Source organism: Burkholderia sp. BCC1977 (genome assembly GCF_905339595.1).
In the GTDB taxonomy this organism is placed as follows: domain Bacteria; phylum Pseudomonadota; class Gammaproteobacteria; order Burkholderiales; family Burkholderiaceae; genus Burkholderia.
Window position 1 is genome coordinate 114939 of the sequence record NZ_CAJPGQ010000007.1, and the last position, 97092, is coordinate 212030.

At 67.8% G+C, this 97092-nt stretch carries 87 protein-coding genes, 3 tRNA genes and 1 pseudogene (1 of these 91 cut by a window edge); 52 read left to right on the plus strand and 39 right to left on the minus strand.

Translation table 11 applies throughout. The annotated features are described in order from the left end of the window. The 9 genes from ldcA to U5771_RS08710 form a co-directional block, all read left to right on the plus strand. Nucleotides 1-140: the 3' portion of a muramoyltetrapeptide carboxypeptidase gene (gene ldcA / locus U5771_RS08665; protein ID WP_322023579.1), read on the plus strand. 799 nt of this gene lie to the left of the window's left edge; the window shows 140 of its 939 coding nt (coding positions 800-939); the start codon falls outside the window, past its left edge; the stop codon is at nt 138-140. Between the two features lie 308 nt (nt 141-448). Continuing rightward, nucleotides 449-1153 carry a GntR family transcriptional regulator gene (locus U5771_RS08670; RefSeq protein WP_322023580.1) on the plus strand — a complete coding sequence of 235 codons (705 nt, stop codon included), beginning with the start codon at nt 449-451 and terminating at the stop codon, nt 1151-1153. Between the two features lie 149 nt (nt 1154-1302). Then, the gene (locus U5771_RS08675; protein WP_322023581.1) at nt 1303-2787 is read left to right on the plus strand and encodes an NCS1 family nucleobase:cation symporter-1; all 1485 of its coding nucleotides are present in this window, start codon (nt 1303-1305) and stop codon (nt 2785-2787) included. 10 nt (nt 2788-2797) lie between these two features. Then, nucleotides 2798-3634 carry an aspartate/glutamate racemase family protein gene (locus tag U5771_RS08680; RefSeq protein ID WP_322023582.1) on the plus strand — a complete coding sequence of 279 codons (837 nt, stop codon included), beginning with the start codon at nt 2798-2800 and terminating at the stop codon, nt 3632-3634. Nucleotides 3635-3784: 150 nt separating this feature from the next. Continuing rightward, the gene (puuE, locus tag U5771_RS08685) at nt 3785-4738 is read left to right on the plus strand and encodes an allantoinase PuuE (protein WP_322023583.1); all 954 of its coding nucleotides are present in this window, start codon (nt 3785-3787) and stop codon (nt 4736-4738) included. Then, complete coding sequence (uraD, locus tag U5771_RS08690) at nt 4735-5256, plus strand: 2-oxo-4-hydroxy-4-carboxy-5-ureidoimidazoline decarboxylase (protein ID WP_322023584.1); 522 nt, start codon at nt 4735-4737, stop codon at nt 5254-5256. Before puuE ends, uraD begins: the two co-directional genes overlap by 4 nt. Before the next feature lie 62 nt (nt 5257-5318). Next, nucleotides 5319-6332: an allantoicase gene (gene alc / locus U5771_RS08695; RefSeq protein WP_322023585.1), complete on the plus strand. Its 1014-nt coding sequence runs from the start codon at nt 5319-5321 to the stop codon at nt 6330-6332. Further along, on the plus strand, nt 6329-6844 hold the full coding sequence (locus U5771_RS08700) for an ureidoglycolate lyase (RefSeq protein WP_322023586.1): 516 nt from the start codon (nt 6329-6331) through the stop codon (nt 6842-6844). Before alc ends, U5771_RS08700 begins: the two co-directional genes overlap by 4 nt. Nucleotides 6845-7144: 300 nt before the next feature. Beyond that, on the plus strand, nt 7145-7555 hold the full coding sequence (locus tag U5771_RS08710; protein ID WP_322023587.1) for an ACT domain-containing protein: 411 nt from the start codon (nt 7145-7147) through the stop codon (nt 7553-7555). A gap of 99 nt (nt 7556-7654) precedes the next feature. Here the strand turns inward: U5771_RS08710 and U5771_RS08715 are convergent, their stop codons facing one another. Continuing rightward, nucleotides 7655-7969 carry a muconolactone Delta-isomerase family protein gene (locus tag U5771_RS08715; protein WP_322023588.1) on the minus strand — a complete coding sequence of 105 codons (315 nt, stop codon included), beginning with the start codon at nt 7967-7969 and terminating at the stop codon, nt 7655-7657. Nucleotides 7970-8040: 71 nt separating this feature from the next. Here U5771_RS08715 and U5771_RS08720 point away from each other — a divergent pair, with 71 nt between their 5' ends. Beyond that, nucleotides 8041-8961, plus strand: coding sequence for a LysR family transcriptional regulator (locus tag U5771_RS08720; RefSeq protein WP_322023589.1), 921 nt, complete (start codon nt 8041-8043; stop codon nt 8959-8961). 287 nt (nt 8962-9248) lie between these two features. Here U5771_RS08720 and U5771_RS08725 read toward each other — a convergent pair whose 3' ends face one another. Together U5771_RS08725 and uraH are read right to left on the minus strand one after the other, a co-directional pair. Next, on the minus strand, nt 9249-10442 hold the full coding sequence (locus U5771_RS08725; protein WP_322023590.1) for a urate hydroxylase PuuD: 1194 nt from the start codon (nt 10440-10442) through the stop codon (nt 9249-9251). A gap of 53 nt (nt 10443-10495) precedes the next feature. Beyond that, a complete protein-coding gene (uraH, locus tag U5771_RS08730; protein ID WP_192387568.1) occupies nt 10496-10849 on the minus strand; it encodes a hydroxyisourate hydrolase in 354 nt (117 codons plus the stop codon). A gap of 512 nt (nt 10850-11361) precedes the next feature. Here uraH and U5771_RS08735 point away from each other — a divergent pair. Beyond that, nucleotides 11362-12774, plus strand: a complete 1413-nt coding sequence (locus U5771_RS08735) for an 8-oxoguanine deaminase (RefSeq protein WP_322023591.1) — start codon at nt 11362-11364, stop codon at nt 12772-12774. A gap of 115 nt (nt 12775-12889) precedes the next feature. Here U5771_RS08735 and U5771_RS08740 read toward each other — a convergent pair whose 3' ends face one another. Together U5771_RS08740 and U5771_RS08745 are read right to left on the minus strand one after the other, a co-directional pair. Continuing rightward, nucleotides 12890-13819, minus strand: a complete 930-nt coding sequence (locus tag U5771_RS08740; protein WP_034188792.1) for a LysR substrate-binding domain-containing protein — start codon at nt 13817-13819, stop codon at nt 12890-12892. A 224-nt stretch (nt 13820-14043) separates the two neighbouring features. Continuing rightward, the gene (locus tag U5771_RS08745; protein WP_006755984.1) at nt 14044-14253 is read right to left on the minus strand and encodes a dodecin; all 210 of its coding nucleotides are present in this window, start codon (nt 14251-14253) and stop codon (nt 14044-14046) included. A gap of 135 nt (nt 14254-14388) precedes the next feature. Here U5771_RS08745 and U5771_RS08750 point away from each other — a divergent pair, with 135 nt between their 5' ends. Beyond that, on the plus strand, nt 14389-15282 hold the full coding sequence (locus U5771_RS08750; RefSeq protein ID WP_322023592.1) for an NAD(P)-dependent oxidoreductase: 894 nt from the start codon (nt 14389-14391) through the stop codon (nt 15280-15282). A 77-nt stretch (nt 15283-15359) separates the two neighbouring features. On the opposite strand, the gene U5771_RS08755 is transcribed toward U5771_RS08750, so the two are convergent. The 4 genes from U5771_RS08755 to U5771_RS08770 all read right to left on the minus strand — a co-directional run bounded on the left by U5771_RS08755 (nt 15360) and on the right by U5771_RS08770 (nt 18786). Continuing rightward, nucleotides 15360-15806 carry a hypothetical protein gene (locus U5771_RS08755; RefSeq protein WP_027784713.1) on the minus strand — a complete coding sequence of 149 codons (447 nt, stop codon included), beginning with the start codon at nt 15804-15806 and terminating at the stop codon, nt 15360-15362. A 355-nt stretch (nt 15807-16161) separates the two neighbouring features. Further along, complete coding sequence (gene mscL, locus U5771_RS08760) at nt 16162-16593, minus strand: large conductance mechanosensitive channel protein MscL (RefSeq protein ID WP_034207569.1); 432 nt, start codon at nt 16591-16593, stop codon at nt 16162-16164. Between the two features lie 243 nt (nt 16594-16836). Further along, entirely contained in the window at nt 16837-18027 is a 1191-nt protein-coding gene (locus U5771_RS08765) for a tetratricopeptide repeat protein (RefSeq protein ID WP_322023593.1), read from the minus strand. Between the two features lie 78 nt (nt 18028-18105). Next, entirely contained in the window at nt 18106-18786 is a 681-nt protein-coding gene (locus tag U5771_RS08770; RefSeq protein ID WP_322023594.1) for a PspA/IM30 family protein, read from the minus strand. 439 nt (nt 18787-19225) lie between these two features. On the opposite strand from U5771_RS08770, the gene U5771_RS08775 reads away from it, so the two are divergent. Further along, a complete protein-coding gene (locus tag U5771_RS08775) occupies nt 19226-21739 on the plus strand; it encodes a penicillin-binding protein 1A (RefSeq protein ID WP_322023595.1) in 2514 nt (837 codons plus the stop codon). 88 nt (nt 21740-21827) lie between these two features. Here the strand turns inward: U5771_RS08775 and U5771_RS08780 are convergent, their stop codons facing one another. The 4 genes from U5771_RS08780 to mfd form a co-directional block, all read right to left on the minus strand. Next, on the minus strand, nt 21828-22298 hold the full coding sequence (locus tag U5771_RS08780) for a DUF3574 domain-containing protein (RefSeq protein WP_322023649.1): 471 nt from the start codon (nt 22296-22298) through the stop codon (nt 21828-21830). A 133-nt stretch (nt 22299-22431) separates the two neighbouring features. Beyond that, nucleotides 22432-23451: a threonine/serine dehydratase gene (locus U5771_RS08785; RefSeq protein ID WP_322023596.1), complete on the minus strand. Its 1020-nt coding sequence runs from the start codon at nt 23449-23451 to the stop codon at nt 22432-22434. 60 nt (nt 23452-23511) lie between these two features. Continuing rightward, nucleotides 23512-24732, minus strand: a complete 1221-nt coding sequence (gene argE / locus U5771_RS08790; protein WP_322023597.1) for an acetylornithine deacetylase — start codon at nt 24730-24732, stop codon at nt 23512-23514. Between the two features lie 96 nt (nt 24733-24828). Continuing rightward, nucleotides 24829-28299, minus strand: a complete 3471-nt coding sequence (mfd, locus tag U5771_RS08795) for a transcription-repair coupling factor (protein ID WP_322023598.1) — start codon at nt 28297-28299, stop codon at nt 24829-24831. Nucleotides 28300-28407: 108 nt separating this feature from the next. Here mfd and ispD point away from each other — a divergent pair, with 108 nt between their 5' ends. Continuing rightward, entirely contained in the window at nt 28408-29118 is a 711-nt protein-coding gene (gene ispD / locus U5771_RS08800) for a 2-C-methyl-D-erythritol 4-phosphate cytidylyltransferase (protein WP_069241492.1), read from the plus strand. Between the two features lie 29 nt (nt 29119-29147). Then, complete coding sequence (gene ispF / locus U5771_RS08805) at nt 29148-29633, plus strand: 2-C-methyl-D-erythritol 2,4-cyclodiphosphate synthase (RefSeq protein ID WP_057925367.1); 486 nt, start codon at nt 29148-29150, stop codon at nt 29631-29633. A 138-nt stretch (nt 29634-29771) separates the two neighbouring features. Here ispF and U5771_RS08810 read toward each other — a convergent pair whose 3' ends face one another. From U5771_RS08810 to ompR, 4 genes are all read right to left on the minus strand, one after another. Next, nucleotides 29772-30299, minus strand: a complete 528-nt coding sequence (locus U5771_RS08810; protein WP_044843722.1) for a carboxymuconolactone decarboxylase family protein — start codon at nt 30297-30299, stop codon at nt 29772-29774. A 76-nt stretch (nt 30300-30375) separates the two neighbouring features. Beyond that, nucleotides 30376-30924, minus strand: coding sequence for a peroxiredoxin (locus U5771_RS08815; RefSeq protein ID WP_043188036.1), 549 nt, complete (start codon nt 30922-30924; stop codon nt 30376-30378). Between the two features lie 189 nt (nt 30925-31113). Further along, a complete protein-coding gene (locus U5771_RS08820) occupies nt 31114-32475 on the minus strand; it encodes an ATP-binding protein (RefSeq protein WP_322023599.1) in 1362 nt (453 codons plus the stop codon). A gap of 40 nt (nt 32476-32515) precedes the next feature. After that, nucleotides 32516-33250, minus strand: a complete 735-nt coding sequence (gene ompR, locus U5771_RS08825) for a two-component system response regulator OmpR (protein ID WP_004192636.1) — start codon at nt 33248-33250, stop codon at nt 32516-32518. Nucleotides 33251-33508: 258 nt separating this feature from the next. Between ompR and U5771_RS08830 the strand changes: the two genes are divergently transcribed. From U5771_RS08830 to U5771_RS08840, 3 genes are all read left to right on the plus strand, one after another. Next, nucleotides 33509-33787: a hypothetical protein gene (locus tag U5771_RS08830; protein ID WP_322023600.1), complete on the plus strand. Its 279-nt coding sequence runs from the start codon at nt 33509-33511 to the stop codon at nt 33785-33787. 120 nt (nt 33788-33907) lie between these two features. Then, entirely contained in the window at nt 33908-35404 is a 1497-nt protein-coding gene (locus U5771_RS08835; protein ID WP_322023601.1) for a DUF1800 domain-containing protein, read from the plus strand. Nucleotides 35405-35480: 76 nt separating this feature from the next. Beyond that, the gene (locus tag U5771_RS08840; RefSeq protein ID WP_322023602.1) at nt 35481-36701 is read left to right on the plus strand and encodes a DUF1501 domain-containing protein; all 1221 of its coding nucleotides are present in this window, start codon (nt 35481-35483) and stop codon (nt 36699-36701) included. A gap of 24 nt (nt 36702-36725) precedes the next feature. Here U5771_RS08840 and hpnD read toward each other — a convergent pair whose 3' ends face one another. Beyond that, nucleotides 36726-37559, minus strand: coding sequence for a presqualene diphosphate synthase HpnD (gene hpnD / locus U5771_RS08845; protein ID WP_322023603.1), 834 nt, complete (start codon nt 37557-37559; stop codon nt 36726-36728). Between the two features lie 236 nt (nt 37560-37795). Between hpnD and U5771_RS08850 the strand changes: the two genes are divergently transcribed. Together U5771_RS08850 and U5771_RS08855 are read left to right on the plus strand one after the other, a co-directional pair. After that, a tRNA-Leu gene (locus U5771_RS08850) sits at nt 37796-37882 on the plus strand. A 195-nt stretch (nt 37883-38077) separates the two neighbouring features. After that, complete coding sequence (locus U5771_RS08855) at nt 38078-38371, plus strand: hypothetical protein (RefSeq protein ID WP_322023604.1); 294 nt, start codon at nt 38078-38080, stop codon at nt 38369-38371. A 99-nt stretch (nt 38372-38470) separates the two neighbouring features. Here U5771_RS08855 and U5771_RS08860 read toward each other — a convergent pair whose 3' ends face one another. The 4 genes from U5771_RS08860 to U5771_RS08875 all read right to left on the minus strand — a co-directional run bounded on the left by U5771_RS08860 (nt 38471) and on the right by U5771_RS08875 (nt 42214). Beyond that, nucleotides 38471-38701, minus strand: a complete 231-nt coding sequence (locus U5771_RS08860) for a hypothetical protein (RefSeq protein WP_322023605.1) — start codon at nt 38699-38701, stop codon at nt 38471-38473. Between the two features lie 97 nt (nt 38702-38798). Next, nucleotides 38799-39908 carry a class II histone deacetylase gene (locus U5771_RS08865; protein ID WP_322023606.1) on the minus strand — a complete coding sequence of 370 codons (1110 nt, stop codon included), beginning with the start codon at nt 39906-39908 and terminating at the stop codon, nt 38799-38801. 16 nt (nt 39909-39924) lie between these two features. Next, nucleotides 39925-41145, minus strand: a complete 1221-nt coding sequence (locus tag U5771_RS08870; protein WP_322023607.1) for an MFS transporter — start codon at nt 41143-41145, stop codon at nt 39925-39927. Nucleotides 41146-41167: 22 nt separating this feature from the next. After that, nucleotides 41168-42214: a porin gene (locus U5771_RS08875; RefSeq protein WP_322023608.1), complete on the minus strand. Its 1047-nt coding sequence runs from the start codon at nt 42212-42214 to the stop codon at nt 41168-41170. 301 nt (nt 42215-42515) lie between these two features. Here U5771_RS08875 and U5771_RS08880 point away from each other — a divergent pair, with 301 nt between their 5' ends. Then, nucleotides 42516-43661 (plus strand): helix-turn-helix transcriptional regulator, encoded by a 1146-nt coding sequence (locus tag U5771_RS08880; protein WP_322023609.1) that lies wholly within the window; start codon nt 42516-42518, stop codon nt 43659-43661. A gap of 107 nt (nt 43662-43768) precedes the next feature. After that, nucleotides 43769-44767, plus strand: coding sequence for a 2-dehydropantoate 2-reductase (locus tag U5771_RS08885; protein ID WP_322023610.1), 999 nt, complete (start codon nt 43769-43771; stop codon nt 44765-44767). A 270-nt stretch (nt 44768-45037) separates the two neighbouring features. On the opposite strand, the gene U5771_RS08890 is transcribed toward U5771_RS08885, so the two are convergent. Together U5771_RS08890 and U5771_RS08895 are read right to left on the minus strand one after the other, a co-directional pair. Next, complete coding sequence (locus U5771_RS08890; protein WP_322023611.1) at nt 45038-45487, minus strand: MarR family winged helix-turn-helix transcriptional regulator; 450 nt, start codon at nt 45485-45487, stop codon at nt 45038-45040. 62 nt (nt 45488-45549) lie between these two features. Further along, nucleotides 45550-46695: a glycerate kinase gene (locus U5771_RS08895; protein WP_322023612.1), complete on the minus strand. Its 1146-nt coding sequence runs from the start codon at nt 46693-46695 to the stop codon at nt 45550-45552. A 390-nt stretch (nt 46696-47085) separates the two neighbouring features. Between U5771_RS08895 and tig the strand changes: the two genes are divergently transcribed. The 7 genes from tig (at nt 47086) to U5771_RS08930 (ending at nt 55921) form a co-directional block, all read left to right on the plus strand. Next, the gene (tig, locus tag U5771_RS08900; RefSeq protein ID WP_322023613.1) at nt 47086-48432 is read left to right on the plus strand and encodes a trigger factor; all 1347 of its coding nucleotides are present in this window, start codon (nt 47086-47088) and stop codon (nt 48430-48432) included. 140 nt (nt 48433-48572) lie between these two features. Continuing rightward, a complete protein-coding gene (clpP, locus tag U5771_RS08905; protein WP_006496351.1) occupies nt 48573-49226 on the plus strand; it encodes an ATP-dependent Clp endopeptidase proteolytic subunit ClpP in 654 nt (217 codons plus the stop codon). A gap of 164 nt (nt 49227-49390) precedes the next feature. Then, nucleotides 49391-50662: an ATP-dependent Clp protease ATP-binding subunit ClpX gene (gene clpX, locus U5771_RS08910; protein ID WP_006754177.1), complete on the plus strand. Its 1272-nt coding sequence runs from the start codon at nt 49391-49393 to the stop codon at nt 50660-50662. A gap of 197 nt (nt 50663-50859) precedes the next feature. Continuing rightward, nucleotides 50860-53283: an endopeptidase La gene (gene lon, locus U5771_RS08915; protein ID WP_060348425.1), complete on the plus strand. Its 2424-nt coding sequence runs from the start codon at nt 50860-50862 to the stop codon at nt 53281-53283. A 207-nt stretch (nt 53284-53490) separates the two neighbouring features. Beyond that, nucleotides 53491-53566, plus strand: a tRNA-Val gene (locus U5771_RS08920). 23 nt (nt 53567-53589) lie between these two features. Further along, nucleotides 53590-53666: transfer RNA gene (locus tag U5771_RS08925), tRNA-Asp, on the plus strand. Nucleotides 53667-53986: 320 nt separating this feature from the next. After that, nucleotides 53987-55921, plus strand: a complete 1935-nt coding sequence (locus tag U5771_RS08930) for a SurA N-terminal domain-containing protein (RefSeq protein ID WP_322023614.1) — start codon at nt 53987-53989, stop codon at nt 55919-55921. 123 nt (nt 55922-56044) lie between these two features. Here the strand turns inward: U5771_RS08930 and U5771_RS08935 are convergent, their stop codons facing one another. After that, nucleotides 56045-56716, minus strand: coding sequence for an arylesterase (locus tag U5771_RS08935; protein WP_322023615.1), 672 nt, complete (start codon nt 56714-56716; stop codon nt 56045-56047). Between U5771_RS08935 and U5771_RS08940 the strand changes: the two genes are divergently transcribed. Then, on the plus strand, nt 56715-57416 hold the full coding sequence (locus U5771_RS08940; RefSeq protein ID WP_322023616.1) for an ABC transporter ATP-binding protein: 702 nt from the start codon (nt 56715-56717) through the stop codon (nt 57414-57416). The genes U5771_RS08935 and U5771_RS08940 overlap by 2 nt on opposite strands. Before the next feature lie 75 nt (nt 57417-57491). Here the strand turns inward: U5771_RS08940 and pgi are convergent, their stop codons facing one another. From pgi to U5771_RS08955, 3 genes are all read right to left on the minus strand, one after another. Further along, nucleotides 57492-59114, minus strand: coding sequence for a glucose-6-phosphate isomerase (pgi, locus tag U5771_RS08945; RefSeq protein WP_322023617.1), 1623 nt, complete (start codon nt 59112-59114; stop codon nt 57492-57494). Nucleotides 59115-59225: 111 nt separating this feature from the next. Beyond that, nucleotides 59226-60770, minus strand: a complete 1545-nt coding sequence (locus U5771_RS08950; RefSeq protein ID WP_322023618.1) for an NAD(P)H-hydrate dehydratase — start codon at nt 60768-60770, stop codon at nt 59226-59228. Nucleotides 60771-60821: 51 nt separating this feature from the next. Next, entirely contained in the window at nt 60822-62123 is a 1302-nt protein-coding gene (locus U5771_RS08955; RefSeq protein WP_322023619.1) for an FAD-dependent oxidoreductase, read from the minus strand. 330 nt (nt 62124-62453) lie between these two features. On the opposite strand from U5771_RS08955, the gene purL reads away from it, so the two are divergent. Both purL and U5771_RS08965 read left to right on the plus strand, forming a co-directional pair. Further along, nucleotides 62454-66527 (plus strand): phosphoribosylformylglycinamidine synthase, encoded by a 4074-nt coding sequence (purL, locus tag U5771_RS08960; protein ID WP_322023620.1) that lies wholly within the window; start codon nt 62454-62456, stop codon nt 66525-66527. Beyond that, entirely contained in the window at nt 66527-67069 is a 543-nt protein-coding gene (locus U5771_RS08965) for an N-acetyltransferase (RefSeq protein ID WP_322023621.1), read from the plus strand. Before purL ends, U5771_RS08965 begins: the two co-directional genes overlap by 1 nt. 250 nt (nt 67070-67319) lie before the next feature. Here the strand turns inward: U5771_RS08965 and U5771_RS08970 are convergent, their stop codons facing one another. From U5771_RS08970 to U5771_RS08990, 5 genes are all read right to left on the minus strand, one after another. Continuing rightward, nucleotides 67320-68102, minus strand: a complete 783-nt coding sequence (locus tag U5771_RS08970; protein WP_322023622.1) for a peptidylprolyl isomerase — start codon at nt 68100-68102, stop codon at nt 67320-67322. 18 nt (nt 68103-68120) lie between these two features. After that, nucleotides 68121-68429, minus strand: coding sequence for a BolA family protein (locus U5771_RS08975; protein WP_012364068.1), 309 nt, complete (start codon nt 68427-68429; stop codon nt 68121-68123). 1 nt (nt 68430) lies between these two features. Next, complete coding sequence (locus tag U5771_RS08980; protein WP_006753406.1) at nt 68431-68961, minus strand: septation protein A; 531 nt, start codon at nt 68959-68961, stop codon at nt 68431-68433. A gap of 124 nt (nt 68962-69085) precedes the next feature. Next, a complete protein-coding gene (msrB, locus tag U5771_RS08985) occupies nt 69086-69517 on the minus strand; it encodes a peptide-methionine (R)-S-oxide reductase MsrB (RefSeq protein ID WP_096503123.1) in 432 nt (143 codons plus the stop codon). A gap of 38 nt (nt 69518-69555) precedes the next feature. Continuing rightward, on the minus strand, nt 69556-71124 hold the full coding sequence (locus U5771_RS08990) for a protein adenylyltransferase SelO (protein WP_322023623.1): 1569 nt from the start codon (nt 71122-71124) through the stop codon (nt 69556-69558). 164 nt (nt 71125-71288) lie between these two features. On the opposite strand from U5771_RS08990, the gene U5771_RS08995 reads away from it, so the two are divergent. The 5 genes from U5771_RS08995 (at nt 71289) to U5771_RS09015 (ending at nt 78818) form a co-directional block, all read left to right on the plus strand. After that, nucleotides 71289-72932 carry a 3-(methylthio)propionyl-CoA ligase gene (locus U5771_RS08995; protein ID WP_322023624.1) on the plus strand — a complete coding sequence of 548 codons (1644 nt, stop codon included), beginning with the start codon at nt 71289-71291 and terminating at the stop codon, nt 72930-72932. 182 nt (nt 72933-73114) lie between these two features. After that, nucleotides 73115-75199 (plus strand): 3-hydroxyacyl-CoA dehydrogenase NAD-binding domain-containing protein, encoded by a 2085-nt coding sequence (locus U5771_RS09000; protein WP_322023625.1) that lies wholly within the window; start codon nt 73115-73117, stop codon nt 75197-75199. 43 nt (nt 75200-75242) lie between these two features. Beyond that, nucleotides 75243-75875, plus strand: coding sequence for a bifunctional nicotinamidase/pyrazinamidase (pncA, locus tag U5771_RS09005; protein WP_322023626.1), 633 nt, complete (start codon nt 75243-75245; stop codon nt 75873-75875). 44 nt (nt 75876-75919) lie between these two features. Further along, nucleotides 75920-77098, plus strand: coding sequence for an acetyl-CoA C-acyltransferase (locus U5771_RS09010; protein ID WP_322023627.1), 1179 nt, complete (start codon nt 75920-75922; stop codon nt 77096-77098). 319 nt (nt 77099-77417) lie between these two features. Further along, the gene (locus tag U5771_RS09015) at nt 77418-78818 is read left to right on the plus strand and encodes a sensor domain-containing diguanylate cyclase (protein ID WP_322023628.1); all 1401 of its coding nucleotides are present in this window, start codon (nt 77418-77420) and stop codon (nt 78816-78818) included. A 122-nt stretch (nt 78819-78940) separates the two neighbouring features. Here the strand turns inward: U5771_RS09015 and U5771_RS09020 are convergent. Beyond that, nucleotides 78941-79302, minus strand: a pseudogene (locus U5771_RS09020) (hypothetical protein); the annotation flags it as partial. A 328-nt stretch (nt 79303-79630) separates the two neighbouring features. Between U5771_RS09020 and U5771_RS09025 the strand changes: the two are divergent. From U5771_RS09025 to U5771_RS09045, 5 genes are all read left to right on the plus strand, one after another. Beyond that, nucleotides 79631-79945: a Dabb family protein gene (locus U5771_RS09025; RefSeq protein WP_059529737.1), complete on the plus strand. Its 315-nt coding sequence runs from the start codon at nt 79631-79633 to the stop codon at nt 79943-79945. Then, nucleotides 79942-80421: a PaaI family thioesterase gene (locus U5771_RS09030; RefSeq protein WP_322023629.1), complete on the plus strand. Its 480-nt coding sequence runs from the start codon at nt 79942-79944 to the stop codon at nt 80419-80421. Before U5771_RS09025 ends, U5771_RS09030 begins: the two co-directional genes overlap by 4 nt. Before the next feature lie 120 nt (nt 80422-80541). Next, on the plus strand, nt 80542-81540 hold the full coding sequence (locus tag U5771_RS09035; protein WP_322023630.1) for an NADP-dependent oxidoreductase: 999 nt from the start codon (nt 80542-80544) through the stop codon (nt 81538-81540). Nucleotides 81541-81601: 61 nt separating this feature from the next. After that, nucleotides 81602-82561 carry an alpha/beta hydrolase gene (locus U5771_RS09040; RefSeq protein ID WP_322023631.1) on the plus strand — a complete coding sequence of 320 codons (960 nt, stop codon included), beginning with the start codon at nt 81602-81604 and terminating at the stop codon, nt 82559-82561. Between the two features lie 44 nt (nt 82562-82605). Then, nucleotides 82606-83046 carry a GNAT family N-acetyltransferase gene (locus tag U5771_RS09045; RefSeq protein WP_322023632.1) on the plus strand — a complete coding sequence of 147 codons (441 nt, stop codon included), beginning with the start codon at nt 82606-82608 and terminating at the stop codon, nt 83044-83046. Between the two features lie 27 nt (nt 83047-83073). Here the strand turns inward: U5771_RS09045 and U5771_RS09050 are convergent, their stop codons facing one another. Continuing rightward, a complete protein-coding gene (locus U5771_RS09050; RefSeq protein ID WP_322023633.1) occupies nt 83074-83919 on the minus strand; it encodes an NRDE family protein in 846 nt (281 codons plus the stop codon). 76 nt (nt 83920-83995) lie between these two features. Next, nucleotides 83996-85030, minus strand: a complete 1035-nt coding sequence (locus tag U5771_RS09055) for a folate-binding protein (protein ID WP_322023634.1) — start codon at nt 85028-85030, stop codon at nt 83996-83998. 77 nt (nt 85031-85107) lie between these two features. On the opposite strand from U5771_RS09055, the gene mltG reads away from it, so the two are divergent. From mltG to U5771_RS09100, 9 genes are all read left to right on the plus strand, one after another. After that, nucleotides 85108-86127, plus strand: a complete 1020-nt coding sequence (gene mltG, locus U5771_RS09060) for an endolytic transglycosylase MltG (protein WP_322023635.1) — start codon at nt 85108-85110, stop codon at nt 86125-86127. Beyond that, nucleotides 86127-86747 carry a dTMP kinase gene (gene tmk / locus U5771_RS09065; protein WP_124498646.1) on the plus strand — a complete coding sequence of 207 codons (621 nt, stop codon included), beginning with the start codon at nt 86127-86129 and terminating at the stop codon, nt 86745-86747. The genes mltG and tmk overlap by 1 nt, the downstream gene beginning before the upstream one ends. Before the next feature lie 18 nt (nt 86748-86765). Then, nucleotides 86766-87794 (plus strand): DNA polymerase III subunit delta', encoded by a 1029-nt coding sequence (locus U5771_RS09070; protein WP_322023636.1) that lies wholly within the window; start codon nt 86766-86768, stop codon nt 87792-87794. 79 nt (nt 87795-87873) lie between these two features. Continuing rightward, the gene (locus U5771_RS09075; RefSeq protein WP_322023637.1) at nt 87874-88653 is read left to right on the plus strand and encodes a TatD family hydrolase; all 780 of its coding nucleotides are present in this window, start codon (nt 87874-87876) and stop codon (nt 88651-88653) included. Between the two features lie 43 nt (nt 88654-88696). Beyond that, nucleotides 88697-89407: an ankyrin repeat domain-containing protein gene (locus tag U5771_RS09080; protein ID WP_322023638.1), complete on the plus strand. Its 711-nt coding sequence runs from the start codon at nt 88697-88699 to the stop codon at nt 89405-89407. 119 nt (nt 89408-89526) lie between these two features. Then, nucleotides 89527-89883: a Rap1a/Tai family immunity protein gene (locus tag U5771_RS09085; protein WP_006485939.1), complete on the plus strand. Its 357-nt coding sequence runs from the start codon at nt 89527-89529 to the stop codon at nt 89881-89883. A gap of 96 nt (nt 89884-89979) precedes the next feature. Further along, nucleotides 89980-91152, plus strand: coding sequence for a mechanosensitive ion channel family protein (locus U5771_RS09090; protein ID WP_322023639.1), 1173 nt, complete (start codon nt 89980-89982; stop codon nt 91150-91152). A 72-nt stretch (nt 91153-91224) separates the two neighbouring features. Then, nucleotides 91225-92403 carry an AAA family ATPase gene (locus U5771_RS09095; protein ID WP_322023640.1) on the plus strand — a complete coding sequence of 393 codons (1179 nt, stop codon included), beginning with the start codon at nt 91225-91227 and terminating at the stop codon, nt 92401-92403. A gap of 275 nt (nt 92404-92678) precedes the next feature. Next, on the plus strand, nt 92679-93743 hold the full coding sequence (locus U5771_RS09100; protein ID WP_322023641.1) for a glycosyltransferase family 4 protein: 1065 nt from the start codon (nt 92679-92681) through the stop codon (nt 93741-93743). A gap of 96 nt (nt 93744-93839) precedes the next feature. Here the strand turns inward: U5771_RS09100 and U5771_RS09105 are convergent, their stop codons facing one another. The 3 genes from U5771_RS09105 to U5771_RS09115 all read right to left on the minus strand — a co-directional run bounded on the left by U5771_RS09105 (nt 93840) and on the right by U5771_RS09115 (nt 95739). Continuing rightward, nucleotides 93840-94427 (minus strand): YSC84-related protein, encoded by a 588-nt coding sequence (locus U5771_RS09105; RefSeq protein ID WP_322023642.1) that lies wholly within the window; start codon nt 94425-94427, stop codon nt 93840-93842. Between the two features lie 220 nt (nt 94428-94647). Continuing rightward, entirely contained in the window at nt 94648-95124 is a 477-nt protein-coding gene (locus tag U5771_RS09110; protein ID WP_322023643.1) for a hypothetical protein, read from the minus strand. A 324-nt stretch (nt 95125-95448) separates the two neighbouring features. Further along, nucleotides 95449-95739, minus strand: coding sequence for a PsiF family protein (locus U5771_RS09115; RefSeq protein ID WP_322023644.1), 291 nt, complete (start codon nt 95737-95739; stop codon nt 95449-95451). 272 nt (nt 95740-96011) lie between these two features. On the opposite strand from U5771_RS09115, the gene U5771_RS09120 reads away from it, so the two are divergent. Next, nucleotides 96012-97034, plus strand: a complete 1023-nt coding sequence (locus tag U5771_RS09120; RefSeq protein WP_322023645.1) for an asparaginase — start codon at nt 96012-96014, stop codon at nt 97032-97034. The last annotated feature ends 58 nt before the right edge of the window (nt 97035-97092 follow it).

Sequence of the window (97092 nt, forward strand, 5' to 3'; positions counted from 1 at the left end):
TCGGCATCCCGGTCGTCACGGGGCTGCAGTTCGGTCACGTGCCCGACCTGCTGACGCTGCCGTTCGGCGCGCAGGCGCAACTCGTCGCGAATGCGCACGGGTTCCGGCTCACGCTGTCGGACTATCCGCATCTCGGCTGAGCCGGGCGGGCATCCTGTAAAGGCGGGGTTTCCCGCCTTTTTCTTTAGGTAAATGCGCAACTAACGGTCAGAAATTTTCATCACCATCGATCGGGTTGGCGTCATGGTATGCACCATTTTTGTCAACAAAATGGCCGGAAGGGTATACACCATGAGCCGCCATGGACAAGCGCAAGAGGCTTGCCATGTATGGATTTAGCGCGCCGTGCACCGGTTTGCTACAGGGATGTGCACGCCGATTGTGCGCACTTCAGGAAAAGAATTGTTGACAATCTTTATGTCCGTCCTAGGATGAGGACCATCACGCGATGCAGAACATGAACGACTCCGATACCCATCCGTCCGGCGTTGCCGGCCCCGAAGCGATCGCCGAGCGGATCCGCACCGCGATCCTCGAGCATCGGCTCGCGCCCGGCGCGAAGCTGACGGAGGCGCAGCTCTGCGACGTGTTCGGCGTGAAGCGCGGGACGATCCGCCAGGCGCTCTCGCAGCTCGCGGCCGACAAGCTGGTCGAGCTCGAGCCGAACCGCGGTGCGTTCGTCGCGAGTCCGACGCTGCAGGATGTGCACGAGGTGTTCGAGATGCGCCGGATCATCGAGCTGGCCGTCGTCGAGCGGCTCGCGACCGGGCCGGGCGCGAAGCGGCTGAAGGGCGTCGCCGCGCTGATCGACAAGGAACGCAAGGCGTTCGAGCGGCACGACTTCGCGGCGTGGATCCGCCTGTCGGGCGAATTTCATACGGCGCTCGCGGCGCTGACGGGCAATGCGACGCTCTGCGAGTGCCTCGACGGGCTCGTCGCACGCTCGACGCTGATGTCGGCACTGTACGAATCGCACGGACGCAGCCCGTGCTCGTGCGACGACCACGACGAGATACTGACCGCGCTGGAAGCGGGCGATTCGAAGCGGGCGGTGACGCTGATGGCGCACCACCTGCAGCATGTCGAACTGAAGATGCTGGACCGGCCCGCGCAAGGGCAGGTCGATTTGCGCGAAGTGTTCGGCGGCGCCTGAGCGGCGACGCGAACCCGGCCGCGCGCCACACGACGAGAGCAATGCAGGCCGGCGGTTTGCGCCGCCGGCCGCCAGTCCGACTCCGGCCGACGATCCGGAGCGATATCGATGACGGTGGAGCGGCTGTCCGGCCGCGTCAAGGAGAAGTCATGGCTCAGTTCAGTGTGGCGCACGACAGCGCGTATCCGGCGGAAGAAGGCGGCGAGGGCAGTGGCCCGGCGTTGCCGGACGGTTACAGTCAACGTTTGTATAACGAAGATTTGGCACCCCTAAAGAACCAGACGTGGGGTTCGTACAATATCTTCGCGTTCTGGATGTCGGACGTGCACAGCGTCGGCGGCTACGTGTTCGCGGGCAGCCTGTTCGCGCTCGGGCTGACGAGCTGGCAGGTGCTGATCGCGCTGATCGTCGGCATCACGATCGTGAACCGGCTGTGCAACCTGATCGCGCGGCCGAGCCAGCAGATCGGCGTGCCGTATCCGGTCGCGTGCCGCGCGACCTTCGGCGTGCTCGGCGCGAACGTGCCGGCCGTGATCCGCGGGCTGATCGCGATCGCATGGTACGGCATCCAGACCTATCTCGCGTCCAGCGCGCTCGTGATCGTCGTGCTGAAGTTCTTTCCGCAATGGCTGCCGTACGCGGACGTCCATCGCTACGGCTTCCTCGGGCTGTCGGCGGTCGGCTGGGCCGGCTTCATGCTGCTGTGGGTGCTGCAGGCGCTCGTGTTCTGGAACGGGATGGAGACGATCAAGAAGTTCATCGACTTCGCGGGTCCGGCCGTCTACGTCGTGATGTTCATCCTGGCCGGCTACATGGTGTGGCGCGAGGGCTGGCGCAACATCGGCCTCAACCTCGGCGGCGTCAAGTATCACGGTGCGGAAGTGATTCCGGTGATGATCACGGCCGTGTCGCTCGTCGTGTCGTACTTCTCCGGGCCGATGCTCAATTTCGGCGACTTCTCGCGCTACTGCCGCTCATTCGGCGACGTGAAGCGCGGCAACTTCTGGGGGCTGCCGGTCAACTTCCTCGCGTTCTCGCTCGTCACGGTGATCACCACCGCCGCGACGTTGCCGGTGTTCGGTGAACTGATCACCGATCCGGTCGAGACGGTCGGCCGCATCGATCATCCGACCGCGGTGATCCTCGGCGCGCTGACCTTCACGATCGCGACGATCGGCATCAACATCGTCGCGAACTTCGTGTCGCCCGCATTCGACTTCTCGAACGTCGCGCCGCGGCTGATCAGCTGGCGCGCGGGCGGGATGCTCGCGGCCGTCGCATCGATCTTCATCACGCCGTGGAACCTGTTCAACAACCCGGCGGTGATTCACTACACGCTCGACGTGCTCGGTGCGTTCATCGGCCCGCTGTACGGCGTGCTGATTGCCGACTTCTACCTCGTCAAGCGCGGCCGGCTCGTGCGCGACGACCTGTACACGATGTCGGAGCGCGGCACCTACTGGTACACGGGCGGCGTGAACCGCCGCGCGCTTGCCGCGCTGCTGCCGGCCGCGGTGATCGCCGTCGTCTGCGTGATGGTGCCGGGCTGGCAGGCCGCCGCGAATTTCTCATGGTTCATCGGCGCGGGGCTCGCCTTCGTGTTCTACCGGCTGCTGGTGAGCACGAAGGCCTGAGGAGCGTGCGATGAAGATCAAGCTGATCAACCCGAACACGACACAGCGGATGACCGACGCGATGGGCCGCTGCGCGCGTGAAGTCGCGGCGGCAGGCACGGAGATCGTCGCGGTGAGCCCGCCGATGGGGCCGCCGTCGATCGAAGGCTATTACGACGAAGCGCTCGCGACGCCAGGGCTGCTCGCCGAGATCGCGCAGGGCGAGCGCGACGGCTGCGACGCATACGTGATCGCGTGTTTCGGCGACCCCGGCCTCCATGCGGCGCGCGAGGTCGCGCGCGGGCCGGTGCTCGGGATCGCCGAGGCGGCGATGCATGCGGCGAGCGTGCTCGCGCCGGGCTTCTCGGTCGTCACGACGCTCGCGCGCACCTGCGGGATGGCGTGGCATCTCGCCGAGCGCTACGGGATGAAGCGGTTCTGCCGCAACGTGCGGGCGACCGATGTCGCCGTGCTCGAGCTCGACCGGCCCGGTTCGGCCGCGCGGCGGATCATCGTCGACGAATGCCGGCGCGCGCTCGACGAGGACGGCGCCGACGCGATCGTGCTCGGCTGCGCCGGGATGGCCGAATTCGCGCACGAGATCGAGCAGCAGATCGGTGCGCCGGTGGTGGAAGGCGTCACGGCGGCCGTCAAGTGGGCCGAGGCGCTCGTCGCGCTGCGCCTCGCGACCGCGAAGCGCGGCGACTATGCGCGGCCGCTGCCGAAGCGCTACGACGGCGAATTCGAGCGTTTCAGCCCGCCGGGCGACGCGCCGGCGGCCGTGCCGGCTGCCGCGACGGCGCGCAGCGGGATCGGCGCCCAGGAACCGGTCCCGAATTTGCCGCAACCGCACATACACGCCGTGTGACATGCACTATCTGCGCCGCTGTATGGGCGCGTATGAACGTTTTCGCTACACTGGGCCGTCATCGCATCGGCCTGCGCGGCCGGCTTCCGGCACCCGCGCGGGTCGATGCGAACCCATTATTTCAGCCAGCTTTCGCCGCACTTCGAACCCATGTCACTCGATCCCAACTATCCTCGCGACCTGATCGGCTACGGCCGCCATCCCGTGCAGGCGAACTGGCCCGGGCGCGCCCGCGTCGCCGTGCAATTCGTCCTGAACTACGAGGAGGGCGGCGAGAACTGCGTGCTGCACGGCGATCCGGGCTCCGAGCAGTTCCTGTCCGAAATCGTCGGCGCGGCCGCGTATCCGGACCGCCACATGAGCATGGAGTCGATCTACGAATACGGTTCCCGTGCCGGCGTGTGGCGCATCCTGCGCGAATTCGAAAAGCGTGGGCTGCCGCTGACGGTGTTCGGCGTCGGCATGGCGATCGAGCGTCATCCGGAACTCGCGCGCGCCTTCGTCGAGCTCGGCCATGAAATCGCGTGCCACGGCTGGCGCTGGATCCATTACCAGAGCATGACGCCCGAGCTCGAGGCCGAGCACATGCGCCTCGGGATGGAAGCGATCGAGCGCGTGACGGGCGAGCGTCCGCTCGGCTGGTACACCGGCCGCGACAGCCCGAACACGCATCGTCTCGTCGCGGAATACGGCGGCTTCCTGTACGACTCCGACAACTATGGAGACGACCTGCCGTTCTGGATGGACGTCGAAGTGTCGGGCGGCAGCACGTCGCCGCAGCTGATCGTCCCGTACACGCTCGATACGAACGACATGCGCTTCGCGACGCCGCAGGGCTTCAATACCGGCGACCACTTCTTCGACTACCTGCGCGACGCGTTCGACGTGCTGTACGCGGAGGGCGACGAGGCGCCGAAGATGCTGTCGATCGGCATGCACTGCCGACTGCTGGGCCGTCCGGGACGTTTCCGCGGGCTGCAGCGTTTCCTCGATCACATCGAGCAGCACGATCGCGTATGGGTGACGCGCCGTGTCGATATCGCGCGTCATTGGCGTGAACATCATCCGTATCAGCCCAATCATCGAAACGAAGGGAAAGCATGAAGGCGATGCGTTACACGTTGGAGCAACTGAACACGATGGCGCCGGGCGCATTCGTCGCGGCGCTGTCGGGGATCTTCGAACATTCGCCGTGGGTGGCCGAGGTCGCCGCGGGCGAGCGGCCGTTCGCGAGCATCGACGCGTTGCACGAGACGATGTCGGGTGCGGTGGAGACGGGCGGCGAAGTGCGCCAGCTCGCACTGATCAACGCTCACCCGGAACTGGCCGGCAAGGCCGCCGTGCGCGGCGAGCTGACGGCCGAGTCGACGCGCGAGCAAAGCGGCGCGGGTCTCGACCAGTGCACGCAGGAAGAGTTCGACAAGCTGCTGACGCTGAACCGCACGTATCGCGAGAAGTTCGGTTTCCCGTTCATCCTCGCGGTGCGCGGCTATGACCGGCACGGCATCATCGCGAACTTCGAGTCGCGCGTGAATCATTCGCGCACCGAGGAACTGCGCGCGAGCCTCGACCAGATCTACCGGATCGCACGCTTCCGCCTCGACGACCTGATCGACGCCTGACACCGCACGACGGCCTGCTGCGTCGCAGCGGCCTGATCGCATTACTGAAACAAGGAAACATCATGGCTGTTCCGCTTCTCGATCCCGACGCACCCGACTTCACGCGGCGCTACGTGAACCTCGCCGACCCGCGTCTCGGTGCGCAGGCGCTCGAGGCCAGCGACGACTTCTTCGCGCCCAAGGACCGGATGCTGAACCCCGAGCCGGCGGTATTCATCCCCGGCAAGTACGACGACCACGGCAAATGGATGGACGGCTGGGAGACGCGCCGCAAGCGCACGACGGGCTACGACTGGTGCATCGTCAAGCTCGCGCGGCCGGGCGTGATCAAGGGCTTCGACATCGACACGAGCCACTTCACCGGCAACTTCCCGCCGGCCGCGTCGATCGAGGCCGCGTACGTGGCCGACGGCGCGCCGACGCATGCGACCGAATGGGTCGAGATCGTGCCGTCGACGACGCTGCAGGGCAACAGCCATCACTACGTCGCGGCGAGCGACGCCCGTGCGTTCACGCACCTGCGCGTGAACATCTATCCGGACGGCGGCATCGCGCGCCTGCGCGTGTACGGCCAGCCGCAGCTCGACTGGGCCGGCGCGAGTGCGACCGAGCAGTTCGACCTCGCCGCGATGGAAAACGGCGGCTACGTGGTGGCCGCGAACAACCAGCACTTCGGCGTCGCGTCGAACCTGCTGCTGCCGGGCCGCGGCGTGAACATGGGCGACGGCTGGGAAACCCGCCGCCGCCGCGAACCGGGCAACGACTGGGCGATCATCGCGCTCGCGCAGCCGGGCGTGATCCGCAAGATCGAAGTCGATACCGCGTTCTTCAAGGGCAACTACCCGGACCGCTGCTCGATCCAGGCCGCGTACGTGTCGGGCGGCACCGACAGCTCGCTGATCACGCAGTCGATGTTCTGGCCGGTGCTGCTCGGCGAACAGAAGCTGCAGATGGACAAGCAGCACTATTTCGAACAGGACATCGCATCGCTGGGCCCGGTGACCCACGTGCGCCTGAACATCATTCCGGACGGCGGCGTATCGCGCCTGCGCCTGTGGGGGACGCTCGACAAATGAAGACGCTTGCAATCGAACCGCTGACCAGGGAAGCGTTCGCGCCGTTCGGCGACGTGATCGAAACGGAAGGCGCGAAGCAGATTCCGATCAACCTCGGCACGACGATCCGCTTTCACGATCTCGCCAAGGTCGACGTGACGGACGAAGACGGCCGCACGCTCGTCAACCTGTTCCGCGGCCAGCCGCGCACGCTGCCGTTCGAGGTGAAGATGCTCGAGCGCCATCCGCTCGGCAGCCAGGCGTTCGTGCCGCTGAACGACCAGCCGTATCTCGTCGTCGTCGCACCGGCCGGCGATCTCGATCCGGCGAAGATCCGCGCGTTCGTGACGAGCGGGTGGCAGGGCGTCAACTATGCGAAGGGCGTGTGGCATCACCCGCTGATCGCGCTGGGTGGCGTGAGCGACTTCATCGTCGTCGATCGCGGCGGCGACGGCCTGAACCTGAACGAGCAGGACCTGCAGGAATCGCTGTGGCTCACCGAGGACGCGCTGGACGCGCTGACGGCGGCCTGAGCGGTACTTCGGCAGCTCTGTTCCATTGAAGAAACCCGCGCGACGTGCGCGGGTTTTTTTATGCTCGCCGCGCGCGCATCGCGGCGCGACCGCGCGGCGCGGGAAGTGCGTCTTCACGACTTCACCGACGTGCTGGATGTCGGACAGCACGCGCTCGTGCTCGAACAGCGCGAGATCGAGCGGACCGGCAGGCCCCGCCGACGGCGCGGCCGTGCGGACCAGCGCGTCGAGGACACCGCACGCGTGCTATCGTGCCCGCATCGCCACCGCACGGCGCCCGGTTCCGGGCCCGCACCCACGATGAGCCAACCAGAAACCGACCTCGCGACCCTGTTGAGCACGATGCAGCCGGAACTGCATCGCGGCACGTTCGCATTCGTCGCACTGCCGGCCGATGCGGACATATCGTTATCCGAAACGATCGCGACGTTCAGCGAGGCGGAAGGGATGACGGTCGTGGTCGACGAGGCGACGGCCGCGCGGCGCGGCTGGCCCGTGCTGTTCCGCGCCGCGTGGATCACGCTGACCGTGCATTCGGATCTCGCGGCGGTCGGCCTGACGGCCGCGTTCGCGCGGGCATTGGGCGCGGCCGGCATCAGCTGCAACGTGATGGCCGCCGCGTATCACGATCACATCTTCGTGCCGTTCGACGACGGCTCGCGCGCGCTCGATGCGCTCGTCGCGCTGCAGCGCGATGCGCTGCGCGGCTAGCGCGCGGCGCATTCGGAACAGGCGAAAGAGGTGCTTCGTGGATTCCCGAGGATGTCGCTAACCATCGTCGGTTTGTTCACGCAGGCTTCGGCCAGCCCGCTAGAAACGCGGCCCGAATCCCCGATACGGAGATAACGGCACGATGTTGGTGATCTCAAGCATGCCGGCTGCAACGAGCGGGAGCGATTCCAGTCCTTCTCGTACCTTTACTTCGTCCTCGGCCTCAATAAGCAGGCAAGCGCCAGGCATATCGCCGCGTTGCCAGATTTGACGGATGAACCCCTCGGAATACAGCGTTCTGGCGCGCTGCGCCTCGGCCTCGAGCCGGGATTGAAATGCCAGGTCGGAAAACTGCTCCGTTCTGCGGCGCGATAGTGTCAGGAATTGCATGGCGTTCCCCAGGTAGAGATTCACGCCAGTTTCCTACCGGATATCATCGCGGCATAGGACTGATCCGGTCATGGATCGGACCGAAAAGGGTCGACATGCTAAATCTCCGACAGCTCAATTGCTTTGTTGCCGTAGCCGAATGCGAAAACCTTGCGGAGGCAGCACTGCGTCTCAACATCTCGGCTTCGCCGCTGAGTCGTCATATCCTTGCCCTCGAGGAACGCCTCGGACTGCAGCTCTTCGAGCGGTCCCGTCAGCGCTTGTTCTTGACCGAAGCGGGAAAAGCCTTCCTTGACGAAGCGCGTGCGCTGTTGGCTCATGCGGCACGCGCGGAGAACAGGGCGAGGGCCTTGGGGCGCGGGGAAATCGGGAAAGTCACGGTCGGCTATGTCGAGGCCGCGGTGCACGCCGGCGTACTTGCGGCAGCCATACGCGGGCTCAGAAGGCATTTTCCGAGTATGGAAGTACAGCTTCAATCGCTGCGTTCGGCACAGCAGTTGAGCGCGTTGCGCGACCGCGAGATCGATTTCGGCTTGTTGCATACCCCACCGGATAGCGTGGACAGGCTGGTTTGCGAACCGGTCTGCGAGGACGCTTTGCTGCTGGCGGTCCCGGCATCGGATGCGCTTGCAGCGGCAGACAGCGTGTCGCCGGTACAGCTTGACGGTCGAATTTGGATCACACGGCGTCGCAGTCTCAATCCGCCGGCGCACGAACGATTCCTCGCGGCTTGTCGCGCTGCGGGATTTTCCCCCGACAATCGATTTGAAGCGGACGACGTTCTGACTTTGCTTGACATCGTCGGAGCGGGCCTCGCCGTCGGCTTCGTGCAGGCGAGTGTGCGCCACATCGTTGGGCCTGACGTGGTCTTGAAGCCAATTCCGTGGTTCCCCCAGCGTGTACCGGTCTATCTTGCCCATCGGCATGGCGACAGCCGTCCCGCTATCGAAGTGTTGCGTAAAACGGTTCTCGATACGGCCGGGCCGACCTTGCGACAACGTCAACACATCGTTTGATATTGCGAAAAGAGTGTGAGTCCTGCGACCGCTTGCGGAATGGAGCCGATGTCCGAGCAGACGATCGACGGTACGCGCAAGCGACACGTGATGGCGGAACACCGGCAGTCTGTCGAGCACTCGCCGGAAATTCGCAATGAACCAAAAAAACGGGCCCGTTTCCGGGCCCGCGAACGGAGAGGATTGCGCCGGCAACCGGCAACCGGCAACCGGCAACCGGCAACCGGCAACCGGCAACCGGCAACCGGCAACCGGCAACCGGCAACCGGCAACCGGCGCATGGCGGCTTACTTGGCCGCGCCGCCCTCGAACCAGGCGGCGAGCTTCACGCGCTCGTCGTCGGTCATGTGCGTGACGTTGCCGATCGGCATCGCCTTCAGGCGCACGGCCTGTTCGTAGATACGCTGCGCGTTCTTCGACACTTCGTCCGGCGTGTCGAACATCACGCCGGCGGGCGCGCTGCCCATCAGCGTCGGCTTCGCCGAGTGACACTCGACGCAGCGCTGCTGCAGGATCGGCATGATGTCGTTGATCACGATCTTCGGTGCGTTCGCCGCCTGCGCTTCCGGTGCGACCGGCTTGGGCATCGTCCACACCAGCGCGCCCGACAGCAGCGCGACGCCGCCGATCGGCAGGTACCAGAGCTGCTTGCCGCGGTGACGCATCACGAAGAACTGACGGATCAGCGCGCCGGCCAGCATGATCAGCACGAGCACGACCCAGTTGAACTTGTTCGTGTACGTCATCGCATAGTGGTTCGACAGCATCGCGAACACGACCGGCAGCGTGAAGTACGTGTTGTGCACCGAGCGCTGCTTGCCGCGCTTGCCGTAGATGGGGTTCGGCTCTTCGCCCTTGAGCATCTTGTCGACCATCTTGCGCTGGCCGGGAATGATCACGAAGAACACGTTCGCCGACATGATCGTCGCGAGCATCGCGCCGACGATCAGGTAGGCCGCGCGGCCGGAGAAGATGTGGCACGCGAGGTACGCGGCGACGACGACGTAGAGCCCGACGCAGATGCCCAGCACGCGATCGTTGGTGCCGAGGAGGCGGCACAGCGAGTCGTAGACGATCCAGCCGGCAGCGAGGAAACCGAGCGCGGACGCGACGGCGACCACCGGGCCCATGTCGAGCACGCTCTTGTCGATCAGGTACGTGTTCGGCGCGAGCAGGTACAGCACGAAGAACAGCGAGAAGCCCGACAGCCAGGTCGTGTACGACGGCCATTTCGACCAGTGCAGGTCATCCGGCATTTCCGGCGGAGCGACCGTGTACTTCTGCATGTTGTAGAAACCGCCGCCGTGGACGTGCCACAGTTCGCCGAACACGCCGCGCTTGCGCTGGTTCGCGTCGGTAGGCGGTTTCAGGCTGTTGTCGAGCGCGACGAAATAGAAGGACTCGCCGATCCACGCAATGGCGACGATGACGTGCAGCCATCGCAGCGCGAGGTTCAGCCAGTCGGTGATGAAGCCTTCCATGAAACTCCTCCAGACTCAGATCGTTGTCTTTGATGCGGGCGCCGATACGTGTGTCAGCTGCCGCGATAGGTGCTGTACGACCACGGCGACACGAGCAGCGGCACGTGGTAGTGCGATGCGGTGTCGGCGATGCCGAAGCGCAGCACGACGCGATCGACGAAGCGGGGTTCGGGCACCTTCACGCCGAGCGACGCGAAGTAGTCGCCGGCATGGAACACGAGTTCGTATTCGCCGGCGGCGAGCGCGGCGCCTTCGAGCAGGGGTTCGTCGCAGCGGCCGTCGCTATTGGTCAGCACGGTCTTGATCGCGCGGCGCGATTCGCCGTCCAGCGTGTAGAGGTCCACCTTGATGGCCGCGCCGGGACGACCGTGTGCCGTATCGAGTACGTGGGTAGTGAGCTTTCCCATTCGCAATTGTCCTTGTGTGAATGCGAGGTTCGGCGGCGACTCGATCCATTGACCGTGCGGCGGATCGAGGCTCCACGTCACGTGGCTACATACCCGTCGGCGAGATTGAAGCGAGCGCCGTGCAGGCATTGTAAAAAGGTTCCCCGCGCGAATACGGGCGCGATAGCAAAGATAATGCGCCGCGCATGAACCGCTGTCGACGGTCCGCCGGAAGCGGTCCGCGACCCGGGATTCCGGCGCCCGGCGGGCCCGCGCGCGACGTACCATATCGAAACCGTGAAGCACGGTATTCCGGATCGCGCATTGTGCGCGGCGCGCGCTTGGGCGATGCTCCCGCCGTGCGCGTCGGGCTTCGAGCCCGCGCGTACCCCGAAGACGGCATTCACGCCGGGTAACCGGGCCAGCGCGTTCGAACGGACGCAGGCACCGGGGCGTGCCGCGAATCAGCGTTCGAACGGCTTTGTGACGGTCTCCGGGAGCGGCTCCCGGGGGCAGAACGACGTGGAGAACGCATGAACCTCGAGCAGCACGCCGGCGCACGCGCGCCGCAGCCATCCTCATCCCGCCCGAAAACCCTGCTGGTCAAGCACGCCGACGTGCTCGTGACCATGGACGACACGCGCCGCGAACTGCGCGACGCAGGGCTCTATATCGAAGACAACCGGATCGTCGCGGTCGGCCCGAGCGCCGAGCTGCCCGATACCGCGGACGAAGTGCTCGACCTGCGCGGCCACCTCGTGATCCCGGGGCTCGTGAACACGCACCACCACATGTACCAGAGCCTCACGCGCGCGGTGCCGGCCGCGCAGAACGCCGAGCTGTTCGGCTGGCTCACGAACCTGTATCGAATCTGGGCGCACCTGACGCCCGAGATGATCGAGGTGTCGACGCTGACCGCGATGGCCGAGCTGCTGCAGTCGGGCTGCACGACGTCGAGCGACCATCTGTACATCTATCCGAACGGCAGCCGGCTCGACGACAGCATCGGCGCCGCGCAGCGGATCGGCATGCGCTTTCACGCGAGCCGCGGCGCGATGAGCGTCGGCCAGCGCGATGGCGGGCTGCCGCCCGATTCGGTCGTCGAGCGCGAGCCCGACATCCTGCGGGACGCACAGCGCCTGATCGAGACCTATCACGATGAAGGCCGTTACGCGATGCTGCGGGTGGTCGTCGCGCCGTGCTCGCCGTTCTCGGTGAGCCGCGGCCTGATGCGCGACGCGGCCGTGCTGGCGCGCGACTACGGCGTGTCGCTCCACACGCACCTCGCGGAGAACGTCAACGACATCGCGTACAGCCGCGAGAAGTTCGGGATGACGCCCGCCGAATACGCGGAAGATCTCGGCTGGGTCGGCCACGACGTATGGCATGCGCACTGCGTGCAGCTCGACGATGCCGGCATCGGCCTGTTCGCGCGCACCGGCACCGGCGTCGCGCACTGTCCGTGTTCGAACATGCGGCTCGCGTCGGGCATCGCGCCGGTGAAGAAGATGCGTCTCGCGGGCGTGCCGGTCGGGCTCGGCGTCGACGGTTCCGCGTCGAACGACGGCGCGCAGATGGTGGCGGAAGTGCGGCAGGCGCTGTTGCTGCAGCGGGTCGGCTTCGGGCCCGATGCGATGACCGCGCGCGAGGCGCTCGAGATCGCGACGCTGGGCGGCGCGAAGGTGCTGAACCGCGACGACATCGGCGCGCTGAAGCCCGGCATGGCCGCGGACTTCGCCGCGTTCGACCTGCGCCAGCCGCTGTTCGCGGGTGCGCTGCACGATCCGGTCGCGGCGCTCGTGTTCTGCGCGCCGTCGCAGACGGCGTACACGGTGGTGAACGGGAAGGTGGTGGTGCGGGAAGGGCGGCTCGCGACGCTCGACCTGCCGCCGGTCATCGAGCGCCACAACGCGCTGGCGCGGGCACTCGTGGAGGCGTCGCGCTGACGCGTCGGTGTGAGGGGCGCGCCGCGGATCGGGCGCGCGGTGGCGGCCGTGGCCGCGCCACGCCTCACACCGGGCCACACCGCAACGGTATGGCCGGCGTGCGCGTCCTGCGCGATTACGGTTCGATCAGCGTGCGGGTCGCTTCGGCGACGAGGCCGCGCAGCCAGCGCACTTCGTCGGAGTAGTGGCAGCGTTCGTGCCACAGCTGGTAGTACTGCATCGGCGGGAAGTCGAGCGGCGCCGGCACGACCGACAGCGGCAGGAACTTCGCGTAGTGATCGGCGAACAGGCGCGTCGTCGTGAAGATCAGGTCGGACTTCACCAGCACGTACGGTGCGAGGTTGAAGTACGGCAGCGTGACGACCACGTGACGCTTGAGCCGCTCGCGCGCGAGATGCACGTCGATGGCGCCGCGCTGGCCGACCGAGTACGGCGTCGGCGCGAGATGCGGCGCGTTCAGGTACTGGTCGAGCGTGAGCCCGCCGCGCTTCGCGAACGGGTGCGTGTTGCTCATCAGGCAGACGATTTCGTCGACGAACAGGTTCGACAGGTGCAGTTGCTCGGGCGGCTCGGGCCAGTTGCCGACGACGATGTCGAGCTTGCCGTCTTCCAGCGCGAGCTCGTAGTCGAATGCGGGCCCGAGCGAGTGGAACTCGAGCGTCGCGTTCGGCGCCGCCAGGCGGAAGCGTTCGACGACGGTCGGCACGAACAGCACGTTCAGGTAGTCGGGGCAGCCGATCCGGTAGCAGCGGATCGACGTGGCCGGGTCGAAATTGTGCTGCTGGAACTTGATGCGCTCGATTTCACGCAGTGCGTTTTGCACCGGCTCGAGCAGGCGCAGCCCGTATTCGGTCGGGACCATGCCGGACTTGCCGCGCACGAGCAGCGGATCGCCCGTGATGTCGCGCAGGCGCCGCAGCGCGGCGCTGATCGCCGGTTGCGACTGGTTCAGTTTGACGGCCGCGCGCGTGACGCTGCGCTCCATCAACAAGGTGTGCAAGACGCGCAAGAGGTACGTGTCGATCGCCTCGCGTTGCTGACTCATGATATCTCCGGTTTATATGTCTGGGCTGATCGAGTGGGCGGGGGGATATATGGTTTTTAATATGAACCAAAGCCAGCGTCAAGAGATGGATACCCGCAGACGCCCGCCGGCCGGGCCTCGACAAGGGGTCCGGACGGGGTGGAAGGCAGGCGTGCGCGGCGCCGCGCGGATGCGCATTGCACGCATCCGGCGATCAGGGCGCCGCGTGTGACGCGCGCGGCGCGTCAGTCGTCGATGCGCATGCCGACTTTCAGCGTGACCTGCCAGTGGATCACCTGATCGCCCTCGATGTGGCCGCGCGTTTCGGTCACCTGGAACCAGTGCAGGTTGTGCAGCGTCTTGCCGGCTTTCGAGATTGCGTTGCGGATGGCGTCGTCGCACGATTGCCGCGACGAACCGGTCAGTTCGATCAGCTTGTAGACGTGGTCGCTCATGATGCGCTCCCTGGGATGTCGGTGTGTGCGGCCGGCGCAAGCGGCGGGCCCGAAGCGGCGCCGCGCGTGTCCGGCTTCTTGAGTGATAGGTATGATGGGCGGCAAGTGCAACCCCAATTGGAGACGAGGAAGATCGTGGAAGTCGGATTTTGCGGACCGGGATTGATGGGCGCGCCGATGATTCGGCATTTGCTGGCGGCGGGCCATCGGGTCAGCGTATGGAACCGCACGCGCGCCAAGGCCGAGGCGCTTGAACCGGACGGTGCGCAGGTGGTCGACACGCCGCGTGAACTGGCCGAGCGCGTCGACACGGTGTTCGTGTGCGTGCTCGACGGCCGTGCGGTCGGCGACGTCGCGTTCGGCGAGCACGGGCTCTTTGCCGGCGATGCGAACGCACGCCGCCTGAAGCGCATCGTCGATCATTCGAGCATTCCGCCTGCCGCGACGCGCGACTACGCGGCGCGCGCGGCCGCGCTCGGCGTCGCCTGGATCGATGCGCCGGTGTCGGGCGGCGTGCCCGGCGCGCAGGCCGGCACGCTCGCGGTGATGGCGGGCGGCGGCGCGGCCGACCTCGATACGGTGCGACCGCTGATCGATACCTACGCGTCGCGCATCACGCACATGGGCGACGCAGGCGCGGGCCAGACCGCGAAGCTGTGCAACCAGGCGATCGTCACCGCGACGGTGACCGCGATCGCGGAAGCCGTCGGCCTGGCGCAGGCGAGCGGCATCGACGCCGCGCGTCTGGCCGACGCGCTGGCCGGCGGGTGGGCCGATTCGGTGCTGCTGCAGACCTTCGTGCCGCGCATGACGTCAGGCGGTCACGCGCCGATCGGCGCGCTCGCCACGTTCCAGAAGGACGTCGATGCGATCGCCGACGCCGCGCGCGACACGGGCGCGGTGATGCCCGTAGCGGCCACGGTGCAGCAGGTGCTGCGGCTGGGCGCCGCGCAGGGGCTCGCCGGTGCCGATTTCGCCGCGTTCATCGACATCGTCCGGCCCGGCAACGGGCGCGGGACGGCGCAGTGATCGCGCAGCGACGGTGAAGCGGGAAGCCTGAATGGCCGATGGGCCGCCCGGAGGCGGCCCATCGTGTCGGTGTCGGTTCAGCCGAGGGAGCGCGGTGTCGTGTCGCCGGCGTTCTGGCGTCCGAGCCCGCCGCGCAGGCTCGCCTTCGTGCCTGCACCAAATTCGGGCAGGATGCGCGCACGGGCGCGGCTCGCGAACACGAGGAAGCCGAAGCCGTTCGCCTCGTACCAGTACCCGCCGTTCTCCAGACCGTCGAGCGGCTGCTCGAGTGCGTTGGCGATCGATTCGATGCAGCGCTTGCGCAGTTCGGCGATGGCCGGATAGGGCGGCTGGGCGCCGCGCACGCTGCACAGGAGCACGTCGAGGCCGGGCAGCACATGCGCATAGAGGACGGGTTCGTCCTGCGCACGGGCGCGGGCAATCTTGGTGTCGAGCTGGGCAAACGGTTTCGAGTGGCGCAATACCGCGAGGAAGGACTCCTGGCCGTCCTGTTGCGCACGTCGACGTTTTTTCGGGAAGGACATAAACACTCGCCTCAAAAACAATTGCAAGAAATGCGGCACTTTCATGCGACCCACTCCCGGCTATGTACGCCGCATGTCGATCCTTTATAGCACACGAAAATGTTGCACTCGTGCCGGTGCGACGATCAATGTCTCCCGTCGACCCGCATGCCACGATGATCGACACAGCCAGCGTCTTGGCGCCCGTACTGTCGTTTAGTCTCCATCATAGACCTGCTTTTCCCGCGCGTGCATTCGCGCGTCACAAAAAAGTGAGATAAGCCGCGCGCGGCGGTGCGCGTCGCGTGCCCATGAAAAAGGCCCGCACTTGGCGGGCCCGGCTGATGCTGCTTGACGTGGTGCTCAGCGGCGGTGCTCAGCGTTGCTTGAGCGAATCGCGAATCTCGCGCAGCAGCACGGTGTCTTCCGGCGTCGCGGCCGGCGCGGCTTCTTCCGGCTTGCGCAGCTTGTTGATGAATTTCACCATCAGGAAGATGATGAACGCGAGGATCACGAAGTTGATCGCCACGGTGATGAACGAGCCGTAGCCGAATGCGGCGACGCCCGCGGCCTGCAGGTCCTTGAACGAATCGGGATTACCCTTGAACGACGGGGGGATGGTGCCGAGCAGAACGAACTTGTTCGAGAAATCCAGACCGCCCGTCAGCACGCCGATGACCGGCATGATGAGGTCTTTCACGACCGAGTCGACGATCTTCGAGAATGCGCCGCCGATGATCACGCCGACGGCGAGATCCATCACGTTGCCTTTGACGGCGAACTCCTTGAATTCCTTGATTATGCTCATGAGCGGCTTTCTCCTGGTTGGGCGAGGGGAGGCGTGCCGCGACGCGCAGGGCTGCGAAGCGTCTGTTGGGACGGATGAGATCGGAGGCACGCCGATGGCCGCATGATAGCGAACGTGCCCCATTGCCGGTAGCCCATCTTGAAATGATTAACAAATCACGGGGCCGGTGCGAGCGGGAATGAAAGGAAGCGCGGTGTCGGGGGCGGGCGCGGCGCGATGCGTCGACGCCCGCGTGTGCCATGCTCAGGTGTTGTCGTCGGTCCAGCCGTCGTCGTTGCTGCCGAGATCGACGCCGCCGCCGCCATTGCCGTCGCTCCAGTTCGAATTGTCGCCGCGGCCCAGGTCGAAGCCCGGATCGTTGTGCTCCTGGCGTCGCCGCTGGTCGTCGACGATCACGTCGCGTTCGACCACGCGTTCGCGGCCGCCGGACATCGCTTCGCCGAGCAGCACGCCGGTCAGCAGCCCGCCCATTCCGCTGCCGAAACCACCGCCTTGCTGGACCACGACGGGCGGCTGCTGTTGCGGATACGGTTGCTGCGGGTACGGCTGTTGCGGGTACGGTTGCTGCTGATACGGCTGGCCTTGCACGCCGGTCACGCGATCGGCTTCCTGCGCATACACGGAGCCGCTGCCGTTCGCCGGCGCCGCGGGTTGCGCGCTCGGATCGGGGCGGCCTTCGACACGCGCCTTCACGCTCGCATGCCGCTGTTCGAGTTCGTCGATGCGATACGGCGGCACCGGGTTCTTGCCGTTCGACAGCGATTCGACGAGCGTGCGTGCATCGGTCTCGATGCCTTCGAGTTCGCCGGTGAGCGCGGCGGCGCCCGGCGCCGTCGACAGCTTCGCGTCGAGTTTCAGCGGACGGATGTCGTTCAGCACGTCGGTCGCGCGTTTCAACTGCGTGCGGCGTTCGTCGTCGGCGCGGCTGTCGTCGGCCGAGCGTGCGCGCCCCAAGGTCCAGCGCAGCACGAGCGCGATGATCGCGACGATCAGCCCGAGGCCGATCCACATGCCGGTCGATGGACCGTGTTTCGCAACCGGCGCCGCCGGGGCGAGCGACGACTGCAGCGAACCGGCCTGCGTGGCCGACGGTGCATTGCCGCTCACGCGCGCGGCGTCGGCGCGAATGCGCGATTCGGTCTGCGCGAAATGCGACGCGTCGGTAAAGCGCAGTTGCGGATCGAGCGACTTCGCCTGCTGCAGTTGCGCGAGCGCGTCGGACGCGCGGCCTTCGCGGTCCAGCACCTGTGCGTACAGGTAGCGTGCATGCGCGTTGTTCGGATGGGCGTCGATGACTTGCGACAGCTGCGTGTCGGCGCGCTGCCAGTCACGTTGTGCGATCGATTGCTCGACTTGCTGCAGCGACGGGACCGCAAATGCGGCGGACGACAGCAGCATCAGCGAGAGGCCGAGTGCGGCGAGAGATTTCTTCATGGTCGAACCGGGCGCGGGCGCCCGTCTCCTGACGATCGGTGCGCGCCGCGGGCCCGGCGGGCCGCGGCGCGGTTGCCGTTACTGCGCGGGCGTGTCGAGCTGCTTCTTCAGCGCGGCGAGGCGGTCCTCGACCGACGGGCCCTTGTTCAGCGCGGCGAGCTTGTCCTCGAGCGCCTTGCCGCTCGACGTGTCGGCCGAATTCAGGCGGGCGTCCGAGCGCGCGTTCTGCAGCGCGACCTTGTCCTCGAGCTTCTGGAAGTCTTCGGACAGGTTCTTGCCGCCGATGCCGCCCAGCGCGCTCGCCGCGACGTCCTTCGCCTGCGCGATTTCCTGCTTCGCCTGCAGGATGTTCGAGCGTGCGTTCAGGTCGTTGCGGCGCTGACGCATGTCGGCGATCTGCCCCTTCAGCTTGTCGACCGACGGCTCGAGCGTCGTCAGCTCGGCCGCGAGCGCATCGCGCTCGGCTTCCGCGTTCGACTGCGCGGCGAGCGCCTCGCGTGCGAGCGCTTCGTCGCCGGCCTGCAGCGCGCGCTTCGCGCCGTCCTCGTACTTCTTCACCTTGTCGTCGGCCGCATCGCGCTTGCTGCGCTGGGTCGCGACTTGTGCCTCGATCTCGATCAGCGAATTCTCGGCACGGCCGATGCTGTCGTCGAGCTCCCGCACGATCTGCCGTGCGTCGCGCGACGGATCCTGTACCGAGTCGGCCGCATCGTTCAGCAGGCCTTTGATCGTGCGCGAAACAGAGTCGAAAAGCGACATGAAATCCTCCGTGGTTGAAAGGTGCCGCGTGAGCGCGGCAGTGCCCGTCGCGAATCGGATCCGACCCGCGCGAGCCGGCGGATATTACACCGCCGGCCCCTTAAATACGGCTTAAGCGCCGGAGTTCAAGCGGCGCACGCGTGCGGCGTTCAAACCTTTCGTGGTTGAAAGAAACGCCGCGGCACGCGCGGGGCTGCGTGTCCATCATAGGCGGAGCATGCCGCCAATACGTTCCGCAATTCACGGCCGTGCGGGAATTTTTACAAAAAATCGCGAAGTCAATCGGTCGATTTCATTAAAATGCGCTGTCACGTCGCGGGAACGGATCGCCGCGCGGCGGGGTCTGTCGACGTGACAGTTGCCACGATGCACCCACTCTGATTCATCCGCTTGCATTTCCGCATGCGTCCGAGGGCGCCACGCCGCCCGCCATTCCGACATGCCAATTATCAAACGACCGTCTTCTCCTTCCGACCGGAACGAACCTCACTACACGTTGCGCCGTTCGCCGTCGGGGGCCTATTACCCCGATGACGACGACCGCGGCGACGACCGTCGCGCGCAGCGCAGTGCAGGCGGCGGTCGCCGCTCGTTCGGCTCGCGCGTCGCGCTGTGGTTCGTCGGCCTGTTCGCGACGCTCGCGATCGTCGGTGCGCTGATCGTCGGCTACGCACTCGTCGTGATGGCACCGCAACTGCCGTCGCTCGATGCGCTGACCAACTACCAGCCGAAGGTGCCGCTGCGCGTGTTCACCGCCGATCACGTGCTGATCGGCGAGTTCGGCGAGGAGCGCCGCAGCCTCGTGCGCTTCCAGGAGATTCCCGACGTGATGAAGAAGGCGGTGCTCGCGATCGAGGACTACCGCTTCTACGAACACGGCGGCGTCGACTTCCTCGGCATCCTGCGCGCGGGCGTGGCCGACCTGATGCACGGTGGCGCGCGCCAGGGCGCGAGCACGATCACGATGCAGGTCGCGCGCAACTTCTTCCTGTCGAGCGAAAAGACCTACACGCGCAAGATCTACGAGATGCTGCTCGCGTACAAGATCGAGAAGGCGCTGACGAAGGACCAGATCCTCGAGCTGTACATGAACCAGATCTACCTGGGCCAGCGCTCGTACGGTTTCGCGGCCGCCGCGCGCGTGTATTTCGGCAAGGACCTGAAGGACATCACGCTCGCGGAAGCGGCGATGCTCGCGGGGCTGCCGAAGGCGCCGTCCGCGTACAACCCGGTCGTCAATCCGAAGCGCGCGAAGGTACGTCAGGAGTACATCCTGAAGCGCATGCTCGAGATCGGCTACATCACGCAGCCGCAGTACGACCTGGCGGTGAAGGAAGAGATCCGCGTGCGCACGCCGGGCAACCAGTACGCGGTGCACGGTGAATACGTCGCCGAGATGGTGCGGCAGATGATGTACCAGCAGTACAAGGACGAAACCTATACGCGCGGGCTGACCGTCACGACGACGATCAACTCGGCCGACCAGGAAGCCGCGTACCAGGCCGTGCGCCGCGGCATTCTCGATTACGAGCGCCGCCACGGCTATCGCGGGCCGGAAGGCGCGATCAACCTGCCGGCGGCCGGCGACGATCGCGACGAGGCGATCGACGACGCGCTCGCCGATCACCCGGACAACGGCGACCTGCAGTCGGCGGTGGTGCTGGCGGCGTCGCCGAATGCGGTCGAGGTGCAGTTCGTCGGCGGTGCGACGACGACGATCGGCCCGGCCGGGCTGCGCTTCGTGTCGGCCGCGCTGAGCCCGCGCGCGAATGCGACGCTGCGCATCAAGCCGGGCTCGATCGTGCGTGTGCTGAAGGACGGCAAGACGGGCTGGCAGGTCGTGCAGCTGCCGCAGGTCGAAGGTGCGCTCGTCGCGATCGCGCCGCAGGACGGTGCGATCCGCTCGCTCGTCGGCGGCTTCGACTTCAACAAGAGCAAGTTCAACCACGTGACGCAGGCGTGGCGCCAGCCGGGCTCGTCGTTCAAGCCGTTCATCTATTCGGCGTCGCTCGACAAGGGGCTCGGGCCGGCGACGATCATCAACGATGCGCCGTTGTACTTCCCGCCAAGCGTGCCGGGCGGCACCGCGTGGGAGCCGAAGGACGACGACCAGCCTGACGGCCCGATGTCGATGCGTACCGGCCTGCAGCGTTCGAAGAACCTCGTGTCGATCCGGATCCTCGCGTCGATCGGCACGCAATACGCGCAGCAGTACGTGACGCAGCGCTTCGGCTTCGATCCGGCGAAGACGCCGCCGTACCTGCCGATGGCGCTCGGCGCCGGCCTCGTGACGCCGCTGCAGCTCGCGACCGGCTATGCGGTGTTCGCGAACGGCGGCTACAAGGTCGATCCGTACCTGATCGCCGAAGTCGACGACGCGCGCGGCCAGCCGCTGCAGAAGTCGCAGCCGGTGGTCGCCGGCGGCACCGCGCCGCGCACGATCGAAGGCCGCAATGCCTACGTGATGAACAGCCTGCTGCACACGGTCGCGACGGCCGGCACGGGCGCGGGCACCAACGCGCTCGGCCGCGGCGACCTGCAGGGCAAGACGGGTACGACGAACGATGCGAAGGACGGCTGGTTCGCCGGCTACCAGCAGTCGCTCGTCGCGGTCGCGTGGATGGGCTTCGACCAGCCGAAGAGCCTCGGCAGCCGCGAATTCGGCGCGCAGCTCGCGCTGCCGATCTGGGTGAACTACATGCGTACCGCGCTGAACGGCGTGCCCGAGCAGCAGATGCCGATGCCGGACGGCCTGACCTCGACGGACGGCGAGCTGTACTACGCCGATCGCACGCCGGGCAACGGCTTCGTCGCGAGCGTGGACATCAACCCGGCCGCGAACGCGATCAGCGCGAACGACGCGCTCGGCTCGGCGGGCTCGGAAGGGCTCGCTCCACCGCCCGTCACGCAGCAGGAGAAGCAGCGGATCATGGACATGTTCGAGAACAAGTAAGCGGTACGCGGATGTGTCGCATGCGACGGGCGCCTTCGGGCGCCCGTTTTTTTGCGTGTCGTCCGTGCGTCGGCCGGGGGCGGACGAATCAGAACGACGCGCAGGCCGGCACGAGCGTGATGCCGACCGCCTCCTGCCGGAAGCGCTCGCGGTACGACTGCCGGATCGCGGCGAGTCGTGCGCGGGTGTCGGCGGTATCGTCGGCGACGATACGGACCACGAAACTCGCTTCGCGGACGATCCGGCCGGTGGCGCGGTCGCGCCATTGGCCGTGGGTGTCCCAGATCGTGAAGCCGTCCGGAAAGCGCGGCGTGACGACGTCGGCGAGGAAGGCCGCGCGCTCCGCATCGGTGACGGGGGCGCGTCCTGCGATATCGCGCCCGAACAGCAGGTCGGCCTGCAGCATCCGGTGCGCGTCCGGCTGCAGGCAGGCAACGGTAGCGTCGACGCCGGGCGAGGGCGGTGCCGCGCAACCGGCGAGCAGCGCGATGGCCGCAGCGCCGGCCACGTGCCGCGTGCGCCGCCGCCACGTCGCGGGACGCGCGTTCGGCGGCGGCATCTGCCTATTTCGCGTCCGGCACGCTTCGCGTGCGTAAAACGCTGCGCGCTCAACCACTTGCGTGCTTGTCCGGCGGGTTATCAACAGGGCTGTCAACATAAACTGGGGATAACCCTGAGTACCGTGCGCGGGTTCAGTGCTGTCGTTTCGCGTGCGCGAGATGCATGCCGAGCGTCGCGGGGTCGGTGTTCGTACCCGACAGCAGCACGCCGACCCGCTTGCCCTGCAGCGTTTCGCGCAGCGGGCCGAGCAGCGCCGCGAGCGGCGCCGCGCACGCCGGTTCGACCGACAGCTTCAGGTGCGAGAACAGGAACAGCATCGCCGCGCGCAGCGCGTCGTCGGACACCGTGACGATGCGGTCGATGTGGCGGCGGCACAGCTGGTAGCTGTATTCCTCGGTGTGCGGCGCCATCAGCGAGTCGGCGATGGTCTGCATCGCGCTCATCTTGATCGTGTGATTCGCCGCGAAGCTGCGGCTCATCGCATCGGCGCCCTCCGGTTCGACGCCGTACACGTGCACGCGCGGATTCGCGAGCCGCAGCGCGGTCGCCATGCCGGCCGCGAGCCCGCCGCCGCCGATCGGCACGATCACCGCGTCGAGATCGGGTGTCTGCGTCGCCCATTCGTAGCCGAGCGTCGCGGTGCCGAGAATCGTGTGATAGCCGTTGAACGGATGGATGAAGAAGCGGCCTTCCTCGGCCTCGATCCGCCGCACGAGGTCGAACGCCTGCGACGCGCTGCCGGCGAGCACCACTTCCGCGCGGTACTGCTTGCACTGCGCGATGCGCGTCGGGCTCGCGGTATGGAACATCACGACCTTCGCGCTGCTGCCGAGCCGCATCGCCGCGTACGCGACGGCCGCCGCATGATTGCCGGCCGACACACACGTGACGCCGGCGTTCTTGCGCGCTTCGTCGAGGGCCAGCAGGTGTGTGAACGCACCGCGCGCCTTGAAGCTGCCGCTCGCCTGCAGCAGCTCGAACTTGAAGTTGACGTGCGTGCCCTCGAGGGACGGCAGGTCGGCGCGCTCGAACACGGGCGTGCGCGCGACCCACGGCGACAACGCGAAATGCTGCGCGGCGATTTCGTCGAGCGTCGGAATCGGCTCGCCGTCGATCGTCGTATGGGCCGTGCGCTGTTGTTCAGTCGACATGACGTGGCAGGTGGCGGGGGTGGGCCGGCCCGCACACGCAGGCCGGCGTGGCGGGGGCAGTCAGTGTGCGTCGACCGACATGCTGCGGATGAACTTGCGCAGGAACTGCTCGCAGGCGGCGAGCTGCGCAAGCTCGACATACTCGTTCGGCTTGTGTGCCTGCTCGATGTTGCCGGGCCCGCAGACGATGCTCGGGATGCCCGCGCGTTCGAACAGGCCGGCTTCGGTGCCGTATGCGACCTTGCGCTTGTCCTGGTCGGCCGTCAGCGCGCGCACGAGCTGCGTGATCGCGGCCTGTTCGGTCGCGTCGAGCCCGGGCGCCGCGGCGATCTTCGAGAACTCGATTGCCGCGTTCGGATGCTCGCGACGCATCTGCGGCAGCAGCGTTTCCTGCGCATACGCTTCGATGCGCGTGAAGATCTGCTCGGGATCGAGCGTCGGCAGGTTGCGGAATTCGAAGTCGAACCGGCATTCGGCCGGCACGGTGTTGATCGCGTTGCCGCCCTGGATCGTGCTCGTCTGCGCGGTCGTGAACGGTACGTCGTACAACTCGTCGAACGGCCCTTCGGCACGGAAGCGGTCGGCGATGTCGCGGATGTGGCAGATGAGGCGCGCCGCGTATTCGATCGCGTTCAGGCCCTTCGGCGTCAGCGACGAGTGCGCCGCGTGGCCGCGCACGCAGCAGCGGTATGCGTTGATGCCCTTGTGCGCGATGATCGGCCGCATGCTGGTCGGCTCGCCGACGATGCAGCCGGACGGCTTCACGCCGCGCTTGACGAGATCCGCGATCAAGAGCGGTGCGCCCGCGCAGCCGATTTCCTCGTCGTAGGACAGCGCGAAATGAATCGGCTTCGCGAGCTTCGTCGCCTGCATCTCGGGCAACAGCGCGAGCGCCGTGCCGATGAAACCCTTCATGTCGCACGTGCCGCGGCCGTACAGGCGGCCGTCGCGCAGCTCGGGCGCGAACGGGTTGCTGTCCCATTGCTGGCCGTCGACGGGCACGACGTCGGTGTGCCCCGACAGCACGATGCCGCCGTCGGTCGAGCCGTCGTGCGCGGGCACGGTCGCGAACAGGTTGGCCCAGCCTTCGCGCGGATCGTGCGTGAGCGTCGACGCGATGCCCTTCGCGGCCAGCGCGTCGCGCACCGTTTCGATCAGGCCGAGGTTCGGCACGCGGCTCGTCGTGTCCATCGACACCAGTTGCTTGATCCAGGGCAGGCTGACGAGCGAAGCGTCGCCTTGGTCAGCGGCGGACGGCGCCGGCGCGTCGAGAGTGGACATGGCAAAACTCCGTCTGAGGAATGGGAAAATCATACTCAAAAACGCGCCGGCCCGCCTGCGCCGGCCGCGATGCGGTGCAGCATCGCGGCCGCGCCGTCAGCGTGCCGCGCTCGCTGCGTCGGCGCGCGGTGCGAGCGCGCGAAGCGTTTCCTTGATCGTCGACACGCGGATCGCGAGATCGGGCGAGCGCGTCTCGATGCGCAGCTTGTCCTGGCCCGCGAGCTTGATGTGCCGGTGCTTCTGCACCATCTCGATGATCCGCATCGGATCGATCGGCGGATTCGGCTCGAACTGCAGCCCGATCGCGGCCTCGCTCGCGTCGATCTTGACGATGCCGAGCGGCTTCGCGGCCAGCCGCAGCCGGTGCGTCTCGACGAGCGCGTGCGCCTGCGGCGGCAGCTTGCCGAAGCGGTCGATCAGCTCTTCCTGGATGCCGTCGATCGCGTCGCCGTGCTCGCAGTTCGCGAGCCGCTTGTACAGCGACAGCCGCTCCTGCACGTCCGCGCAGTAGTCGGCCGGCAGGATCGCGGGCGCATGCAGGTTGATTTCCGTCGTCGCGGCGAGCGGGGCGGTGAGGTCGGGCTCCTTGCCGTTCTTCAACGCCTTCACCGCGTCGTTCAGCATGTCGGTGTACAGCTGGAAGCCGATCTCGTGGATCTCGCCCGACTGCTTGTCGCCGAGCACCTCGCCGGTGCCGCGGATCTCGAGGTCGTGCATCGCGAGATAGAAGCCCGAACCGAGTTCCTCCATCTGCTGGATCGCCTCGAGCCGGCGCTGCGCCTGCTTGGTCAGCGACTGCGGGTCATGGACCAGCAGGTACGCATACGCCTGGTGGTGCGAACGGCCGACGCGGCCGCGCAGCTGGTGCAGCTGCGCGAGGCCGAACTTGTCGGAGCGATGCATGATGATCGTGTTCGCGCTCGGCACGTCGATGCCGGTCTCGATGATGGTCGTGCACAGCAGCACGTTCGCGCGCTGCGCGACGAAATCGCGCATCACGCGTTCGAGTTCGCGTTCGTGCATCTGGCCGTGCGCGATCGCGATGCGCGCCTCGGGCACGAGCTCCTCGAGCATCGTCCTGCGGTTCTCGATCGTCTCGACCTCGTTGTGCAGGAAATACACCTGGCCGCCGCGCTTCAGCTCGCGCAGCATCGCTTCGCGAATCACGCTTTCCTCCTCGCGGCGCACGAAGGTCTTGATCGCGAGGCGCTTCTGCGGCGCGGTCGCGATCACCGAGAAGTCGCGCAAGCCTTCGAGCGCCATCCCGAGTGTCCGCGGGATCGGCGTCGCGGTCAGTGTCAGCACGTCGACTTCCGCGCGCAGCGCCTTCAGGGCTTCCTTCTGGCGCACGCCGAAACGGTGTTCCTCGTCGATGATCACGAGGCCGAGGCGCTTGAACTGCACGTCCGACGACAGCAGCTTGTGCGTGCCGATCACGATGTCGACGCTGCCTTCGTTGATCTGCGCGATCGCCGCGTTCACTTCCTTCGCGGTCTTGAAGCGTGACAGCTCGACGATGCGCACCGGCCAGTCCGCGAAACGGTCGGCGAAGGTCTGCGTGTGCTGCTCGGCGAGCAGCGTGGTCGGCGACAGCAGCGCGACCTGCTTGCCGCCCATCACCGCGATGAACGCCGCGCGCAGCGCGACTTCGGTCTTGCCGAAGCCGACGTCGCCGCACACGAGGCGGTCCATCGGCTTGCCGCTCGTCATGTCGCCGATCACGGCCGCGATCGCCGCGGCCTGGTCGGGTGTTTCCTCGAAGCCGAAGCTTTCCGCGAACTTCACGTAGTCGCGCGGCTCGAGCGCGAACGCATGGCCTTCGCGGGCCGCGCGGCGCGCGTACAGGTTCAGCAGCTCGGCGGCCGTGTCGCGGATCTGCTGCGCGGCCTTGCGCTTCGCGCGCTCCCACTGGCCCGAGCCGAGTGCGTGCAGCGGCGCGCTGTCGGGATCGGCGCCGCTGTAGCGCGAGATCACGTGCAATTGCGCGACCGGCACGTAGAGCTTGCTGTCGCCCGCGTATTCGAGATGCAGGAACTCGGTCTCGCCTTCGCCGAGATCCATCGACACGAGGCCCATGTAGCGGCCGATGCCGTGCTGCGCATGCACGACCGGATCGCCGACCTTCAGCTCCGACAGGTCGCGCACCATCGCGTCGACGTTGCTCGCCTGTTCCTGGCGGCGGCGCCCCGCGCGGCGGCCGAGCGCCCCGTACAGCTCGGTTTCGGTGACGATCGCGTAGCCTTCGCCCGGCACCGCGAAGCCGCTCGCGAGCGGCGCGACGCCGAGCGCGAAGGGCGCGTCGCTTTCGAGCCAGCCCGCGAAGTGGTCGTTCGACGTGGGGCGCAGGTGATGTTCGGCGAGCAGTTGCAGGATCGTTTCGCGGCGGCCGGCCGATTCGACCGTCAGCAGCACGCGCTTGCCCGACGACTGGACGAACGTGCGCAGCGCGGCGAGCGGATCGTCCGCATGACGGTCGACGGTGAGCTCGGGCAGGCCCGTCGCCCAGCCGCCGGCCGGCTGCGCGGGCAGCACGACGCGCGCGAACGGCTTCGCGAACGCGAAGAAGTCCTCGTCGGACAGGAACAGGCGCTGCGGCTCGAGGATCGGCCGCTCGCGATCGTGCGCGAGGAACGCGTGGCGTTGCTTCGTATCGGCCGTGAAGCGGCGGATCGACGCTTCGAGATCGCCGGTGAACACGAGGTGCGAATCCTGCGGCAGGTAGTGGAACAGCGTGGCCGTCTCGTCGAAGAACAGCGGCAGGTAATACTCGATGCCGGCCGACGGCACGCCGTTGCCGATGTCCTTGTAGATCGGCGCGCGGCTCGGGTCGCCTTCGAAGGTCTCGCGCCAGCGGCTGCGGAACGCCGTGCGCGCCGCTTCGTCGAACGGAAACTCGCGGCCGGGCAGCAGGCGCACGTCGCGCACCGGGTAGAGGCTGCGCTGCGTATCGGGATCGAACGCGCGGATCGAGTCGACCTGGTCGTCGAACAGGTCGATCCGGTAGGGCAGCGGCGAGCCCATCGGGTACAGGTCGATCAGCGAGCCGCGCACGCAGTATTCGCCGGGCCGCACGACCTGGCTCACGTGCTCGTAGCCGGCCAGCGTGAGCTGCGCCTTCAGCTTCGCCTCGTCGAGCCGCTCGCCCTGCGCGAACGCGAAGGTGTACGCGGCCATGAACGACGCGGGCGGCATCCGGTACAGCGCGGTGGTCGCGGGCACCAGCAGGATGTCGCAGCGGCCCTCGCCGAGGTCGTGCAGCGTCGCCAGGCGCTCGGAGACGAGATCCTGGTGCGGCGAGAACGTGTCGTACGGCAGCGTCTCCCAGTCCGGCAGCAGGCGCACGCGCGCATCGGGCGAGAAGTAGCGGAGTTCCTGCGACAGCCGCTGCGCGTCGACCGCGTTCGCGCAGATCACCGCAAGGAGCGGGACCGCGTCGCGGTTGTCGGCGAGATAGCGGGCGATGGCGAGTGCGTCGGCGGAGCCGTGCGCGCCGTCGAAGGCGAACCGCTGGCCCGGTTTGACACGGGCGACGGGCGAGGCGAACGGGGTGGAAGCGTTGTCTGGCATAGGGACGGCAGGGGTGGCGGGCACGGGCGCGGCGCGGCGCGCCGGTCGAGACGAAAGACCTATTATAAAATCCGCTTCTCGATTTCATCTTTCCGGCGTTTCTTCTTCGTGACTCCCCGACTTTTCGCCCTGATTCCTTGCGCCGGCACGGGCAGCCGTTCCGGTTCGGCCGTGCCGAAGCAATATCGCACGCTGGCCGGCCGCGCGCTCCTGCATTACACGCTCGCCGCGTTCGACGCGTGCAGCGAATTCGCGCAGACGCTCGTCGTCCTCGCGCCCGACGACACGCACTTCGACGCGCGCCGCTTCGCGGGCCTGCGCTTCGCGGTGCGCCGCTGCGGTGGCGGCTCGCGGCAGGCGTCGGTGCTGAACGGGCTGCTCGAGCTGGCCGAATTCGGCGCGACCGACCAGGACTGGGTGCTCGTGCACGACGCCGCGCGCCCCGGCATCACGCCGGAGCTGATCCGCACGCTGGTCGCGACGCTGAAGGACGATCCGGTCGGCGGCATCGTCGCGCTGCCGGTGGCCGATACGCTCAAGCGCGTGCCGGCCGGCGGCGACGCAATCGCTCGCACCGAGTCGCGCGACGCGCTGTGGCAGGCGCAGACGCCGCAGATGTTCCGCATCGGCATGCTGCGCGACGCGATCCTGCGCGCGCAGCGCGAAGGGCACGACCTGACCGACGAGGCCAGCGCGATCGAATGGGCCGGCCATACGCCGCGCGTCGTGCAGGGCAGCCTGCGCAACTTCAAGGTCACGTACCCGGAAGATTTCGCGCTCGCGGAAGCGATCCTCGCGCGCCCCGCGAACGCTTCCTGACTTTCACCTCATCTCAAACCGGATTACGCATGGATTTCAGAATCGGACAAGGCTACGACGTGCACCAGCTCGTCCCGGGGCGCCCCCTCATCATCGGCGGCGTGACGATTCCGTACGAGCGCGGCCTGCTCGGCCACTCGGACGCGGACGTGCTGCTGCACGCGATCACCGACGCGCTGTTCGGCGCGGCGGCGCTCGGCGACATCGGCCGCCATTTCTCCGACACCGACGCGGCGTTCAAGGGCGCGGACAGCCGTGTGCTGCTGCGCGAGTGCGTCGCCCGCGTGAAGGCGGCCGGCTTCACGATCCAGAACGTCGACAGCACGGTGATCGCGCAGGCGCCGAAGCTCGCACCGCACATCGACGGGATGCGCGCGAACATCGCGGCCGATCTCGGGCTGCCGCTCGAGCGCGTGAACGTGAAGGCGAAGACCAACGAGAAGCTTGGCTACCTCGGCCGCGGCGAGGGCATCGAGGCGCAGGCCGCCGCGCTGCTGGTGAAGCAGGGCGCGTGAGCGCCCGATGCCGGCCCGAAGCGGCGCGCCGGTTGCGCCGCCGGAATGAAAAATGCCACGCGTTTGCGTGGCATTTTCGTTTTGCGGTCCGGTGCGGCGCGGATGGCCGCCGCACCGTGCTGCCGCTTGCGCGAGCGCTTATTCGCCTTCGGCGGCGATCACTTGCGCGGCGGCGTTGATCACCGACGCGATGCGGCCGACGTCGCGCAGCTGCGTCGTCGTCATCCCTTGCTCGTTCTTCAGCAGCGCGTAGTGCGACTTCACGCAGAAGTGGCACTTGCCGACGATCGACGCGGCGAGCGCGTACATCTCGAACCGGCGCTTGTCGACGCCGCCGTGCGACGCATACGCGCCCATCCGCAGCTCGGCGCGCTGCGTCTTCAGGTCGGCGTCGTCGGCCATCTCGACATACGGATACCAGGTGTTGTTCATCCCCATCAGCGCGGCCGCCGTCAGCACGGCGTTCGTCTCTTCGGGCGACAGCACGCCGGCTTCGCGGATCGTCTTCACGAGCACGGTGCTCTTCGCCGCGACCGCCGCCGCCAGCGCGACGCCGACTGCATCGGTGCCTTCGAGCGACGAGCGCGAGATCGTGCCGTCGAGGTTCAGGCGAATGTCCTTCGCGTAGTCGGGGATACGCGCCTTAATCGAGTCGATGAATTCCATTGATATCTCCTATGGGTTGGCCGTTAAAAAAGCCCGCAGGCAGGACGTGCGCCGCGGGCTTCGTGCATCGATGCGCTTACAGCGTTGCGCCGCCGACTGCACGGTTGCACGGGCACAGTTCGTCCGTTTGCAGGCCGTCCAGAATGCGCAGGACTTCTTCCGGGCTGCGGCCGACGTTCAGGTTGTTCACCGAAACGTGCTGGATCGTGTTGTCCGGATCGACGATGAACGTCGCGCGCAGGGCCACGCCGGCTTCCTTGTCGCGCACGCCGAGCTGGTCGATCAGCTCGCCCTTGACGTCGCCGAACGAGTAGTGGTTCAGCTTGTTCAGGTCCTTGTGCTCACGGCGCCATGCGAGCTTCACGAATTCGTTGTCCGAGCTGCCGCCGAGCAGGATGGCGTCGCGCTCTTCGAACTGCTTCGTCAGCTTCGCGAACTCGACGATTTCCGTCGGGCACACGAACGTGAAATCCTTCGGATAGAAGTAGATGATCTTCCACTTGCCCGGGAACGACGCTTCGGTGACGGTCTCGAATGCCGACTGGCCGTTTTCCTCGTGATTGTTGAAGCCCGGCTTCGCGGCTACGACGGTGAATGCTTCGAGTTTATCGCCCACGGTTTTCATGCGGATACTCCTGTATGAGTTGGGAAGAAGACTGAGTCAAGCTACCTCGGTGCTGCAACGTTGATGTGACAGCATGGGCAAGACTATAACACTATTAACAAAACGCTTCAATAGATTTTGACTAACGATTCCCATAGTTTTTTTCAACCGCGCCGATAGTGTGCCGCGCGGGAGGCGTGCGCGAACGCGTCACGCCGTCGCACGCGCCTTGCCGGCGCCGGGGAATTCGAGGGTGACTTCGAGGCCCGCTTCGGGGCTGCGGTTGCGCAGGCGCAGTGCGCCGCGATAGCGGCCGACGAGGCGCAGCACGATCGCCATGCCGAGCCCCGTGCCGTCCGCCTTGGTGCGCGCCGTGTCGACGCGGTAGAACGGCCGCATCACGAGCGGCAGCTGGTCCTCGGGGATGCCGGGGCCCTCGTCGCTCACCGACAGCTCGACGCGCGCGTGCGTCACGCGCGTCTCGAGCGTGATGCGCGACACGCCGTCGTCGCGGCTCTGGCCGTATTTGCGCGCGTTCTCGACGAGGTTGCCGATCACGCGGCGCATGTCGGTCTCGTCGGCTTCGATCACGGCGGTCGGCGCGAGCCGCGTGCGGATTTCGACACCGTCCTCGCCCGACACGCGTGCGGCGACTTCCTGCGCGATCGACGACAGGTCGACCGGCTCCGGCTTGCGCTGGGTCGGACGCGCGTAGTCGATGAAGGCCGCGATGATGCGATCCATCTGCTCGATGTCGTCGACCATCGCGTCCTTGGTCGCCTGGTCGGACGGGCTCATCTCGGTCTCGAGCCGCAGCCGCGCGAGCGGCGTGCGCAGGTCGTGCGAGATGCCCGCGAGCATCAGCGCGCGATCGGCCTCGAGCTGCTCGAGGTCGCGCACCATCTGGTTGAAGCTGCGGTTGGTGTCGGCCGCGACGCCCATCCCGCGCTCGGGCAGCAGTTCGGGCGTCTGGCCCGAGCCGATCTGCCGCGCGGCGAGCGCCAGCCGCGAGAACGGCCGGTTCACGAGGCTCGTGATGAACGCGGAGCCGAACAGCGACAGCGCGAGCGCGAACAGGCCCCAGCCGGCCCACTGCAGGCCTGTGACGCTGTCGAGCTGGTCGCGGTCGAGCGCGACCCAGTAATCGTCGTCGTCGATCTTGAAACTGATCCACACGCCCGGGATGTCGTTGACCGACTGCGCGATCACGGTATCGTCGCCGAGACGGCTGCGGATGTCGTGTTCGATCAGGCGGTTCAGCGATTCGTCGGGCTGCAGCTTGAACTTGTCGGTTTTTTCGCGCGGGTACACGCGCACGCCCTCGTTGCTCTCGAGATCCTGCAGCAGCGCGCGCCGCAAATCGGGATCGGAATAGAGCAGGGCGGTGCGCGTGAGCTTCACGATCGCGACGAGCTGGAGCGCGACGCGCTGCGCGCGCGGCTCGCGCTCGATCACGCGAAAGCTCTGGAACCACGCGGCGAGACTGACCGAGATCAGCAGCGCGATCAGCAGGAAGGTGCGCCAGAACAGCCCGCCGAACGCGAGCTGCAGGAGGCGCCGGTCGATGCGCATGGGACGGGCCGTGGACGGGCGAAACCGGAAAGGAAAAAGATCAGGCGGCGCCGTCCGGAATGAACACGTAGCCGAGGCCCCACACGGTCTGGATGAAGCGCGGGCTGCCCGGATCCGGTTCGATCAGCTTGCGCAGGCGCGAGATCTGCACGTCGAGGCTGCGGTCGAACACTTCGTATTCACGGCCGCGCGCGAGCTCCATCAGCTTTTCGCGCGACAGCGGCTGGCGCGGATGGCGTGCGAACACCTTCAGCACCGAGAATTCGCCGGTCGTCAGCGGAATTTCCTGGCCGGACTTCGTCAGCGTGCGCGTCGCGAGGTTCAGCGAGAACTCGCCGAACTCGAACACCTCGGTGGTTTCCGACGGCGCGCCCGGCAGCTCGGCCGGCGCCTGGCGGCGCAGCACCGCGTGAATGCGCGCGACGAGTTCGCGCGGGTTGAACGGCTTCGGCAGGTAGTCGTCGGCGCCCATCTCGAGGCCGACGATGCGGTCGACGTCCTCGCCCTTCGCGGTGAGCATGATGATCGGCGTGCGGTCGTTGCTGCCGCGCAGGCGGCGGCAGATCGACAGGCCGTCTTCGCCCGGCAGCATCAGGTCGAGCACGAGCAGGTCGAAGCGTTCGCGCACCCAGAGCTTGTTCATCGCGGTCGCGTTCTCCGCGACGTATACGTTGAAACCCTGCTCGCCGAGATAGCGGCGCAGCAGATCGCGCAGGCGCGGGTCGTCGTCGACGACGAGAATCTTGGAGGGGTTTTTCGTTTCCATGAGCGGCATCTTATCGCGAATGGGAAATCACGCACGGCCGCGTAATTTCGCACGTTACAGTCCGTTACAAAATTTACCCGTAGTGTCGCGCGGAGTAAAGGCAGGCTATAGAGATTCCTTTACTCGAAGCCGAAATTCGGTAGATACTCCCCTGCACTCCATCTTTCATCTTTGTACACCCGAATTCCGCAGGGTTTTTCAAGTACCAGAGGTAACCGGTTGCCGCGTGACGAAGGGAACAAATCGACCAAAGAAGCGAGGACGGTCATGCGATCTGCCCGGATTGCACTGATGCTGACGATCGCACTTGCCGGTCCATATGCGTCGAACTTCGCGTATGCGCAGCGCCCCGAGCAGGGCGCCCCGTCGCGCAAGCTGCAGCGCGGCAAAGCGCCGCAGTCCGACCGCGCCGCCGACATGGCGGTCCGTTCCGCCGTGCCTCCCGATCTCGATCAGCACCGTCGCGACGGGCACATGACGCCCGAGGAGCGCCACCTGCTGCGCCAGCACATCGAGGACGCCGTCCGCGAGCTGTACAAGCGCTGACACGCACGCGCCTTCGCATGGCGCGGAAAGATTCCGTAGCAATTTTTCGGTCAACTTTCGGCGGCGTGCTGCCGTTGAACCGGCATCCGCACCGCTGGTGCGTTCCGGGAGCCCACGACGATGAAAGCGACCGCTGCCGCCCCGGCATCGCCCGCCATGCAGGCGCCGCTCGACGCCGACGATGCGCTGTTCTTCCTGAGCCGTACCGGCTTTTCTCCCGCACCGGCCGAGGTCGCCCGCATCGTCGGGATGACGCGGGCACAAGTCGTGGCCGACACGCTCGGCAACGTGCGTCGCGACCCCGTGACGACCTGGCCCGACTGGCTCGCCGAGATGCCGCCGACCCGCGCGCAGCGACAGGCGCTGACGCCCGACATGCGGCGCGACGAGCAGCGCGAACGCAATCGCCGCTACGATGCGTTGCGCGCGGCGTGGGTCAACGAGATGGTCGCGACGCCGTCGCCGCTCACCGAGCGCATGACGCTGTTCTGGCACGGGCATTTCACGTCGGGGCAGGACAAGGTCCCGTATCCGCAGACGATGGCCGCGCAGAATGCGCTGTTTCGCCGCGAGGCGCTCGGCAATTTCGGCACGCTGCTGCATGCGGTCGCGAAGGATCCGGCGATGCTCCAGTATCTCGACGGCGCGAGCAACCGCAAGGGCCGTCCGAACGAGAATTTCGCGCGCGAGGTGATGGAGCTGTTCACGCTTGGCGAAGGGCATTACACGCAGCGCGACGTGACCGAGGCCGCGCGCGCGATGACCGGCTGGAGCGTCGATCCCGATACGCTGCGCTTCGTGGTGCGGCCCGAATGGCACGACGCGGGCGACAAGACGATCCTCGGCGAGACCGGCGCGTTCGACGGCGACGGGTTTCTCGACATCCTGTTGAAGCGGCCCGACACCGCCCGCTTCGTCGCGGGCAAGCTGTGGCGCGAGTTCGTGTCCGATACACCTGACGCCGGCGCGCTCGATGGCGTGGCCGAACGGTTTCGCGCGAGCGGCTACGACCTGCGCGCGGCGCTCGCCGCGCTCTGGTCGACCGACGCATTCTGGGATCCGCGCAATCGCGGCGTGCTCGTGAAGTCGCCGGCCGAGTTCGTCGTCGGGTCGGTGCGGCTGTTCGACGTCGCGTACGGCGATCCGCAGATGCTCGCGAACACCGTGCGCACGCTCGGGCAGAACCTGTTCTATCCGCCGAACGTGAAGGGCTGGCCGGGCGGCGCGATGTGGATCAACAGCACCACGCTGCTTGCGCGCAAGCAGTTCGTCGAGCAGTTGTTCCGCGCGACCGAGACGGCCGGCATGCGGGCGCCCGCGCATGCGATGGCGGCGCCGTCGCCGAATGCGCGCGCGATGCCGGTTGCCGACGCCGCGTCGATGGCCGGCATGCGCGGCGCGCCGGTGAAGCCCGCGCGCGGCGGCCTGCGATTCGATCTCGAACGCTGGCTCGCGCAGTATCGTGCGCGGCCGCAGGCGATCGCCGGATTGTCGACCGAGCTTCAGCTGCAGCACGCGGTGCTACCGGTGTCGCCGGTCGCGGCGATCGATACGGACTCGACCGGCAGTGCGTATCTCGAGGCGCTGCTGATGGATCCGGCCTATCAACTGAAATGACTGAAACGACTGAATCGACGACGAACAGGCGCGCTGCCGCGGTGGCCATGCCGCGCGGCGAACCGAAGGATGCACGATGAACCGACGTGATTTTCTGACGCTGACGGGCGCCGCGGCCGCCGCGGGCGTGTCGTTGTGGCAGCCGCCCGCGCAGGCTGCATCGATAGCCGCGGCGGGGCGGCGGCCGGTGGCCGGCTATGCGAACGTGCTGATCCTCGTCGAGCTGAAGGGCGGCAACGACGGCCTCAACACGGTGGTGCCGTATGCGGATCCGCTCTACTACCAGTTCCGCCGCAGCATCGGCATCAAGCGCGACCAGGTACTCCAGCTCGATGCGCAGACGGGGCTGCACCCGTCGCTCGCGCCGTTGATGCCGCTGTGGCGCGATGGACAGGTCGCGATCGTGCAAGGTGTCGGTTATCCGCAGCCGAACCTGTCGCATTTCCGCTCGATCGAGATCTGGGATACCGCGTCGCGCTCGGACCAGTACCTGCACGAAGGCTGGCTCACGCGCACGTTCGCGCAGGCGCCGGTGCCGCCGGGCTTCGCGGCGGACGGCGTCGTGCTCGGCAGCGCGGAGATGGGACCGCTCGCGAACGGTGCGCGTGCGATCGCGCTCGTCAATCCCGCGCAGTTCATCCGCGCGGCGCGGTTGGCCGAACCGTCGTCGCTGCGCGAACGGAACCCGGCGCTCGCGCACATCATCGACGTCGAGAACGACATCGTGAAGGCGGCCGACCGGCTGCGCCCGCGCGGCGGGATGCGCGAGTTCAGGACGGCGTTTCCGGCCGGTACGTTCGGTACGTCGGTGAAGACCGCGATGCAGGTGCTCGCGGCATGCGAGGCGTCGGGGCCTGGCGCGCAGGACGGCATCGCGGTGCTGCGGCTCACGCTCAACGGTTTCGATACGCACCAGAACCAGCCGGGGCAGCAGGCGGCGCTGCTCAAGCAGTTCGCGGAAGGGATGAGTGCGATGCGCGGTGCGCTGATCGAACTCGGGCGCTGGAACCAGGCGCTCGTGATGACGTATGCGGAATTCGGGCGGCGCGTGCGCGAGAACCAGAGCAACGGCACCGATCACGGTACCGCCGCGCCGCATTTCGTGATGGGCGGCCGCGTGGCCGGCGGGTTGTATGGTGCGGCGCCCGCGCTCGGGCACCTCGACGGCAACGGCAACCTGCCGGTCGCGGTCGATTTCCGGCAGCTGTATGCGACCGTGCTCGGGCCGTGGTGGGGGCTCGATGCGACGCATGTGCTGCAGCAGCGCTTCGACACGCTGCCGCTGCTGAAGGTGTGAGGTGGTCGTGCGCGAGGGCGCTGATCAGCGGCGGCGCGCGGCGCGCCACGCGATCCACAGCTTGCGGATCGGCGTCAGCGCGATGCGCTGGTGCAGCACCTGGTAGCCGTCGCGTTCGATTTCGTCGAGCAGCGCGCCGGCCAGTGCGATCTGCGCACGCAGCGTGCGCTGCGCGCGGCGTTCGGCTGCGGGGATCGCGGCTTCGGCGGCGGCGAGCGCTTCGCGCGCGCGGGCCGTCTGAAACTGCAGCAGCTCGGTGAAGGCCGGGCTGTAGCGGCGGTTCAGCAGGTCGGCCGCGGTCACGTTGTAGCGTTGCAGTTCGTCGATCGGCAGATAGATGCGGCCATGGCGCGCATCGTTGCCGAGTTCCTGCACGAATTGCGCGAGCATCAGCGCGCGGCCGGCATCCGCGGCCCACGGTTGCGGGTCGGCCGGATTCGCGGCGCTTGCGCGCGCGACCAGCGACGTGAAGGTGCTGCCGACCTGCGCGATGTAGCGCTGCAGGTTCGCGAAATCCAGGTAACGTGCCTGTTCGAGATCCATCCCGTAACCGTTGACGAGTGTGCGCAGCGCGTCGGTTTCGGCCGCGATCGCCGGGTGGTGCTGCGCGAGCGCCTTCGTGACCGGGTGCGACGGTTCGCCGGCGGCGAGCGCCGCGAGTTCCTTGTGCCACCACGCGAGCTTCGTGTGTCCGACGGTCGGATCGCTGGTTTCCTTGACGGTTTCCTCGAGTTCGCGGCGCAGCGCGAACAGGGCCGTCAGGCGCGGTTCGGCGGCGAGCGGCGCCTGGCGCAGCGCGTAGTAGACGCTGGAGCCCGCGGGGGCGGCCTTTTGCTGACAGTAGTCGTCGAAGTTCACGGGTGGGATCGTGGCGGAGGCGGGTTCGGGGACGCGCGCCGGCGCATGGCCGGCACGTCGAGCGCGGCATTCTAGCATCGCTGTCCGACGGGTGCCGGCGGGACGAGACAATGCTGCGCAGATCGGGTAGAATCTCGCGCTCGCCTGATCGGGCGTGCCGGTTTTCGGGCCGGCATGACGTCCCGGGCGCGTGGAGAACGCATCTTGCGTGCCGCGCGGTCAGGCGACAGGAATACGCGTGAGTGGCGAAATTGGTAGACGCACCAGGTTTAGGTCCTGACGCCCGCAAGGGTGTGCCGGTTCGAGTCCGGCCTCACGCACCACGAAGTCGAACGTGCCTCCCAAGGGCCGTTCCCGAAAAAGCGCTGCCGGTCGGCTGACCGGCAGCGCTTTTTCGTTGATGACGGTTTTTCGCCGATACGCGGCGGCCGTCGAGCATGCGGAAATTCGGATCGCGTATGGCGTGTAATATCTTCATTACAATTCCTGTCCGCAGCGCGTCTTGCCGAGGACCGTCCATGACGAAGAACATCGCACGCACATCGATTGCCGTACTCACGCTCGCGCTGGCCGTTCCGGCATCTGCCACGACGGCCGCCGACAACGTCACGTGGAGCGCCAGGCCCGTACAGACCGGCGCAGCCTCCCCGGAGTGCTCGGCCTATTCGGGCCGACTGATCTCGAGCGGGGTGTCGTTGTCGGGCGAAACCGTCCTGAAATCGGTCGGCACGGCGCTGCTCGGCTCCGCGCTCGGTTTCGCCAGCGGGTATCAGGGTGCCGCCCCCAACCCGTGCAGGCATGTCGGCCTGTAAGCGGCCGGGAGCGAGCCGCACCTCTCGCTACCGCACTGGATGATGGATAAAAAGCGCCGCGTGTCCACCGACCGCGGCGCTTTGTCTTTTCGGGCGCACCTAGTCCCAGAAGCTCCGCACCGCGACCGCCACGATCACCGGCACCGAAAACACCAGCGGAATCGCGAAATACTGCGCTTCGCGATCGACGATCCAGCTATAGATCAACCACGCCACGCCGATCGCGAACGTGACGAGGCCGATCAGCACCGCCGCGATATTCAGTACGAGCTTCGAAGGCTGGCGGCGCGCTTTGTCGTTGGTGTCGGGATCGCGCGGAGACGATTTCATCTGAAGAGGGGCCCGGGCCTGGCAGGTGTAAAAGCACAGGAAACCCCATCCGCACCGATCGCGCAAGGGCCGGCCCCATATCGCTGGTGAGCGCGCGTTACAACCCGAACGACACGGCCAGTTCGTCGATCAGCTCGCGCTGGAACGCGACGAACCGTTCGCCCGGCTGCTGCGCGATCGCGAGGTCGAGCATCGGATCGGCGACCTCGGTGCGGATGCCGGCCAGCTCCTCGACGATCGCGAGTCCGCAGAACGGCACGTACGCCTCCGAATAGCCGCCCTCGTGCACGATCACGAGCCGTCCGCCGCAGTGGTGCCGTGCCGCCTCCTTCACCGCGCGCGTCATGAACCGGTAACTGTCGGTATGCAGCTGCATGCGCGCGAGCGGATCGACCGCGCTCGCATCGAGGCCGCTCGCGACGATGATCAGCTCCGGCCGGAACCGTTCCAGCGCCGGCAGCACGATCCGCTCGAATGCGTAGCGATACGCGTCGTCGCCGCTGCCCGCGAGCAACGGCACGTTCAGGTTTGCACCCACGCCCGCGCCGTCGCCGCGCTCGTCGCCGCCGCTGTAGCCGGGCGGAAAGCAGCGGTCCTGATGCAGCGAGATCGTCAGCGTGTCCGGATCGTCGTAGTAGATCGACTGCGTGCCGTTGCCGTGATGTACGTCCCAGTCGATCACCGCGACGCGCTCGATGCCATGCTTCGCGCGCGCGGCCTCGATCGCGATCGGGATGTTGGCGAGCAGGCAGAAGCCCATCGGGCGATCGCGCAGGCAGTGGTGACCGGGCGGTCGCGACAGCGAGAACGCGTTGGCCGCGCGCTCGGCGACGACCGTGTCGACCGCCGCGATCGCGAGACCCGCGGACAGTGCGGCGATCTCGTAGCTACCCTTGCCGAACGGGGCGAGATCGCCGAGGTCGCCGCCGTTCGCAGCGCTGAGCACGCGGAACGCGTCGAGATAGCTCGTCGGATGAATGCGCAGCAGATCGCCGGTGGTGGCCGGCGCGGCACCGCGCATGTCGAGGTGATCGGCCAGGCCCGACGCCTGCACGAGCGACAGGAAGCGGCGCTTCGAATCGGGCGATTCCGCGTAGCCGGCGCTCGACGGCGGCTGGACCCAGCCGCCGACCGGGAAGAACAGCGCGTGTGTGCCGCCGGTGTGCCAGAAGGTGCGTTCGTCGGTGAAGAAGGCAGTGCGATTCATGGATGTGCTTGACCTGTCACGGTTGGGAGGAAACGGAAGCCACGGTGATCCGCGCGCGGCGATCGAGATGGCGCAGTGCAGCGAACGACGCGATCGCGACGGCGGTGGCGGCCGCGAACAGCGCATGCATCGTGCCGCCGGCATCGAGCAACAGCCCGGCGAGCAGCGGGCCGGCCGCGAGGCCCGCACCGATCACGAAATTGAGCGTCGCGACGAGGCGCCCGGACGTATCGATCTGCGCGACGGTCGCGAGAATGAACGGCAGTACGAACGTCCACGCGAACTTGAACGCGAAGATTGCGGCGCTGTAGCCGCTCGCATGCGGCAGCGCGACGAGTGCGACGAGCGACGCGGCGAGCAGCGCGTAACCGGCGGCCAGCATCGCGCGCCGCGCAAGCCGGCCGCCCGCGCACGAGGCGAGCGCCGCGCCGGCAATCCCCATCACGCTCGCGATCGCGAGCACGTTGCCGGTCGACTGCGGATCCAGTCCGGCTTCCGCCGCCGCGCGGCTCGCGAACGTCCACACGCTGCCGATCGCGAGATAGAACGTCAGCACCGCACCGATCGCGAGCGCGACGAAGCGGCGCGGCGTATCCGTCGTGGCGCCGCGCGCGGCCTGCGCCGATGCGGTCCGTGCACCGAGCGTCGCCGGAAAGCCGCGCGACAGCGGTGCGGCAAGCAGCGCGAGCACGGCCAGCGCGACATACAGCGCGCGCAGCCCGAACGCGGCGAACACGTGCGGCAGCACGAACAGGCCGATCGCGCCGGCGATCAACTGGCCGACGACCCACAATCCGTACACGCGATCGCTGTTCTCGCTCGTGGCCGCGCTGGTCATGCAGAGCACCATCAGCGAGCCGCCGCCGAGCGCGGTCACGGCACGCAATGCGAGCAGCGTGACGAAGCCGGGCATCCACAGCGCGGTCAGGAGATTGCCCACGCCGAACAGCGCGATCGCGCAGGCGGCGACGCGGCGCGCATCGACGCGGCCGAGCCACAGGTACGACGGCGCGGTCGCGAGGCTGAACGCGCCGAGTTCGACGAAGAAGTAGGTGCCGATCTGCGACGCGGACAGTCCGAGCTGCGTCGCCAACTGGCCGGCGACGGCCGGCGCGACGAGCAGCAGCAGCGGCGTGATGGCGGCGAATACGACGAGCGCGACGAGCGTCGAGCGCGCGAAAGGCGACGCGCGGCCGTCGGACGGCAGCGCGGCATCGGAGGAGCAAAGGGTTTTCATGGCGGGATCTCGCTGGACGGAATCAGAACAGGTGGTACATGCCGACCATCGCGCCGAACTGCGATGCACCGGCGAGCGGCGTCGGGTCGTATTCGTAGACGGTCTGCGAGCTCTGGCCGCTGTTGCGCGCATAACCGAGGTTCACGTAGGCGACGGTGCGTTTCGACAGCGCGTAGGTGGTGCTCGCGATGAACAGCGTCGGGTGGCCGATTGCCGGCGTGTGCGAGTCGGTGTGGTAGACGCCCGCATTCAGCCCGATGCCGCCCGACGTCAGATAACGCGCGCCGCCCCAGACGATCGTGCGCGCCGCATCGAGGTCGCCGGTCAGGCGCTCGACGCCCGCGTAGACGGTGAGCGGCACCGTCGCGAAGGCATAACGCGCCGCGAGCGTGCCGAGTTCGCGGCGGCGCGCGGACGCGTCGTCCGCTGCCGACGCGTCGCCATGCGCCTGATGCAGCACCGCGCTGACCGACAGCCCGTTGCTCGTGTACTGGCCGCCGAGCTCGAGCACGCGTCCGGCGCGCGTATTGCCCGCGACGCCGGCCGTCGCGGCGAGGGCCTCGACATCGAAGCCGGCGAACGTCGGCGACTGGTACTTGATCGAGTGGTCGATGAAGTTCGCGTTCATCGGTACGAGCACGCCTTGGCCGCTGTACGACGCGTACCAGAGCGGGTCGTAGAACAGCGTCTTGTCGAACAGCACGCTGAACTGCCGGCCGAGCGTGACGGTGCCGACCGGGCCCGCGACACCCACGTACGCGCCGCGGAAGAACGCATAGCCGGGCACGGTCGCGGTGCCGTCGTTGAGGTTGAGGCCCTGTTCGAGCTTGAACAGCGCGCGCCAGCCGCCGCCGAGATCCTCGGTGCCCTTCAGCCCGACCTGCGACGGCAGGATGCCGTAGTTCTGCAACTGCACGGCCGCGTGCCGTCCGTCGGCATGCGTCAGGTATTGCACGCCGGCGTCGAGCGCGCCGTACAGCGTGAGGGTCGATTGCGCGTGCGCGGCGATGCTGCACGCGGCGAGCGCTGCGGCGGCCGTGGCCGTGCGGATGAAGCGGGGTGTCATCACGTGGGGTTCTCCAGACCGTCCTGCATCGTGTGTCGTTGTGTTGTCGCGACGCAGTGTCCGCAGCGGGAAAACCGGCGAACAGTCGTGCAGATGAACGGTGTGGAAAACCCGCGGTGCCCGGCATGGCCGTGCCGCGACGCCGCGGTGCGGCGTGCTGCGCAGCAGCAACGGGCGGCGTACCGTTCAAATGGATGGGGTTGCCGCGGGTTCCGGCAGCGGCGCCCGTCAAAAATGCCGGTCGCTATAATCGGCCGGTCTGCGTTGCGCGCATCAGCGGCCCGATCGGGCAGGGGAGCGGAAGGTGAGGATCACGACGGATATCGGGCACGATCTCGACGCGCTGCGCGACGTGCCGGCCGCGATCGTGCTCGACGAATCCGCGTGGCCGTCGCTGCCGTCCCGCCGCGCGGATTTCGACGGCGTGACGCGCGGCGACCCGGCACGGCGCGAACTCGGCCTGATGCTGCTCGATCTGTATGCGGTCGCCGCGCAGTCGAGCATCGGTGAATTCGAGTGCCGCTTCTTTTCGCTGCTGCAGGGGCTCATCCCGTTCGACGCCGCGTGGACCGGCGTCGCGACGCACGTGCCGACCGGTCCCGTGATGCACAACAGTTTCCTGTACCGTCTTCCGCACGCGTTCTTCAGCGACTGGAAACGCGTGCGCGACTGCGATCCGCTCGCGCAACGCACGCTGCTCGGCGCGCACGGTCGCGCGGTGCGGCTGTCGGTCGTCGAGCCCGGGTTCGACGCGCGGTTCCGCGACTGGTGCGTGAGGTACGGGCTGGCGCAGCTGATGTGCGTGTGCACGCTGGATCGCCGCTTCGGGCTGACGACGTTCATGTCGATCTACCGCCAGGGCCTGAACCGTCCGTTCAGCGACGACGACGCGAGCCGCTTCGAGGAAGTGATCCCGCATCTGGCGGCCGCGCTGACGATCAATCGCGCGGCACAGCTCACGCGCGAGCGCGGCGATGCGGTTGCGCCGGCGGCGCGTGCGCTGTGCGACAACTTCGGTGTGCTGCATCACGCCGATCACGGCTTCGACGACGTGCTGCGGACCGAATGGCCGGCGTGGACGGGCCCGCGGGTGCCGGAGCCGCTGGTCGCGCACGTGCGGCGCCAGTCGGGCCAGCCGTTCATCGGCGATGCGTTGCGCATCCAGTGCGTGCCCGTCGCCGGACTGTTCCAGATCGAGGCGCGGCCGCGCTCGCTGCTCGACCGGCTGAGCCCGCGCGAGCTGGCGGCGATCCGCTATTACGGTGCCGGCCGCTCGCACAAGGAGGTTGCGCAGCAGATGGCGATTTCGCCGACGACCGTGCGTCACTACCTGCGCTGTGCGTACCGCAAGCTCGGCATGCACGACAAGAGCCAGATCGCCGGCGTACTCGGCTCGACGGGCGGCCCGACCGACGACGAGCCGGTGGAGGCGGGCGGCGCGGCGCGTTGAATCGCGCGTGCGAACACGGGCATGCGGGTGCTTGCGTGAATGAGAATGGTTGTATCCGCAACCATTGAGCGTTATGCTCGTCGGCTCCCGGTAGACGGATTTTCATCATGAACGACACGAATTCAGGGTCGGTGCGCGCGGCGGTGGTCGGTGTCGGCGCGATCGGCGGGTTGCTCGCGGCCGCGCTGTCGCGGGCCGGCATGACGGTGAGCGCATTCGCGCGCGGTGCGACGCTCGAAGCACTGAACGCGCACGGCGTGCGCGTGATCGACGAGGCGGGCGCCGTGGCGTCGGTGCCGGTGCGCGCGAGCGACGACGCGGCCGCGCTCGGCGTGCAGGACTACGTGGTGATCGCGCTGAAGGCGCAGGCGCTGCCGGCGCTGGCCGCGCGCATCGCGCCGCTGGTCGGGCCCGGCACGGTGATCGTCGCCGCGATGAACGGGCTGCCGTGGTGGTTCACGCACGGGCTCGCGGGTCCGGTCGACGGCGTGCCGCTCGACGCGGTCGATCCGGCCGGTGCGGTCTCGGCGGCGCTGCCGCCTGCGCAGGCGATCGGCTGCGTCGTGCACCTGTCGTCGAGCACCGATGCGCCGGGTATCGTGCGTCGTGGCCGCGGCAACCGCCTGATCATCGGCTCGCCCGATGCGCGGCTCGACGCGCCGACCGCGCGGTTCGCGGCGGCGCTCGCCGCGGGCGGCTTCGACGTCGAGTCGACGCCGGCGATCCGCACCGAGATCTGGGCGAAGCTGTGGGGCAACATGAACATGAATCCGTTGAGCGCGCTGACGGGTTCGACCGCCGAGCAACTGCTCGACGATCCGTTCACGCAGGATCTCGCGTTGCGGATGATGGAGGAGGCGGCCGCGGTCGGTGCGAAACTCGGTCTCGATACGGGGATGAGCGGGCCGGAACGGATTGCCGTGACGCGCAAGCTCGGCGCGTTCAAGACGTCGATGCTGCAGGATTTCGAGGCCGGGAGGCCGCTGGAAACCGGACCGATCCTCGGCGTGTTTCCGGAACTGGGACGCAAGCTCGACGTGCCGACGCCGTATTGCGACGCGGTGCTGGGGTTGCTGCGTCAGCGTGCGGCGAACAGCGGGCTATAGCGGAGAGGGATCGCGGCGGCGACGGCCGGCACGTGGAGAAGAATGAAGAAACGGCGAGCGGCCGTCCGGTCGCCCTGCAGGGGAAGCCGGGCCGCCGCCCGCGCGCTTGTGTGACTCGGGAGACTCGGGCGGTCCGCAGGATTCATCTGAATAAAGCGGCAGGCGCTGGGCCCGCCTGGCTTGAAGCACGTGCGCAGCCGCCACAGCGATTCCCGTCCATGCCGCACCTTCGCGATACAGGCGTGCCACCGACTACGTCCGCCGCGCGACTCACTCGTCGCGTTCGACCGCGTTCGCGACCACCTTGTCGAGCAGCCGCTCGAACGTCTGGCGCTCGCTGTCGGACAGGCACCCGAGCAAGCCTTCATTCCACTTGCGCACGATCGGCATGATCTTGCGATGCAGCGCGCGGCCGTCGCCGGTCAGCGCGATCAGCACGATCCGGCCGTCGTCCTCGCTCGCGCTGCGCTCGAGCAGTCCCTGGCGCAGCAGCGCTTCCGCCGCGCGGCTCGCCTGACTCTTGTCGAGATTGGTATGGCGGGCGAGATCCATGATCGAGAACGGGCCGAAGGCGCCGACGGCGGCGATCACGCGCGCCTCGGGCAGCGAGATGTCCAGCTTGTGCCGATACACCTCGGCGATCCCGCGGTCGGATCGCTTCGTGAGCGCATGGAGGCGATAGGTCAGAAACTGATCGAGCCCGGCTTGACGGCCTTTCATGTCGAATCCTGAAGAAAAAGGGCGGGCCCGATTGTTCCTGTATCGCGCGCTCGGGTCAACGGTCAGTGTGCGCCGTACTTCAGCCGTGTCAACTGTTCGGCTTCGTTCGCGAGCAGGTTCGCCGCGTCGCGGATCGCGACCTCGAGCGTGATCGGGCCGGGCGCGGGCGAGAAGCAGCCGGAAAAGTGTTCGGACAGGCGCGGCAGCGCGGCCGGGTCGACCGCGCCCGACAGCAGCGACGCGGGCACGCCGGCGGCCTGCGCATGACGGCACGCGATGAACGGCGCCTTGCCGTGCAGCGTCTGCACGTCGGAGCGGCCTTCGCCGGTGATCAGCCAGTCGGCGCCGGCGAGTGCCGCATCGAGCCCGACCTGCCGTGCGACGACTTCCGCGCCGGCTTCGAACTGCGCGCCCAGCATGTGCAGCGCAAACCCGAGGCCCCCGGCTGCGCCGGCACCGGCCAGGTCGCGACCGCGCCGGTCGAGCGCGGTCTCGAGCAGGTCGGCGAAACGGCCGAGCGCGGCGTCGAGGGTCGCCACCTGCTCGGGCGTCACGCCCTTTTGCGGCCCGAACACCGCGGTCGCGCCATGCGCGCCCGTCAGCGGGTTGTCGACGTCGGACATGCCGATGAATTCCGCGTCCTTCAGGCGCGGATCGAGCCCCGACGCGTCGATCCGCGCGATGTCGGCGAGCCGCGCCGGGACGGGCTCGACCGGCTGGCCGGCCGCGTCGAAGCATTGCAGGCCGAGGCCCGCGAGCAACCCCGCGCCGGCGTCGTTGGTGCTGCTGCCGCCGAGCGCGACGAAGAAGCGGCGCACGCCCTCGTCGAGCAGCGTGCGGATCGCCTCGCCCATCCCGCGCGTGCTGCGCGCGTCGACCGGCACGCTCATGCCGACCGCGTCGGTAATGCCGACGATCTCGGCCGTCTCGACGATCGCGGTGCGCGCGTCGATCACGCCGACCGCCGCGTCGCGTGCCGCGAGCGATGCGCCGGCCACCCGCAGCGTGCGCCGCGTGCCGCCGCCCGCCAGCATCGCATCGAGCGTGCCTTCGCCGCCGTCGGCCATCGGGCAGCAGCGCACGACCGCATCGGGCCGGGCGCGGCGGATGCCGGTGGCGATCGCGTCCGCGACCTGCTCGGCGGAAAGCGAGCCTTTGAACGAATCGGGCGCGATGACGACGACAGGCGCGGACGGGTGTTGCGGCATGGTGTCTCCGGAAGGCGTGATTGGTGTGAAGAATGATGGCGGTCGCGATCGCGGCGCACCTTCAATCGGAGCTTACAGGATGGCGGGCCCGCGGTGGATACGGCGTTCGGCATAGCGGCGATCCGCGCGCATGGCCGTGCGCGGGGCCGGGCGGCACTGCGGGTGCGCAGGGTTGTCGTGCCGATCTGGCGGTATGAGGAAAATTGTTTGCTAGAATAGTCGATTCTTCCGGCCAAAGCCGTGCTCCGAGCCGCTTGCGCTAGCCATCCGGCGCGTGCAGGGATGGCGTGGCGCTCCGGCGCGGCGTGTGCAGGTGATCCACCTCACGCCGCAGGCAGGCACGGCAAGGAAAACCCGATTCGCTCGAATAATTTTAGGACGATTGAAGCCATGGCTAACGTTGTTGAGAACCTCGGCAAGCTTGAACGCCGCGTGACGATTTCCCTGCCGAAGGACACCGTGCAGAAGGAAATCGACGCCCGTATCCAGAAACTCGCGAAGAACGTTCGCATGCCGGGTTTCCGCCCGGGCAAGGTGCCGCTGAAGATGGTCGCCCAGCAGTACGCGGGCCAGGTCGAGGCGGAAGTGCTGAGCGACAAGATCGGCCAGGAATTCTTCACGATCAGCCGCGCGGAAAACCTGCGCGTGGCCGGCCAGCCGAGCTTCGAGCCGAAGCAGGAGCAGGCTGAAGATGCGTACGCGTTCGACGCGACGTTCGAGGTCTACCCGGAAGTGAAGATCGGCGATCTGGCGACGGCTGAAGTCGAGCGCTCGACGACGTCGATCGGCGACGCCGAAATCGACCGCACGCTGGACATCCTGCGCAAGCAGCGCGTGCACTTCCACGCTCGCGGCGAAGCCGGCGAGCACGGCGACGGCGGTGCGGATACCGAAGCGAAGAACGGCGACCGCGTGACGGTTGACTTCGTCGGCAAGATCGACGACGTCGCATTCCAGGGCGGCACGGCCGAAGATTTCCCGTTCGTGCTCGGCGAAGGCCGCATGCTGCCGGAATTCGAAACGGCTGCGCTGGGCCTGAAGGCCGGCGAACAGCGTACGTTCGACCTGAAGTTCCCGGACGACTACCACGGCAAGGACGTGGCGGGCAAGACGGCGCAATTCACGGTCACGATGAAGAAGATCGAGTGGCCGCACCTGCCGGAAATCGACGGCGAATTCGCGAAGTCGCTCGGCATCGAAGACGGCGATCTGACGAAGATGCGCGGCGAGATCAAGGAAAACCTCGAGCGCGAAGCGAAGCGTCGCACGCAAGCCATCGTCAAGAACCAGGTGATGGACGCGCTGCTGAAGATTTCCGAACTCGACGTGCCGAAGGCGCTGATCGAGCAGGACCAGCAACGCCTCGTCGAAATGGCTCGCCAGGATCTGGCGCAGCGCGGCGTGCCGAACGCGAAGGACGCACCGATCCCGGCCGAGATGTTCGCCGAGCAGGCGGAGCGTCGCGTGAAGCTGGGCCTCGTGCTGGCCGAGCTCGTGAAGTCGAACAGCCTGGAAGCGAAGCCGGAACAGATCCGCGCGGAAGTCGACGAGTTCGCGAAGAGCTACGAAGACCCGAAGGAAGTGGTCCGCTGGTATTATTCCAACCAGCAGCGCCTCGCCGAGATGGAAGCGTTCGTCGTTGAAAGCAACGTCGTCGACTTCGTGCTGGGCAAGGCCAAGGTGACGGACAAGGAAGTGAGCTTCGAGGCACTCGCGAGCGCATCGGCGCAAGCGTAAGTGTCGCTCTAGCGGCGTGCCGGCTGTCGGAGCGACGGCCCGCACGCCGTTTTTACGTCAAGCGCACGGTTGCCATTAATATGGCGATTGAGCGGGCGGCTTCCCTCCGTTCAATTTTCCATTCGAACAAGGTTCATTGAATGATCACTCGCGCTGAATTGCTGGACATGCTTGCTTCGAACGCGCCGCAGGGTTTCGAGGCGCAAGCGCTGGGGCTGGTTCCGATCGTCGTCGAAACGAGCGGCCGCGGCGAGCGTTCGTACGATATCTATTCGCGTCTCCTGAAGGAACGCCTGGTGTTCATGGTCGGCGAAGTGAACGACCAGACCGCCAACCTCGTGGTCGCGCAATTGCTGTTCCTCGAGAGCGAGAATCCCGACAAGGACATCAGCCTCTACATCAACAGCCCGGGCGGCTCGGTGTCGGCCGGCATGGCGATCTACGACACGATGCAGTTCATCAAGCCGGACGTGTCGACCCTCTGCATGGGCCTCGCGGCCAGCATGGGCGCGTTCCTGCTCGCATCGGGCGCGAAGGGCAAGCGTTTCGCGCTGCCGAACTCGCGTGTGATGATTCACCAGCCGCTCGGCGGCGCACGCGGCCAGGCGTCCGACATCGAGATCCAGGCACGCGAAATCCTCTACCTGAAGGAACGGCTGAACAACCTGCTCGCGCAGCATACGGGCCAGGACGTCGAGCGCATCGCGCGCGACACCGACCGTGATAACTTCATGTCGAGCGAGGACGCGAAGGCGTACGGGCTGATCGATCAGGTGCTGCTGAAGCGCCCGTGAGCTTAAGTGGGGTGCCGCCCCGATTCACGCGGCGCCCCTGCAACGTCCCGAGTGCCTTGAGCATCTGCGGCAAGCGCATCCAGCCGGCTCCGGTCGCGCCCTAGGCGCGGCGTTCGGAGCATTCGGCGTATCATGTCATCTACCTGTCCGGAGGCTCTACATTCATGGCGGACAAAAAAGGTTCGAACAGCGAGAAGCTGTTGTATTGCTCGTTTTGCGGGAAGAGCCAGCATGAGGTGAAGAAACTCATCGCGGGCCCGTCGGTGTTCATCTGCGATGAGTGCATCGACCTCTGCAACGAAATCATTCGCGACGAGGCGGCTGCCGCCGGCGTCGAGGCCAGCCTGTCCCGGTCGGATCTGCCGAGCCCGCAGGAAATTCGCGACATCCTCGATCAGTACGTGATCGGCCAGGAGCGTGCGAAGAAGATCCTCGCGGTGGCCGTGTACAACCACTACAAGCGCCTGAAGCATCTCGACAAGAAGGACGACGTCGAGCTGTCGAAGAGCAACATCCTGCTGATCGGCCCGACGGGCTCCGGCAAGACGCTGCTCGCGCAGACGCTCGCGCGGTTGCTGAACGTGCCGTTCGTGATCGCCGATGCGACGACGCTGACCGAAGCCGGCTACGTCGGCGAGGACGTCGAGAACATCATCCAGAAGCTGTTGCAGAACTGCAACTACGAGGTCGACAAGGCCCAGCGCGGGATCGTCTACATCGACGAAATCGACAAGATCAGCCGCAAGTCGGACAACCCGTCGATCACGCGCGACGTGTCGGGCGAGGGCGTCCAGCAGGCGCTGCTGAAGCTCGTTGAAGGCACGATGGCATCGGTGCCGCCGCAGGGCGGCCGCAAGCACCCGAACCAGGATTTCATCCAGGTCGACACGACCAACATCCTGTTCATCTGCGGCGGCGCGTTCGACGGCCTCGAGAAGGTGATCACCGACCGCACCGAAAAGACGGGCATCGGTTTCGGCGCGACGGTCAAGAGCAAGCAGGAACGCGACGCGGGCGAAGTGCTGCGCGAAACGGAACCGGAAGACCTGATCAAATTCGGTCTGATCCCCGAATTGATCGGCCGCCTGCCGGTGGTCGCGACGCTCGGCAAGCTCGATGAAGCCGCGCTGATGAAGATCCTCGTCGAGCCGAAGAACGCGCTCGTCAAGCAGTATCACAAGCTGTTCGCGATGGAGCGCGTCGAGCTGGAAATCCGGCCGGGCGCGCTGCAGGCAGTCGCCCGCAAGGCGATCCGCCGCAAGACCGGCGCGCGCGGTTTGCGTTCGATCATCGAACAGGCATTGCTCGACGTGATGTACGAGCTGCCGGCGATGAAAGGGGTCAGCAAGGTCATCATCGACGAGAACGTCATCGATGGCGACGGCAAACCCCTGCTGATCTATGAGGACACGCCGAAGGTGGCGGGTTCGAACTGACCGGCTTGCCGACGATGTTCTGCGAAAAAGGCCGTTCATGAGTCCGTGGGCGGCTTTTTTTCGTTTATCTTGTGGGTAACTCTGACTCGACACGCGGTGGTTACTTTCTTACCGAATATTTCCCGCACTTGAAGGCTTGCAATTCGTTGTGGCGGCCTCAATTACCGAACAATTGATTCCACTCATGGGGAAATGAAATGTCAGGCACCCAACTTCTCCCGCCGGAACGCATCACGCTCCCGCTGCTGCCGCTGCGGGACGTCGTCGTTTTCCCGCACATGGTGATTCCGCTCTTCGTGGGCCGGCCGAAATCGATCAAGGCCCTCGAAGCAGCGATGGAAGGCGGCAAGCACATCATGCTCGTCGCCCAGAAAACCGCGGCCAAGGACGAACCGACCGAAAAGGACATGTACGAGGTCGGTTGTATCGCCAACATCCTGCAGATGCTGAAGCTGCCGGACGGCACCGTGAAGGTGCTCGTCGAGGGCCTGCAGCGTGCGAAGGCGTTGTCGATCGAAGAGCAGGAGACGCAGTTCTCCTGCGAAGTGATGCCGCTCGAGCCCGATCATGCCGACAGCGCGGAAACGGAAGCGCTGCGCCGCGCGATCGTGTCGCAGTTCGACCAGTACGTGAAGCTGAACAAGAAGATCCCGCCGGAGATTCTCACGTCGCTGTCGGGTATCGACGAAGCCGGTCGCCTCGCGGACATGATCGCCGAGCGTCTGCCGCTGAAGCTCGACCAGAAGCAGCACATCCTCGAGATGTTCCCGGTCATCGAGCGCCTCGAGCACCTGCTCGCGCAGCTCGAAGCCGAGATCGACATCCTGCAGGTCGAAAAGCGCATCCGCGGGCGCGTGAAGCGCCAGATGGAAAAGAGCCAGCGCGAGTACTACCTGAACGAACAGGTCAAGGCGATCCAGAAGGAGCTGGGCGAAGGCGAAGAGGGCGCGGATCTCGAGGAACTCGAGAAGCGCATCAACGCCGCGCGCATGCCGAAGGAAGCGAAGAAGAAGGCCGATGCCGAGCTCAAGAAGCTGAAGCTGATGTCGCCGATGTCGGCGGAAGCGACCGTCGTGCGCAACTACATCGACACGCTGATCGGCCTGCCGTGGCGCAAGAAGAGCAAGGTCAACAACGATCTGTCGAACGCCGAGCAGGTGCTCGACGAGGATCACTTCGGCCTCGAGAAGGTGAAGGAACGCATCCTCGAGTATCTCGCGGTGCAACAGCGCGTGGACAAGGTCAAGGCACCGATCCTGTGCCTCGTCGGGCCCCCGGGCGTCGGCAAGACCTCGCTCGGCCAGTCGATCGCGCGTGCGACGAACCGCAAGTTCGTCCGGATGGCGCTCGGCGGCGTGCGTGACGAAGCCGAGATCCGCGGTCACCGCCGCACGTACATCGGCTCGATGCCGGGCAAGATCCTGCAAAGCCTCGCGAAGGTCGGCGTGCGCAATCCGCTCTTCCTGCTCGACGAAGTCGACAAGATGGGCATGGATTTCCGCGGCGATCCGTCGTCGGCGCTGCTCGAAGTGCTCGATCCGGAACAGAACCACACGTTCGCCGACCACTACATCGAGGTCGACTTCGATCTGTCGGACGTGATGTTCGTCGCGACGTCGAACTCGCTGAACATCCCGCCGCCGCTGCTCGACCGGATGGAAGTGATTCGTCTGTCGGGCTACACGGAAGACGAGAAGGTCAGCATCGCGCAGCGTTACCTGCTGCCGAAGCAGAAGAAGAACAACGGTCTGAAGGATGGCGAGATCGAGGTCGCCGAGCAGGCGATCCGCGACATCATCCGCTACTACACGCGCGAAGCCGGTGTGCGTTCGCTCGAGCGGGAAGTGTCGAAGATCTGCCGCAAGGTCGTGAAGATGCTGCTGCTGAAGAAGGCATCGGGCGCGATCAAGGTCGATGGCGAGAACCTCGATACGTTCCTCGGCGTGCGCAAGTACGACTTCGGCCTCGCGGCGAAGGAAAACCAGGTCGGTCAGGTGACGGGCCTCGCGTGGACGGAAGTCGGCGGCGACCTGCTGACGATCGAAGCCGCCGTGATGCCGGGCAAGGGCAACGTGATCCGCACGGGTTCGCTTGGTGACGTGATGAAGGAGTCGGTCGAGGCTGCACGTTCGGTCGTGCGCTCGCGTTCGCGCCGTCTGGGCATCAAGGACGAAGCGTTCGAGAAGCAGGACATCCACATCCACGTGCCGGAAGGCGCGACGCCGAAGGACGGTCCGTCCGCCGGCGGTGCGATGACGACCGCGCTGGTGTCGGTGCTGACGGGGATCCCCGTGCGTGCCGATGTCGCGATGACGGGCGAGATCACGCTGCGTGGCGAAGTGCTGCCGATCGGCGGGCTGAAGGAAAAGCTGCTGGCCGCGCATCGCGGCGGCATCAAGCTCGTGCTGATCCCGGAAGAGAACGTGAAGGATCTCGCGGACATTCCGGACAACGTGAAGAACGCGATCGAGATCGTGCCGGTCCGCTGGATCGACAAGGTGCTCGAGCTCGCGCTCGAACGTACGCCGACCCCGCTGCCGCCGGAAGAAGAGGCGAAGGCTGCGGCACCGGTCGGCGAGGCGGCGAAGGATGCCGGTTCGACGGAAGTCGTCAAGCACTGAGAACCTGAACGCCGTCGCTGACGGTCGTTCACGAAAAACCCGCGGCGTGTCCGCGGGTTTTTTTATGCGCATCCGCATCGTGTGTTGAGCGGCACGTGAAAATTTTTTGCGCGCGGGCTTGGCAAAATGATCGGGGATGAATTAAACTCGCAGGCTCGCTGGTTGTTGATGCCGAAACGCAGATCGCAGCCAGAACGAATCGGAAACGGGTGCTTAGCTCAGCTGGTAGAGCGGCGCCCTTACAAGGCGTAGGTCGGGGGTTCGAACCCCTCAGCACCCACCAGTTTCCCGATTCAGCCAGACCAAGGAGCGGTAGTTCAGTCGGTTAGAATACCGGCCTGTCACGCCGGGGGTCGCGGGTTCGAGTCCCGTCCGCTCCGCCAGAAAATGAAGAAGCCCGCCTTGTGCGGGCTTTTTCATTTGCGATTCCGTTCGTGCCCGCGTGCGGGCGCGTGACTGCGGAGCGGAGGAAGCCGCCTGCGCGGCTTCCGGCGGGACTCGAAGGGCTGCGCGTGCACGCGCAGCCGCGGCCTGCGGGATGTAGGCGAGTCCCGTCCGCTCCGCCAGAAAATGAAGAAGCCCGCCTTGTGCGGGCTTTTTCATTTGCATCGTCGGTTGCGCTCGCTCGTTGCGCACCTGCTTTTCTCCCGTGGCACCCCGTATGTTGTAATATCGGACGTTTTGTCCAATTTTCCCGTCACGCATGCTCGATTTCTTCCGTAATCACCAGCGCCTGATGATGGCGCTCCTGCTCCTGATCGTGTTGCCGGGGCTGGGTTTCGTCGGGATCCAAGGTTTCCGCGGTTTCTTCGACGACAGCGCGAACGTCGCGGCGATCAACGGGCACAAGATCACGCGGGTCGAATTCGACGGCGCGTTCCGTCAGCAGATCGACCAGGCGCGCCAGGCGCTCGGCGGGCAGTTCGACATCAAGGCGTTCGACACGCCCGAACATCGCAAGCAAGTGCTCGACGGCATGATCCAGCAACGCGTGCTGGCCGACGAGACGCAACGCCTGCACCTGACCGCATCCGACAACGCCGTGCGCGACGCGCTGATGAGCGACCCGATGATCGCGTCGCTGAAGAAGCCCGACGGTACGATCGACGTCGAACGCTACGCGCAGCTGCTGTCGTTCCAGGGGATGACGCCCGAGCAGTACCAGGAACGCGTGCGCTACAGCCTCGCGCTGCAGCAGATTCCGGCGAGCATCGTCGCGAGCGCATTCACGCCGAAGGGCCCGGCGCAACGCCTGTCGGAGCTGGCCGCGCAGCAGCGTGAAGTGCAGGCGCTGGTGCTGAAGACGAGCGACTACGCATCGAAGGTCCAGCCGACCGAAGCGCAACTCGCCGCGTACTACGACGCGCACAAGCAGCGCTTCGCGACGCCGGAAACCGCGACGATCCAGTATCTCGTCTATTCGCCGGCAGCGGCTGCCGCGAGCGCGCAGCCGACCGACGCGGACATCAAGAAGTTCTACGACGACAACCCGACGCACTTCCGCTCGGAAGCGCAGGTGCGCGTGAGCCACATCTTCATCGCTGCGGCGAGCGGCGCAAGCGCGGCCGACAAGGCGGCCGCGAAGACGAAGGCGGAGCAACTGCTGGCCGACGTGAAGGCGCATCCGGACCAGTTCGCGCAGATCGCGCAGAAGAGCTCGCAGGACGCGCCGTCGGCAGCGAAGGGCGGCGATCTCGGCTTCATCACGCGCGGCTCGACGGCGGGCGGCAAGGCGTTCGACGATGCGGCGTTCGCGCTGAAGCAGGGCGACGTGAGCGGTGTCGTGCAATCGGATCTCGGCTTCCACATCCTGAAGGCGACGGAAGTGAAGCCGTCGGTGGTCAAGCCGTTCGCGGACGTGAAGGACCAGATCGCGGTCGAGCTGAAACAGCAGTATGCAGCGAAGGCGTTCTCGGACAACGCGGAAGGCTTCACGTCGACCGTGTATGAAAAGGCGAAGACGCTGCAGCCGGCCGCCGACAAGTACAAGCTGACGATCCAGACGGCCACCGTCGCGCCGACGCCGAATCCGCAACTGCCGCCGACGAGCCCGCTGAACAATCCGAAGTTCCTCGCCGCCGTGTTCGCGAGCGACTCGGTGAAGAGCCAGAACAACACGCAGGCGATCGACGTGGGCAACAACACGCTGATCTCGGCGCGCGTGACCGACTACAAGCCGGCTGCCGTGCCGGCGCTCGACACGATCAAGGACGCGGTGCGTCAGAAGGTCGTCGCCGAGCAGGCCGCGGAACTCGCGAAGAAGGATGGCGCGGCGAAGCTGGCCGAGCTGCAGAAATCGAAGTCGGCCGATGGCTTCGCGGCCGCGCAGAAGGTGTCGCGCACGCAGTCGCAGGGCCTGACGCCGGCGGCCCTGAGCGCCGTCTACAAGGTCGATGCGAAGTCGCTGCCGGCGTACGTCGGCGTCGATCTCGGTGCGGACGGCTACGCGATCTATCGCGTGAACGCGGTGACACCGGGTACGGCCGTCGATCCGCAGCAGCTCGCGGCCGCGCAGCAGCAGATGGCGCAGGTCGAAGCGCAAAGCGAGGGCGAAGCGTATCTCGCCGCGCTGCGCGACCGCTCGAAGGTGAAGCTGTACGGCACCACGCAGAGCCAGTCGCAGGACGGCGGCAACTAAGCCGAGACTAAGCGACAACTAAGCGACAACCAGGCGAAGCGCCGTTCACGGTTTCGCCCGCAACAACAAAGAGCCCCGCTTCGAGCGGGGCTTTTTGCATTGCGGCGGTAGCGAGTCGCGAGGTCAGCCGCGCGGCTTGCCGAGCAGCGGCTTCAGCGCCGGCCAGACGTTGTCGAGCAGGATGCCCTGCGCCTGCTGCGCGGGGTGCATCTGGTCCGCCTGGAACATCTCCGGCTTGTTCTCGATGCCGGCCAGCAGGAACGGCACGAGCGGCACGCCGAGTTCCTTCGACAGCCGCGTATAGACCGCATGGAATTTCTGCGTGTAGTCGGGTCCGTAGTTGGGCGGCACGTACATGCCGACCAGCACGACCTTCGCGCGCGCCTGCCGCGCATCGGCGATGATGTCGCGCAGGTTCCGTTCGGTCGTCGCGAGCGGCACGCCGCGCAGCGCATCGTTCGAGCCGAGCTCGACGACGACGATCGACGGCTTGAGCCGTTGCAGCACCGCGGGCAGTCGCGCGCGGCCGCCGCTCGTGGTGTCGCCGCTGACGCTTGCGTTCGCGACGCTATAATCGATTCGCTCGCTCGCAAGCCGTTGCCGCAGCAGCGCAACCCAGCCGGTGTCGCGCGGCAGCCCGTATTCGGCCGACAGGCTGTCGCCGAGCACGACGAGCGCGGGCTGGCCCGATGTCGGGGCCGCCGTCGCGGCGCGTGCGGGCATGGTTGTTGCGACCAGGGTACCCAGCAGCGCGGCGAGCGCCGCGCGTCTTTTCCAGCGGAATGTCGTGTCCATGTTCAAGATTACCGATCCGATCATCGAAGTCCATGACGTGTGCAAGCGGGTTGCCGATGCAACGGGCGAGCTGACGATCCTCGACGGCATCACGCTCGCCGTGCGGCCCGGCAGCAGCCTCGCGATCGTCGGCGCATCGGGGTCAGGCAAATCGACGCTGCTCGGCCTGCTTGCGGGGTTGGACAGCGCGACGAGCGGCACGGTTCGCCTGCTCGGCCGCGCGCTCGACCAACTCGACGAGGACGAGCGCGCCGCGCTGCGCAACGGCGCGGTCGGGTTCGTGTTCCAGTCGTTCCAGTTGATGCCGCACCTGACGGCGCTCGAGAATGTGATGCTGCCGCTCGAGTTGCAGGGCGGCATCAGTGCGCGCGAGGCGGCCGATCGTGCGCGCGCGCTGCTCGTGCAGGTCGGTCTCGGCGAGCGCACGGCACATTATCCGAAGCTGCTGTCGGGTGGCGAGCAGCAGCGCGTCGCGCTCGCGCGCGCATTCGTCACGCATCCGGCGATCCTGTTCGCCGACGAACCGACCGGCAGCCTCGATGCGGCCACGGGCCACGCGGTCATCGACCTGATGTTCGAACTGAACCGCACGCACGGCGCGACGCTCGTGCTCGTCACGCACGATCCCGAACTCGCGCGGCGCTGCGCGACGACGGTCACCATCGACGCGGGCCGCATCGTCGCCCCGCACGCGGTATAGCGCGATACCAAATTTCCTGTCGGCCGCACCGGGTGGATCGCCCGGTGCGGCCTGCCTGCGTTCGACGCTGTCGCGTCAGCGCGTGAGTGCCGCCCGCGCGCGCTCGATCAGCGCGGTCGTCGACGAATCGTGCTTGGCGGGATCGAGCGACTCGGCCGACAGGTCGGCTTCGACGACCTTGCCGAGAATCTTGCCGAGCTCGACGCCCCACTGGTCGAACGGATTGATGTCCCACACCGTTGCCTGCACCAGCACCTTGTGCTCGTAGAGCGCGATCAGCGCACCGAGCGTGCGCGGCGTCAGCGCATCCACCAGCAGCGTCGTCGTCGGACGGTTGCCGGGGAACGTCAGGTGCGGCGCGAGCGCTTCCTTGCCGGGGCCGGCGACCTTGCGCGCTTCGTCGAGCGTGCGGCCGAGCATCAGCGCTTCACTCTGAGCGAAGCAGTTCGCGAGCAGCTTCGGATGATGGCTCGCGAGCGGATGCTCGGGCGTCAGCACCGCGATGAAGTCGATCGGCACGATCGTCGGGCCCTGGTGCAGCATCTGGAAGAACGCGTGCTGGCCGTTGGTGCCCGGCTCGCCCCACGTGACGGCCGACGTCGGGTAATCGACGAACGTGCCGTCGAGGCGCGCGGACTTGCCGTTGCTTTCCATCTCGAGCTGCTGCAGGTACGACGGCAGGTAGTGCAGCGCTTCCGAATACGGCGCGACGAGATAGCTTTGCGAGCCGAAGAAGTTGCGGTACCAGATGCCGATCAGGCCGAGCAGCACCGGCAGGTTGCGCTCGAGCGGCGCCTGGCGGAAATGGCGGTCCATGTCGTTCGCGCCGGCGAGCAGTTCGTCGAACTGCTCGGGCCCGATCGCGAGCATGATCGACAGGCCGACCGCCGACCACAGCGAATAGCGGCCGCCGACCCAGTCCCACATTTCGAACACGTTGTCCGCGGCGATGCCGAACTTCACGACCTCGGCCGGGTTCGCCGACACGCCGACGAAGTGCTTCGCGAGCGCGTCCTCGGGGCAGCCTCGCGCGACGAACCAGTCGCGCAGCGAGCGGGCGTTCGTCATCGTCTCGAGCGTCGTGAAGGTCTTCGACACGATGATCGCGAGCGTCTCCTCCGGGTCGACCTGTTCGAGCACGCGCGCGAGATCGGCGCCGTCGACGTTCGACACGAAGTGGGTCGAGATGTCAGGCGTCGCGACATGGTGCAGCGCGTGCGTGACCATCTTCGGGCCGAGATCCGAGCCGCCGATGCCGATGTTGATCACGTGGCGGATGCGCTTGCCGGTGTAGCCGGTCCACGCGCCGCTGCGCACGGCGCGCGCGAAGGTTGCCATCTTCGCGCGCTCGGCGCTGATCTGCGCATGGAACGGCGCGTGCGGGTCGGTCGCGCGCAATGCGGTGTGCAGCGCGGCGCGGCCTTCGGTCGGGTTGACGATCTCGCCGGCGAACATCGCGTCGCGGCGCGCTTCGACGCCCGCTTCGCGGGCCAGCTGCACGAGCAGGCGCAGCGTGTCGTCGTTGATGCGGTTCTTCGAGAAGTCGGCCGCAAGGCCGCCGCCGGGGATCGTGAAGCGTTCGGCACGGGTCGGCGCGCGGTCGTTTTCCGGCGCGAACCAGTCGCGCAGCCGCGCATGGCGGATCTGTTCGAAGTGGGATTGAAGGGCAGTCCAGGCGGGGAGCGAATTCAGCGTCATGGCGGTTCGAGTGAAGCGTGAATCGGGAGGAATGCCGCGCCGGCGCATCGGGATCGGAAGGCCGGCGGACGAGCGGGCCCGCCGTGCGGCGGGGCACTCAGTATAGCGGCGTTATATGTCGGCGCGCGGCGACGGGTAAAAAAGGCGATTGATCAACGTGCGCACCATCGGCGCGAGTTCGCCCGCGGTGAGGCCGGCCGGACCCGTGCCGCTCGCGGTCAGGGTGTCGGCCGCGAGGCCGTGCAGGTAGACGCCCGCGAGCGCGGCTTCGTACGGCGCGACGCGCTGCGCGAGCAACGCGCCGATCAGGCCGCCGAGCACGTCGCCGGTGCCGCCGGTGGCGAGCGCCGCATTGCCGGTCGGGTTGATCGTCAGGCGGCCGTCGGGCGCCGCAATCACCGTGCCCGAACCCTTCAGCACGACGATGCTCGCGTAGCGCGCGGCCAGCGCCTGGGCGGCGGCCAGCCGGTCGTGCTGCACCGTCGCGGTATCGCTGCCGAGCAGCCGCGCTGCCTCGAGCGGATGCGGCGTCAGGACGCACGCGTTGCCGCGTGCGCCGCGGGCGGCGACGGCGGCCGCGAGGTCGGCGTGCGTCGCGACGAGGTTCAGCGCGTCGGCGTCGAGCAGCGTGACGGCGTCGCGCGCGAGCACGTCGCGCACGAGAGTGGCCGCGGCCTCGCGCGTGCCGAGGCCGCAGCCTGCCGCGATCGCGGACATCGCATCGAGGTCGAGGCTGTCCGCGGGATGCAGCATCAGCTCGGGAAACGGCGGGTCGTACGGCGGCGCGCCGGCGCCGAGCAAGCCGACATGCACCTTGCCGGCGCCCGCGAACAGCGCGGCACGCGCAGCGAGAATCGGCGCGCCGCACATGCCGGTGTCGCCGCCGAGCACGGCCAGGCTGCCGAACGTGCCCTTGTGCGACACGAACGCGCGGGCGGGCAGCGCGGCGGCGAACCGTGCCGGTGCGTTCAGCACGACGGCCGGCGCGGCGGGCGGCGAGACGTCGAGCGACGCGATGTCGATCTCGCCGGCGAGATCGCGGCCGTCGCCGGTGTAAAGGCCCGGCTTCGCGCCGATGAAGGTGAGCGTATGCGTCGCGGCGACGGCGACGCCCGCGCCGACGATTCGGCCGGTATCGCTGTCGAGCCCGCTCGGCACGTCGAGCGCGAGCACGCGGCCGCCGCTTCGGGCATGCGCGGCGATGCGCGCGGCCTGTGCGGCGAACGGGCCGTCGAGTGCGCGACCGAGGCCGATGCCAAACAGTCCGTCGACCACCCACGCGTAAGCGTCGAGCGATGCGGGCGGCTCGGTCGACAGCGGCACGCCGGCCGCGCGCGCGAGGCCTAGCGCCCATTGCGCATCGTCCGGCTTGACCGGCACCGGCATCCACGCCTGCGTCGCGACGCCGAGCTGCTGCAGTTGCGCGGCGGCCACCAGCGCGTCGCCGCCGTTGTTGCCGGGGCCGACCGCGAACCAGACCGGGCGGTCGTCGCCGGCGACCCGTTCGGACAGCCAGCGCGCGGCGGCGGCGCCCGCGCGGCCCATCAGCGTGTGCGGCGGCAGTCCGGCGGTCGCGGCGGCCTCGGCCGCGCGCAGGTCGGCGACGCGCAGCAGCGCGAGCGGGGCGGAGTCGGGAAGCGGGCGGGTATTCGTCATCGCGGGGTCATGGCGGCGGGAGGGAGCCGCCCCGGGACGGGCCCGCGGCGGTCAGGTCGTGAAGCGCGCGGCGCTCAGCGCGGCGAGCGTGTCGGCGGGCCACTGCTGCGTGTCGCCGGCCAGACAGTCTGTCACCACTTTAGCAGACCCGCACGCGAGGCCCCAACCGGCCGGACCGTGACCGAAATTGACGAACACGCGCGGATGCGGGGTCTGACCAACGACCGGCAGGCCGTCCGGCGACAGCAGTTGCGTGCCTTGCCACGACAGCGCGGCGGAAATCTTCGCCGCGCCCGGCACCCAGTCGTGGACGGCCTGGCCGAGCAGCGCGAGCGCGGCCTCGGACAGCGGCTCGGCGAGCGGCTTCGCGGTGTCGGCGAGGCTCTGCAGCACGGCGCCGCCGCCGACGCGCAGCCGCTGGTGGGTGCGCGTGATCGAGATCCGCTTGATCGAATCGACGACACTCAGGTGCGGCGCATGTTCTTCGTATGCGACCGGCGCGGTCAGCGTATGCGCGCGAACCGGGTGCAGCGGCAGCCGCCAGCCGAGCCGCTCCAGCAGCGGCAGGCTGCCGGCGCCGGCGGCGACCACGATCGCGTCGGCCGAGATCACGTCGACCTCATGCGCCTTCGTCGCGGGCCGGCCGGCTGCCGGCGCGAGCTCGACCGCGGCGCGGCCGGTGTCGACGCGGATCGCGGCGACGTCCGCGCCGAAGCGGAACTGCACGCCGTGCTCGTCGAGCGTCTGCTTGACCAGTTTCGCGAACAGCGGGCAGTTTCCGGTGCGCTCGCTCTCGAGCAGCACGCCGCCGGCGAAGCCGGGCTCGGCCGGCACCGACGGCTCGAGTGCCGCGCATTCGTCGGCCGTGAGCACCCGGTACGGCTGGTCGAGCGAGCGCAGCAGGTCGAGCGCCGGCTGCAGCGCGTCCCAGTCGCGCGGGTCGCGCACGACGTGCAGGATCCCGGGTTTCTGCTCGAATTCGAGCTGGAAGCGCGCCTCGATGTCGGCGAGCGACTCGCGCGACGCGTCGATCAGCGGGCGCAGCCGCGCGTACTGCGCGGCGAATGCGTCGGGCTCGCGCAGCGCGGCGAGCTGCTTGACGAAGCGGCGCACGCCGCCGTTGAAGCCCGGCTTGTAGACGATGCCGGTGTCGCGCGGCTGGCGCTGGCGCATGAAGGTCGGGCCGAACCAGACGTCGAGCGGGCTCGGCAGCAGCGTGCCGCCGTCGCCGTAGGTCGCGCCCTGCGCGACGGTCGCGTGGCGTTCGACCACGCACACGCGATGGCCGGCCGCGCGCAGCTGGTAGGCGGTGGCGACGCCGCTGATTCCGCCGCCGATGACGATGACATCCATGGATTGCTTCGATGACGGGCGGCGCGCACGACGCCCGGTGAGAATTCGCTGACGGGCCCCCGGCCCGGTGAACCGGGAATGATAGCGCCAAAATCGCGCAAACCGGCGTCACGCGACCCCATCCGATTCCGCCGTCGTGCGGTCACCGGCCGCCGCGGCCGCGCGCGCCGGTCCGGCGGGCGGCTGTACGGGGCGGATGCCGGCGCACCGTTGCGGTGCGTGACGGGTGCCGATCAGCCGGTCTGGGACGACCGACTTCCGGGTATAATTGCGGCCTTCCTTTCGCCCCACGTCGCCACCTCGCGCGACTCATCGACGTCAGTCCAGCCCATGGCTCACTTCTCGTGTTTTCCCGGCGCTTCGGCCCTCTCCGATTTCCGTCAAACCCGTCTGCTCGACACGCTCAGGCAAATCGACGCCAACATCGTCGCGGTGCGCGGCCAGTTCCTGCACTTCGTCAATGCGGCCGAGCCGCTGTCGGCGGACGACAGCGCACGCATCGACGCGCTGATGCACTACGGCGCGCCGTTCGAGCCGGCGGCCGAGAAGGGGACGGCCGAGACCTTCGTCGTGCTGCCGCGCTTCGGTACGGTTTCGCCGTGGGCGAGCAAGGCGACCGACATCGCCCAGCACTGCGGCCTCACGCAGGTGCGCCGCATCGAGCGCGGCGTCGAATTCACGGTCACGCTGAAGTCGGGCCTGCTCGGCGGCAAGAAGGCGCTGTCCGACGACGCGCGTGCCGCGGTGGCAGCCGCGCTGCATGACCGGATGACCGAAAGCGTGGTCGCCGCGCGCGACGACGCGAAGCACCTGTTCGACGAACTGCCGGCCAAGCCGCTCGCGACCGTCGACGTGCTGGGCGTCGGCCGCGCCGCGCTCGAGCGCGCGAACGTCGAGCTGGGCCTCGCGCTCGCCGACGACGAGATCGACTACCTGGTCGACGCGTTCCGCAAGCTCGAACGCAACCCGACCGACGTCGAGCTGATGATGTTCGCGCAGGCGAACAGCGAGCATTGCCGCCACAAGATCTTCAACGCGCAGTGGACGATCGACGGCGAAGCGCAGGACATGTCGCTGTTCGCGATGATCCGCAACACCGAGAAGCTGAACCCGCAAGGCACGATCGTCGCGTATTCGGACAACTCGTCGATCATGGTCGGCGCCGAAGCCGAGCGCTGGTTCCCGCGCAACGCGGGAGCGGCCGGCGAGCCGGGCGAACCCGGTGAACGCTATGGCCGCCACACCGAGCTCACGCACACGCTGATGAAGGTCGAGACGCACAATCACCCGACGGCGATCTCGCCGTTCCCGGGCGCGGCGACCGGCGCGGGCGGCGAGATCCGCGACGAAGGCGCGACGGGCCGCGGTGCGCGCCCGAAGGCCGGCCTCACGGGCTTCACCGTGTCGAACCTCGACCTGCCGGACGCACGCCAGTCGTGGGAAAACGCACGCGACGCGGCGCAGCCGGTCGGCGAGCGCAATCCGAACGATGCGCACGGCCCTTACGGCCGTCCGGACCGCATCGCGTCGCCGCTGCAGATCATGATCGACGGCCCGCTCGGCGGCGCCGCGTTCAACAACGAATTCGGCCGTCCGAACCTCGGCGGCTACTTCCGCGTGTACGAGCAGAACGTCGACGGCCAGGTGCGCGGCTATCACAAGCCGATCATGATCGCGGGCGGCCTCGGCAACATCGCGGATCAACACACGCACAAGCACGACGTGCCGGCAGGCTCCTTGCTGATCCAGATCGGCGGCCCTGGCATGCGGATCGGCATGGGCGGCGGCGCGGCGAGCTCGATGGCCACCGGCGCGAACACGGCCGAACTCGACTTCGACTCGGTGCAGCGCGGCAACCCGGAAATCGAGCGGCGCGCGCAGGAAGTGATCAACGGCTGCTGGCAGCTCGGCGCGGAAAACCCGATTCTTAGCATCCACGACGTCGGCGCGGGCGGCCTGTCGAACGCATTCCCCGAAATCGTCGACGGCGCGGGCAAGGGCGCGCGCTTCGAACTGCGCAAGGTCGCGCTCGAGGAATCGGGCCTGTCGCCGCGCGAAATCTGGTCGAACGAGGCGCAGGAGCGCTACGTGCTGGCGATCGCGCCGGCCGACCTGCCGCGTTTCGAGGCGATCTGCGCACGCGAGCGCTGCCCGTTCGCGGTGGTCGGTGTCGCGACCGACGAACGCCAGTTGAAGCTCGTCGACGACGAAGCGACGGGCGTCGACGAATTCCCGGTCGACATGCCGATGGAAGTGCTGCTCGGCAAGCCGCCGCGCATGCACCGCGACGTCGCGCGCGTCGCGACCGAGCGCGTGCCGGTCGACGTGACGGGCATCGCGCTGTCGGAAGTCGCGGTCGACGTGCTGAAGCACCCGACGGTCGGCAGCAAGTCGTTCCTGATCACGATCGGTGACCGTTCGGTTGGCGGCACGTCGGTGCGTGACCAGATGGTCGGCCCGTGGCAGGTGCCGGTGGCCGACTGCGCGGTGACCGCGCTCGACTATGCAGGCTTCAAGGGCGAGGCGATGACGATGGCCGAGCGCACGCCGCTCGCGGTGATCGACGCGCCGGCATCGGGCCGCATGGCGGTTGGCGAAGCGATCACGAACATCGCGAGCGCGCCGATTGCGTCGCTCGACAAGCTGAAGCTGTCGGCGAACTGGATGGCCGCGTGCGGCACGGCCGGCGAGGACGCCGCGCTGTTCGACACGGTCAGGGCGATCGGCATGGAGCTGTGCCCGGCACTCGGGATCGGCATCCCGGTCGGCAAGGACTCGCTGTCGATGAAGACCAAGTGGGACGAGCAGGGCGTCGCGAAGGAAGTGGTGTCGCCGGTGTCGCTGATCATCTCCGCGTTCGCGCCGGTCGAGGACGTGCGCCGCCACCTGACGCCGCAGCTGCGCCGCATCGCCGACGCGGGCGACAGCGTGCTGATCGCGATCGATCTCGGCCGCGGCAAGAACCGGATGGGCGGCAGCATCTTCGCGCAGGTCACGCAGCAGGTCGGTGACGCGACGCCGGACGTCGACGATCCGGAAGACCTGAAGCGTTTCTTCAACGCGATCCAGTCGCTCAACGCGCAAGACAAGCTGCTCGCGTACCACGACCGCTCGGACGGCGGCCTGTGGGCGACGGTGTGCGAAATGGCGTTCGCGGGTCACGCGGGCGTGTCGCTGAACGTCGACATGCTGACGCTCGACCCGAATCACGAATCCGACTACGGCGACGCGAAGGACTGGGCGAAGCAGACGAGCGGCCGCCGCGAGGATCGCACGCTGCGCGCGCTGTTCTCCGAAGAGCTCGGCGCCGTCGTGCAGGTGCGCGCGGCCGATCGCGACGCGGTGCTCGGCGCGCTGCGCGAGTTCGGCCTGTCGGCGTGCGCGCACGTCATCGGCACGGTCAACGATCGCGACGTGATCGAGGTGTACCGCGACGCGAAGAAGGTGTTCGACGCGCCGCGCGCCGAACTCCATCGCGCATGGGGCGAAGTGAGCTGGCGCATCGCGCGCCTGCGCGACAACCCCGCGTGCGCGGATGCCGAATACGACGCGCTGCTCGACGCGGCCGACCCGGGCCTCTCGCCGGTGCTGTCCTTCGATCCGGCCGACGATATCGCCGCACCGTTCATCGCGACGGGCGCGCGCCCGCGCGTCGCGATCCTGCGCGAGCAGGGCGTGAACTCGCACCTCGAAACGGCATACGCGTTCGACCGCGCGGGCTTCGATGCGCACGACGTGCACATGAGCGACCTGCTGGCCGGCCGCGCGACGCTCGCCGATTTCGCGGGCGCGGTGGCGTGCGGCGGCTTCTCGTACGGCGACGTGCTGGGTGCCGGCGAAGGCTGGGCGAAGACGATCCGCTTCAACGCGAACCTCGCCGACATGTTCTCGGCCTTCTTCGCGCGTCCCGACACGTTCGCGCTCGGCATCTGCAACGGTTGCCAGATGCTGTCGAGCCTCGCGTCGATGATCCCGGGCGCGGAAGCATGGCCGAAGTTCACGCGCAACAAGTCCGAGCAGTTCGAGGCGCGCTTCTCGTTCGTCGAAGTGGAGCAGTCGCCGTCGATCTTCTTCGCGGGGATGGAAGGCTCGCGGATTCCGGTGGCGGTCGCGCACGGCGAAGGCTATGCGGACTTCTCGCAGCAGGGCGACATCGATCGCGTCGCGGTCGCGATGCGCTTCGTCGACCACCGCGGCGAAGCGACCGAGCGTTATCCGTTCAACCCGAACGGGTCGCCGGCCGGCATTACGTCGGTCACGACGGCCGACGGCCGCTTCTCGGTGCTGATGCCGCACATGGAGCGCGTGCACCGCACGGTCACGATGAGCTGGCACCCGGAAGGCTGGGACGAGGCGAGCCCGTGGATGCGCGTGTTCCGTAACGCACGCCGCTGGATCGGCTGATGTTCGATCCGCACGCGCCGGTCGAGATCGTCACGCTGCGCGACGAACGCGCGAGCGACGTCGAGGCGATCGGTCGCGTGATCGCGGCTGCGTTCGCGGACGAGCCGCGGCACGGGCAGTTCGAACGGCAGATCGTCGACGCGCTGCGCGCGGATGGCGCGCTCAGCGTGTCGCTCGTCGCGGAGCGCGACGAGCGCGTGATCGGTCACGTCGCGTTCTCGCCGGTCTCGATCGGCGGCGAGCCGGCAGGCGGTCAGCAGTGGTACGGGCTCGCGCCGCTCGCGGTGTTGCCCGAATGCCAGCGCCACAGCATCGGTGCGGGGCTGGTGCGCACGGGGCTCGACGCGTTGCGTCGGCTCGGTGCGCGCGGCTGTGTCGTACTCGCCGATCCCGCGTACTACACGCGTTTCGGCTTCGCGCCGTCCGGCGATCTCGTGTTCCCGGACGTGCCGCCCGAGTATTTCCTCGCGCTGGCGTTCGACGACACCGCGCCGCGGCCGTCGGGCGACGTTCGCTATCACGACGTGTTTTATCCGGCGTAACGGCTCGGCGCGCCAGCCGTGCGCGATCCCGCCGGGTTCAACCGAATGACCTGAAAAGCCGCTTCGACGCGGCTTTTTGTTTGGTGCGGTGCCGCGTTCGTCAGCCATTCTTGCCGTCCCGCTCGTCGTGGCGCCGTTGCGACCGTGCTCAAGCATGGCGCGGGGGCAGCAGGTCGGCGCGCGCACCGCAAGCGCACATGAAAAAAGCCGCTCCGGGGAGCGGCTTTGCCGTGGGCGAGCGTCGCCGACGTTACTGGATCTTCGCCTGCTGGCGCAGGCCTTCCTCGAACGCCTGCAGCTTCTGCTGCACGATCTGCTGCGCGATCTGCGCCTTCACCTGGTCGAACGGCGGCGGAGCGATGTCGCGGACGTCGTCGACACGGATGATGTGCCAGCCGAACTGCGTCTTCACCGGCGCGTCGGTCATCTGGCCTTTCTGCAGCTTCTGCGCCGCGGCCGCGAATTCCGGCACGTACGCCTTCGGGTCGGACCAGTCGAGGTCGCCGCCGTTCTTGCCCGAGCCCGGATCCTTCGAGTACTGCTTCGCCAGATCCTCGAACTTCGCGCCGGCCTTGATCTTCGCGATCAGGTCCTTCGCCTGCTGCTCGCTGTCGACGAGGATGTGGTGCAGGTGATACTCGCGGTTGCCGCCGGCACCCTTCACGAGATCGTCATAGCGCGCCTTCACTTCCGCGTCGGTCGGCTGGTTCTTCTTCAGGAAGCTCTCGATCATCGAGCGCAGCACGACCGTCTGCTGCGCGACGGCGACCTGCGCCTTCACGTCCGGGCGGCTCGGGATGCCTTCGCGGATCGCTTCCTGCATCAGGATTTCGCGGTTCACGAGTTCCTGGCGCACGGCCTGCTGCAGTTGCGGGCTGTCGGTCTGGCCTTGCTGGACGAGCTGCGCGACCATCGCATCGGCGCGCGACTTCGGAATCGGCGTGCCGTTGACGACGGCGATGTTCTGGGCGAATGCCGGTGCCGCTGCAAATGCAGCCGCCGCGACCCACAGGCGGGGGGATTTCAGGATCATCGGGAATTCCTGTTGAGACTAGATTGAAGATTCGTTGAATTCTTCGGGCGTGTAAGCCACGATCGCGAGCGCGTGAATGCCGCGCTGCATCGCATCAGCGAGCGCATCATACACCAGCCGGTGCCGCGCGACGCGCGGCTTGCCCGCGAAGGCGGCCGACACGATCGTGACCGTGTAGTGGCCGCCGGCGGCCGCGCCGGCGTGGCCCGCGTGCTGCGCGCTGTCGTCGCGCACCGCGAGCGACAGCGGCGCGAGCGATGCGGTCAGGCGCGCTTCGATCAGCGCGATGCGTTCGTCGGGCGAGGCGTCGAGAAAGGCGTCGGTCATGTCATTCGTCCTTCAGGTACTTCGTCAGCCACAGGCTCTGCAGGATGATGAACACGACCATCGCGCCCGTCGTGCCGAACAGCTTGAAGTTTACCCACTGCGATTCGGTGTAGTTGTGCACCACGTACAGGTTCGCGACGCCGAGCACCGCGAAGAACAGCGCCCACGCGACGTTCAGCTTGTCCCACACGGGGTGCGGCAGCGTGAGCTGCTTGCCCATCATCTTCTCGATCAGGTTGTTGCCGAACGCATAGCGTGCGGCGAGCAGCCCGATCGCAAACAGCCAGTACAGCACAGTCGGTTTCCATTGAATGAATTTCTCGTCATGCAGGACGAGGGTGGCACCGCCGAAGACGACGATCACGCCGAGACTGACCCACAGCATCGTGTCGACTTTCCGGTGCCGGAAGGCGACCCATGCGACCTGGGCCAGCGTCGCGACGATCGCGACGGCGGTGGCGGTGAAGATGCCCCAGACCTTGAAGGCGGCGAAAAACAGGATGATCGGAAACAGATCGAACAGGAATTTCATGGCGCTCGCAGCTGCGTGAAAGGCCGCATCGCGCGGCCTTTCACCGTTGTGGGGACCCGCCAGGCGCCACCGTCCGGGATCGGGGCAGCCGGGAAGGCTGTCCGACCGATCCGTCCGGTGCCGCTCATTCGTTTTCGGGTCGGGACTCGAAGTTTAACGCAGCCGAATTGATGCAGTACCGCAATCCGGTCTGGTCGCGCGGGCCGTCCTCGAACACGTGGCCGAGATGGGCGCCGCAATGGTTGCAGCGGACCTCGACGCGCACCATCCCGTGCGAGCGGTCGATCTTCTCGTCGATCACCTCGCCGTTCAGCGGCTTGAAGTAGCTGGGCCAGCCGCAGCCCGAATGGAACTTGGCGCCGGATTCGAACAGCGGCGTGCTGCAGACGACGCATGTGTAGATGCCGGCGTCCTCGGTGTCGGTGTATTCGCCGGTGAAGGCGCGCTCGGTCGCCGCATGCTGCGTGACCTCGTATTGCATCGGCGTGAGCCGGCGGCGCAGTTCGGCGTCGTCCTTCTGGTAAGGGAAGGTCTTGTCGTCGGAATCGTGTGACATGTGGGAGTTCTCCTGATCGGTCGGTCGGGTCGTGCGGGTCACGACGAGCAGCTCACTTCGAGCGACCCGGCCCAGTCGGGCGGCAATGCCGCATACGCTTCGTGTTCCGGTTGTTCGTCGAACGGCCGGCGCAGCACCTGCGCGAGTCGTTCGACTTCGGAAAAATCCTTTTCCTTCGCGCGCCGGATCGCGACTTCGGCCAGATGGTTGCGCAGCACGTATTTCGGGTTCACGCGATTCATCGCGGCCGCGCGGGCGGCGTCGTCGCGCGTTTCCTCGGACAGTCGCGCGCGGTAGAGGTTCGCCCACGCGTCGAATGCCTCGCGATCGATGAACAGGTCGCGCACCGGGCCGTCGCGGCTCGCGTCGTGCTTCGACAATTGCGCGAGCCGGCGGAACGTCAGCGTGAAGTCCGCATGGCTCGCGTGCATCGTTTCGAGCAGCTTGTTCGCGAGCTCGGCGTCGTTCTCGCGCTCGATCTCGAGGCCGAGCTTCGCGCGCATCGCGCGTTCGAGCGCGGGGCCGAAGCGCTCCGGAAACTTCGCGAGCACGGCCTGCGCGTCGTCGACCGCGCGCTCGGCGCGCGCATCGTCATCGGCGATCCCGTGCTGCAGCCCGATCAGCGGCAGCAGCGCCTGCGCGAGGCAGTAGCAGTTCCAGTGCGCGATGCGCGGCTGCATCCGGTACGCGTAGCGGCCGCGCGTGTCGGAATGGTTGCAGATGTGGTTCGCGTCGAACGCGTCGACGAAGCCGAACGGGCCGTAGTCGATCGTCACGCCGAGAATCGACATGTTGTCGGTGTTCATCACGCCGTGGCAGAAGCCGACCGCCTGCCACTGGGCGACGAGGTCGGCCGTGCGCAGCGTGGCGGCTTCGAGCAGCGCGAGGTACGGATCGTCGGCGTCGCGGCATGCGGGATAGAAGCGATCGATCACGTGATCGGCGAGCTGGCGCAGCAGGTCCGGGCGATCGTTCGAGAAGAAGTGCTCGAAGTGGCCGAAGCGCACGAAGCTTTCCGACACGCGCGTGACGACGGCCGACGTCTCGATCTCCTCGCGCACCACCGGCTGGTCGGAGCCGATCACCGTGAGCGCGCGGGTCGTCGGAATGCCGAGGTGATGCATCGCTTCCGAACACAGGAATTCGCGGATCGACGAACGCAGCACCGCGCGGCCGTCGCCCATTCGCGAATACGGCGTGCGGCCGCCGCCCTTGATCTGCAGTTCGTAGCGCTGGCCGTCGGTGCCGGGGAGTTCGCCGATCGTCAGCGCGCGGCCGTCGCCGAGCTGGCCGGCCCACACGCCGAACTGGTGACCGGAATAGACCGACGCGTACGGCATCGCGCTCGCGGGCCAGTCGCGCGTCGGGTTGCCGGCGAACAGCTCGGCGAATCCGGGTTGTGCCGCGAGCGATGCCGGCAGTCCGAGCAGCTGCGCGACTTCGTCGGAACAGCCGACGACGTACGGCGCGGGCAGCGGCGCGGCCGGCAGTCGCGTATGAAACGCCTCGCCGAGCGTGACGAACGCGCCAACGGCGGGCGCGCCGAGCGTGGCGGCGAGGTCGGGGAGAGTGTCAGCCGTATCGGCTGCGCTTCGGGAAAACGACATGTTGAGCGCCTCTGGGTAAGCCGATATTGTAAGGCGGCGCCGCGCCGCCCGCATGGCGGCCCGCGCGCCTTGCGCCAGGCCTGTCCGGGCCGTGGACGGGCCGCAAGCTGGCGCATCGCTTCGAGGCTGGTCACCGATTCGCGTCCTTCCGGGAGAACAAGACGATGGGTAAGCCGTTGCTGGGCCAGATGATGGACATGCCGTTGCTGGTGTCGTCGCTGATCGCGCATGCCGCGCGTCATGCGGGCGAGACGGAGATCGTGTCGCGGCGCGTGGAAGGCGACCTGCATCGCTACACGTATCGCGACTGCGAGCAGCGCGCGAAGCGTCTCGCGCAGGCGCTCGCACGGCTCGGCGTCGAAGCGGGCGAGCGTGTCGGCACGCTGGCCTGGAACGGCTACCGGCACCTGGAGGCGTATTACGGGATCGGCGGGATGGGCGCCGTGTGCCATACGATCAACCCGCGCCTCTTTCCCGAGCAGATCGCCTACATCGTCAATCACGCGGAAGACCGCTACGTGTTCTTCGACATCAATTTCGCGCCGCTGGTCGATACGCTCGCGCCGCAGTGTCCGCACGTGAAGGGCTGGATCGCGATGACGGATGCCGCGCACCTGCCGTCCGGCGCGACGCCGTACCTGTGCTACGAAACGCTCGTCGACGCCGAGGACGGCCGCTACGACTGGCCGCGCCTCGACGAACTGCAGGCGTCCGGCCTGTGCTACACGTCGGGCACGACCGGCAATCCGAAGGGCGTGCTGTATTCGCATCGCTCGACGGTGCTGCACGCCTACGGCGCCGCGCTGCCCGACGCGATGAACCTGTCGGCGCTGGACGCGGTGTTGCCCGTCGTGCCGATGTTCCATGTGAACGCGTGGGGGCTGCCGTATGCGGTGCCGCTCACGGGCGGCAAGCTCGTGCTGCCCGGCAAGGACCTCGACGGCAAGTCGCTGTACGAACTGATGGAGGCCGAGCGCGTGACGTTCTCCGCGGGCGTGCCGACCGTGTGGCTCGGGCTGCTGAACTACATGCGCGAGGCCGGCGTGCGGTTCTCGACGCTGAACCGCACGGTGATCGGCGGCTCGGCGTGCCCGCCCGCGATGCTGCGCACGTTCGAGGACGAATACGGGGTGCGCGTGATCCACGCGTGGGGGATGACCGAGCTGTCGCCGCTCGGCACGCTCGCGAAGCTCAACTGGGCGCAGTCGCAGCGGCCGCACGACGCGCAGCGCCGGCTGCTGGAGAAGCAGGGGCGCGTGATCTGCGGCGTCGACATGCGGATCGTCGGCGACGACGGACGCGAACTGCCGTGGGATGGCGTCGCGTTCGGCGAACTGCAGGTGCGCGGGCCCTGGGTGATCGATCACTACTTCAAGGGCGATACGTCGCCGCTCCTGGACGGCTGGTTCCCGACCGGCGACGTGGCGACGATCGATCCCGACGGCTTCCTGCAGATCACCGACCGCAGCAAGGACGTGATCAAGTCGGGCGGCGAGTGGATCAGCTCGATCGATATCGAGAACGTCGCGATCGCGCACCCGGGCGTCGCCGAAGCCGCCTGCATCGCGTGCGCGCACCCGAAATGGACCGAGCGTCCGCTGCTCGTCGTGGTGCCGCGCGAGGGGGCGAACCTGACCCGCGACGCGCTGCTCGCGTTCTACGAGGGCAAGGTCGCGAAGTGGTGGGTGCCCGACGACGTCGTGTTCGTCGAATCGCTGCCGCACACCGCGACCGGCAAGCTGCAGAAGCTGAAGCTGCGCGAGACGTTCCGCGACTACGTGCTGCCGACGGCGGTCTGCGCGCCGTAAGCCGCGGTCCGCGACGGCCCGCCGCACGGTCTCCCGATCCGGCCCCGGATCGGGAGCAAATTCAAATTGAACGACCGTGCTTTTTCGTTGTATGCTGCCTCCGTTCGATCCGGACATGCGGCCGTTCGACCGCGCACAATGAAGCGCAGCCACCCCGGCGCGCGATGCATGGAGGCAGGCAGATGGCAGTGGATTACTCGACTCGCGACGGCGTGGCCGTCATCACGCTCAACAATCCGCCCGTCAACGGGCTCGGCCTGTCGACGCGCCAGGGCGTCATGGACGCGCTCGATCGCGCCGCGCAGGATCCGTCGGTCACGGCGATCGTGCTGACCGGTGCGGGCCGCGCGTTCTCGGGCGGCGCCGACATCACCGAATTCAATACCCCGAAGGCGCTGCAGGAGCCGACGCTGCACACCGTGATCCGTGCGGTGGAGGCGAGCGCGAAGCCGGTCGTCGCGGCGCTGCACAGCGTCGTGATGGGCGGCGGCCTGGAGCTTGCGCTCGGTGCGCACTATCGCGTCGCGGCGCCCGGCGCACAGGTCGCGCTGCCCGAAGTGAAGCTCGGCCTGCTGCCGGGCGCGGGCGGCACGCAGCGCCTGCCGCGTGCGGTGGGCCTCGAAACCGCGCTGAACATGATCGTGTCGGGCGCGCCGGTGCCGTCGGAGCAGCTCGCGAAGAGCGGGCTGTTCGACGAGATGGCCGACGGCGACCTGCTCGACGCGGCCGTCGCGTTCGCGCGCAAGACCGGCGCGCAGCCGGGGCCGCATCCGCGCGTGCGCGATCGCAAGATCGTCCACGAGAATGCCGCGGGCTTCATCCAGTTCGCGCGCAATTCCGCACGGGCCGCCGCGCCGAATTTCCCCGCGCCGCACAAGTGCATCGACGCGATCGAGGCCGGCGTGCTGAACGGCTTCGACAAGGGCAGCGTCGCCGAACGCGACGGCTTCGTCGCGCTGATGATGACGCCGGAAAGCCGCGCGCTGCGGCATGCGTTCTTCGGCGAGCGGGCGGCGAGCAAGATTCCCGATGTGCCGGCCGATACGCCGGTGCGCGAGATCCGCCGTGTCGGCGTGATCGGCGCGGGCACGATGGGCGGCGGGATCGCGATGAACTTCATCAACGCGGGCCTGCCAGTCACGCTGCTCGAGACGAAGCAGGACGCGCTCGACCGCGGGCTGGCGACGATCCGCAAGAACTACGATGCGCAGGTCAAGAAGGGCAAGCTCACGCAGCAGAAGCTCGACGCGCGCATGGCGCTGATCACGCCGACGCTGTCCTACGACGACCTGAAGGATGCGGACCTGATCGTCGAGGCCGTGTTCGAGGAACTCGGCGTGAAGGAGCAGGTGTTCGGCCGGCTCGATGCGGTGGCGAAGCCCGGTGCGATCCTCGCGTCGAACACGTCGACGCTCGACGTCGACAAGATCGCCGCGTTCACGAAGCGTCCGCAGGACGTGGTCGGCATGCACTTCTTCAGCCCCGCGAACGTGATGAAGCTGCTCGAGGTCGTGCGCGGCGCGCAGACCGCGAAGGACGTGCTGGCCACCGTGATGGCGGTGGCGAAGAAGATCCGCAAGACGGCGGTCGTGTCGGGCGTGTGCGACGGCTTCATCGGCAACCGGATGATCGAGCAGTACATCCGCCAGGCGCTCTTCATGCTCGAGGAGGGTGCGCTGCCCGCGCAGGTCGATCGCGCGATCGAGAAGTTCGGTTTCGCGATGGGCCCGTTCCGGATGAGCGACCTCGCCGGCAACGACATCGGCTGGGCGATCCGCAAGCGCCGGTACGTCGAGCAGCCCGATCTGCAGTATTCGAAGATCGCCGACCGCTTGTGCGAGCAGGGCCGCTTCGGCCAGAAGACGGGCGGCGGCTGGTACGACTACGTGCCGGGCGAGCGCAAGGCGCAGCCGTCGGCGCTGGTCGACGAGATGGTCGTCGCGTACTCGAAGGAGCGTGGTGTCGAGCGGCGCAAGATCGGCGACGACGAGATCGTCGAGCGGCTCGTGTTCGCGCTCGTCAACGAAGGCGCGAAGATCCTCGAGGAGAAGATCGCGTCGAAGGCGTCCGACATCGACATGGTCTACCTGACCGGTTACGGCTTCCCGCTGTGGCGCGGCGGCCCGATGCTGTATGCGGACATGGTCGGCCTCTACAACGTCGAGCGCGCGATCCGCCGCTATGCGGCCGCGCCGAACGGCGACGCGTGGCAGCTCGCGCCGTCGATCGTCGAACTGGCAACGGCCGGGCGCGGGTTCAACGGCTGACCGCCCGCGTGACGGCACGGCCAGGCTTGCAAGGAGAAACGCAATGAAACGCACTGACGACGTGTTGCTCGTGATCGACGTGCAGTACGACTTCATGCCGGGCGGCGCACTCGCGGTGCCGGACGGCGACGCGGTCGTGCCGGCGATCAACGCGCTCGCGCGACGCTTCGACCAGGTCGTGCTGACGCAGGACTGGCACCCGCGCGAACACGTGTCGTTCGCGGCGAATCACCCGGGGCGCGAGCCGTTCTCGACGCTCGCGCTGCCGTACGGCGAGCAGGTGCTGTGGCCCGTGCACTGCGTGCAGGACACCGAAGGCGCGGCGCTGCATCGCGACCTCGACATCCCGCATGCCCGGCTCGTGATCCGCAAGGGCGGCGACGCCCGGGTCGACAGCTATTCCGCGTTCGTCGAAGCCGACCGCACGACGCGCACGGGGCTCGCCGGCTATCTGCGCGAGCTCGGCGCGAAGCGCGTGTGGTGTTGCGGGCTCGCGACCGACTATTGCGTCGCGTGGTCCGCGCTCGATGCGCGCGCGGCAGGCTTCGAGGCCGCGGTGATCGACGATGCGTGCCGTGCGATCGACCTGAACGGGTCGCTCGCGCACGCATGGCAACAGATGCAGGCGGCGGGCGTCGCACAGGTGACGTCCGCGGGCGCGCGCCCGGCGGCGTAGCGCATTTCCATCCAGGACATGAAGCAGGACCGAAGGAGACTCGCATGACCGAAGCCGTAATCGTATCGACCGCACGCACGCCGCTCGCGAAATCGTGGCGTGGCGCATTCAACATGACGCACGGCGCGACGCTCGGCGGCCACGTGGTCGCGGCCGCGCTCGAGCGCGCGAAGCTGGACCCGGCGCGCATCGAGGACGTGATCATGGGCTGCGCGAACCCCGAAGGCGCGACCGGTGCCAACATCGCGCGGCAGATCGCGCTGCGCGCCGGGCTGCCGGTGAGCGTGCCGGGGATGACGGTGAACCGTTTCTGCTCGTCGGGGCTGCAGACGATCGCGCTCGCCGCGCAGCGGATCATCGCGGGCGAGGGCGACGTGTATGTCGCGGGCGGTGTCGAATCGATCTCGTGCGTGCAGAACGAGATGAACCGGCACATGATCCAGGAAGGCTGGCTCGCCGAGCACAAGCCCGAGATCTACTGGAACATGCTGCAGACGGCGGAGAACGTCGCGAAGCGCTACGGGATCGCGAAGGAGCGGCAGGACGAGTACGGCGTGCGGTCGCAACTGCGGGCCGCCGCCGCGCAGGAAGCCGGGCGCTTCAACGACGAGATCGTGCCGATCACCGTGCGTGCCGGCATGGCCGACAAGGCGACGGGCCGGCTGTTCACGCAGGACGTGACGGTGTCGGCCGACGAAGGCATCCGGCCCGACACGACCCTCGAAGGCGTAGCGAAGATCCGTTCGGCCGTGCCGGGCGGCGTGATCACCGCGGGCAACGCGAGCCAGTTCTCGGACGGCGCGTCGGCGTGCGTGGTGATGAATGCGGATGTCGCGCTGCGCGAAGGGCTGCAGCCGCTCGGCGTGTTCCGCGGTTTCGCGGTCGCCGGTTGCGAGCCGGACGAGATGGGCATCGGCCCGGTGTTCGCGGTGCCGAAGCTGCTGAAGCAGGCGGGGCTGAAGGTCGACGACATCGGCCTGTGGGAACTGAACGAAGCATTCGCGGTGCAGGTGCTGTACTGCCGCGATACGCTCGGGATTCCTGACGACCGCCTGAACGTGAACGGCGGCGCGATCGCGGTCGGCCATCCGTACGGCGTGTCGGGGGCGCGCCTGACGGGCCATGCGCTGATCGAAGGCAAGCGGCGCGGCGTGAAATACGTGGTCGTCACGATGTGCATCGGCGGCGGGCAGGGTGCCGCCGGCCTGTTCGAAATCGTCTGATATTCGTGCGCGGGGACGGCCGGCCGCGGCTTTCCGGAGACGGAGGCCGCGGCCGCACGGCGAATCGGCGCAATCCGTGGGCGATTCGTAAGGGCCAGGAAGCAAACGGCGTGCGCTCGATGCTGCCGTTTCCCCTTACTTGTCAAACGATTTGCCGCACCTATACTTGCTCTGACATTTGCCTTTCGGCGGGATGGGCCAGCGCGTGCGTCGTACCAGCGCTCGCAACGCGTTTCCGGTAGCCGGCGAAGACGATGCATCGCGCGTTTCCGGCACCGTGGACGTTCGAACCACGCAGCAGACCGAAACGGGGACCAAATTGAGCACGACCTATGCAGCCGGGGAACCGCCGCGCGTCGTCAGCGCGGCCGCGAGGCTCTACGCGAAATGCCTGCTGGTCGGTTTTGCATTGCTGCCGGCCTATCTGATTGCCTATCTGTGGTTCTTCAGCGACCCGCACGTCGTGTTCGAGAGCCATGCATTCCATGAAATCGCGATCGCGGCCGCGACCCTCGAGGGCGCATTCGTCACCTACGTGACGTGGGTGTGCTACCGGTCATCCGGCGAGCCGCTGCTGCGCTGGCTGACACTCGGCTTTCTCGGTTTCGCGATGATTTACTCGCTGCACGGTGTGTTCACCGGGATGGCGCACCACAACATCTGGCTGTTCCTGCTGTACGGGCCCGCCTCGCGCCTCGTGATGTCGATCCTGCTGCTGACGGGCCTGCTGTCGTATTCGCAGCCGCCCGATCGCGTCGACAAGCGTACGCGCGTTCGAACATGGCTGCCGTGGGTCACGTTGTTCGTGATCGTCAACGCGGCGGTCGCGTACATCGCGTATTCGCCGGTCGCCGGCGCGCTGGGTACGCGGCTGTCGATGGAAGGCGGCGCGCTGGTGTTTTCGCTGCTGAACGTCGGCGTGCTGCTCGCGCGGCGCATCCGGTCGCCGCTGATGGTGATCTACGGCGTGTCGATCATGGCGTTCGCGCTGTCGTCGCTCGCGTTCATCCTCGGCAAGCCGTGGAATCACATGTGGTGGCTCGCGCATGCGATCTTCGCGGGCGGGTTCTTCCTGCTCAGCTATGGCGTCGTGCAGGCGCTGCAGACGACGCGCTCGTTCTCGGCGATCTACAGCCAGGAAGACCTGATGAGCCGGCTGTCGGAATCGATGGCACGCACCGAGAGTGCGTTGCAGGAACTGCGGCGCACGAACCAGAAGCTCGAATACATGGCCGCGACCGATCCGATGACGGGCGCGTCGAACCGCCGCCAGTTCATCGCGCAGGTCGAGCGCGAGATCGTGCGCGCGGAACGCGACGGCACGCCGTTTTGCCTGCTCGCGCTCGACCTCGACAACTTCAAGCACATCAACGACGCGTACGGGCACCAGATCGGCGACGAGGTGTTGCGCGGCGTCGTGCGCCAGTGTCTCGAGGCGATTCGTCCGGCCGGTGCGCTCGCGCGCGTCGGCGGCGAGGAGTTCATGGCGCTGTTGCCCGAGATGCCGCTCGAAGGCGCGCGCATGACCGCCGAGCGCGTGCGTTCGTCGATCGCGAGTTCGCCGTTCGGGCTGGATTTCAAGCGTGTGCAGGTGACGGTCAGCGTCGGCGTCGCGCAGTACGGCGTCGACGGGAGCACGGTCGATGCGTTGCTGCGGGCGGTCGATGAACGCCTGTATCAGGCGAAGCGGGACGGGCGCAATCGCGTGGTCGCGCACTAACGGGCGGCCGCCGCGCGATCGGCGATGGGGCGCGATGCGATGTACGCCCGTTGCGCGCGCATCCTGAATGAGGCCCCGCAGGCGAATGCGCGTGCGGGGCTTTCGTTTTACTGACGCGTCAGCTATCGCGATGCGATGGTCGTCGAAGTCTCCGGCCGCGCGTCCTGCATCCACTTCGATGCCTGGCACCGGTACTTGCCCGCGCGCAGTTGCGGATCGCGAGATACGTCGTGCTCCACGGCCGCGCCGCGTTGGCCTCGGTCGCATCCGCGCCGCGCGTGCCGAATGCATCGGTCCGTTACTGGCCGTTCATGTACGACCAGGTCCACGTTTCCGACGTTCGCAGGTCGCGTCCGTTCGAGCTCACCTGCCAGATCGTCTGTCGTGCCTGCGTCGGCAGCGTGCGCGTCGTGTCCGGCAGGTCCTGCCGCGCGAGCCGGCGATCGAGCCCGGCGGCCCACATCGCCTGCTGGTACGACCAGACCGGCGGCAGACGCATGCCGATGCCGCCGAGGGAGGCCTGATTCACCGCGCGCGGGCCGCCTGCCGCACGACCGACCCATGGCGGCCGTCAAGTTTGGTAGGCTTGGTGCCTGCCGCCGTTTGCCGGATCGCGTCGTCGAATATCGATGCGGCGAAAATTCGCGTATCGTCGCCGGAATGACCGGACGACCGTCGATACTCGACCCGTTTCGTCCCGGCCCGCCCGCGACCGCGGGCAAACAGCGCTGACCGACAACAGACGGGATGCGTCGCCCGCCGCCCTTGCGGCGCGCCGGCCGTGCGCACCCCAACGAACAGGAGCAACGAAAGTGATCAGACATATCGTCATGTGGAAGCTGAAGGAATCGGCCGAAGGCGGCACGCGCGCGCAGAACGCGCTGAAGCTGAAGGAGAAGCTCGAAGGCTGCCGCGACCTCGTGCCGGGCATCCTGCAGCTCGACGTCGGTATCGCGACGCCGGGCCTCGAAGCGACGTCGGACGTCGTGCTCGTGTCCGATTTCACGGACCAGGCCGCACTCGATGCGTATCAGGTGCACCCGGTTCACCAGGAAGTGAAGAAATTCGTCGTGGCAGTGGCTGAATCGCGCCAGTGCGTCGACTACCTGTCCGACAGCGCACGATGAGCGACGCGGCCTCCCCGACGGACGGCCCGTCGATCGAAAGTCCGTTCGTCGATCTGCTCGGCGTGCGGTTGATCTCCGCGAAGGACGGTGCGAGCGAGATCGTGCTGCCGCTCGACGAGCGGCACATGAACACGTGGAGCATCGCGCACGGCGGCGTGACGATGACGCTGTCGGACATCGCGCTCGCGATGGCCGCGCGCAGCCTGACCGACGACGGCGTCGGCGTCGTCACGGTTGAGATGAAGGTGAACTTCATGCAGCCGGGGCGCGGCGAGTTGCGCGCGTACGGTCGCGTGATGCATCGTTCGACGACGATGGCGTACTGCGAAGGCGAAGTGCGCGACAGCGACGGCAATTTCGTCGCGAAGGCGCTCGGCACGTTCAAGTACATGCGGCGGCTCGCGGTGGGCCGCGACATCAAGCGGCAACGCACGCGCACGGCGCCGGATGCCCAGCCCGGCCCGAGCGACGCCTGAGCGCCGGAACGCGCGGCCCTGCCCGGTCACCGGCAGGGCCGTTTTGCTTTGCGGCACGGATGCGCGACGGGACGGCGATAGGGACGGTGATACGGTGCGAATGAAGCCAAGGAGGCAGCAATGAACACGGTCAACCGCCAGATCCTGCTCGTGTCGCGCCCGCAAGGCGCCGCGAGCGCCGACAACTTTCGGCTCGTCGAAACGGCGCTGGTGCCGCTCGCCGACGGCGAGCTGCGGGTCCGCAACCATTTCCTGTCGCTCGATCCGTACATGCGCGGACGCATGAACGACGCGAAGTCGTACGCGGTGCCGCAGCCGTTGAACGAAGTGATGATCGGCGGCACGGCGGGTGAAGTGGTCGAGTCGCAGCACCCGGATTTCGCGGTCGGCGAGCACGTGGTCGGCCAGTTCGGCTGGCAGGAATACGGCACGTCGGACGGCAGCGGGCTGCGCAAGGTCGACACGTCGCGGGTGCCGCTGTCCGCGTGGCTCGGCGTGACCGGCATGCCCGGCGTGACCGCGTGGGTCGGGCTGAACCGGATCATCGCGCCGAAGGCCGGCGAAACGGTCGTCGTCAGCGCGGCGAGCGGCGCGGTCGGCAGCGTCGTCGGCCAGCTCGCGAAACGCGCCGGATGCCGCGCGGTCGGTATCGCGGGCGGCCCCGACAAGTGCCGCTATGTGGTCGACACGCTCGGCTTCGACGCGTGCGTCGACTACAAGGCCGGCCGGCTGGCCGACGACCTGGCCGCCGCGACGCCGGACGGCGTCGACGGCTGTTTCGAGAACGTCGGCGGCGCGGTGCTCGACACGACGATGGCGCGGATGAACGCGTTCGGCCGGATCGCCGTGTGCGGGATGATCGCCGGCTACGACGGCGTGCCCGCACCGCTCGCGAATCCGGGCCTGATCCTGCGCTCGCGGCTGACGATGCAGGGCTTCATCGTGTTCGAGCATCCCGACGCGTGGCCGCCCGCGCTGGCCGAATTGAGCGAACTCGTCGCGACGAAGCAGCTGCATTACCGCGAGACGATCGCATACGGGCTCGAGCGGGCGCCGGACGCGTTCCTCGGGCTCCTGAAGGGCCGCAATTTCGGCAAGCAGCTCGTGCAGCTCGTCTGACCCGCGCGTGGCATCATGTGACGCTTGTCCGCTCACGGCGCCGCACGCGCCGTCCTCACCGATGCCGCTGAATCCGAAGATCGCCCAGGTGCTCGACATGGTCGAGCGGGCAAAACGCCCGTCCTATCACCATCAGACGCCGCAGCAGGCGCGCGCCGCGTACGAGAAGAGCGCGCCGATCCTCGACGTCGCACCGGCGCCGATGCATGCGGTCGAGGCCTGCGTCGTGCCGACGCGCGACGGCCGCACGATCGGCGCGCGGCTGTACCTGCCGGTCGAGCCGAGCCTCGCCGAACCGCTGCCGGCGCTCGTGTATTACCACGGCGGCGGCTTCACGGTCGGCAGCGTCGCCACGCACGACGCGCTGTGCCGGATGTTCGCGCGCGACGCGCAGTGCGCGGTGCTGTCGGTCGACTACCGGCTTGCGCCCGAACACCGGTTCCCGACCGCGGTGAACGACGCCGACGACGCATTGCGCTGGCTGCATCGCGAGGCCGCCGCATTCGGCCTCGATGCGACGCGGCTCGCGGTCGGCGGCGACAGCGCGGGTGGCACGCTCGCGACCGTCTGCGCGGTGCTCGCGCGCGACGCGGGCATTGACCTGGCGTTGCAGATGCTGATCTATCCGGGCGTGACGGGCCACCAGGACACCGAATCGCACGGACGGCTCGCGAACGGCTACCTGCTGACGCAGGACACGATCCAGTGGTTCTTCACGCAATACGTGCGCGATCGGTCCGACCGCGACGACTGGCGCTTCGCGCCGCTCGACGGCACGCGCGACGCGCCGTCGTTCGCCGGGGTCGCGGCGGCCTGGATCGCGACGGCCGAATACGATCCGCTGAGCGACGAGGGCGCCGCGTACGCGGACAAGCTGCGTGCGGCCGGCAATACGGTTACGCTGGTCTGCTATCCGGGGATGATCCACGAGTTCTTCAAGATGGGCGGCTACGTGCCGGAGGTGCGGGCCGCGCATGCCGACGCGGTGGCGGCGCTCAGGGCCGCATTCGACGACGCTTGACGACATGTGACGGCGGCGGCGCCCGGCGCCGCGCGGAGGAAGCGATGACCGACGGCTGGGTGGAAACGGGCGACTGGGCCGTGCTGGGCGGCGATGCCGCACGGATTCGCGATGCGGTGTTCGTGCGCGAGCAGCGGATTCCGCCGGAATGGGAACTGGACGACGAGGATCCGCTGTCGCTGCACGCGGTTGCCTACCGGGTCGAGGCGGCGACCGGCGCACGCCGCGCCGTCGCGACGGGGCGGCTGCTGCGCACCGGCACGATCGGCCGCGTCGCGGTGCTGGCCGACGCGCGCCGGCAGGGCGCCGGATCGGCCGTGTTGCACGCGCTGCTGGACGCGGCGCGGCATCGCGGCGAGCCGGTCGTGCGCCTCTACGCGCAGGATGCCGCGGTGGCGTTCTACGTGCGGCACGGCTTCACGGCGATCGGCGAACCGTTCGTCGAAATCGGCGTGCCGCACGTCGAGATGGCGCGCGCGCCGTAGCGCCCCGGCGCCGCACGCGCGGCAGGCTCAGCGCGGCTGCGTCGCGTCGAGGTCGAACGTGAACGCGCGCTCGAAACTGCCCGGGCGGACGGTGCGGTGCGAGCCGTCGTCGTCGCAGCGTTCCTTGATGTCGACCGTCAATCGCACGCCTTCCTTCATCGTCACGCGCAGCGCGGTCGTGCCGCGCGTGCCGTACTCGGGCGTCTCGATGAATGCGGCCGACAGCGCACGCTCGCGCTCGATCGGAATGCCGGTGTGCGGCAGCGCGTCGTCGTCCGCGACGTGCGGATCGCGCATCAGCTCGATCAACTCGTCAAGCGACGGAGTCGGGTTGTCGGTCAGCAGCGTGCCGAGTTCCGCGCGCTTGCGCACGACTTTCGGCCAGGGCGTATCGAGCCGGGCATTCGACAGCGCATGCACGCCGGCGCCGATCGCGACCGGCGCGGCGACGCCGGTTTCGCCTTCGGCCGGGCGATTGCAGAACCATGCGAGTTCGCGCCGCTTCCAGTTGCCGACCAGCAGGTTGAAGCCGTTGTAGACGGCCGCGTGCTCGGCCAGTTCGCCGAGATAGTCGAGCGGCGCGACGGACGGGCCGCGGAGGAAATCGGACACGAGCTTGCCGCGGGTCGGCGCGCCCGCACGAATGTCGAACGGCGCGCGGTAATTGGTCAGCGCCGCGAAGCGGCCGTCGCGCGACACGCCGAGCCACGTGCCGCCCGCTTCGAGATCGCGGCCGGCGAGCACGCCCGGCACATCTTCCCACCACGAAAGCGGCGCACTCGTACGGCGAAAGAATTCGTCGCGGTTGGCGGTCAGGGTAAAGACGGGACCGGCGGCGGCATCGGGCTGCCAGTCAAAGGCAATCAGACACATCGGGCGAATCTCTCGCAGGAAACATCGGGCGCCGGCTGCATTGTGCGAACCGGCGTGCGAACGGGTTGTCAGTGCGTCACGCTTCGGTCGGCCACGCGTACGGCAGCGCGTCGAACGCGAGCGCCGGACCGTCGGCCGAACCGAGGTGCACCGTGCCGCAGTCGAGCGCGGCCAGCTTGATCTCGACCAGCGCGTCGACGCCGCCCGCGGGCGCGGCCGCCGCGTTGACGATCATCCCGCACGGCTGGCCCGGGTCGTCGCTGTGGAACAGTTCGACGCCGGCATGCACGGTGTCGGTCTCGCCGGCGACGTGCGCGAGCGCGGTACGGCGCTTGATCGTCCCGCGGTACTGGCTGCGTGCGACGATTTCCTGGCCCGGGTAGCACCCCTTCCTGAAGTTAACGGCGCCGATCACGTCGAAGTTGACCATCTGCGGCACGAATTGTTCGACGGCCGGCTGCGTGATGCGCGGCTCGCCCGCGCGCACGTCGAGCCAGTCCCAGACGGCCGGCGACACGACCGGCAGCGTGCCGGCGAGCGCGGCGAGACGCGCGTCGACTTCCGCGCGCGGCCCGATCCACAGGTAGCGCTTGCGGCCGGCGGCGTCCGGCACGCGGATCAGCGTCCCGGCCGGGCCGTCGACCTTCACGTGCACGCCGTCCGGCAGCGCGTCGAAGATGCCCGACAGCGCCTCGCGCACGTCGCCCGCGAAGCCGACCACCGCGAGCGAATCGCTCGCGTCCGTCAGCTTCGCCTTCGCGCGCAGCACGAACATCGACAGCCGTTTCTGCACGGCGGCCTGGACGTCCTTCGAGACCAGCAGGCGCACGCCGTGACCGGCGCGCCAGGCGAGGAACGACGCGAGCAGGCGGCCCTTCGGCGAGCAATAGCCGGACAGGCGCGCGCTCGCGGCATCGAGATGCTCGATGTCGTTGGTGAGCTGGCTGTGCAGGAACGTCGCGGCGTCGTCGCCGGCCACGTCGATCACGCCGAACTGCGCAAGCGGCATGCAGGCGCCCGGCGCGTCGAAATCGGCGGCGGACGGGCGAGGGAAAACGGGGAGCGAGACGGATGCCGGCTGGGCAGCCGGTGAAGCGAACGGTGTGCTCATGGAATGAGGGAACAGTCAACCCTGACTTTGACGAAGGCGAGCAAGTATTATATGGGTCTTACCTGAGTCTCGTTTCCATGTCCCTACTGAAGAAATGCGCCGCGACGGTCGTGGCGCTGGCCGTCGTTGTGGCCGCTGCCGGCGCGGGCGGCGGGTATTACTGGGCGACCCGGCCGCTGCTGCTGGGCGCCGCAACGCTCGACGTCACGATCAAGCCGCGCAGCAGCGTGAAGAGCGTCGCGCTGCAGCTCAAGCGCGGCGGCGTGCCGGTCGAGCCGCTCGGCTTCGTCGCGATGACGCGCCTGCTCGGGCTGTCGAGCCGGCTCAAGTCCGGCAACTACGAATTCAAGACCGGCATCACGCCGTACGACGTGCTGCAGAAGATCGCGCGCGGCGACGTGAACGAATACGTCGCAACCGTGATCGAGGGCTGGACCTTCAAGCGGATGCGCGCGGAACTCGACGGCAATCCCGATCTCGCGCACGCGACGGCGGGCATGAGCGACGCCGAGCTGCTGCGCGCGATCGGCGCACCGGACAACACGATCCAGCGCGGCAGCGGCGAGGGGCTGTTCTTCCCCGACACCTACCTGTTCGACAAGGGCACGAGCGACCTGAACATCTACCGGCGCGCGTACCACCTGATGCAGACGCGCCTCGACGAAGCGTGGGCCGCGCGCGTGCCGGGGCTGCCGTACAAGACGCCTTACGAAGCGCTGACGATCGCGTCGATCGTCGAAAAGGAAACGGGCCACGCGGCCGATCGCGCGTTCGTCGCGGCCGTGTTCGCGAACCGGCTGCGCATCGGGATGCCGCTGCAGACCGATCCGTCGGTGATCTACGGTCTCGGCGACGCGTACGACGGCCGCCTGCGCAAGCGCGACCTGCAGGCCGACACTCCCTACAATACCTATACGCGCCGCGGGCTGCCGCCGACGCCGATCGCGCTGCCGGGCGTCGCCTCGCTGCAGGCGGCGATCAACCCGGCTCCGACGAGCGCGCTCTATTTCGTCGCGAAGGGCGACGGCACGAGCGTGTTCTCGGACACGCTCGGCGATCACAACAAGGCCGTGGACAAGTACATACGAGGTCAATAATGGCGAGCGGTAAATTCATCACGTTCGAAGGCATCGACGGGGCGGGGAAGACCACCCACCTGCAATGGTTCTGCGAACGCCTCCAGGCCAGGCTGGCCGCGAGCGGCCGGCAGGTCGTCGTCACCCGCGAGCCGGGCGGCACGCAGCTCGGCGAGAAGCTGCGCGAGATCCTGCTGAACCAGCCGATGGATCTCGAGACCGAGGCGCTGCTGATGTTCGCCGCGCGCCGCGAGCACCTCGCGCTGGTGATCGAGCCCGCGCTCGCGCGCGGCGACTGGGTCGTGTCCGACCGCTTCACCGACGCGACGTTCGCGTACCAGGGCGGCGGCCGCGGGCTGCCGCGCGACAAGCTCGAGACGCTCGAGCGCTGGGTGCAGGGCGGTTTCCAGCCGGACCTGACGGTGCTGTTCGACGTCGCGCCGCAGGTGGCGAGCGAGCGCCGCGGCGCCGCGCGCATGCCCGACAAGTTCGAAAGCGAGTCGGACGCGTTTTTCTCGCGCACCCGCGGCGAATACCTGCGGCGCGCGGAAGAGGCGCCGCATCGCTTCGCGATCGTCGACGCGACGCAGACGATTCCCGAGATCCGCCAGCAGCTCGAACGCGTGCTCGCCGCGCTGTAACACGAAGGAACGCACCACATGATCTATCCGTGGCAGACCGACGACTGGAACCGCCTGCAGCAACTGCGCGCGCAGTGGCCGCATGCGCTGCTGCTGCACGGCCAGGCCGGGATCGGCAAGCTGCAGTTCGCGCAGCATCTCGCGCAGGGCTTCCTGTGCGAAGCGCCGCGGCCGAACGGCGAGCCGTGCGGCACTTGCGCGGCCTGCACGTGGTTCGCGCAGGGCAACCATCCGGACTACCGGATCGTGCTGCCCGAGGTGCTCGCGGGTGAAGCGCCGGGTGCCGCCGACGACGCAAAGCCGGCCGACGCGGACGAGGGCGGCAAGAAGACGCGCACGCCGAGCAAGGAAATCAAGATCGAGCAGGTGCGTGCGCTGCTCGATTTCTGCGGGGTCGGTTCGCACCGCGGCGGCGCGCGCGTCGTCGTGCTGTACCCGGCCGAGGCGCTGAACGTCGCCGCGTCGAACGCGCTGCTGAAGACGCTGGAGGAGCCGCCGTCCGGCGTCGTGTTCCTGCTGGTGTCGGCGCGCATCGACCGGCTGCTGCCGACCATCATCAGCCGCTGCCGGCAGTGGCCGATGACCGTGCCGGCGCCCGACGCGGCCGCGGCGTGGCTCGCGGCGCAGGGTGTCGACGATGCGCGCGCGCTGCTCGCCGAAGCCGGCGGCGCGCCGCTCGCCGCGCTGGCGCTCGCGAGCGACGAGAACCGCCCGCTGCGCGATTTCACGCTCGGCCAGCTCGCGGCCGGCGCCGCGTGCGATCCGTTCGCGTGCGGCGAGACGCTGCAGAAGCTGCCGGTGCCGCTGGTGCTCGGCTGGCTGCAGCGCTGGCTGTACGATCTGCTCGCGCAGCGGATGGCGGGCGCGCCGCGCTACTTCCCGATGCAGGCGGCCGCGCTCGCGCGCTGCGCGGAAGGCGTCGACGCGAACGCGTTCGCGCGCTTCATGAAGGCCGTGACGCGCCAGCGGACGGTCGAGAACCATCCGCTCAATGCCCGGCTCGTATTCGAGGAACTGTTTCTCGGTTATCGGGAAATGTTCGCGTGAGCGGGTATTGTTTCCCTGAGGTGGGGAAACGATTGCCGGCGAGCGCATGAGCGCCCGTCTTACGTATTCAGGAAACACGATGTTCGTCGATTCTCACTGCCACATCAATTTCAAGGGTCTCGCCGACCGCCTGCCGGCCGTGCTGGAGAACATGCGCGAGCACGACGTCACGCACGCGCTGTGCGTGTCGGTCGACTTCGAGACGCTGCCCGACGTGCTCGCGATCGCGCAGGCGCACGACAACGTCTACGCGTCGGTCGGCGTGCATCCGGATCACGAGGACGCACGGGAGCCGACGCTCGCGGAACTGATCGAGCTGGCCGCGCACCCGAAGGTCGTCGCGATCGGCGAGACGGGCCTCGACTACTACCGCCTCGAAGGCCGCTCGATCGCCGACATGGAATGGCAGCGCGAACGCTTTCGCACGCACATCCGCGCGGCGACCGCGACGATGAAGCCGCTGATCATCCATACGCGCTCGTCGTCGGAAGACACGCTGCGGATCATGGCCGAGGAGCGCGCGGACGTGCCGGGTGGCGTGATGCACTGCTTCACCGAGCCGTGGCCCGTCGCCGAGCAGGCGCTCGCGCTGAACTTCCATATCTCGCTGTCGGGCATCGTCACGTTCAAGAACGCGACCGACGTGCAGGACGTCGCGCGGCGCGTGCCGCTCGAGCGGCTGCTGATCGAAACCGACTCGCCGTACCTCGCGCCGGTGCCCTATCGCGGCAAGCCGAATGAACCTGCGTACGTCAGCCATGTCGGACGCTTTATCGCATCCGAGCGCGGCGTCCCCGTCGAGGCGCTGGCCGATGCGACGACCCAGAACTTTTTCCGGCTGTTCAAGATCGCCCGCTAACGAAGCGCGGCCAGCCGACAACCCAGGGAAGGAGCCCACAACAATGACGAAGCCGATCACATACCTGCCCAAGCGTGCACTCGTCGCCGCCGCGCTCGTCGCGAGCGGCCTGTTTGCCGCCGCCGGCGCGCATGCCGAGTCGCTCGACGCGATCGTCAAGGCGGTCAAGTTCGACGACATCGCCGACATCGGCAAGCAGCTCAAGAGCGGCAAGCTCGATCCGAACACGCTCGCGCCGAACGGCGACCCGATCCTGGTGATCGCCGCGCGCGAGAAGTCCGACAAGGTTGCCGCGGCGATCGCCACGACGCCGAACGTCGACCTCGAGAAGGAAGACAAGGCCGGCGAGAACGCGCTGATGCTTGCGTCGCTGAACGGCGACGTCGGGCTCGTCAAGCTGCTGATCGACAAGGGTGCGGAAGTCAGCAAGAAGGGCTGGGCGCCGCTGCACTACGCGGCGACCAACGGCCAGGACGAAGTCGTCAAGGTCCTGCTCGACCATGACGCGTATATCGACACCGCGTCGCCGAACGGCACGACGCCGCTGATGATGGCCGCCCGCGGCAACCACGCGACGACGGTCAACCTGCTGCTCGACCAGGGTGCCGATCCGCAGGTGAAGAACCAGCTCGGCATCACCGCGCTCGAGTTCGCGAAGCACTACAAGGCACCGGACGCGATCGACATCCTGAGCAAGCGGACGGTGCGCGTCGGCGCGTCGGCGCCGGCAGATGCCCAAAAGAGTGCAAAATGACGGTTTCGGCGCGGTGGCGCAGCGCCCGCCCGGCCGGAACCCGGCCGGCAGCGGGCGTCCGGCCGCCGCGCCGGTCAGCGCAGCAAGCGGCCCGGGGCCGCATTGACATAAGGAACACCATGTTGCGGGCTATGTTTTGTGCCGCGGCGTTTGCCGTGCCGTTGTCGGCGGCGGCTTTCACGGGCGCGGATCTCGACCGGCTGTGCGCGAAGACGGACGTCAAGTCGCGGGCGTCGTGCGCGGCCTACATCGAAGGCGCCGCCGATGGCGTCTACAACACGATCGATGCGATCGGCGGCACGACCGGGCCGCGCGTCGGGCAGTATTTCTGCCTGCCGCCGGACATCCGGGCGCAGCAGATGACCGACGCGGTGCGCAAGTACATCGCGGAGAACCCGAAGCTGGCCGACTACAACGCGAGCACCGCGGTGTCGCTCGGTCTCGGCAAGGCGTTTCCCTGCAGGAGCGGCAACTGATCTGACGCCGGGTCCGGGCGCGCGCGTCGCCCGGACGTCGCCGACGCATCCAGGACGAGGCCGCCGCGCCTCATAACCGAAGCATCCCGGGCGCCGATGATTTCAATCGAGGAATTGCAGCGCATCGCCGATGCGCCGTTGCATTCGTGGCTCGGCACGCTGATCGTGTCGGTCATCGTCGTGCTGGTCGTCGTGATCGTGCACCGTCTCGGCGCACACATCGTCAAGCGCATCGCGCAGCCGTATCCGCTGATGAGCGTGATCCTGCGCTACATCGACAAATCGTCGCTCGTCACGCTCGCGCTGCTCGTGCTCGAGTTCCTGTGGCTCCAGGCGGACGAAGGCATGTCGTTCGTGCGCGGGATGCGCACCGCGGCCGCGGTCGGCTCCATCGTGTCGCTGACCTGGCTGCTGGTGCGGCTCGCGGCCGGCGTCGGCGACGCGATCATCCAGGCCCATCCGCTGGATACGGCCGACAACCTCCAGGCGCGGCGCGTCCATACGCAGGCCAGGGTGCTCGTGCGGACCGTCATGGTGCTGATCGTGGTCATCGGCACGGGCGCGGCCCTGATGACGTTCCCGAACGTGCGCCAGGTCGGCGCGAGCCTGCTGGCGTCGGCCGGCGTCGCGGGGCTGGTCGCCGGTATTGCCGCGCGGCCGGTGCTCGGCAACCTGATCGCCGGGCTGCAGATCGCGCTCACGCAGCCTATCCGGCTCGACGACGTCGTCGTGATCCAGGGCGAGTGGGGCCGTATCGAGGAAATCACCGGCTCGTTCGTGTCGGTGCGGCTGTGGGATCAGCGCCGGCTGGTCGTCCCGCTGCAGTGGATCATCGAAAACCCGTTCACGAACTGGACGCGCAGCAGCTCGGAGATCATCGGCACGGTGTACCTGTCGGTCGACTACCGCACGCCGCTCGCGCCGCTGCGCGAGGAGCTCGCGCGGCTCGTCCATGCGGCGCCCGAGTGGGATGGCCGCGTGCAGGTGCTGCAGGTGACCGACGCGACCGAGCGCACGATGCAGTTGCGCGCGCTCGTCAGCGCGGTCGATTCGTCGGCGTGCTGGGATCTGCGCTGCCGCGTTCGCGAGGGCTTGATCGCGTACCTGCAGGCGCGGTTTCCTCAATGCCTGCCGCGCAGCCGGATGGAGCTGTATCCGCACGAATCGGCGCTGGACGAGCCGAGTCCCGATCGGCCGCATGCGCGGCCGCCCGCCGCCAGCACGGCGGCCAACACCGCGGCCGATCCGAAGGCCACCGACGGCCGCTGAACGCGCGCCGGTATCCGTTGCCAGTTCCTGCTGCCATTTCCTGCTGCTATTTCCCGCTGCCATTTCCCGCCCATGACCGCGCTGAAGACGCTCGCCATCGCCAACTACCGCTCGCTGCGCGAGCTGATCGTGCCGCTCGCGGCACTCACCGTCGTCACGGGGCCGAACGGCAGCGGCAAGTCGAGCGTGTACCGCGCGCTGCGGTTGCTGGCCGACACCGCGCAGGGGCGCGTGATTCCGTCGCTCGCGCGCGAAGGCGGGCTGCCGTCGACGCTGTGGGCCGGCCCCGAGCGCTTTTCGCGTTCGATGCTGAGCGGCGACACGCCGGTGACCGGCACGGTGCGCAACGGGCCGGTGAGCCTCAAGCTCGGTTTCGCGTGCGACGATTTCGGTTACGCGATCGATCTCGGCCTGCCGGTGAAGAACGACGCGTCGATGTTTCGTCTCGATCCCGTCGTGAAGCGCGAATGCATCTGGGGCGGCGCGCTGCTGCGTCCGTCGACGCTCCTGGTCGACCGGCAGGGCGCGCAGATTCGCGCGCGCAGCGGGTCGGGCGACTGGCACACGGTGCCGCAACCGGTCGCGAGCTTCGACAGCATGATGACCGAGTTCGCCGATCCGGTCGGTGCACCGGAGATGATCGCGGTGCGCGAACGGATCCGGTCGTGGCGCTTCTACGATCATTTCCGCACCGACGCGCAGGCGCCGGCCCGCCAGTCGCACATCGGCACCCACACGCCGGTGCTGGCGGACGACGGTGCCGACCTGGCCGCCGCGCTGCAGACGATCCGCGAGATCGGGGATGCCGCCGCGCTCGATGCGGCGATCGACGACGCGTTCCCCGGTGCCTCGATCGACATCGACAATCCGGGCGGGCGCGGCCGCTTCGACGTGCTGATGCGCCAGCCTGGGCTGTTGCGCCCGTTGTCGGCTGCCGAACTGTCGGATGGCACGCTGCGCTACCTGCTGCTCGCGGCCGCGCTGCTGACGCCGCGGCCGCCCGCGCTGATGGTGCTGAACGAACCGGAGACGAGCCTGCACCCCGATCTGCTGCCGGCGCTCGGCCGCCTGATCGCACAGGCCGCGCAGCGTTCGCAGGTGCTGGTCGTGTCGCACGCGGCCCGGCTCATCGCGACGCTCGAACGCGAGGCCGGCTGCGAGTCGCTGGTGCTCGACAAGCAGCTCGGCGCGACCGTGCTCGTCGATGCGGACACGCGCGACCTGCCGCCGTGGAAGTGGCCGTCGCGCTGACCGGCGGGGGGCGGTGTGCGTGAGGGGGCGTCGGCGGCATGACGCCGGTAGCCCGTCGCCGGTAGCCCGTCGCGCCGGTCCGGCCGCGCCGAAGCGGTACAGGCGGCGCCGAGCGCGAATGTATCCTGTCTGTAACAACCCCCATAAAATGAAAGACCGGTGCTTCCGGGCATCGGGATCGCGAATAATAATGAGATATCCGGCTGCGCGCCGCACGGAGCGGGATGTGTGCCAGCCGCCGTGCCGGCCGACCGAGGACACAGGAGACGTGGACCATGAGAATTGCCCAGATCGCCCCGCTGACCGAATCCGTGCCGCCGAAGCTCTACGGCGGCACGGAGCGCGTCGTGTCCTACATCACCGAGGCGCTCGTCGACCTCGGCCATGACGTGACGCTGTTCGCCAGCGGCGATTCGACGACCCGGGCCAGGCTCGAACCGGTGTGGCCGCGTGCGCTGCGGCTCGACTCGTCGATCCGCGACCGCGTCGCGCCGCACATGCTGCTGATGGAGACGGTCGCGCGCCGCGCGAAGGACTTCGACGTGCTCCATTTCCACATGGACTACTACTCGTTTTCGGTCTTCAACCGGCAGGACACGCCGTTCGTGACGACGCTGCACGGCCGGCTCGACCTGCCCGAGCAGCAGCCGGTGTTCGACACGTTCAACACCGCGCCGGTGATCTCGATCTCGAATTCGCAGCGCCAGCCGCTGCCGCAGGCGAAATGGCTGACGACCGTGTATCACGGGCTGCCCGACACGCTGTACCTGCCGCAGCCCGTCGAGCCGCGCTATCTCGCGTTCCTCGGCCGCATCTCGCCGGAGAAGCGGGTCGACACGGCGATCCGCATCGCCCGCCAGTGCGGGCTGCCGATCCGGATCGCCGCGAAGATCGACGCGGCGGACCAGGAATACTTCGAACGGGAGATCAAACCGCTGTTCGCGCTGCCGCACGTCGAATTCATCGGCGAGATCGCCGACCACCAGAAGGCTGAATTCCTGTCGGGCGCGCATGCGCTGCTGTTTCCGATCGACTGGCCGGAGCCGTTCGGGCTGGTGATGATCGAGGCGATGTCGTGCGGCACGCCGGTGATCGCGTTCAATCGCGGCGCGGTGCCGGAAGTCATCGACGAGGGCGTGTCGGGCTTCATCGTCGAGGACGAGATCAGCGCGGTGGCCGCCGTGAACCGGCTGCACCTGCTGCCGCGCGCGCGCGTGCGGCAGCGCTTCGAGGCGCGCTTCACGTCGCGGCGGATGGCGCAGCAGTATGTCGACGTGTACCAGTCGCTGATTCGCGCGCAGAAGCGCTCGCGCTTCAAGGTGATCGACTCGACGACCTGACGCGCGGCGCGCGGAAAAAAAACGGCGATGCCCGCCAGGACATCGCCGTTTGTGCATCGCCCGCGCGCGACGCGCACGGGCGAGGACGCCGCGGCGTCAGATCTTCAGCTTCGTGACCTTCGTGCCGTTGATCGACACGTCGCCCATCAGGCCGGCATTGGTCAGCACGATGACCTGGACCGGCGCGGTGGCCGTGGTCGTGTCGACCGCGCCGTTCGCACCCATCTTCACGAGCGCGACCGATGCGCCGGCGCCGGCTGCCCAGCCGTCCGAGCCGCGGAATTCGTCGAGCGCTTCCTGCGTCATGAACAGGAACACGATCGCCTTCGACTGCGCGCCGGCCTGCAGGCCGACCGACAGCGACGACGTGTTGTAGTAGCCGACGGTGCTGCCGCCGACGCGCAGCGCGCCGTTGCCGGACTGGCCGCCGACGATGAAGCCGGCCTGCAGCACGTCCGGGAACACGAGCACGCCGCGCGACTTCGCGACGAGCTCGCGCGAACCCTTGACCGTGGAATACATGCGCGACAGCGTGGCGTCGACGCTCGAATCGATTGCCTGACGCTTCGACGCGTTGGTCGCGGCATTGTCGGGCTTGTCGGGGGTGGTGGTGCAACCGGTGAGCGCAAGGCTGCCGACGATGAGCGCAGCGGCGGCTTTCAGCACAAGGTTCCGTTTTTGCATCGTTCTTCTCCATCGGATGACGTTCGGAGTGAGTCTCGCTCACGGAGCGGATCACGTCGGCAGTTATATCACAGCGGATTACAGCCTCTTTTCGTTCCGGCGTGAAAAAGCGTCAAATCGTTTGGGGGTGTCGCGGCGTGCCAACGGACGCACCGGCGCGCACACGGCGATACCTCGCGCGGCCGGCCGGGGCAGGCGGGAAAGGGCCAGGTGTTGCGCGTCAGTGCGTGACGGGCGGCGCCGGCGGAGTAGGTGGAGTAGGCGGAGTCGGCGGCTTGATTGGCGGACGCCGCAGCGCGCGGCGGATCAGCGCGATCACGACCCCGCACGCGAACAGGAACGCGGCCGGCACGACCCAGTAGCCGACGAACGCGTGCCACAGATAACCGGCGAGCGTATTGCGGCGCACCACGTATTCGTCGCGGGCCGCCTGCTGGCGTGCCGCGTTGGCGGCCAGCACGTCGGCCGGGCAGCCGGCCGCGCGCGCCGCGTCAGGATCGCCGTGGCACTTCGCGGCGGCGCCTGCCGCCTGCTGCGCATCGGTGAGCTGCCAGGTGGTCAGCGCGAGTTGCAGGTCGGCCTTGTTGTACGCCATTTCCTCGCGGATCTCGCGCACGGCGACGATCGCGACGGGTACGGCCCAGAACACGATCACGATCAGCCAGCGGCGGAACCAGCGGTGTTGTCTCCATGCCATCCATGCCTCCGTTTGACGCGGCGTGCGCGTCCGTCTCGAGGGCGGCCCGATGGCGCTTCTTGTACTTGGATGGGCCGCGTTGCAGCCATCATAGAAGAAATCGCGGCGAATTGCCGCACCATGTGGCGGCATTTGTACGACGTGCAGGGGAAGCGGGGCGGGAAGGCCGCGGAGCACGTCGCGACGGCGGCAGCGACGGTGCCGTCGGCCGGCCGGTGCGGCGACGCATCCGGCGTCGTCGCACGCGTCGATGCGCGTGCAACGAAAACAAAAATGCCGCGCCCGCCGAAGCGGTGCGCGGCATTCGCGCGGGAGCGCCGGAACTCAGGCGGCCGGCTGGCTGCTCAGGCAGCTCTTCATGAACGCCTTGCGGTCGTCGCCCTTCTTGTCGGCGGCCTGGGTGTTGCAGGCCTTCATCTTTTCCTGCTGCGACATCTTCTTCGCGGGCTTGGCCGACAGGCAGTCCTTCATGAACGCCTTGCGTTCGTCGCCCGTCTTGCCGGAAGCCTGGGTGTTACAGGCCTTCATCTTGTCCTGCTGGCTGTTCGCCGCGAAAGCGGGGGAAGCCAGCATGCCGCCGAGAAGCACCGCGGCTACGAGCGATTGGATTTTCATTTCGACACTCCCATGGGGTGAATTGCGTTTTATATCGACGCCGTCACGAAGCCCGGCGCAACGGGAACAGGGCCACATCGCACCGCGCGCTCCGATTATGGCAAATCAATGTGAAAACACCAAAACGGCATTCCTATAACGCGGCGGGCGGCGTGGCCGTTGACGGCGCGCGCACGGCGGCGATCGGGACAAACCATGATGCGCGCCATCCCGCTCCGGTCGCACGCGCGGAACCTACCGGATGCCGGCCGCGAGCCATTACAATCGCGGCCATGAATACTCCGAATCCCGCTTCATCTTCGTCCGCGCCGGCCCTGCCGCGCATCGCCGTCCTCGCCACCGGCGGCACGATCGCCGGCGCCGCGCCGGACGCCGCCAGCACGGCCGGCTATCAGGCCGGCGCGCTCGGCGTCAATTTCCTGGTCGACGCGGTGCCGGCGCTCGCGTCGGTCGCGCGCATCGACGCCGAGCAGGTTGCCAGCATCGACAGCAAGGATCTCGCGCTGCCGCTGTGGAATACGCTCGCCGCGCGCATCGACGCGCTGATGGCCGATCCGGCGATCGACGGCATCGTGATCACCCACGGTACCGACACGCTCGAGGAAACCGCATACGCGCTGCATCTGGTCGTGACCGGCGACAAGCCGGTCGTGCTGACGGCCGCGATGCGGCCGGCCACGGCGCTGTCGTCGGACGGTCCGCTGAACCTGCTGAACGCGGTGACGGTCGCCGCTCACCCGGCCGCGCGCGGGCAGGGCGTGCTCGTCGCGTTCAACAACCGGATCCACGGTGCGCGCGACGTCGTGAAGACGAGTACCTACGCGGTCGACGCATTCCAGTCGCCGGAGCTGGGCGCGCTCGGCTGGGTGCAGGACGGTCGCGTCGAATTCGCGCGCGGCGTGACGCGCTCGCGCGATGCGCGACTGGCGATCGCCGCGGCGTGGCCGCCGGTCGAAGTCGTCGCGAGCTATGCGGGCGTGACGCGCACGGCCGTCGACGCGCTCGTCGCGGCCGGCGTGAGCGGCCTCGTCGTCGCGGGCACCGGCAACGGGTCGATCCATGCGACGCTGCAGGCGGCGCTCGCCGACGCGGTGAACGCGGGCGTCGCCGTGGTGCGTGCGTCGCGCGTCGGCTCGGGGCACGTGATGCGCAACGGCGCCGCGAACGACGACGCGCTCGGTTTCGTGAGCGCCGGCTCGCTGAGCCCGTTCAAGGCGCGCGTGCTGCTGATGCTCGCGCTCGCGAACGGGATTCACGGGCGCGACGCGCTGCAACGCGCATTCGACACGCTGTGACCGAGGGCCGCCGATCGGGCGGCACGCGGCGCGCATGAAAAAAGCAGGCCGTCGGCCT

What these genes read in the sequence shown, in the direction of transcription:
- U5771_RS09050 (WP_322023633.1), bottom strand. Translation starts at nt 83,919, where the DNA reads ATGTGTCTGATTGCCTTTGACTGGCAGCCCGATGCCGCCGCCGGTCCC.
- argE (WP_322023597.1), bottom strand. Translation starts at nt 24,732, where the DNA reads ATGTCCACTCTCGACGCGCCGGCGCCGTCCGCCGCTGACCAAGGCGAC.
- U5771_RS08710 (WP_322023587.1), top strand. Translation starts at nt 7,145, where the DNA reads ATGAGCCAACCAGAAACCGACCTCGCGACCCTGTTGAGCACGATGCAG.
- U5771_RS08775 (WP_322023595.1), top strand. Translation starts at nt 19,226, where the DNA reads ATGCCAATTATCAAACGACCGTCTTCTCCTTCCGACCGGAACGAACCT.
- U5771_RS08975 (WP_012364068.1), bottom strand. Translation starts at nt 68,429, where the DNA reads ATGACCGACGCCTTTCTCGACGCCTCGCCCGACGAACGCATCGCGCTG.
- U5771_RS08765 (WP_322023593.1), bottom strand. Translation starts at nt 18,027, where the DNA reads ATGAAGAAATCTCTCGCCGCACTCGGCCTCTCGCTGATGCTGCTGTCG.
- U5771_RS08745 (WP_006755984.1), bottom strand. Translation starts at nt 14,253, where the DNA reads ATGAGCGACCACGTCTACAAGCTGATCGAACTGACCGGTTCGTCGCGG.
- msrB (WP_096503123.1), bottom strand. Translation starts at nt 69,517, where the DNA reads ATGTCACACGATTCCGACGACAAGACCTTCCCTTACCAGAAGGACGAC.
- U5771_RS08870 (WP_322023607.1), bottom strand. Translation starts at nt 41,145, where the DNA reads ATGAAAACCCTTTGCTCCTCCGATGCCGCGCTGCCGTCCGACGGCCGC.
- puuE (WP_322023583.1), top strand. Translation starts at nt 3,785, where the DNA reads ATGTCACTCGATCCCAACTATCCTCGCGACCTGATCGGCTACGGCCGC.
- tmk (WP_124498646.1), top strand. Translation starts at nt 86,127, where the DNA reads ATGGCGAGCGGTAAATTCATCACGTTCGAAGGCATCGACGGGGCGGGG.
- clpX (WP_006754177.1), top strand. Translation starts at nt 49,391, where the DNA reads ATGGCGGACAAAAAAGGTTCGAACAGCGAGAAGCTGTTGTATTGCTCG.
- U5771_RS08725 (WP_322023590.1), bottom strand. Translation starts at nt 10,442, where the DNA reads ATGGAAGGCTTCATCACCGACTGGCTGAACCTCGCGCTGCGATGGCTG.
- pncA (WP_322023626.1), top strand. Translation starts at nt 75,243, where the DNA reads ATGAAACGCACTGACGACGTGTTGCTCGTGATCGACGTGCAGTACGAC.
- mltG (WP_322023635.1), top strand. Translation starts at nt 85,108, where the DNA reads ATGTCCCTACTGAAGAAATGCGCCGCGACGGTCGTGGCGCTGGCCGTC.
- U5771_RS08810 (WP_044843722.1), bottom strand. Translation starts at nt 30,299, where the DNA reads ATGGAATTCATCGACTCGATTAAGGCGCGTATCCCCGACTACGCGAAG.
- pgi (WP_322023617.1), bottom strand. Translation starts at nt 59,114, where the DNA reads ATGACGCTGAATTCGCTCCCCGCCTGGACTGCCCTTCAATCCCACTTC.
- U5771_RS09075 (WP_322023637.1), top strand. Translation starts at nt 87,874, where the DNA reads ATGTTCGTCGATTCTCACTGCCACATCAATTTCAAGGGTCTCGCCGAC.
- U5771_RS08815 (WP_043188036.1), bottom strand. Translation starts at nt 30,924, where the DNA reads ATGAAAACCGTGGGCGATAAACTCGAAGCATTCACCGTCGTAGCCGCG.
- U5771_RS08930 (WP_322023614.1), top strand. Translation starts at nt 53,987, where the DNA reads ATGCTCGATTTCTTCCGTAATCACCAGCGCCTGATGATGGCGCTCCTG.
- lon (WP_060348425.1), top strand. Translation starts at nt 50,860, where the DNA reads ATGTCAGGCACCCAACTTCTCCCGCCGGAACGCATCACGCTCCCGCTG.
- U5771_RS09105 (WP_322023642.1), bottom strand. Translation starts at nt 94,427, where the DNA reads ATGCAAAAACGGAACCTTGTGCTGAAAGCCGCCGCTGCGCTCATCGTC.
- U5771_RS08670 (WP_322023580.1), top strand. Translation starts at nt 449, where the DNA reads ATGCAGAACATGAACGACTCCGATACCCATCCGTCCGGCGTTGCCGGC.
- ompR (WP_004192636.1), bottom strand. Translation starts at nt 33,250, where the DNA reads ATGCCGCTCATGGAAACGAAAAACCCCTCCAAGATTCTCGTCGTCGAC.
- purL (WP_322023620.1), top strand. Translation starts at nt 62,454, where the DNA reads ATGGCTCACTTCTCGTGTTTTCCCGGCGCTTCGGCCCTCTCCGATTTC.
- U5771_RS09030 (WP_322023629.1), top strand. Translation starts at nt 79,942, where the DNA reads ATGAGCGACGCGGCCTCCCCGACGGACGGCCCGTCGATCGAAAGTCCG.
- U5771_RS09080 (WP_322023638.1), top strand. Translation starts at nt 88,697, where the DNA reads ATGACGAAGCCGATCACATACCTGCCCAAGCGTGCACTCGTCGCCGCC.
- U5771_RS08830 (WP_322023600.1), top strand. Translation starts at nt 33,509, where the DNA reads ATGCGATCTGCCCGGATTGCACTGATGCTGACGATCGCACTTGCCGGT.
- U5771_RS09085 (WP_006485939.1), top strand. Translation starts at nt 89,527, where the DNA reads ATGTTGCGGGCTATGTTTTGTGCCGCGGCGTTTGCCGTGCCGTTGTCG.
- U5771_RS08890 (WP_322023611.1), bottom strand. Translation starts at nt 45,487, where the DNA reads ATGAAAGGCCGTCAAGCCGGGCTCGATCAGTTTCTGACCTATCGCCTC.
- U5771_RS08895 (WP_322023612.1), bottom strand. Translation starts at nt 46,695, where the DNA reads ATGCCGCAACACCCGTCCGCGCCTGTCGTCGTCATCGCGCCCGATTCG.
- U5771_RS09010 (WP_322023627.1), top strand. Translation starts at nt 75,920, where the DNA reads ATGACCGAAGCCGTAATCGTATCGACCGCACGCACGCCGCTCGCGAAA.
- U5771_RS09120 (WP_322023645.1), top strand. Translation starts at nt 96,012, where the DNA reads ATGAATACTCCGAATCCCGCTTCATCTTCGTCCGCGCCGGCCCTGCCG.
- U5771_RS09115 (WP_322023644.1), bottom strand. Translation starts at nt 95,739, where the DNA reads ATGAAAATCCAATCGCTCGTAGCCGCGGTGCTTCTCGGCGGCATGCTG.
- U5771_RS09100 (WP_322023641.1), top strand. Translation starts at nt 92,679, where the DNA reads ATGAGAATTGCCCAGATCGCCCCGCTGACCGAATCCGTGCCGCCGAAG.
- U5771_RS09055 (WP_322023634.1), bottom strand. Translation starts at nt 85,030, where the DNA reads ATGAGCACACCGTTCGCTTCACCGGCTGCCCAGCCGGCATCCGTCTCG.
- U5771_RS08855 (WP_322023604.1), top strand. Translation starts at nt 38,078, where the DNA reads ATGACGAAGAACATCGCACGCACATCGATTGCCGTACTCACGCTCGCG.
- U5771_RS08735 (WP_322023591.1), top strand. Translation starts at nt 11,362, where the DNA reads ATGAACCTCGAGCAGCACGCCGGCGCACGCGCGCCGCAGCCATCCTCA.
- U5771_RS09110 (WP_322023643.1), bottom strand. Translation starts at nt 95,124, where the DNA reads ATGGCATGGAGACAACACCGCTGGTTCCGCCGCTGGCTGATCGTGATC.
- U5771_RS09095 (WP_322023640.1), top strand. Translation starts at nt 91,225, where the DNA reads ATGACCGCGCTGAAGACGCTCGCCATCGCCAACTACCGCTCGCTGCGC.
- U5771_RS08860 (WP_322023605.1), bottom strand. Translation starts at nt 38,701, where the DNA reads ATGAAATCGTCTCCGCGCGATCCCGACACCAACGACAAAGCGCGCCGC.
- U5771_RS09070 (WP_322023636.1), top strand. Translation starts at nt 86,766, where the DNA reads ATGATCTATCCGTGGCAGACCGACGACTGGAACCGCCTGCAGCAACTG.
- U5771_RS08680 (WP_322023582.1), top strand. Translation starts at nt 2,798, where the DNA reads ATGAAGATCAAGCTGATCAACCCGAACACGACACAGCGGATGACCGAC.
- U5771_RS08755 (WP_027784713.1), bottom strand. Translation starts at nt 15,806, where the DNA reads ATGTCCTTCCCGAAAAAACGTCGACGTGCGCAACAGGACGGCCAGGAG.
- U5771_RS08955 (WP_322023619.1), bottom strand. Translation starts at nt 62,123, where the DNA reads ATGGATGTCATCGTCATCGGCGGCGGAATCAGCGGCGTCGCCACCGCC.
- U5771_RS09035 (WP_322023630.1), top strand. Translation starts at nt 80,542, where the DNA reads ATGAACACGGTCAACCGCCAGATCCTGCTCGTGTCGCGCCCGCAAGGC.
- U5771_RS08700 (WP_322023586.1), top strand. Translation starts at nt 6,329, where the DNA reads ATGAAGACGCTTGCAATCGAACCGCTGACCAGGGAAGCGTTCGCGCCG.
- U5771_RS08820 (WP_322023599.1), bottom strand. Translation starts at nt 32,475, where the DNA reads ATGCGCATCGACCGGCGCCTCCTGCAGCTCGCGTTCGGCGGGCTGTTC.
- U5771_RS08935 (WP_322023615.1), bottom strand. Translation starts at nt 56,716, where the DNA reads ATGGACACGACATTCCGCTGGAAAAGACGCGCGGCGCTCGCCGCGCTG.
- clpP (WP_006496351.1), top strand. Translation starts at nt 48,573, where the DNA reads ATGATCACTCGCGCTGAATTGCTGGACATGCTTGCTTCGAACGCGCCG.
- U5771_RS08990 (WP_322023623.1), bottom strand. Translation starts at nt 71,124, where the DNA reads ATGTCGTTTTCCCGAAGCGCAGCCGATACGGCTGACACTCTCCCCGAC.
- U5771_RS09045 (WP_322023632.1), top strand. Translation starts at nt 82,606, where the DNA reads ATGACCGACGGCTGGGTGGAAACGGGCGACTGGGCCGTGCTGGGCGGC.
- uraD (WP_322023584.1), top strand. Translation starts at nt 4,735, where the DNA reads ATGAAGGCGATGCGTTACACGTTGGAGCAACTGAACACGATGGCGCCG.
- U5771_RS08770 (WP_322023594.1), bottom strand. Translation starts at nt 18,786, where the DNA reads ATGTCGCTTTTCGACTCTGTTTCGCGCACGATCAAAGGCCTGCTGAAC.
- U5771_RS08840 (WP_322023602.1), top strand. Translation starts at nt 35,481, where the DNA reads ATGAACCGACGTGATTTTCTGACGCTGACGGGCGCCGCGGCCGCCGCG.
- U5771_RS08965 (WP_322023621.1), top strand. Translation starts at nt 66,527, where the DNA reads ATGTTCGATCCGCACGCGCCGGTCGAGATCGTCACGCTGCGCGACGAA.
- U5771_RS08740 (WP_034188792.1), bottom strand. Translation starts at nt 13,819, where the DNA reads ATGAGTCAGCAACGCGAGGCGATCGACACGTACCTCTTGCGCGTCTTG.
- tig (WP_322023613.1), top strand. Translation starts at nt 47,086, where the DNA reads ATGGCTAACGTTGTTGAGAACCTCGGCAAGCTTGAACGCCGCGTGACG.
- U5771_RS08720 (WP_322023589.1), top strand. Translation starts at nt 8,041, where the DNA reads ATGCTAAATCTCCGACAGCTCAATTGCTTTGTTGCCGTAGCCGAATGC.
- U5771_RS08675 (WP_322023581.1), top strand. Translation starts at nt 1,303, where the DNA reads ATGGCTCAGTTCAGTGTGGCGCACGACAGCGCGTATCCGGCGGAAGAA.
- U5771_RS08940 (WP_322023616.1), top strand. Translation starts at nt 56,715, where the DNA reads ATGTTCAAGATTACCGATCCGATCATCGAAGTCCATGACGTGTGCAAG.
- uraH (WP_192387568.1), bottom strand. Translation starts at nt 10,849, where the DNA reads ATGGGAAAGCTCACTACCCACGTACTCGATACGGCACACGGTCGTCCC.
- U5771_RS09090 (WP_322023639.1), top strand. Translation starts at nt 89,980, where the DNA reads ATGATTTCAATCGAGGAATTGCAGCGCATCGCCGATGCGCCGTTGCAT.
- ispF (WP_057925367.1), top strand. Translation starts at nt 29,148, where the DNA reads ATGGATTTCAGAATCGGACAAGGCTACGACGTGCACCAGCTCGTCCCG.
- alc (WP_322023585.1), top strand. Translation starts at nt 5,319, where the DNA reads ATGGCTGTTCCGCTTCTCGATCCCGACGCACCCGACTTCACGCGGCGC.
- U5771_RS08950 (WP_322023618.1), bottom strand. Translation starts at nt 60,770, where the DNA reads ATGACGAATACCCGCCCGCTTCCCGACTCCGCCCCGCTCGCGCTGCTG.
- U5771_RS08980 (WP_006753406.1), bottom strand. Translation starts at nt 68,961, where the DNA reads ATGAAATTCCTGTTCGATCTGTTTCCGATCATCCTGTTTTTCGCCGCC.
- U5771_RS08970 (WP_322023622.1), bottom strand. Translation starts at nt 68,102, where the DNA reads ATGATCCTGAAATCCCCCCGCCTGTGGGTCGCGGCGGCTGCATTTGCA.
- U5771_RS08785 (WP_322023596.1), bottom strand. Translation starts at nt 23,451, where the DNA reads ATGTCGACTGAACAACAGCGCACGGCCCATACGACGATCGACGGCGAG.
- U5771_RS08835 (WP_322023601.1), top strand. Translation starts at nt 33,908, where the DNA reads ATGAAAGCGACCGCTGCCGCCCCGGCATCGCCCGCCATGCAGGCGCCG.
- U5771_RS08885 (WP_322023610.1), top strand. Translation starts at nt 43,769, where the DNA reads ATGAACGACACGAATTCAGGGTCGGTGCGCGCGGCGGTGGTCGGTGTC.
- U5771_RS09040 (WP_322023631.1), top strand. Translation starts at nt 81,602, where the DNA reads ATGCCGCTGAATCCGAAGATCGCCCAGGTGCTCGACATGGTCGAGCGG.
- mscL (WP_034207569.1), bottom strand. Translation starts at nt 16,593, where the DNA reads ATGAGCATAATCAAGGAATTCAAGGAGTTCGCCGTCAAAGGCAACGTG.
- U5771_RS08995 (WP_322023624.1), top strand. Translation starts at nt 71,289, where the DNA reads ATGGGTAAGCCGTTGCTGGGCCAGATGATGGACATGCCGTTGCTGGTG.
- U5771_RS08780 (WP_322023649.1), bottom strand. Translation starts at nt 22,298, where the DNA reads ATGCCGCCGCCGAACGCGCGTCCCGCGACGTGGCGGCGGCGCACGCGG.
- U5771_RS09000 (WP_322023625.1), top strand. Translation starts at nt 73,115, where the DNA reads ATGGCAGTGGATTACTCGACTCGCGACGGCGTGGCCGTCATCACGCTC.
- mfd (WP_322023598.1), bottom strand. Translation starts at nt 28,299, where the DNA reads ATGCCAGACAACGCTTCCACCCCGTTCGCCTCGCCCGTCGCCCGTGTC.
- U5771_RS08865 (WP_322023606.1), bottom strand. Translation starts at nt 39,908, where the DNA reads ATGAATCGCACTGCCTTCTTCACCGACGAACGCACCTTCTGGCACACC.